We start from the raw sequence: 97,274 nt of genomic DNA on the forward strand, positions 1-97,274 counted from the left end.
ACCAATCTATAGTTATTGAGGATTTAAAAGTTAAGAACATGCAGCAAAATCATAAATTAGCTAAAGCTATAAGTGAAGCTAGCTGGTCAGAATTTAGAAGGATGCTAGAATACAAAGCTGAGTGGTATGGAAGAGAACTTATAATAGCACCTAGTAATTATGCTAGTTCTAAGTTATGCTCTGAATGTGGCTATAAAAATGAAGAAGTAAAAAATCTAGCACTTAGAGAATGGACTTGTCCGAATTGTGGTGTACATCATGATAGAGATATAAATGCTAGCAAAAATCTACTGAAATTATTAATGTAATTTTGGTATTATAATGAGGTTGGTTCGACCTTTTGAGCGTGGGTAAACTTGCTCCGTTGGGAGTATTGACCACGAAGCTACTACTTCAATGAAATAAGTGGTAGTAGTTCACTATTCTCTTGTTTGTAACAGAAAATAGCTAATATAGTTATTGTGGTTATTGATGTTATTGAAAGAACCACGATGCAAAGGATGATATTACCCATTATATCACCTCACATAAGCTTTAATAAGCCCTATAATCCTCTCATGTTTAGATACAGAGGAGGTAATTACGTATATAATATTGTATCTAAATTGTTATATCTAAATTATGGGACAAAATCTAAATAAATATTCAAATAATTATAACTAATTATCATTATTCTATTGAGGAATTTTTGATTTTGGTATATAATTAGATTGTGAAAAAAATATTTTGATACTCTTCAGGGCGGGGTGTAAGTCCCCACCGGCGGTAAAGCCCGCGAGCCGAGAGGCATGATTCGGTGAAACTCCGAAGCCGACAGTATAGTCTGGATGAAAGAAGATTGTGTAAGAATTATTCTGCCCTGACGTATTTTTATATGTCAGGTTTTTTAATTTTTATATGATTCCTAGAAGTTGTATAAATTTGGGAGGTATTTAAAATGAGAAAAAATTTTACATTAGATAAGATGATTAAACTTTCATTATTATCAGCAATTGCTTTTATACTTATGTATTTTGATTTTCCGGTATTACCGACTTTTCCATGGCTTAAGATGGATCTTAGTGATGTGCCGGCATTAATGGGAGCATTTGCTTTTGGACCATTAGCTGGGGTAATAATAGAAGCTTTTAAGAATGTATTAATATTAATACTAAAAGGAACTCATACTGGATTTATTGGAGAATTAGCAAATTTTTTAATTGGGATTTCATTAGTTTGTCCAGCAGCATATATTTATCATAAGAATAAAACTATAAAAACAGCATTAATTTCAATGAGTGTAGGTCTTATATCTATGGAGATAGTGGGAGTACTTACAAATGTATTTTTATTAATTCCACTATATATGCCAGGTATGCCACAAAATGAGCTAATAAAATATGTAATGTATGGAATAGTGCCATTCAATGGAATAAAAGCAGTAATAGTTTCAGCACTTACATTTATATTATATAAAAGAGTTTCTGTATCAATATTTAAAGTGGAACCTATGGCTAAAAAATTAGATAGAAAAATAAGCTAGGATTTTATCCTAGCTTTTTATATGTCATGAATGAGTTATATTATCTTATTAATATTTTAGTCACTGTTAAAAAATAATAAATATTCTAAAAGGATTTTTTACTTACTGAGAAATTTATGAACATTTTAACATAAAATAAAAAACCGTGATGATTATTCACGATTCTTTAAATATCTCTTTTCCACATTATAAGTCCATCTTCTTTATTATCTTCGTAATAACCTTTTCTAATCCCTTCAACTTTGAATCCATGACGTTCATAAAGTTTTTGTGCTGCTATATTTGAAGCTCTAACCTCTAAAGTCATAGCAGTTACACCTTCATCTTTACATATAGATTCAAGACTATCAAGAATTATATGACTATAGCCCATCTCCCTATATTCTGGATGAAGAGCTATATTAGTTATATGAGCCTCCTCAAAAATAATCCACATTCCACCAAAACCAATAACTTTATCATTATTTTTTAAAGTTACATAGCGAGCAAATTTATTAGTTAATTCTTTTTCAATGGATTGTAAACTCCAAGGAATAGGAAAGCTTAATGATGATATTTCTTGAACATATTTAGTAGTCTTAGCATTCATTAATTCAGTATATAGACTATCCATTACTTTTCATTCTCTCTTCATATTCTCTTTCTGCTTGAGAAAGTCTTAAATAAATTGGAGCAGTAGCATATATATCATCTTGTATTCCATCACTTAAATATTTTATGCCTATTTGTCCTAAAGAAGCTGCTCTTGCTAAATTTAGATGGGATGGAGCGAAATTAATATTTTCTAATTCATTAGAAAGCTTTTCTTTAAATTTATAAGTTCCATCACCTATGAAATATATAGATTCATCTTTTTCCTTTAAAGTAGTTATAAGCTCATCAAGAGAAATTACCATAGGCTCAGTTAATGATATAAGATTGTTATCTTCAAATTTGTATAGGGCAGTATATACATTTCCTCTTAAAGCATCCATAATAGGGCATATAAGTCCATTAGCATAGAATAAGTTATTTGCCAAACCGTCCAGTGTAGAAACACTTATAAAAGGTTTTTTAGAAGCTTGAACCAACCCTTTAATAGTAGCCATACCAACTCTAAGGCCAGTGAAAGAACCAGGACCTTTAGAAACTACAAATCCATCTATATCATTTATATTTAATGAGGTGTTTTTTAAAACCTCATCTATCATTGGCATAAGAATTACAGAATGTTGTTTTTTATAGTTAAAGTTTATTTCTCCAATTAATTTATCATCTTCTAATATAGCTACAGTAGCACATTCTGTTGCACAATCTAAGCTTAAAATTCTCATAGTGTTAACTCCTTTATATAGTCATATCTTAAACCAGTATAATTTATAGTGACTCTTCTACAGCAAGAGCCTAATTGTGGAATTTTTTCTAAAACAATTGTTAGACTATCTTCAGGGATTAATTCTTCAATATAATTTGCCCATTCAATAACACTAACTCCATCACCAAAAATATATTCATCAAAGCCAATGGCTGCAATTTCGTCAGGATCATTAACTCTATAAACATCAAAATGGTAAAATTTTAATCTCCCATTATCATATTCATTAACTATATTAAATGTAGGACTCGTAATGTTGTCCTGTATATCTAGTCCCTTTGCAATACCTTTTGTTAAGTGAGTTTTACCCGTACCTAGATCACCTATAAGGCAGATAATATCCCCACTATTGCAAAGCTTACCTATTTGAACACCTAGTCCTTCTGTCTCTTCTATAGTATTAACGATAAATTCCATTAAGTTCACCTCATTTAATATTTTAGCCCAAAAGCAATAAAAAGAAAAGGCAATAGACAAAGTATTGCCATAGTAGTTGTAAACTATAACTAAAAATAAATATTATTAAAATGTCTTTGAAAAATAACTAATTATTTTCTGAAGGCATATTAGTAGAATTTTTTTGAGCCTTAGCAATTAAAGTATCTTTCATATGCTTAACTGCTTTTTTACATATAAATCCATTGCTAGCCATATCATCTAGTATACTAAATGCTTCATACATATACATTCCTTTTCTATAAGGCCTATCCTCTGTTAAAGCTTGATAAATATCACAAACTCCTATTATTCTAGCTTCTTCAGAGATTTCTTCAGCTTTTAATTTTCTAGGATATCCTTCACCATTAAGTTTTTCATGATGATTACAAGCCCAATCACATATATCAGATATTTCCTCAATTCTATCTAATATTAGCTTTGTGTAATAGGTATGAGATTTAATAATTGAAAATTCCTCATTAGTTAGTGAGGTGTTTTTATCTAAAATATCATTAGGAATAGCCACCTTTCCTATATCATGCAAAAGTCCTGCAATTTTCATCTTTAAGCATTTAGAATCACTATATCCAATATGCTTTGAAAGCTCATAAGCAAGGTTTGCAATACCTCTAGAGTGGCTTGCAGTAAAAGAACTTTTATTGTCTATTATAGAAGCGAAAATATCTGCTATATATTCAAATTCTTCTAAAGTAACATAAGTAATATCTTTAGGTAAAATATCTTGTAATATAAAAGGAAAGAAAGGTGTATTGTTTATATCTAGCCAAAAGCTTTCAGCAGGACATATCTCTAAAAATGCCTTTACTATTTTAGGAGAAAAAATTATTCCTTCATTTTTCTTAACATATTCTATTATTTTATCTTTTTGCATATAAAAAGGTATAGCTTCATCATATAAAATTTCTACAGAATCTGCTAGTCTTATGATTTGACTTTCAATAGGAGTTAAATAATTTTTCAGTTTCATTGCTCCACTACCATCATAATTTTCATGATGATATAAAATGATATCATACATATGGATAAACATAGGGATTTTTAATATCATATTAGCACCTTCAATACAGTGCTCTTTTATATATTCTTTAAAGGTATGAGCTTTATCAAAAATACCTTGACATCCAATATCATGGAGCATAGCTGATATATATAAGTTTTTATATGACTCATCACTTAACTGTAACTGTTTACCTATTCTTAATGAAATATAAGTTGTTCGATTAGAATGATGAGAAAATTTCAACTTAGTGCTATTATTACTATCTATATCTTCCATCATTTTTAATCCCATATCAGAATTAACCATAGCTAAATCAAGAGCAATTGAAAGTGCATGAACTATTTTATTTAAACTAATTTTCATAAATCAACCCCACTTAGGCATCTGAGGGAAAATAACAATTGAAAGATGCCGTATCCTATATTAAATATTTACTCAAATCAAACTATATTTATGTAAAAAAACTAAACTTATATAAATATATTATCATAGAGAGTATTAATTAATGAACATTTTATTATAATTATATATTATAACGATAAAAATACTTAGGAAATATTTAAAAATTCTAATAATTGATATATAATATTCATGAGTACCTTAATACAAGGAGGGATAAACAATGTTTGTAAGCAATTTAATGTTGACAAGAGATAAACTTATAACTGTTACGCCAAAAATGACAATAGGTGAGGCATTAGAACTTATGGAAGAGCATGGATTTTTATCAATTCCAGTTGCAGAAGAAAATAAGTTTATTGGAGCTATATCAAAAGAAAAAATATACACTTATTATTATGAGAAATGTGTAGAAAGAGAATGTTTACTTTCTGATTTTTTAGTAGAAAACGTTATGAGAACTGATGTACCAACAATAAAACCATTGGAACAAGTTGAAGAAGCAGCACACTTCTTAGAAACTAGAAGTGTTTCATTTATAGCAGTTGTAGATGAACGTGGAGATTTTAAAGGTATAGTAACTCACTATGGAATATTCCATCAATTTACTGAGCTATTTGGATTAAATAAAGGACATCGTTTAGCAATCATAGCACATGATATTCCAGGTCAAATATCAAAACTATCTAAGATTATTACTGAAAATAAAGGAGACATAATAAGTTTTGTTGTTGTAGATCCAAAGAGCAAAACAGAAGTTAAAGAAATTGTGGTAAGGGTTAGAACAGAAAACTTTGATGAGATATTATCAAAAGTTAAATCCTCAGGTTTTAATGTGCAATAATAGTTAAAATATGTATAAGCTTAAATTAGGAGTTTAAAAAAAATAACAAGATAAAGAGGTTAGCCTATTTTATATGATATAAAGCGTTAGGGTTTATTCGTAGTCATGCTATGAGAAGGATTTGATAACGTAGTATAATGGAAAATAGGCTAACATACTGGATTGTTGTTTTTTAAGAAACTATAAAAAACTTATAAGAAATGAATTTAAATTTTTCATTTGAAAGTAGAAGTAATTTTGTAAAATTGGATAAATCACTTTAATAAAATTCATATTGTATTTATAAAAAGAATGTGATATAATTAATCTCGTTATAGGGGTATGGCTCAATTGGTAGAGTAGTGGTCTCCAAAACCATTGGTTGCGGGTTCGAGTCCTGCTGCCCCTGCCAAGAACTCAGTAAACTTTGTTTTACTGAGTTCTTTTATTTTATTAGAAAATCAATATAAGCTGTTTAATTTCAGAGCCGGTATATTTTTATATAGATTATTGTTTATAATAGAGCAAATATTTTTAAAGTTCAATATTAATTATTGTTTCATTAATATATGACAGCATAAGACAATAATCCCGAATATTCTTTTTATTTCAAATTCATGTTATAATCATTTATGTACAATCTATAATTTAATATATTTATAAAGATTATACTTAATTATTAGGAGGTAAAGTATGAGTACTTTAATTAATACTAAAGTAAAAGATTTTAATTTAAGATTTGCGGAAGAGAAAGATATTCCTTTAGTTCTAGAGTTCATTAAGGAATTGGCAGATTATGAGAAATTATTACATGAGGTTGTTGCTACAGAAGAAATTTTAAAAGAATCATTATTTGAACGTAAGGTAGCAGAAGTTGTAATTGGAGAATATGAAGGTAAACCAGTAGGTTTTGCATTGTTTTTTCACAATTTTTCAACATTTTTGGGACGACCAGGTATTTATTTAGAAGATTTATATGTAAAGCCAGAAATGAGAGGAAAAGGATTTGGAAAAATACTACTTTCATTTTTAGCTAAGCTTGCTGTAGATAGAAATTGTGGTAGACTTGACTGGTGGTGTCTTGACTGGAATGAGCCGTCAATTAAGTTTTATAAACAGATAGGAGCAGTTCCTATGGATGAATGGACTGTTTATAGAGTGCATAACGAAGCATTGTCTAATTTGGCAGAAAATTTTAATAATTAAAAACAATAAGACGTAAATTAAAGGGGTTATTTTTAATAACCCCAATTATCATAACTATATTGATATCTCTATAAAATAATTAAACTTTTTACAGAGATATCAATTGTGGATTAATTATTCTGTAAATCCTTTTTCTTGCATATTCTTTTGATTTAGAAATAATGCCATTCCTGTTTTCATTTTCTTAAAATTCATTTTTTCATAGAATACTTCCTTACCAGGTGAAGCATATAATATAAAATTACATTGAGGTAAGTTTTTGGTAATATTATCTATAACTATTCTTCCAATTCCTTTGCCTTGATATTCTGGCAATACAGCAATATCATAAATTGCAGCTTGATAGACTCCATCGGAAATAGCACGACCAAAACCAACTAAAGTATCATCATCAAAAACAAATACAACTGCATAGCTATTCTCAAAAGCTTTTTTATGTATCTCGCCTTGAAAATATGCCATTCCAACTCTTTCTAAAGTTTCAGATACGTAATTCCAATCTATATTTAAGCAGTCATATTGAATTCTAAAATCCATAAGATTCCTCCTAATTTTAAATATTTTCTTAAATATTTAAATGTCTCTTCTTAAATTTATAGTTTGTATTTAGATATATATTTTAAATTATTATAGTACATATGAAAATACAAAATACATTATAAGTAATGAATAGAATATGGCAAGTAAATTGAAAAGAGAGTTAATCAATGGAAATCTGCAAATAGAAAATTGAGATTAAAATTAGTTTTTCCACCTCAGGGGTTTAACTTATAATATAACTGCGGGCTAGATTTTTGTAGTTATTTTAAAGTTAATTAAGACTTATAATTTTCATATAGGCCCCAGGGGTGAAAAGTTCGCAATTGTCTATTGTCTATTCTCAATTGTATAAGCTATTTTTGATTTCTATCTAAAAATTCTAATATATCACCATAGACTTCTTCTTTATTAACTTCATTTAATATCTCATGTCTTGCATTATCATAAAGTTTCATGGCTACTTTCTTAATGCCTACATCTTTTAGACTATTTTGAAGCCTTTTAACACCTTGTCCCATTAATCCTACAGGATCTTTTTTACCTGCTACTAATAATATAGGTAAATTTGGAGGTATTTTACTTAAATTTTCATGTTTATAATTGTTTTTAAGTCCTTTTAACAAATGATAAAAATATGATGTGGAATGTATAGTGCCACACATAGTATCTTCAAGATATTTATCCACTTCCTTAGTATCTCTTGTAAGCCAATCAGAATTTGTTCTATTAGGTTTAAATTTACTATTAAAATTTCCGAAACTTAATTTATCCATAAGAGTAGCGGCAGCTTTAGGCCCTTTTTTCTTCATTTCCATTTTGGCTACCATTGTCCCAAAGGAAAATTTAAGATTTTGTTTTCCGTTACTTCCAGATAAAATTAATGCTTTTAACTCACTGCCATAAAGTTCACTATATCTTAAAGAAATAAAGGAACCCATGCTGTGACCTAATAAGAATACAGGTAATTTAGGATTTTCTTTTTTTATTATATCTGTTAATTCTTTGAGATTGTCTACCATAAGATGAAATACATCACCTTCACCCATGTATCCAAGTTCATTAGGACTTGTTTTACCATGACCTCTATGGTCATCAGCGTAAACAATATACCCGTTTTCGTTTAGAAATCTTGCAAAATCATCATATCTTCCTGCATGTTCAGCCATTCCGTGAACTATCTGTACTACTCCTTTTATTTCTGATTCTTCTGGAATCCATTTATATACATGTATATCTTTTTCAAGTTTATCCTTAAAATAAAAATTGCTTAATGCCAATGTAATCATCCCCTTTTAATTTTATGAAAATAATAATTAGAAGATTTTAATATCCCAACTATTATGGAAACCTATCTTCTTATTTGATGGAAAATGTATCACTCATATTTGATTAGCTATTTTTCTTTATGTACACTATTGTAATTTGCTACAATGAATTTTGTTATTGTTTCTATAGGTATTTCATTAATTTTAAGGATATTTTGAATTAAGAAACCATCTATTGTAGCAGAAATTAATGAGGCCATTGCATAAAAGCTATTATCATTTTTTTTATATATTTTCTTTAACCCCTTAATTATAGCTTCTTTGCTATAGTTGTAGTTTTCCTTAAAGTATTCCTCAAGTTTTTTATTTCCCATTAATGCCTCGCTTATAAGGTATATATGGAGTTTCCCTCTAAATTCTTGGGACAAAATAGATTTGTAAACTGTAGATAAAATTTCTTCAGGTCTATTTTCACCTTCAATATTTTCTATCCAGTGTACAAGTTGATCAGTTAAGGTTTTAAGATGCCTATCTGCTATATCATATATAAGTTCATCTTTAGTGGGGTAGTAGTAGTAAAGAGTGCCTTTACTAATTTCACATTCTTTTGATATATCTGAAAGACTGGTATTTTTAACACCTTTTAATTCAATAATTTTTGTAGCTTTTTCTATGATAATTTCTTTAGTGTCTTTTCCCATAAAAAACCTCCTATCGGTCGGCTGGCTGATTGTAAAATGATTTTACTGCTAACTTGGGTAATTGTCAATAATTTATGATAATGAAGCTAGATATTATAAATATGCAAGAAATAATAAATTTAAGAGCTATTGCGATAAAAATAAAAAATAAAACTTAAATTAAAGAGTTATAAGCATTATACTTATAATAATCAACTGTAATAGTATTATATAAGCTTTATAATAGTATAAAGTACCATGAAAGTATTCTGAATATTTGGTAATATATAATAAAGAATACTTTTGTACATATTAATCAAGATTATTAAGAATTTAACTAAAGTATCTTAAAAAATAATTAGTTAGTATGCTAACCAATATAACTATTTTAAATTTATTTAAAAGTTTATTCTTAAAGGAGAAGTCTTTACAATTCTCAATTCTCCATTGAATAAGGGAGTGATGTAAATGAACAGTGAACCAGAATATCATATTAGATTAAGAGATAAATGTTTTGAAGAATTTCCTACCTTGGAGACAAAGAGATTTATACTTTACAGATATAATGAAATTTTCTTGAAAGATATAGAGGCACTTTTTTCTGATAAAGAAGTGATGAAGTATTCTGGCACAGAGATTATAGATGCTAAAAAGCAAGCAAATATGTATTTAGAGAAAGTAGAAGTGATGTATAAAAATAAAGAAGGTATTAGGTGGGTTATAGTTGATAAAACAACTAATGAATTTCTTGGTGATATAGGGCTTTATAATATTGATTTATATTCAAATAATACTGAGATAGGATATACCATTGTTAGACATCATTGGAGAGAAAAAGTTGCCAGTGAATGTATAGAAAGGCTCCTTAAATTTGCCTTTAAGGAATTATATATGAATAAGATTATTGCTATGATAGATAGAGACAATTTTCCATCTATAGCCTTAGTAAAAAAAATAGGTTTTTGTGAAGATGGAGTATTAAGAGAACACTATTATAATTATCAAATGGGTGAATATGGAAATATAAGTGTATATTCTATATTGAGAAAAGAATATATGAAACGAAATTAAAAAATATTGGATTTTCTATAAAAATAAAGACTATNNATAGTCTTTATTTTTATAGAAAGTATTAATTTATAAGCTTTCTATAAAGAAGTATATTTAGGATGTTAAGAAAAGAAAAATGTGATATAATACTCTAAACTTTAAGCGGTATCTTTATATTTCAAAATAAAGGTAAATTTAATAAAGAAATAGAATTATAGAAAAATAAATGTAAACTTAGGGTATATGAAAGAAAGTAACTAGTTAAAGATGGAAAGTATATTTTGCGCCATATAAGGAGAAAGGTTTCCATGATAGACAAGCTGTCATGGATTTCTGATGATGTAGTATGATGAAAAATAGACGAGCATACTGACTAAATATTTTTGAATATGCTTTAAGTGAAATTATTTATTTAAAGATGCCTAAATTGATATTATAGAGCTAGAGGGGGAGAATTAAATGAGAATAGTATTATTTATGATAGTTCTTTTATTATTATATACTCTTTTTTATAATGTTTTAGGTCCAAGTATCACTTTTTTAATTATGTCAGTTATATTTCTTATTATAGGAATATTATTTTCTTTTAAGAAAGAATTTTATGATAAGTATATTAAATTTGTAAGTCCTAAGTTTTATGATAATTTTAATTTAAAAGATAAAAAATTTAAAGAAAGAAATAGAAAAACTAATATTGCGTGCTTATATTTACTATCAGTAGCCACATTGATGAATTCAAGGCTTTGTTCTGCAATTAGCCCAGAATTTACAATGAATTTTGATTTTAAAAATATTTTGATTACAGCTATTTTTGCATTTATAATATATTTCCTTAGTTCCTATATATTTAAAAAGAGTAAAAACAATGCTCAATATGTAATATTTTCTGTATTATTAGGCATTATTGCTGCAATAATCATAGGGATGTTGATATTTAGAAATATAGAGATATTTTAAAATAAAGGTTAAAACGTAATAAATATATAAATATAGGAGGAGATTATATTGGATAAATTATCTAAATTGCCTAATATAGGCAAAAATTTAGAACAAAAATTAATTGATGCAGGAGTTAAAAATGCTGATGAGTTAAAAGCTATAGGAAGTAAAGAAGCATTTATTAAAATAAAAAATATTGATGATACATCTTGTTATAATATGTTATGTGCATTAGAAGGAGCTGTAAAGGGCGTAAGATGGCATGATCTACCACAAGATATAAAGCAGGATTTAAAGCTCTTTTTTCAATCACTTAAATAGATAATTGATTAAATAAATTTAGATATCTTTAAAAAATAATAGGTTAGCATGTTAGTTTAGTTATATCATATTTGGCTGTTGAAACCATTTATAAACTATGGTGGAACTTGATTAAGGTGTATCTAAGAAATTAAATAAAGGGGGAAAACTAATGTATATTGGTGAAAAAGTTAAATTAAGAGAGTATAGAAAAGAAGATATAAAAAATGCACAGGAGTATATGAATGATAGAGAGATTAGAGGTTTGTTAGCTCCTAACATACCATATCCATATACTTATGAAGATGAATTAAAATGGTTTGAAGGTTTGTCAGCAAATAAAGATCTATATAACTTTGCTATAGAAACTTTAAATGATAAAAAATATATTGGCGGTTGCGGTATAAATAATATTGATTGGAAGAATAGTGTAGCTACAGTTGGAATATTTATAGGAGATAAAAGTTACTTAGGTAAAGGCTATGGAACAGATGCCATGAAAGTTCTTATAAATTTTATATTTGAGGAAATGAATATAAATAAGATAAAGTTAAATGTATATTCCTTCAATGAGAGAGCAGTAAAAAGCTATGAAAAATGTGGATTTAAAAAAGAGGGATTACTTAGAAAAGAGATATTCAGACATGGCAAATATCATGATGAAGTTGTTATGGGAATTTTAAGAGAGGAGTATTATGGAGAATAAAACTTTAAAATTAGATAAGAAATTTTAATATTAGCATTATATTAAGAAAGAACCCTTGTATAAACAAAGGTTCTTTTGTGAGTTTACAAAAAAAATATTAATCATATGAATCAAAATCAGCTTCATCGTAAGTAATATCATCACTGTCATTAAAACACATATATATGCTTGAATCCATATCTACTGCACATTGTGGGCAAGCAACTATGAATTTCCCAAAGAAACCATCAATTTTACATAAATCTTCTGATGGACAGAGCTTGCCACATTGCTCACATTCTTTTAAAACATCATTAGTATATCTGTCACCTTCCCAATCATCATCAAATAATTTATCTAAAGATTCCATGTTAGTCCTCCTTTATTCAACTTAATAGTTATATATTATCTATCTAGAGATATAAACATTACATTGAAATGTCGATAAATAAATATTTTTATCTTAAATTATGTACAGATATTTTATTCTTTATTCTTACCATTAAAATTTAAAAGATCTTTGATTATATATTCATAAAGCTACTTTAAATACAATATAACTAAATATTCTGAAAAGTTCAAGCGTTTAAGTTTGAAGGATTATATAAGTTCATAATCATTATGTCATAAGAAAAATAATTATGAAGAAATTCTATTATTAAACTATAAAATAAAATCACATTTAAGGTTTACTTAAATATGATTTTTACATATAATAAAAATGGGTATAAAAATCCCGATTATACATCTTATATTACATAATAATTATATCATAAAATAAATGCTAATGTCAATACGTATTTTAGAAAATATGGGAGAGTGAAAAAATGAATAATTTTGAATCAGACAATCATGATGAAATTCTATATCTTGAGAGTACATTAGGCTTTATAGAAAAAGAACTAGAGGAAGAAAAGGAAGAGTTAAATAGCAGATTAAGTAAAGTTATAGCTTCAGGAAAAGAGATGTGGGAACAGACATCCCATTCTTCAAATGATTTTGATAAAATTCCAGAAATGAACCAATACCTTTTTGCAGTAAATAATCAAACACAGAGTTATGAAAGTACATTGAAAAAAATAAAAAAATATGAATGTATGATAAAATCCCCTTATTTTGGACGATTTGATTTTAAGGAAGATGATTTTGATGACACAGAAAAAATATATATCGGTATCTATAATTTAATGGATGAAGAAACAAATTCAATTTTAGTATATGATTGGCGGTCTCCTATTTCTAGTATGTTTTATCAATGTGAGGTTGGTAGAGGCTCATATAACTCACCAGTTGGAATAATTTATGGTGATATCTTAATGAAAAGACAGTATAAGATTGAAAACTCAAAACTTAAATACTTTTTTGATAGCAGTATAAGAATTAATGATGAAATTTTACAACAGGTATTATGTAATAATTCATCTTCAAAGATGAAGAATATTGTTGAAACTATTCAAAAAGAGCAAGATATAATTATTAGAGATACTGAAAATCATCTTTTAATTGTGCAAGGAGTAGCGGGCAGTGGTAAAACATCTATAGCTTTGCATAGAATCGCATTTTTACTTTATATAGGAATGGAGTCAAAAATAAATTCTAACAACGTTATAATAATTTCTCCGAATTCTATTTTTAGCAAATATATTTCTAGTGTTTTACCTGAACTAGGAGAGGAGAATGTGGAACAAATCACTTTTGATGATATTATCTATAAATTTTTAGGAAATAATTTTAAATTTGAAAGTAGAAATGATCAACTTGAGTCTCTAATTCTTCTTAATAATCTTCAAAAATCAAATGTAAAAATGCAAAGTATAAAATTTAAAGGTTCTAAAGAGTTTATAAAACTTCTTGATAGATTAATAGAATATTTTGAGCATAATTTAATTGAGTTTGAAGATGTTTATTATGACGGTAAAATTATTGAAACAAGACAACAAATAAAGAATCAATTTCTTAATAATAAAATTGGTATGTCAATAGCAAAACGACTTAGAAGAATCGAAAATATCATATTAAATAAAATTCATCCTTTAAGAAAGATAAGGATTGAAAAAATTGAGAAAATTGTACAGAATAGTCCTAATCATGAATTTGAAATAAAATCCTTTAGTAGACTACTTTCTATAAAAGAATCAAAAGTGTTTATGAAGAATATCCATAGATTCACTAAAGTTGATTATATGAACCTATATAAAATGCTTTTTAATAAAAATGATATTCTATTAAAACTTTCTAAAGGATTAAAGCTTCCTAGAGAGATTGAAGAAATAATATTAGAAACTAAAGAAAATCTTAATAATGGACACATTTGTTATGAAGATTGTGCACCACTTTTATATATTAAATTAAAACTAGAAGGTAATGAAGAGTTTTCTGAAATTAGGCAGGTAGTTATTGATGAAGCACAAGATTATTATCCACTTCAATATGAGGTTTTTAAGCTTTTATTTAATGTGGCAAGGTATACGGTGTTAGGAGATTTTAATCAGACACTTGAAAAATATGGAGATAAATCCCTATATAATGATATAGAAGAAATACTACACAAGAAAAAATCAGTGAAACTTTTTTTAAATAAAAGTTATAGATCTTCTATAGAAATAAATTCTTTTTCTAAAAAAATATTAAACATTAAAGAGGATTTTATTTCTTTTGAAAGACATGAACATGAACCAATAGTTATATTCAAAGAAAATAAAGAATTAATTTATGAGAGTATCATAAAAGATATTGATTACTACTATAAAGAAGGCTATGAGTCTATTGCAATCATTTGTAAAACTCAGCAAGAGTCAGAGAAAATTGAAGAAGGATTAAATAGATTAATCCATATTAAATTATTGAATATAAAAGGTGGTGAATTTGAAAAAGGCACTTTAGTCATTCCTGCATATATGGCGAAGGGATTAGAGTTTGATGTGGTTATTATATATAATGCTTCAAAGGATAATTATAAAAGTGAATTTGATAGAAAGCTTTTATATATAGCCTCTACAAGAGCACTACACAGGCTAGCTGTCTATTATACTGGAGAAAAATGCGACTTTATTTAATATACTACACCTTGTATATAGAGATATACCAGCTCTAAATTTAATATATACGTGAAAATAATCGGTATTTTTTGATATCATAGTTGAGCTATTGAATTCGCAATTTATAGTTCACAATTGTAGATATTTCTCAGCTTCTGCTGAGAAACTTAGAATTGTGAATTTAATAGTTTTAGCTAAAATACTAAAGAATAGCGTTTATTCTAATATATACATTAAATTTAGGATAAGTATATCTATAGATAAACTACCTTAAAAATTAATATATAGCTAAATATAACTATACCCTTAAGTTTTTCAATGCAAAATTCACAATTAAGGTTGAAATTATTTTTGAACAAAATAATTTCTTTAATAAATTTTTTAACTAGCAATATAATTGCTAGTGTTTTATTGTAGGGGCGAACAGTATTCGCCAGTTCTTTTTAGCACGTCTTATAGTTTAACATTTATTCAATAATATATGACGAACACTGTTCGCTGCTATGGTTAATCAATTTTAAATTTCTCAGNNAAATACCGATTATTTTCACATATATATTAAATTTAGAGCTGGTATATCTATATATGTGTAAGGTGTTAATTTTTATAATATAGAGGAATTATGAAAAATTTATTGAATTTAAATAGTAAAATTTTGTTAATATAGCTTTAAGTGAAAGAGTAGAATTTATATGATTAAGGGGATTCAATATGAAGAAAGCAGCAGATTTATTTATAAGTTTTATTTTATCTATTTGGACATTCTTAATTTTTGCATATAAGATGATATTATCTAGTGATATTCCAGTTTCTATTTTCTTAAATGAACTTATAAACTTTATAATAGGGATATTAATATATACCATTATTCAGTTATCTTATATTAAGAAAACAAAATTATACTTATTAAATTTAACGTTACTGATTATGCCAATAACATTTTGGGGGATTATGTTATTAGGAGCATTAACTTATAAGTATCATGTTTATGATACTATCTCAGATATAATTGGGTTTTCATGTACATTAATTATTTTTTTATGTTATTGCAGTAAAGTATTTAATTATAGAAGAAAATCAAAGATAAATTGAATTATTACATTTGAATATTGATTAAAAGGGGGTTAGCTATGATTAGAAAATTAAATGAAAGCGATAATTTAATAGTTATGAAATTCTTAAAAGAAGAGACGGAATTTAATCATTATTTAATAAGCGATATTGAAGAGTTTGGATATGATGGAGGATTCCAGGAAGTCTATGGAGGGTTTAATAATAATAAATTGAATAGTATTCTTCTTAAGTGCTTTGGATTTATTATGGTATATGCTAAGAATGAATTTGATGTAAAAGCAATGACAAAAATTATAGAGGGTTTTGGCAATTTTTATATGCTAGTAGGGAAAGAAGAAGTTGTTTCAAAATTTGAAGAAACTGTTTTACATTTAGAAGCTCCACAAAAAAATTACTATAGTATTTTACGCAGCATTAATCCTAAATTTAAAGTAAATAACAATATAGTAGTTAAAAGGGTTACAGTAGATGATGTGGATAGGATAGTTCAATTAAGAGATAAAATTAAAGAATTTAAGGGTGGAAGTAAAAATTTTAAAGAAATGCTGTTAAAAGATTTTGAAACTAAAACTGCACGAGGTTACTATGTAGAGATAGATGGTAATATGATATCTTACGCACAAACCTCTATTGAAAATAGTTTCTCTGCAATGATAGTAAATGTAATGACAGAGGAAAAATATAGAGGATATGGTTATGCTTCCGCTTGTTTAAATATATTATGCAAAGAACTGTTGAAAGAAGGAAAAACTCTATGTCTTTACTATGAGAATCCAAAAGCAGGAAAAATTTATAAAGAGATTGGGTTTAAAGAAGTAGGCACATGGAGTATGTACAAAAAAATAAAGAATAAATGAATTAAGCAATAGAAGACAAATATTAATTGTAATATATTTCATATTATAAAGATTTGATATAAGGAATTATTAAATATAATTATTCTTTATATTGAGAAAAGATTTACTTTTATATTAATATAAAAGTAATACTTCTAATGTTATTTACAAGAATTAGAAAAAAGTTAAGATCATAAGCTTTACTTTAAGTAGAATAGATTATATTAATATGTTAAAATTTACATATATATTTTGAAAGGAGAGATTCAAATGACAGTCAGCAAATATCTAGAAATAGAGGTTAGAATTCTATAAACAGGGAATAAACCTGTGAAATCTAGAATATTTACATGAGGTTTTCCTTGTTTTTAGAGTCTATTTATTAATGGACTTAAATAGGGAGGATATAGTATTGAGTTATATAAATGGAAAAAATGTTTTACCTAAGGAATTATTAGAAGAGATACAAAAGTATGTGGAAGGTGAAATCATTTATATACCCAAAAAAAGTAAGAAGATTTCTTGGGGCGAAAAAAGTGGATATAGAAAAGAATTAAATGAAAGAAATAGCAAAATGGTTTCTCTTTTTAATTCGGGATTGTCTATAAATAAATTATCAACACTTTATTGCTTATCAGAAGATAGTGTAAGAAAAATTGTTTTTAAAGCTTGTAAGTAAGATTTATTCTTAAAGATTTTACTGCAATAAGCTATTATTAAATGAAAAGAGATATTTATTATTAAATAATTAGATAAATAGGGGGATATAATATTGAGTTATTATGGAAACTTGTGCACACAAATTTATGATTTAGATAAGCCAACAGCAGACAAAGAACAATTAGATTTTTATATGAGTTATGTAACGGATAAGAAGATGAGAATCTTAGAACCTATGTGTGGATCAGGCAGATTTATCATACCTTTTTTAGAAGAGGGATTTAATATTGAAGGATTTGATATTTCAGATGATATGTTAAATTCTTGTAGAGAAAGGATGAAAGCTAAGAATTTAGTTGGGAATGTTTTTAATGTTGGAATTCATAATTTTCAGACAGGAAATAAGTATGATTTAATTATGATACCTGCAGGTTCATTTTCATTATTGCTTGATGAAGAAATTGTTGTATCAAGTCTTAATAGGTTAAAAGATAGTTTAAATGATAATGGCACTTTATTACTAGATGTATTAACAACAGAATGTAAAGCAGAAGAATGTGATAAATGGGAAGAAACAAATAGAATAACTAGAGCTGATGGTAAAGTTATAGTACAATATTCAAAATCCCATTATGATAAAATAAATAAAATCATTTCTTCTCCATTAAGATATGAACTTTTAGATGGTGATAAAATAATTGAAAGTGAAGAAATGGATTTTTTTATGAGATTATATGATATCAATGAATTTGAAGAGATTTTAAGAAATGTAGGATTTAAACACATAAAAATAATAAGAAACTGCGGTATAGTTTCAGATCCAGATGAAGAAAATGTAGTGTTTGAATGCAGAATATAATTTATTTAAAATTTAATAATTTAATTTCATATAATTAGGGTATGAAATTTTTAAAAACTAGCAATTTTATTGCTAGTTTTTATAGCAAGAAGCCATATAGTATTTATTAAGTTCAAGTTAAGTAGGGAAATATTAAAAAGTTAATGATAATTTTTATAAGAGTTTAAGTTTTGGGAATAGAGAGTGCAGAGATGGGAATTTTAGAAACGGAAAGGCTGATATTGAGAAAATTTTTCCCAAATGATTGGAAGGACTTATACGAATATCTTTCTCAAGAAACAGTGGTAAAATATGAGCCATATAATATTTATACTGAAGAACAATGTAAAGAAGAAGCAATATATCGTTCAAAGGAAGATGCTTTTTGGGCAGTTTGTTTAAAAGAGAATAATAAATTAATAGGCAATTTATACTTTCAACAACAAGAGCCTAAAGAGTTTGCCACATGGGAAATTGGGTATGTTTTTAACCCTATATATTATGGAAAAGGCTATGCCACAGAAAGCTGTAAGAAAGTTTTAGATTATGGATTTAAACAATTAAATGCACATAGAGTAATTGCTATGTGTAATCCTGAGAATATAGCTTCATGGAAGTTATTAGAGAGATTAAATATGAGAAGAGAAGGGTATTTGCAAAAGAATGTATTTTTCAAGTATGATGGAGAAAGAAAGCCTATTTGGAATGATACATATGAATATGCAGTTTTAGCAGATGAATGGTTAACTAATATTGAGTAATCTCAATATTAGTTGTTTTACTGTATCTTTTTATTTTATTGTAAATTAAGAGAGGGAAAATATTCTCTTATAAGAATTCATAGAATAGCTAAGAAGGTTGGATGTATGAATCCTTAAGGGACTTTGTTAATGCAGCATAATACAAAACAAATTAAAATAGAACTAGTTATTTTTTGAATATACATAAATAGGAAGGAGATTAATTTAGTGAAGGATAGTATTATATAGGATTTCTTAATTGAAACTTAATTTATACATTACTTCAATTTTTATAGCAGATTTTTTGCTTTAAATTAAAAATTAAGAATTATGGTTAAAACTCCACTGTCAATGCCTTTGGAGTTTTTTAGAATAAATTTCATCCTATATAATAGCACTTGCTAAAGATAATATATGAAGATGAATATAAATATTTTATTAACAGAAATTATAGAAAAATATAAAAATTTATTAGGAGAAAATCTCGTAGGAATATATCTTCATGGTTCATTGGTTATGGGATGTTTTAATAGTGAATCTAGTGATATTGATTTTCTTGTAGTTGTAAGAGATAAATTAAGTTTTAATGTTAAAAGACAGCTTATAGATATTTTAATAGATTTATCTGATTTTGCACCTAAAAAAGGATTTGAAGTTAGTGTAATTTTAGAAAAATATAGTAATAATTTTGTGTATCCTACTCCTTTTGAACTTCATTATTCAAAAGAGTATAAAGAAAGATATATAAGAGATAAAGAGTTTCTTTGCCATAATGGAGAGGATGCTGACTTAGCAGCACATATAACCATAATAAATAAAAGAGGACGTTGTTTGTATGGAAAAGACATAAAGGAAGTTTTTGGTGAAGTTCCTGAAAAATATTATATAAATTCTATTTTAAATGATGTTGAAAATGCAATAGATGAGATAGTGGAAAATCCAGTATATATAATATTAAATTTATGCAGAGTTCTTTATTATTTAAAAGAAAGAGTAGTATCCTCTAAACATGAAGGGGGAAGCTGGGGAAAAACAAACTATAAGATTTATGAGAATTTAATACAAAAGGCGTTCAATATATACAATGGAGACTTTGATGAAGAGAAGTGGAATGAAGAAGAACTTAAAAAGTTTGCAACATATATGATAGAAGAAATAAATAAAGTTTATAAGGGACGGTTCATGAATTTTAGCTAAAATTTAAAAGATATTTAGACAAGCTATTTATTAATTTCTGTAATTTTTAATGAACAGTCCCTAAGTATAGGAGGATTTAAATGATTTATTATAAAGATGATGAAATTAAGATAAGGGATATTTGCGGTGAAGATATTACAAGCCTTTTTTCATGGAGAATAGATAAAGAAGTAAATAAACATGATCCAAGACCAATTCCTCAAAATACTAAAGAATTGATTAAGGAATGTATAGAGTGTGGTAGAAGATTCGATAATGAAATAATTAATGAAAATATAAGCGATAGAAAATATAAATATTTTATGATTACAAACTGCGAAGACTCTCCTATAGGTTTTGTAAATTTTTTTAGTATAGATAGAGTAAGAAAAGAAGGAGAAATGGGCATAGAAATAGGAGATAAAAGATATTGGAATAAAGGTATTGCCTATAAAGCAGTAAAAGTGGCAACTGAGTATATATTCAGTAACATGGATATAAAAAGAATATATATAGAAACTAGCGAAAATAATATACCTGCACTAAAATTATTTAAGAAACTTAATTTTACAGAATGTGACGAATATGTAGAATATGAAGGTTTTAAATTTGTTGTTATGGATAAAAGAGTCTAGGGACGGTTCATAATTTTTCATTAAAACTTTAAAATTTTTAGACAAGCTGTTTAGTGATTTTTGGAATTTTTAATGAACTGTCCCCTAAATATATTAAAATAATTGAAAAATGAGGTAGCTGAAATGAATGATATATTTAAGAAAATAACAAGAGATGTAACTTTAACAGGAGACATTAGAAAAGATTCATATGATCTTCTTATGAAACATAATAAAATTATAATAGCAAATCATTCATTGAGGGTTACAGAAAAAGCTAAACTTTTAGCTAAACAATTTGGGGTTAATGAAAATTTAGCTGAGGTTGCAGGACTTTTACACGATATAAGTGGTGTTTATCCAAATGAAGAAAAACTAGAACTTTGTAAGAAACTTAATATAGAAATTTTATTAGAGGAAGAAAGATTTCCAATGATTCTTCATCAAAAAATATCTAGAGTTATGGCGACAGAAATATTTAATATTAGTAACGAGGAAATTTTAGAAGCTATTAGTTGTCATACTACATTAAGATCCAACGCTTCTCCACTAGATATGGTTTTATTTATAGCAGATAAAATAGAGTGGGATCAAAAAGGACTACCACCCTATATTGATGAAGTGGAAAAAGCTCTTAATACATCGTTAGAGTTATCCACATTTAAATTTATTAAATATCAAATGGATAATAAAGAAAATCTTAAGATTATACATCCATGGCTATTAGAGGCTTACTTAGATTTAGAAAAACGACTGATATAGTATTAATTTGTATGAAATGAATTTTAGGGGGATATAAATTGATTGAAGGAAAAAAAGTTATTATAAGACCACTTGAAATTGGAGATGAAGAATATCTATATAGATGGTGGAATGATGAAAGTATGATGGAGCATGCTACTCTTGCCTTTGGTACTCTTCAAAGTAAAGAAAGAATTAGATTGAGCATATTAAAAGAAATAGAAAATAGTGAACTTTATCCAGAAAGAAAGAGATTTTTGATATTAAGAAAAGAAGATATGATGCCTATTGGAGAAATTAATTATAATGGCTTTGATAGCAGAAATCAAAAATCTGAATTTGGAATAAAAATTTGTGAAGTTTCCGAACAGGGTAAAGGTTACGGAATAGATGCATTATATCATTTTATAGATTTTATGTTTAGGTTCTTAAATCTAAACAAAATAGAATTAACTACAATGATAGATAATAAGAGAGCACAAAGTCTTTATAGAAAATTAGGCTTTAAAGAAATAGGAATAATTAGAAGTGGTTATTTTGACTCTAGAATTGGTGAATTTTCAGATGTAATGTACATGGATATATTAAAAGATGAGTGGCTTAAAATAAAAAATAAGGCATCTGAAATAAAATAACTAGTATATTAACTAGTTATTTTATTTCAGATGCCTAACATAGATTTTTAATAACTGACTATAGAGAAGCTTAATCTGCTATAGTAAAAAGGTTTAGCTGAATTTTTAGATAACAATTGTATTATTATTTTATAAGAACTCTATAATAATCTCAAATTACGAGTTACTAATTATGTGGTTTTCTTAAGAATATCTACATAACTTATAAGATATATAAAATAACTAGTCAAAGATAAAACAGATATTTTGTGTGAGACAAAGGATTATAGCATACTGACTAGTTATTTTAAAAAGCATCTTTTGTAATAATTTGTTAATATTTTAATATTAAGTTTGGCTGTTAAAATTTCATTTTATTATTTTCCCATCTTTATCATAGGCTTTAATATTTTCGTCCCAAGATTTATTATCTAATAGCTCAAACCAAAATATGGCTCCATTTTTTTCTTTTATCACAGCATTTATTTCTTTACTGGATAAAGTTAATTTTGATATATTTGAATCATATATTCTTCCCGTTATTAAATAATACTTATTTCCATTAGGCATTGTGATTTCTGACCATGCAGCCATATATGGAGAAGGTGAAATTGGGTCAGATTCGAATCTGTAAAATGAAGACAATCTACACCAAACCCAATCTTCTTTATCTTTACTCACGCATGCTATACCTAAAGAATTATCCACTGTAAAAAATATTATTTTGTTTTCATCAAGTTCTTCTTCATAAAGTAAATCTTCAATAGAAGCTCCATCTTGTTGTAATCCTTTTTCAATAGCTTCATTATAACTTTTGCCTTTTACCCAATTAATATTAAAGTCTTCCTTTTGCTTTTTATTACATACTGTTATAGTTAATATCAAAATTAGGAGAAGAGTAAGAATTAATTTTATCTGTGATCTCAATTTTATAGTCACCTCATTAAATCATATTTAATACTGTCTATAGATTCTTTATAATATAAATATCTGGTATTATGTTATTGCATTGGTATTATATAATATGTGGTGATTCTTGTATCAATTCGTAATATGCTTATATAGTGTATTTCTATATTTAATTATGAAAATCCTATCATGTATTTTAAAATAATACTATAATATAAACTATAAATATTTAATTATATGCTTAGGCATCTGAAATAAAATAAGCTAATATAATAAAAAGCTATTTTCTTAAAAATCCCTTATATAAAAAGCAAATGAAGGAGGATATATTATGACTTGGAAACTAAAAAAATTTGAAGAGTTAACTACACTAGAGTTACATAATATCGTAAGGGAAAGAATTAACGTATTTGTACTGGAGCAAAATTGTATATATGAAGAATTAGATGGATTAGATTTAAAATCGTATCATCTTTTTAAAGAAGAGAATAATAATGTAATTGCTTATCTTAGAATAATTCCTAGAGGGTTGGTATATGATGAAGTTGCTATCGGTAGAGTTTTAACTGCTAAAGAATATAGAGGTAAGGGGATTTTTACAGAACTTGTGGAAAAAGCTATAAATTTTATAGAAAATGAATTAAATGAGAAAAGCATAAAAATTTCTGCACAGGAATATTTAAGGAAGGCATATGGAAAATTTGGATTTAAGGAAGTATCAGAAGTTTATTTAGATGTTAATATTCCACATGTAGAAATGGTTTATAATAGAAATAATAGCTTATAGAATAAGGGAATAAGAGGTATGATATAATTAGAGTATATTTATTTAGAGAGGAAAGAAAATATATGATTTCAATAGAGAATATTAAAAAGTTTATATATAAAGTAAATGATAAATACTCTATAGATTTAGCTTACATTTTTGGATCGGTAGCTAGAAATCAATACAATAAAGAGAGTGATATTGATATAGCTATTAAATTTAAAAATAAATATTCGAAGATGGATGAAATATTTATTCGTGGTGAAATAATAGATATTGGAAAAGCATATTTTAAAAGGAATGTAGATATTGTATCCTTAGATAATGCTCCAATAGCTTTAAAGTATGAAATAATAAAAGATGGTATACTTCTTATAGATTGTTATGAACGAGTATCTATAGAATCGCTAATTATTAGAGAATATTTTGACTTTAAATATTTTAGTGATATATATGATAAAGAAATTATAAAAAGATTAAAAGATGGAACATATTTTGGAGGAGAAAATGGTTAGAAGAGAAGTAGTAATTTTTAGAATTGATAAGTTAAAAGAATACTTAAGATATTTAGAAGATGTTTAAAATACAGTAGAGAAGAGTATATAAAAAATCCTTTAATATATGGTTCAACTGAGAGATTTTTGCACTTAACAATTGAATGTGTTATGGATATTGCTAATCATTTAATATCAGATTTAAGGTTTAGAAAACCTGAAAGTAATAGAGATGTATTTGACATATTATATGAAAATGATATTATAGATAGAAAACTTAAAGAAAACTTATGTAACATGGCATCTTTTAGAAATATACTAGTACATGATTACTTAAAACTAGATAGAGAAATTGTTTATGGTATAATTTTAAATAATCTAGATGATATAATAACATTTGCAAATATAATAAAAGATTATATTTAAAAGCACTAATGTAATTAAATTACTTTATTCGAAGGGATGTATTTAAGATGGATAAAAATCTTTCATGGTATATCGAAAAAAGAGTAGAGCGAACCATAGAAGGTTTAAATAAACGGAATATGGAAGGTTACTTTGTTAATGACGAAGTTGAATTAATAGAATTATTAAAAAATCTAATTCCTCATGATTCTATAGTTGGAGTTGGCGATTCTATGACGCTTTTCGAAACTGGAGTTATAGACTTTCTTCGCAATGAAAAATACATCTTTTTAGATAAATATAAAGATGGCATTACAAAGGAAGAAAAAAGAAAAATTTATGAGAAAAACTTTTCTGCAGATACTTTTCTTTGCAGTACAAATGCTATCACTGAAAGTGGCGAACTTTATAATATAGATGGTAATGGAAGTAGAGTTGCGCCAATGTTATATGGACCTAAGCAGGTTATATTAGTAGCTGGAATAAATAAGATAGTTAAAGACATAGATGAGGCAGAAAAAAGAGTTCGAAATTATTCAGCGCCTATTGATGCTAAAAGACTAAATAAAAATACTCCATGTACTACTTTAGGATACTGTATTGATTGTAAAAGTCCAAATAGAATTTGTAATGACTTTGTAGTTATAAGAGGACAATTTGTTAAAGGAAGAATAAAAGTTATTTTTGTTGGAAAGCAACTTGGATATTAATAAATTTTATATAGATCATAGTTAGTGAAATATAAGCAATATTTTTTAAATAAATAGGTCATTTCTCAGAAGAACTGAGAGATGACCTATTTATAAATTGTGAATTCTATCTTAAAAAGTTATTTTTGAGATGTTTTTTTCTTTTCAAACTTTAAGTGACTTATATCTATTTTAGTATTATCCACCATGTGAGCAATTTCTGGGTGTCTATCATCATATCTTTTCATGAATCTTTCATAATATATTTTCATAACTCCAGCTATAGGAACAGCAATAAGCATACCTACCATTCCGTAAACTGCACCACCTACACTTAGTGAAAGTATACAAGTAACAGGATTAATGCCTACACTATCGCCAGACATTTTAGGTCCAAGCCAGTTACCATCTATTTGTTGTAAAATAAATAGCCATATAAATACAACTAAAGCTGTTATTGGTGAATGGAATATATTTAAGATTGTCCCAAATACTATACCTAAAAATGGTCCGAAGATTGGAATCATGTTGGTTACTCCAAAGAATACGGAAATAAGTATGATATATTGAGATTTTATAAATATTAATCCTATAAAGCAAGCTATAGCAACTATTAAAGATTCTAGAGCTCTAACCCCTAGATATGTTCCTAGCATATCATTTGTACAGTGTAGCAATTCTAATATTTTTACACCATACTTATTTTTGAATATAATGAATATTCCTTTTTTAAGAGATTTTACAAAAATTTCTTTGTAAATTAAATAATATATGGCAATAATAAGAGCAAATCCCCATTTAATAATAGAAGCAGTCACTGAAACCAATGATGAAAGTAAAGCATTAAATAAAGTAGTAGACCATGCTCCTAAGGTTTTTGCTAGATCAAACTTTTTAGTTAATTCTAAAACAAATTTGCTATTAACATTGTCTCCAATCCATTCATTAGCAGATGAAACCATATATGGTATAGAATTAATAAGATTTTTAATATTTCCAGTAATTCCAGGAACTAAATATACTATAGAAAGAGTGAATATCAAAATCACTATTACACAAGTTAAGAGTACGCTTATTCCTCTAGAAACCTTCAATTTTTTTTCAATATAAACCATCAATGGATTTAATGCATAGGCTATAACTGCACCTAATATAAAAGGTGATAATATCCCCATAACAAACTTATAAGCATCTGCTACTATTGAGTAGTTATCAATAAGTTTAATTCCTATATAAGCTAATAAAATTATAACTAATATATGGAGATTTTTCTTTATCTGTAATTTTAAATTCTCCATTTACATCTCCCCTCCATGCAAAATATAAAACAATTATATCATAGAATAATAATTATTAGTTATGAACTAATTTAGTTTTAATGCTAATCTAATAGAAAATGTGTAAAAGGATGATTTTTTTGTTAAATTAAGTTGACATTTTATAAAAGCAGGCATATCATAGAAATATAATAAAGAACGGGTGATTTTTTATGCAAGTGCTAAAGGATGAAGTTAGAAATTCTATAATTGAGGCTGCTAAAGATGAGTTTTATGAAAAAGGCTTTGAAAAAGCAGCAATTAGAATCATTGCTAAAAAGGCAGGAACTACCATAGGAAATTTTTATAATTATTTTGAAAGCAAAAATGAGGTTTTTTCAATTGTAGTGAAGCCCATTATAGAAAAGGTTGATTATTTAATAAACTATCATCATAAAAGTGATGTAGAAGTCAATAATTTTTCTAAGGAAATGATTTTTTCAGAATTAAATACTTTTTTTCCACTAGGATTTGAAGAAATTTTTAATAAAAGCTTTGTAATTCTAATGGAAGGAAATAAAGGCAGTGAATTTGATGGCTTTAATTTTAAATTTCTTTCAATGTTAGAGGGACATTTTTTAAGTCATTTAGAAAAAAATAAACATAATGTTTTATTATCAAAAATGATAGCAGCGGCTTTTTTACAAGGAATTTTGACGATGATTAAGTGCAACCCTTGTGAGGAATTATCAAAAGAAGCATTATATAACTATTTATTTATATTTATAAAAGGAATTGAATTGTAATACATAAGTTATATAAAATAGAAACTTAAATTAATCAAGTAAAACATACTGTAAAATTGCAGTATGTTTTATTAAAAAACAAAAACGAACAATTGATTTTTATTGCGGAGGGGAGTTTATGATAGAAGTTAAAAATTTGAATTTTCGATATAAAAATAGCAAAGAAGACAGTATCAGAAATATGAATTTTAACATTAAAAGAGGTGAAGTTTTTGGATTTTTAGGTCCATCAGGAGCAGGAAAAAGTACGGTCCAAAAGATTCTTCTAGGACTTATGAAAAACTATAGAGGAACTGTTAAGGTAATGGATCAAGAAGTGAAAAATTGTAATGGAGAATATTATGAGAAAATTGGAGTAGGATTTGAGCTTCCTAATTTATATATGAAATTAACCGCTATAGAAAACTTAGAATTTTTTAATAAACTTTATAAGAATAGTTGCACTAATATTTTAGAATTGCTAAAAATAGTGGGCTTAGAAAGTCATAGACATAAAAAGGTTGAAGAATTATCAAAGGGTATGAAGATGAGACTAAATTTTTGTAGAGCACTTTTAAATGATCCTGAATTATTATTTTTAGATGAACCTACTTCAGGCCTTGATCCAAATAATTCTAAGGTGATTGAGGATATTATTCTAAAGAAAAAACATGAAGGAAAAACTACAATTTTAACTACTCATAATATGAGCATTGCAGAAAAAATATGCGATAGAGTTGCTTTTGTAGTAGATGGTGAAATTAAACTTATAGATAACCCAAGAGATTTAAAGCTTAAATATGGAGATAAGAAAATTAGAGTCGAATATAAAGAAAATGGTATTTTGCGAAAGGATTTTAGCTTAAAATGTCTAGGAGAAAATAGGGAATTTCTTCACATTATTGATAATAAGGAAGTGGAAAAGATTTATACACTAGAGGCGTCCTTAGAAGAAATTTTTAGAGAGGTTACAGGGAGGATTCTAGTATGAGAATTTTACACAGCATAAAGTATGATATTATGTCTCAATATAAAAATGGTATTTATTTTGTATATGGTTTTATTTCTACCATTTATATATTAGCTCTCCAATTAATACCTAATAATTTTACCAATAGGGCATTAATATTTTTAATTTTTTCCGACCCTACTTTTTTAGGTTTTTTCTTTGTAGGAGCTATGGTGTTATTAGAGAGGAATCAAGGTATACCTTTAGCTTTATCTATAACTCCATTAACATTGCAGGAGTATATAATATCAAAATGTATATCCTTAAGCCTTATTTCAGTCATAGTAAGCTTAATTATTACCTTTACAGTTAAAGGAGTAGAATTCAATATAATTTTATTAACAAGTGTAGTTGTAGTAAATTCTATAATTTTTACATTAATAGGTTTAATAACAGGAATGTATTCAAAAACTTTAAATCACTATTTCTTAATAGCAACACTGGTAGGTATAGTAATAGCAATTCCGCTTTTAAATTACTTTAAAGTTACAAGTTTTGGACTTTTCAATCTATTTCCTACTTATATAGCTATAGCCTTAATTGAAGGGGCTATTTATAGAAGTGAAATTAATATTATATATTTTCTAATCTCTATAATTTGGATGATGGTATTATATTATTTAGCAGAAATAACTCTAAAAGATAAGTTTGTTTAGGGTAGGTGAAAACATGAAAAAATTATTAATTTTAATAAAGGAAGATTTAAAAAACATATATAAAGATCCTATGTATTTAATTTCTTTTACTTGTCCATTATTGTTAATTATATTTTGTACAATAGGAATTAAATTTATAGAGAGTAAGTTTAGAATGCCTTTAAGTAATTACTATGCTCTTATACTGTGGATGGCATTAATAATGACACCTTTTCTTATAGGAGTACTTGTAGGATTAATATTATTAGATGAAAAAGATCAAAATTTAATAATATATTTTTCTATAACACCCCTTAAAAAAGTGAATTACTTAATATATAGATTATCAATGCCTTTTGCTATTAGTTTTATAATGAACTTAATATTATTCATAACTACAAATTTAATAAAAGCTAGAATGATTAATATTTTTATAATAGTATTTCTAACCTCACTTTTAGCACCTATAACTACAATTTTTATGGGAGCTTTTGGAGAAAATAAACTTCAAGGATTAACATTAACTAAGCTTTGTAGTTTTATATTGTTTATACCTGCAATAAATTATTTTATAGATAGTAAAATAAAATTTCTAACCTATATAATACCTAATTATTATAGTTTAGAAATAATAAGAAATAACTATATAAATGGAAAGATTTTAGTTTTTAGTTTAGCTGTAAATATAGCATGGATATTTTTATTAGGAAGAAAATTAGTGAACCAATAATGTTTTTTGAGTTAATTTAAATTTATTGTATGATTTTTAAAGTTTTACTAAAGAATGAATGAGAAAATAAGGGTATTCCTAAATTACATGAAAGATTTACTACTAGAATTAAAGAAATAGAAAATAGAATTAATATTTTAAAAAAGCGAATACTCAATTTAATGTAGTATTCACTGATTGTTATTTTAGTTAAGATATAGAGAAGAAGCTGAGTTAAGTAGAACAATCCTATAAGGCTTAGTAGCTGAGCATTTAGCATTATTAGTTTTTAAGCCTTTTAGGTTTGTGAAAACAAAACCTCAGATAAATTCTCTAGAAAGTTTTTTAGAAATATTATAAAAATTGTATATTATCTATATTTAAGTTATAAGTTACATCTTTTCTCTCAACTATAACTTTTATTTTATCCTTTACTTCTTCATCCTCCATAACTTTTGTTAAAAGCTCCTTAGTAGGATTTATACAGTAAGGTATTCCTACAGACTTAAACATAGTAAAATCACCAGATGTATCACCATATGCATAACTTCTTTCAAGATCTATATTATATTTTTCTTTCAATTCCATCAATGCTTTTTCTTTACTTTCAGAATCCCACATAGGTATTATGTCACCTGTATAAGTTTCATTTTCATCTAGCAAGTATATTGAGCCTCTATAATCATCCATATTGTATTTGTTTGACATCTCTCTTACAAGCTCAATTGGAGAACCAGATATAGCAATAACTATATGACCTTGTTCTTTATGCCATCTTATTCTCTCTCTTGAAAATGTATATACTCTATCCCCTTTTTGTTCTATTACTTTTTTTGCAATGTAATCTATATGATTTTTACTTATACCTTTTATAGCTTCTATATATATATCTACCATTTTTAACAAATAAGTATCGTAATCACCTTGTCTTTTATCCCATTTAATAAAAGATGGTCTAACTTCACTATACCATTTTTTTTCTTCTACTAATTCATATTTTATTATCTTTTTAAAAACTTCTGTTATCAAACCTTCTCTATATATTGTTCCATCAATATCAAAAAATGCTGCGATATTTCCCATAGTATTCACTCCTAACAATATTGAATTTTTTTATATTTAATAATAGATTGTATCATATTATTAAATAATGTCAAAAAATAAATCATTATTTTAAAATATTAATATTTATATACATATATAGATATGCCAATTTAAAATTAATGTATACATTTAAATAATCCATACTTAATTGTGCATTGTGCATTATGAATTAAATCCACCTCAGGGGAACAGTGGTGAAGCCCTGAAAGGGTTCTCCTGAGGTGCAGTATGGCTTGGAACAACATACAAAATTTTTAAGCAATATTAATAGAGATAGCCAATATAATTAAAATACTAGTTAATGTATTACATAGTGTGCATATCACATAAAACACAGTGGTGGAATTAATTTTAAATTTCTCAGCTTCTGCTGAGAAATATCCACAATTGTGAATTTTGCATTGTAAATTAAGTTAAGTTTTCAGTTGTGAATTGTGAATTAAATTAAGGTGTAAACTGTTTTAAAATATAAAGATACTGAACTATATTTATATTGACAATATATACTAAAATATGATAAGATAATCTTCGTTATAGGGGTATGGCTCAATTGGTAGAGTAGTGGTCTCCAAAACCATTGGTTGCGGGTTCGAGTCCTGCTGCCCCTGCCAAATACCTAATATTTTTAGGTAACTTTTCTAAGATAGTTAAATAATTTATAGCGTTTAAATTTGAGATATTAAAAATGTCCTTCAATTTATTTTGGGGGATATTTTTATGTATTTATGGAAAACATGAAATTTATAGAGATATTAGAATATAATATTATAAATCACTTGACTTAATCAGATAATTGTTAAGTAAATCAATTGTCTAAATTTACATTAAATAAATATAAATAAATTGTAGAATTTTCTTGATAGCTTTGGTATAATCTAAGCTGATAACTTTATTATATAGGTTATGATTTTATAAATTTAAGAGATAAATATTAAAAAATTTTATTTTGAGATAAGAGGGATATTATGAGTACGGATAAGTCGATAAGTAGTAAAAACCAATTATTTAAAATAAATAAAGAAGAGGGGTTAATGGAGAAAATAGGAACAACAGCGTCTTAATAAAGAAGTAGTTTTAACAATATTAAGATAACGTTGGTTAACGCTTTGGAGTTTGTCCTAAATTTATAAAGTAATTTATAATCCATATACAAAGACAGCTAGTTTTATCAAAGAGATAAATACTTATGAAATCTACACCCCTGCAATTTTTATGCAAGGGGTTTTTTTATTTTTATATAACATGATTTAAGGAAATTGATGATTTGTAATTAAAATTGTCAAATATATAAAGTTAGTAATTTTAAATTTACATAAACAAACAATATAAGGTAGGGGTGATTTTCTTGATTGACGTAATGGTTCAATTAAAAGGTATTAGCAAAAGATTTGTAGGAAGTGATTCCTTAGCAGTTAAAGAGGTTTCTCTAGATATTAGGAAGGGAGAATTTTTAACAATTTTAGGTCCCAGTGGGTGTGGTAAAACAACAACATTAAGAATGATAGCAGGTTTTGAAGATCCAAGTATAGGTTCTATCTTTATAGATGAAGAAGATGTATCAAAAGTACCTGCATACAAAAGATGTGTTAACACAGTATTCCAAAGTTATGCATTATTTCCTCATATGAATATTTTTGAAAATGTAGCTTTTGGCTTAAAAGTGAAAAATGTGTCAGAAAGCAAAATCAAAGCAAGAGTAAGTGAAATGTTAAAAATGGTTCAACTTGAAGGCTATGAAAATAGAATGCCAAATGAGCTTTCAGGTGGGCAAAAGCAAAGGGTTGCTATAGCAAGAGCTGTTATAAATAATCCAAAAGTGCTTTTATTAGATGAACCTTTGGGAGCATTAGACTTAAAACTTAGAAAACAAATGCAATTAGAGCTAAAACAGCTTCAAAGAAAATTAGGTATTACATTTATTTATGTAACTCACGATCAAGAAGAGGCATTAACTATGTCTGATAGAATTGTAGTTATGAATAAAGGCGTTATAGAACATGTTGGTACTCCAGCAGAAATCTATGAAAAACCAAGAACTAAGTTTGTTGCAAACTTTATTGGTGAAACTAATCTATTTGAAGGCACAATTTTAGAAAAAGGTGAGGACAGATATCTTATAAATAAAGATGCTGGAGAAGAAATACTAATAACTGATTCTCTGATTTCTATGGCACAGGAAATTTGTCTTGCAATTAGACCAGAAAGAATTAAACTTTCAAATAATGTTGATATTGGAATGGTTGGAATAAAGGTAAATGTTAAAGAGAGAATTTATAATGGTTCGGTTATTAAAACCGTTGTTGTTACTAAAAATGGCATGGAGTTCGTTGTATCAGAACCTATAAGTGACGTATACTCCTTAGATGCCCATAATAAACCATACGTGTTTGCCACATGGAACCCTAAACACGCAGTGGTGGTACAATAATGCGGGGTAAACTTAGCAAAGCTTTTTCAAACTTTCTTGGAAAGCTATTGCATAGGACAGAAAATAAAAATGCTTCATTAGAGAGTCAAGAGGGTTTTAAGAGAAGATTTTTAAAGTCTGCCCCAATATTTAAAACCATAGGTCCAGTCGCCATATGGTTAATTACATTTTTTATTGTTCCATTACTTCTTGTGCTAATAGTTAGCTTTCTATCAAGAGGTGAATATGGAGATATCCAGTTACCTTTTACATTGGACAATTATAAAAGATTATTATCTCCTATATACGGACAAATATTAATCAAGACACTAATTATTTCTATTAGTACCACTATAGGATGTTTGATTATAGGATATCCATTTGCATATTTTATAGGAAGAGCTAATAAAAAATATAGAGGACTTCTATTACTTTTAGTTATACTTCCATTTTGGACTAATTCTTTAGTTCGTACCTATGCATGGATAATATTATTAAGAACGGAAGGGGTAATTAATACCTATTTAATGAGATTTGGACTTATTTCCAATCCAATACAAATGCTTTATACAGATGGTGCTGTGCTTATAGGGATGCTTTATATAATGCTGCCATTTATGGTGCTTCCTATTTACACTTCTATAGAAAAATTAGATATGAGTTATATAGAAGCTGCCAATGATCTTGGTGCTTCACCATATAAAACTTTTAAAGAAATAACTCTACCTTTAACTATGCCTGGTATTGTAGCAGGATGTATGCTTGTATTTATACCAACATTAGGTTATTTCTTTATATCAGATTTAATGGGTGGAAGTAAAACGATGCTTATTTCTAACCTAATTAAAAATCAGTTCCTAACCTCCAGAGACTGGCCATTTGGTTCAGCTATAGCAGTAATTGTAATAATACTAATGCTCATAGCTATTGGCCTTTACTTTAAGGGAACTACACCGAAAAAGGGCACAGAGGAGGTTAGTAGTTAATGGATAAGAAAAAAAATCTGTTAAGTAAAATATATGCAGCTTTAGTATATGGATTTTTATATTTACCAATTTTAGTTTTAATAGTATTTTCTTTTAATAAATCAAAATTAAATGCTACATGGTCGGGATTTACACTAGATTGGTATAAAAGTTTATTAAATAATGCTCAAATATTAGAGGCACTAAAAAATAGTTTAATTATAGCCTTCGTGAGTACTTTTTTTGCAGTAGTTATAGGCACATTAGCTGCTATTGGTATGTATAGGTATAAATTTAAGGGAAAAAAGGTTATGGAAGGATTATTATATATTCCAGTGGTTATTCCAGAAATAGTTATGGGTATATCAATGCTTGCCTTTTTTTCCTTACTTAATTTAGAAGCAGGATTATTAACTTTAATACTTGCACATATAACATTTTGTATTGCTTATGTTATTATAGTAGTTAGAGCAAGATTAGATGGATTTGATATTGCTTTAGAAGAGGCTGCACTAGATCTTGGTGCTACACCTTGGCAGACCTTAACTAAGGTTACATTACCAGTAATATCACCAGGGATTATAGCAGGAGGATTGCTTGCTTTTACTTTATCCTTAGATGATGTTATTATAAGCTTTTTTGCTTCTGGACCAGATAGTAATACACTGCCACTTAAGATATTTTCAATGGTTAAGTTTGGTGTTACTCCGGAAATAAATGCTCTATCAACAGTGATGATGGTATTTACTTTAAGTATGGTACTTATTGCTGAAGGTATAAGAAGAAATGCTCTTAAAAATAAGAAGATTAAAAAAGCATTATCAGCAGTAGTAGTTTCACTAATGGTATTTGGAGCAGGATTTATTATGTTCGGGAATGTAGGACAAACTGAAAAAGAAGTATTAAATCTATTTAACTGGTCTGAATTCTTACCTCAATCAGTTGTAGAACAGTTTGAAAAAGAATATAACGTAAAGGTTAATTACGCTACTTTTTCTTCAAACGAAGAAATGCTTGCAAAACTTATGGGCGGAAATATACCTTATGATCTAGTAGTTACTAGTGACTATGCTATTGAGATAATGATTAAGCAAAATTTAATTCAAGAAATAGATAAGGCTAATGTACCTAATCTTGTGAACATAGATAAAAATGTATTAGATTTAGGGTTTGATCCTAATAATAAATATAGCCTACCTTATATGTGGGGAGGCAATTATATAGTAGTGGATAGAAGCAAGATATCAAAAGAAATTACATCCTTTGATGGATTATGGGATAGTGAGTTTAAAAATTCTATGGTTATCTTAGATGACCCAAGAGTTATTGTAGGTATGGCGCTTCAAAAGAATGGATATTCTATAAACACTACAAATCCTGAAGAACTTAAAAAGGCGAAGGAAGATTTGATAAAGCTAATGCCGAACATAAAAGCTTTTGATAGTGAATCGCCAAAAACACTATTAATAAATGGAGAAGCTTCAATAGGATATGTATGGGGTACAGAAGCATATCTTGCCAAACTTGAGAATCCTAATTTGGAAACAGTTCTAACAAAAGAAGGAGTAGTTCCACAATATGACAACTTTGTTATACCAGCGAAGGCTAAAAATAAGAAATTAGCAGAGGAATTTATAAACTTCATTTATAGACCAGAAATTAGTGCTCAAGTATCTGAAGAGTTCCCTTATGCAAATCCAAATCAAGCAGCTTATCCTCTAATTGATCCAGGTAAGTTAAATGACATAGCTGTTTATCCACCAAGAGAGGCAGTAGAAGGTAATGAACTTATTAAAGATGTAGGAGAAGCTACAAGATTATTCGACGATATATGGACTGAAGTTAAAAATAGTAAAAAGTGATAATAAATTAAGCCTTGGGAAACCAAGGCTTAATTTATTGATAAATTCTAGAATTATATCTTTTATTAAAATGCATAATATTCATATTCATCCAAATTTTGAAAAACATATTGATTTACGAACATATGTTTGGTAAAATCATAATAAATAAAATTAATTATTAATGGGGGATAGATATGGATATAAGACATAAAAGGATTAGAGAAATTGTAGAAAAGGAATTGTCATGTTCAGCACACAACCTTGATCATGTACTTAGAGTGTATAATCTATGTATGTTTTTATCAAAATACGAGGAAAATGTAGACCTAGAAGTTCTTATTCCGGCAGTGTTATTACATGATATTGCTAGAGTGAAAGAGAGTAAAGATAAAACAGGAGAAATTGATCATGCCATATTGGGGAGCGAAATGGCAGAGGATATATTAAGAAATTTAAAATATGAAGAAGATAAAATTGAAAAGATAAAGCACTGCATTATTACACACAGATTTAGAACTGATAATAGACCTAAAACAATAGAAGCTAAAATACTTTTTGATGCAGATAAACTTGATGCACTTGGTTCAATTGGAATTGCTCGCTGTTTTATGCTTGCAGGGCAATTTGGACAAAGCTTATCAGTAAAGAATCCAATAGATACAAATACTTCAGATAATGGAAGACTAAAAGATGTTTCAAAGCATTCACCTTTTATTGAGTATGAAGTAAAGTTTAAGAAAATTCCAGAAAAGCTACATAGTAAAAAAGCAAAAGAAATTGGTATTGAACGATTAAAATTCATGGATGACTTTTTTAAAAGATTAGATTTAGAGATAGAAGGAATTCAATGATTTAAATGTAATTATTGAGATATAATGTAAATTAGCTAGCATAATAGATTAATTTAGAATTAATTTGATGACAGTCTATCATATTAATTCTGCTATGATAAGAAAAAAGGAGAGATTGAATTGAATAAAAAAGAAGTAATTTTTGTGCTGTTAAATGAGTATGCGGACTGGGAAAGTGGATTTCTTGCACCAGCTCTGCATGGAGGAATTCAAGATGGTCCTACAAAATATTGTGTGAAAACACTGGGTTTAACAAAAGCACCAATACAGTCTTTTGGCGGCTTCTATACCTTTCCAGACTATGATATTAATAGTCTCCCAGAAGAGTATTCTGCACTTGTTTTAGTTGGTGCCAATCATTCTTGGCACACAGAGGAAGCAAAACAAATAATACCACTCATTGAAACGACTCTATCAAAAAATCTGGTTTTAGCTGCCATCTGTGATGCTACAGTTTTTCTTGGTGTAAATGGATTTTTAAATGCAAATAAACATACAAGTAATACCCTTGAAGTATTAAAAACAATTTCTGAAACTAAATATCTAGGAGAAAAGAATTATTTAGAACAACAAGCGGTAAGAGATGGTAAGCTAATCACTGCAAATGGTACAGGCTATCTTGAGTTTACCAAAGAAGTATTACTTGCCCTAGAAGCATATTCTCCAGAACAGATTGAAACATATTACAATACTTATAAACGCGGGTATTACGAAATGATAAAAAGTATAAGAGATTAACTTATAAAGCATGAAGGAAATTAAAAAAACACCTATATCCTTCATGCTTTTTATTTATCTATAAGAGTTTATAAATAAAGTAATGTATATTATAATTTATATTATGCTTAAGCTTTTTAAATGTAATTACTTTCAGATATCATATTTAAAAAGTATTTATGAACTTGCATATCATCAGTTAGTTCGGGATGAAAAGCAGTAACTAATATATTATCTTGTCTTGCAGCTACAATCTTTCCATCTATCTCAGCTAGTATATCTACAGTATCCTTACAGGAAATAATATAAGGAGCACGGATAAAAACCATAGGAATTTGCCCAATATCTTTGAAATCTGAAACTATCGTAAAACTTCCCAGCTGTCGTCCATAACCATTTCTCTTCACAGTAGTATCCATAGAGTTAAGATAGGTTGTATTGTCACCACTTATCTCTTTAGATAATAGAATAAGTCCTGCACAAGTACCGAATACAGGTAGTCCTTTTTCTATTGCAGATTGTATTGGTTTTAGTAAATTAAGTTCAGTTAATAATTTACCAATAACTGTGCTTTCACCACCAGGTAGAATTAACCCGCTTAAGTCCTCTGTGAAATCTTTAAGTTGTCTAATTTCACAGCATTCTACACCTAATTGACGTAAAACTTTAATATGCTCAATGAATGCTCCTTGTAGACATAATACACCTATCTTCATTGTCCACGCTCCGCCATTAGTAATTCTATTTCTTGTTCATTGATTCCAACCATAGCTTCACCAAGATTTTCTGAAAGTTTAGCTATTAAATTAGCATCCTTATAGTTTGTAACTGCTTGAACTATAGCAGCAGCACGTTTTTCAGGATTACCAGATTTAAATATACCAGAGCCAACGAATACACCTTCAGCACCAAGCTGCATCATCAATGCTGCATCTGCTGGAGTTGCAATACCACCAGCGGCAAAATTAACAACTGGTAATTTCTCGTTTTCATGAACATATTTAACTAACTCATAAGGAACTGCTAATTCCTTTGCAACTAAGTATAATTCATCATCCCTTTTTGAAGCAATAGCACGGATATCGCTCATAATTTTTCTCATATGACGTACTGCTTGTATAATATCTCCTGTTCCCGGTTCTCCTTTAGTACGTATCATAGATGCACCTTCATTTATGCGTCGTAGTGCTTCCCCTAAATCTTTTGCGCCACATACGAAAGGAACATTAAATTGCTTTTTATCAATATGGTAAATATCATCTGCTGGAGATAAAACTTCACTTTCATCTATATAGTCAATTTCAATAGCTTGTAAAATTTGAGCTTCTGCAAAATGTCCAATACGAACTTTTGCCATAACTGGAATAGAAACAGCTTCTTGAATACTTCTAATCATAGCAGGATCGCTCATACGGGAAACCCCTCCAGCTGCTCTAATATCTGCAGGAATACGTTCTAGTGCCATAACGGAGCATGCTCCAGCAGCTTCTGCTATTTTTGCTTGTTCTGGTGTAGTTACATCCATAATTACTCCACCTTTTAGCATTTGTGCTAAATTTTTATTTAATTCATATCTTTCCTGACCCATGTTAAAACCTCCATAATCTTGACAATTTTCTTGAAATAATAATATAATACATCTGATATGCCTTCAATAACCAGAATTCAAATATTTAATAATGCCAGATAGGAGTTATGTTATGATTACAGTAATATTTAATGATAAAAAAGAGGGGCCTCTTTATGAGCAGCTTTATATGCATATAAGACATATGATTGAAGGAGGTTCCTTAAAAGCAGGCGAAAAACTTCCTTCTAAAAGAGCATTTTCTTCACATCTGCAAGTTAGCCAAGTTACTGTTGAAAACGCATATAATCAGCTTAAAGCAGAAGGGTATATTAATGCTGTAGAAAAGAAAGGGTACTATGTTCAACAAGTTGAATTTATACCTAAAATAAAATCTAAAGTTGAATGGGAAGTAAAACATGAAATTCAATCTCCTAATGATGTAAAGTTTGATTTAAAAACAAATACTGTAGATACTAGCAATTTTCCTTTTTCAGTTTGGACAAGACTAATGCGTGAATGTCTTAACAACGAAGGGGACTCTTTGCTTAAACCTGTACATCCTCAAGGTGATATTGAATTGCGCAATGTAATAGCAAAATACCTTCAAGAATTCCGTAACATGAATGTATCAGCGGAACAAATAGTTTTAGGTGCAGGTTCAGAATATTTATTAGGGCTTATAACAGAAATGCTTCCAAATCATGCTTTTGCAGTGGAAGACCCAGGATATTATAAAACCTCTCGTATTCTACAAAGTCGTAAAGTAAATATGTATTCAATTCCAATGGATAAAGAAGGAATGTGCATTGATGAACTCAAAAATACTCCTGCTACTGTTGTGCAGGTGACTCCATCACATCACTTTCCACTTGGAACAATAATGAGTATTAATCGCAGAAGACAGCTTTTGCAATGGGCTTCACAAAGTGATGAAAGATATATTATAGAAGATGATTATGATAGTGAATACCGATTTGTGCTAAAACCTATTCCAACCCTGCAAAGTTTGGATCATAATGATAAGGTAATTTATTTGAATACTTTTGCTAAAACCCTTGCTCCTTCTTTACGTATCGGATATATGGTACTACCTAAAAAATTACTGTTACATTACAGAGAGCAGCTTATGTTTTATTCCTGTACAGTTTCGGAGTTTGAGCAGCGTACTTTAAGAGCTTTTATACAAAGTGGTTACTATGAGCGCCACTTGAATCGTATGAGAAAAATATATAAGAATCGTAGAGATGCATTTTTAGAGGGATTGATGCCTTTAAGCCATATGATTTCCATAAGTGGAGAGGATGCGGGGATGCACCTTCTTTTACAAGTAAATAATGGCATGAGTGAAGCTCAGCTTATTGAAAGTGCAAAGAATAAAGGTGTTGGAGTTTATGCTTTGTCAGATTATTATATTAAAAAAATTCCTGATACAAAAACAGTTGTAGTAGGATATGCTTCTTTTACTCCATCAGAATTAAAAAAAATAGCTTCTCTCTTAGTAGAAGCTTGGAAATAAATTAATAATAAGTGGCTTATCTTATTATGTAAAATATGGTAATATTAATAAAAGAACAATTTGTATTGTATAAGTATTAAGAATTATAAGTTTATCCATTAATTATATCTCAAACAAAGCTTTAAGGAGTGATAAAAATATGTAGATCTTTTTAAAATTCACAAATAAAAATTGATAATGGCTTTTATAAGGAGATGTTTATTAATGGATTTAACGTGGAATTTAGATAATATCTACACTTCTTTTAGTTGTGAAAAATTTAAAAAAGACATGGAGCAGCTTAATATCTATATAGCTTCTATAAATAAATTAGATATAAGGCATTGGAAAGAGGACGAAAGCTCTTCTTCTAAAATTGAAGAGTTTTTAAAGCTTAATAATGAATACAAGAAAGTATATTTTAAATTATCTTCCTATTTATATTTAATTATGAATATGGATTTTGAAAATACTGAAGCAATGAACATTTCGGATGATATTGAATATAAAAATTTAGAACTTACTAAAGTTTTTGTAACATTTAGTAGGTGGCTTAGTAATATTACAAATTTGGATGGAATAATAAGTACGTCACCATATCTTTTAGAACACAAATTCTATCTTTTAGAGCTTTTAAGAAAATCAAAGTATCTATTAAATGAAAAAGAAGAATTAATTTTTGCTAAAATGCAAATATCAGGTTCGCGGGCTTGGCAGAAGCTTTATATGGAGACAATAACCGCTACTACAGTGGACATTACTATTGACGGTGTAGAAGAGAAAGTTACACTTGCAGAGCTTAGAAATATGGCATATGAAAAAGATACTTCTTTGAGAAAGGCTGCTTATTATGCAGAAAATGATTTGTGTAAAAATATATCACAAATTTGTGCTAAGTGCATAAACTCAATTGGCGGTGAAGCCCTTAATGTATATGAAGTTAGAGGGTATAAATCACCTTTAGAAAAAGTTTTATTACAATCAAGAATGGATTTTGAAACATTAAATGTTATGACCACGGCCATAAAAGAAAGCCTTCCAATGTTTCATAAGTATTTTTATAAAAAAGCAGAATTACTAGGATATAAAGACAATCTTCCTTTTTACGATGTTTACGCACCTATAGGTGATAACAATGTGAAAATTTGTTATGATGATGCTAAAAACTTGATTATAGATAGTTTTAAAAATTTTAGCGAACAACTTGCTTGTTTTACAAAAAATGCTTTTGAGAATAGATGGATTGATGCAGAACCACGAAAAAATAAGGGCAATTATGGATTATCCGTAGACATTTTTCCAATGAAAGAGAGTAGAATAATGACTAGTTTCAATGGTAGATATATTGATGTCAGTATACTAGCTCATGAAATTGGGCATGCGTACCATAGTTCTAAGCTTTATAATGAAGAGATGTTAAATACTGAGTATCCTATCCCCATTGCAGAAACTGCTTCAATTTTTTGTGAAACTATAGTAAGTAATGAATTATTAAATATATTACCAAGTAGTCAAAGTATAGAAGTGTTAGAAAGAAGTATTTCTGATGTTGCTTATTATATAGTAGATTTTTATGGGAGATATCTATTTGAAAATAAGTTTTTTGAACAAAGGAAATTAGGAGCATTGTCTGCTGAGGAGCTAAATAAATTAATGATTACTTGTATGAGAGCTTCTTACGGTAATAGTATTAAAGAGGAAACTATTCATCCATATATGTGGATGAATAAGGTTGGATATTTTATGGTTGGTAATGAATATTTAAATTTTCCATATTTTTTTGGTGTTCTATTTTCAAAAGGTCTTTATGCTGAATATATAAAAGAAAAAAAGAACTTTGAGAAAAAATATGATATATTTCTAAGTCAAACAAGCAAAAACAATATTGTTGATATTGCAAAAATAGTTGATATAGATGTTCAATCTATGGATTTTTGGAGAAATGCATTAAAAATTATAGAGAAAGATATTGAAAGGTTTATTGAATTATAGAATGGTATCTAAGTACTATAGGAAGACTGCCTCATAAAGTTGAGTATATTAGTTTTTAATCATTACTATTTGAAGTTTGCAGATTATCAGATGGTATAAACATGTCATTACTAAAAGTGACACAATATATATGGGCATAGAAATGGAGCAGCAAGGAGAACCATTAAATATGTAAATAGAAATAACATAAATTTTATTAATCCTAGAATACTAATAACATAAGTATTCTAGGATATTTTTATTTTAAAATCTTTATTATAATTTGTATAACTTATCCACATTTCTGTGGATATATTAACTAAAAAATATGAAGATTGTTGATTACTTAATAAATAATTAATGTTTTCACCTTAAATTTAAATACTAAAAGGTTCTATTGATTGTGGGAACTTAAATATATTTAAAGGATCGTATTCAGTTTTAACTTCTCTAAGTCTTGGATAGTTATCTCCATAATATTGATTTTCCCAATCTATAATATGAAAATCAGTAAAACCTCTATAGGTTCCTATTCCAACGTGATCTAATAGAGCTTTAACACTGTTTGTCCAATTAATATTATCTTCTCTATATCTGTTTAAAGTCCATACAGATTCTACTTCTAATAAATACAATGAGTCTCTATGAACAAAGGCAGTGTCATTTGGATCAATGTCACTTACATTTCCGTTAAGCCCTATAAACTCATAGAATCGTCTATAGTTCTTAGGAGAATTTATCATTTTATCTTCTAAAGATTTTAATATACATCTATTAAGTGGCTCATATATAAAAGAACCTGTTGCTTTAAATTTTTGAGGGGTAGGGCATCCAATATTCCACATCTCTATAGCTTCTCTATATGGAACACATTCTATTTCTACAGATTTTGTTGGAGCAACGTTTATAAGTGGCCTTATTATACATTCTAATTCTTCTGTACTTCCAAAAAACTGTCCTTGTGATGATAATAAGATATCACCACAGGGGTCTTTTTCATAAACTACAGTAGTTGTTAATCTAACATCAGCATGAGGGGTTAGCTCTTGCCAAAGCTCTACTATATCAATAAAGTATTTGCTGTCCCAAGTTATAACATAAGTTGAAACATCACATACAGGAGTAATTTTATAAGTTAGTGAAACTACTACCCCAAAATTTGAGGCAAGCCCACCTCTTACAGCCCAAAATAAATTATCATTGCAACATTCATTTGCAACTATTTTCTTACCTTCATAATTTATTAATTCTACTTCTAATAAATTATCACAAGAAAGTCCTAGTAATCTTGATGCAAATCCTACACCACCACAAGTAGTTAGACCACAGAGGCCTGTATCTTTACATGTTCCAGCAGGGATAGTATAACCTTTGCTTATTAAGTCAGAGTACATCTTTCCATTTGTTATTCCACCACCAAGCTTAGCAGTATTATTTATTCTATCGATAAAAGTATAATTAATATTACTAATATCTATTACTAGTCCTCTATTTACATTTGAATTTGCCTCATAATCATGTCTTCCACTTCTAATTCTAAATGGGATGCATTCTGATATTGCATATTTTAATGCATTTATGACATCTACTTCAGAAAAACAGAAAACTATAATGCAAGGAAATTTTCTAAAAGCTAGATTTAAATCTCTACTAGCTTCTAAATATAGGGGATTATTTCTACGAACAACACCACCTGTTAAATACATTATATATCTCCTTTCAAAATTAATCTTAATACATATTATGAATTTTAAGCGCCTTTGATATATTTAATTAAATAAGAAAATTGATGACAATTAAGCAGCATCAATTAAATATGATAGTTAATATATTAAATATATACATAAACGTAATTTAATTTTATCTATAAATAAATAGACAAAATATAAAAATGATTATATAATTATAGTTATAAATGATATTTATTGGGGTAAATATATTAATTATGGAATTAGGAGATGAATATTATGGGGAATATAGAAAGATTTCTTGATGATAAAGGTAGAATAAAAATTTGGCCTGCTAAAAAAGAGCTAAAAGTTGAAATTCTAAGTTATCTTGTTAGTAAATTTGAATATAATTATTCTTACACTGAGAAAGAAGTTAATAGCATAATTAATGAGTGGCATACATTTGAAGATTATTTTCTACTTAGAAGAGGATTAATAGATTATAAACTATTATCTAGAGAAAAAGATGGTTCGAAATATTGGAGAAAAGGAGAATACATTGATGAATAAGAGTGATGAAGAAATAAAAAATAATGAAGAGTTCTGGAATGCAACAATAGATGATATAAAAAATGGATATATTCAAAGTGATGATAATATTAAATGTTTAATTTGTGGAGAAAATTTTACTATTGGTAAAATATATAAGATTGATTCGGAGTTTTATGAAGCAAAGAAAGCTGCTGAAATTCATATAGGAGAGAAACATAATTCAATGCTGCAATATTTATTAAATATGAATTCAAGTTTTACCGGAATTTCAGAGGTACAAAGAGAAATAATAAACCTTTTTTCACAGGGATTATCAGATAAAGAAATATCTAATAAGTTAAACATTGCAACCTCTACTATAAGAAATCATCGTTATAAACTAAGAGAAAAAGAAAAGCAGGCAAAATTGTATTTAGCTATTATGGATTTGTTAGCTCAAAGTACTAATAAAAAGATAAATAAGCTTGATAAAGGAACTATATGTGATGCCCATAAGACAGCAACTACCTTAGATGATAGATTCAATATAACTGATGAGGAGAAGTTACAGGTCATAGAAAATTATATGGATAAAAGTGGGGTATTAAAAAGTTATCCATCAAGAGAAAAGAAAAAAATTATAGTTTTAGAAGAAATAATGAAAAAATTTGAAAGTGGCGTAATTTATTCAGAAAAAGAAATAAATGAAATATTAAAGGCAGTATATGATGATTTTGCAACTATAAGAAGAGCATTAATCGAATACGGCTTTCTAAGCAGGTCTAATGATTGCAGAAGTTATTGGGTTAAAGAATAAATAAGATTATACAGGTTGCCGACATTATAAAATTCTTATATATTTTAGATAAAACCTTAAGATATAAATTATTTATATGTAAGTTTGAAAATATAGCAACTAAGAAAATATACCCACATTTAAATTAAAGTATAATAAATTTTGTTAATCCTAGAATACTTAAAATACAGTATTCTAGGATGTTTTTATGAAAAAATTGGGATATTTTACAATTTGGAAACAAGTTAAAGTTAGTTTGTAAAAACCATTTGATAATATAATGTTAGGGGGGAGAGGCATGAATAAGAAAATATTATGTACAGTAGTACTTTTAAGTTTGACTACGCAGCTAATTGGCTGTAAACAGAAGAATGAAGAGTTAGTTAAAAGAATAGTTCTTGAAAGCGATGTAAGAGATCAAAAATTAGGGCAAAAAAATAAAAATCCAAAAGTAACAGTGGAAAAGATAGATTTAAAATTAGATGAAGAAGATTATTTTGAACCAGCTTTTTATCATGAAGGGGAAGTTTACGGAGCTATTGATAAAGGATATGGAGAAATATCAAGATCAGATAAAGCTACAGCAGCTCACCCAATAGCAGGATATATGAAAGAGTATTTATACAAAGTAGATGATGATAATAATTTAATAGAAACTTCAAAGGAAGCTTTTAATTTTATATGGAGAGCTAAAATGCTAGGATTCAAATTGTTTGAAAATGATAAAGTATTTAGCATAGATTATAAAAAGGAAGATAAAATTAAGGAAATTCCTGAACTGACAAAGATAATAAGTGAATTGAAAGAACGTAGCGGGTATGATAGTGCGTGCCATATTAGACTTAATTCAAATAATGAAAACTATGTAGAGATTTATATAACAACGGCATCTAATAAAGAAAAGCTATACTTATATGATATGAAAAGTAAGAAACTCTATGATGTTCATGATAAAGAATATGAAAAAAATGGATGCCTTAACACTCTTAATTATGTAGATTCACTACAATCCTTAGTGTGGATAAATAAGGATTTTAAAATTTATAAATTGAAATTAGAAAAAGAAAATGCTTTTTTTGAATCATATATTAATTTAGATAAGTATATTGGCACAAATAAAAAAGATAAAATAGATAATGTAAGTGGAGTAATGATAAATAGTGATGAAATGCTGATTTTTCAAGATGAATATATAAATGAGCAGGGACCATATTTATATCGTCCACTTTATAGGACCATTTCTATCAGTAAGTTCAATTTTAAGACTAATCAATATAGAGTATTATTTGAAGTACCAGATGGCATCAATATGTGGGCAAAATATATAGGAAATAATATGCTAGACATAGAAGAGTTTAAGCAAAATGAAAAAACTATGGAATCTATAATCCCTATAAATAGATATATTAAAGAGATAAGAAATGATGAGCTAAATGTTATATATAAAGAGAAAATTGAAGATGAAGGAGAAATATTATATCCTAACGTGTACATTGCATTAAGCGAAGATGGAACAGAAGTATTTTTGGCTAGGCATTTAACTAAATTTGAAGATGACACAGTAAAAACAAAAGATATTGTATATAAAAAATATAAAATTGAATATTAGAAGTCTATGGTTTTAGCTCAATGTGATTTGAAGAACATTGATAGAATCAAGGTTTTAATATATAATTTTTGTATATGCAAAATATTGAAATAATTTATTGAATAGTAAATTAAAATTATAGTTAATTTCAAATTATATAGTGATGTTATAGTAAACACGTAACATCACTATATAGGTTTATTTAAAATAAGTGAATTTCTTGCTATTTTAGAGATAGGGTGAATATAATGGGTAAAAAAATATTGGTAGTGGAAGATGAATATTCAATTAATGATGTTTTAACAATTGCTTTAAAAGATGAAGGCTACGAAGTTAAAAGTGTATTTGATGGTAAAAGTGCATTGGATATAATAGAAAGTTTTAAACCAGATCTTGTATTATTAGATCTTATGCTGCCTGATATGGATGGGTTTGAGATTTGTAAGAAAATATCAAGAGAATATTTAGTAATTATGATCACTGCAAGGGATAATATTTTTGATAAAATTGTTGGATTAGAACTAGGAGCAGATGATTATATAGCAAAGCCATTTGAAATAAAAGAAGTTATAGTTAGAGTAAAAGTATTATTTAGAAGTTTAGAAAAAGAAAAACATTTTTCTTTAGAACAGACCTTGGACCTAGCAGAAGATATTACTGTAGATTTGGTAGGGAAAAGAGTATTTAAAAATGGAGAAGAAGTAGATTTAAAGAGAAAGGAAAATGCTCTCTTTTTTTATTTAGTTACCCATAGAAATAGAGTATTTTCAAGGGAAGAGCTTTTAGATAAAGTATGGGGATATGAATATTTTGGAGACACTCGAACAGTAGATGTTCATATTAGGAGAATTAGATCCAAGCTAGAAATGCCTGGAGATACTCTTATAGAAACAGTATTTGGAATTGGCTATGTTATGAGGTAAATAGAATGTTAAAAACTATTAGGGGAAAAATAACTATAGGTGTTATAATAGCTAGTTTAAGTGTATTGATTATAATAAACATCATAATATGGGGAATATTTGAAAAGAATCTACAGACTTTTATTACAAATGATATGGATAAGATAAGAACTATTACCTTTTCTGAAATGAAAACACAATATCTTATAAGTAATGATACAATTAGTTTCAATAATAAAAGTGAATTATGGCCAATCTTAAATAATATTAATAAACAATATGATATATACGCTTCAGTAAATGATGATAGGAATAATTATAAACAATTCACCGGGAAGCTACTAGATGAAAAATATACAGAAAAGATAATGACAGATAGCGATAGAAAATCATCATTATTATATATACATAATGAAAAAGCAGTGTTTTATGCTACTTATGCCTATCCTATGTATGTAGGGGACAATTATGTAGGAACACTAGTATTTCAAAAAGATTATTTAAGTGAGTATAAAGGTTCTATTAATCTTATGACAAAGATTGTATTTATTCAAAGCCTACTATTTATAGCAATGATCTTAATTATATATTTTTGGTTAAAGAAAACAACAAAGTCCTTAAACACCTTAGCAACAGGTATGACTTTTGTAGAACAAGGAGATTTTTCTAATAGATTAGAAACAAAGAGTAATGATGAGGTATCAAGTTTAATTCATCATTTTAATAGAATGCAAGATCAAATAGAGGCACAAATGGAATGTTTGCAGTTAGAAAAGAAAAAGATAGAGCAGTTAGAAAAATCATCGAGAAACTTTTTTAATTATGCAACTCATGAGATGAAAACCCCTGTTACTGCAATTATAGGATATACTCAGCTACTTCAAAAGGGAGAAATGGATAAGGAAGTAACAGAAAGAGCTTATAATAGAATTATAGCTGAATCTAAAAGGATGCATACAATGGTTCAAAATATGTTGGTGGTGGCAAGAGGTAAAGAGAGAAAGAGATACACAGCTCAAAACTTTAATATTAAAGAGTTATTAACTCAAATCATATATGAATTTGAGCTTGTGTTTGAAAAACAAAAAATAGATATTAACTTAAAGGGTGATGATGCTGTAATTTTTGCTGTAAAAGAAGATATAAGAACTATTCTTGTGAATTTAATAGATAATGGAATCAAATATAGTGAAGACGGACGAATAAATATTCAGTGCAAATGTGAAAATAACATTTATATTATTATAGAAAATAAATGCCTTCCTATTCCAAAGGAAATTAAAGAAAATTTATTAGAACCTTTTACTAAGTATAATTACGGAGACCATACACAAATAAGCTCTGGATTGGGATTATTTATATGCAAAGAATTAGCGGAAAAAAATAATGCATACATAACTTATAAGGTAGAAGAGGGAAAAATCTGCTTTATGATAGAATTACCTTTTGAATGATAAGGATATAAGATACATAATTAAGAAGAGAAGTTATTTAAAAATTGTAGCATATATACAGGCTTTAGTAAAAAGAGTCGTGAGAAAATATAAAAATAGACTTAACTCTACAATCGTAGAATTAAGTCTATTTTATTTTAATTATTATTTAGAAAAAATCTTTACGAAGCGTTTTCTATAAATAAAAACTCATAATAATAAGTTCCTCTTTTTTACCCATTTTACGTACACCTTCATCAATGTAGCCGCATTCTTTATAAGTGAAAAGATTGATGTCATTTTCATTTCAGTATATAATTTTTATAACTTTAAATGAATAGGGTGATTACATTTGTTTAATTTAAAAGAAAACTATCATGTTGCTGTGCCGACTGCCTTTCATTACGACGAAGAAATAAACGTTCAAGCAACCTTAGAGCATATCATCAACTTAGCTTAAAAAAGGAGTAAAATCTATTTTAGTGTGTGGGGCAACAGGAGAACAACACAGTTTATCTGTAAAAGAAAAAATTGTTATTTTAAATGCTATTCAAGAAAATAACGCTTTAAGTCCAGACTTAGAAATAATTTTTAATGTATTTAGCATTCGTCAAAAAGATGCTATTGAATTAGCGAAATACGTGAATCAATGCAATAAAATTTCTGGAGTACTGTTAGGGTATTCTCCATATATACTTCCGACTCAGAAAGAGGCTATTTACTATACAAAAGCTATTGTAAAAGAGCTTAATAAACCCATAATATAAGAGAGGGTGTTAGGAGTAAGAACATCAAGAATCGGTAATTGCAAAAATAATTTTTCAGAGGGTTATCCATATCGGAATATGAGATATAACTTTGTTTAGGAGTGAGATAGATGAAGAATATAACAATATTAATAGCTGATGATGATAGAGAAATTGCTAATTTGGTTGCTATCCATTTAGAGAAAGAAGGGTACCATATCATTAAGGTATCTGATGGACAAGAAGCCGTTGAGGCTATTCAGACTCAACCGATTGATTTACTGATTTTGGATATTATGATGCCGAAAATGGACGGATATGAAGTTACCCGTCACATTCGTGAAAAACATAATATGCCCATCATTTTTTTGAGCGCTAAAACGTCTGATTTTGATAAAGTGCAAGGACTCGTGATTGGAGCAGATGATTATATGACTAAACCATTCACACCCATCGAATTGGTAGCTCGTGTAAATGCCCAACTGCGACGCTTTATGAAGTTAAATCAACCTAAAACTAAACATAACTCAAGCTTGGAATTTGGAGGATTAGTGATTTCGCCTGAACACCATACAGTTACTTTATATGGTAAGAATATTGAGTTAACTCCGAAAGAGTTTGAGATTTTATATTTATTAGCCAGTCATCCAAATAAAGTTTATAGTGCAGAAGATATTTTTCAGAAGGTATGGGGGGATGCATACTATGAATGTAGGAATACCGTTATGGTTCATATTCGTACTTTGAGGAAAAAACTTGAAGAGGATAAACGAAAAAACAAATTGATAAAAACTGTATGGGGGGTAGGTTATAAATTCAATGGGTAAAATACTACGAAGCTTTCGTTCAAAAATGATAATGTTGTTAGGTTTAAGCATGTTGTTGTCTAGCGCCATAACATACTTACTCTTTAAAGTACTCCAATTGTATTATTATACAAATGTTGAACGTGGAGATACACTAGCTTATGTTCGTAAAATCATGGAAAATATCGGGGACTTTAACGTCTTTTTACTGTTATTTATCCTGCTTTCGATATTGTTTTTCTTTTTACTTACAAAACCCTATTCTGCCTATTTCAATGAGATTTCAAAAGGAATTCATTATCTCGCTCAGGGTGACTTTAAGCATCGAGTTCAAATATTGTCAAATGATGAATTTAGTGATATTGCACAAGGCATTAATCTGGCAAGTGAAAAATTGGAGCAAGCCATAGAAAGGGGTGATTTTTCGGAAAGTAGTAAAGAGCAGTTAGTAGTAAATTTGGCTCATGATTTGCGCACACCTCTTACCTCTATTTTAGGTTATTTAGATTTAATCCTTAAGGATGATAGCTTGACTGAAAATCAGATTAGGCATTATTTAATGATTGCCTTTACCAAATCTCAACGCTTAGAAAGGTTGATTGATGAATTATTCGAAATAACTAGGATGAATTATGGCATGCTACCAATTGAAAAGAAACAAATTGATTTAAGTGAGCTACTTATTCAATTGAAAGAAGAGTTGTATCCTGTCTTCGAGAAACACGATTTGATAGCAAGAATGAATATTACTTCTCCTTTATCTATTATGGGTGATGGAGAGTTGTTGGCCCGTGTGTTTGAAAATCTCCTGATTAATGCAAATCGCTATGGATATGAGGGGCAGTATGTAGATATCAACGGCTTCATTGATTCAAAGGAAGTAGTTATTCAAATTATCAATTATGGGGATGCCATTCCTCCAGATGAACTGCCTTATATTTTTGATATGCTTTATACTGGTGACAAAGCACGAACTCATCAAGAAAATAGCACAGGTCTCGGTTTATTCATTGCGAAGAATATAGTAGAGCAACACAATGGGACGATTACTGCTGAAAGTAATTTAATACGCACTATATTTGAAGTCCGTTTACCAATGGAGGATTCCCAAAGAGATTAAGTGTAAAATCCAAGTAAAAAATTTAAGGAAAATTTAATATTTACCCCACTTTTTATTTTAAAAGTTTTTCCTATACTATAGACAAGTTAAGTTAAGGAGGGAACTAAAAATGAAAAAGTGGGGACTTTTATTGCCCTTTGCATTATTCATAGTTTTTATTTTTAATATATCACCGATATCTCAAGATAAAGTAGATATTCAAGGAGAGATTCAAAAATATGAACAAAATGATAAAATGGCAGCTGAAAATATCCAAAAGATTGAGCTTACGGAAGAACAGATCTATCAAGGGAATCTACTCTTGGTCAACAATGAACATCCTATTCACCAAAAGAGTATAAAATCGGATGTCATAAATTTATTTACCCACAAAGAATTGACAAAGGGGTATGGGTTACTTGATAGCGAAATTAAATTGTCGGAAGAAATAGCTGAAAGATTTTCTGAGATGATAGCTGATGCTGAAAAAGATGGGGTTTCTCACTTTTTAATTAGCAGTGGTTTTCGAGACTTAGATGAGCAAAGCAGACTTTACGAAGAAATGGGTTCTGATTATGCTTTGCCAGCAGGTCATAGCGAACACAATTTAGGATTAGCACTTGATGTGGGATCTACTCAAATGAAGATGGATAAAGCGCCTGAAGGAAAGTGGATAGAAAAAAATTCTTGGGAATACGGCTTTATATTACGCTATCCCTTGGATAAAACGAATGTTACAGGAATTCAATATGAACCTTGGCATATTCGTTATGTCGGCTTGTCTCACAGTGCGATTATGCAGGAAATGAATTTAGCTTTGGAAGAATATTTGGATTATTTAAAAGAAGAAAAGAGCATTTCTGTTAGTGTTTATGGGAAAAAATATACAATTTCATATTATCCTATTTCTAAAAATGAGACAATTGAAGTCGAAGTACCAGCGAATGAACAGTATGAAATATCTGGTAATAATATAGATGGAGTGATTGTGACCACATTTTCTTGAATTAGGTTCTAAAATGATAAAGTCATAGGTTTAAATGTAAAATTAGGAGACGTATTCTATATGCTTACAGTTTTGTATACTTATTTTTGTGCTATTATTTTATGCATTATGTTTTAAATTGGATTTTTATTAAAGGCGTTAAAAATTAAGAAAACATTAAGAATTGTATTCACTTATTCTTAAGTTTTTGTTGATATTATAATCATGTCAATAATTAAATTTTGATTCAACAAGGAGGATTATTGTGTCACTATTTCAGTATTTATATGTCTATATTCGTATATGTATTATGTATGTTGTTCACACTGATTTTTTAATTAACATTATTTATACATGTATTTTATGTATTGTATTTCAAAAAGGATTTTATTTAAGGGCTAAGAAGAAGGAAGGAGGAAGTGTTTCCTGCAAGCATTTTCTAGGGATATTTATTTTTTTAGTGTATCTGGCAGCTGTTTATGGCGTAACAGGTATAGGAACAATTTGGGATGTGCAACGGTTTGTTATCGCATCTACATCTGAATTTAATCGAATTTATTTAGTTCCATTCTCTAGTTCTCCTGAGTCAATGATGCCGTATATTTTGAATATTATAATGACGATACCATTAGGATTCTTGTTACCATTGATTTGGAAACAATTTCGAACAATTAAAAAGGTTGCCTTGTCGGGCTTTTTGTTATCCTTAAGTATTGAATTAAGTCAATTGTTCACTCAAAGTCGAACCACAACGACAGATGATTTAATTATGAACACCCTAGGAGCTATTATCGGATATTTCATCTTTAAAGCATTCTTTCACATCATCTTGAAAAAAAATAGCAACGAGAAAGATGAAATAACATCATCTTCATTTGTCATCAAACACGAAGCAATCTTTTATTTAGTATTATCATTTTTGGGGATGTTTTTATTTGCTATTTAGGGATTTTCGTCATCAATAATACTTGACAAAAAATAAAGTCAATATATTATAAATGACAGACTACAATGGAATGGGAGTAGGATATATAGTCTTAGGAACTTGGTATTATCAATGTTTCCAAGGCTTTTTCTTTGCTTGTAATACCAAGTTGATACCAGTTTGGAAATAAAGATAGGTTTTAAACTTAATTTAGAGGGATTTTTCTACGCGCTTTCCCTTGCTGAATTTGTAAAAGAGCTTCAAAAGGAAACCTTCTGAGGTTCTTTACAAATAGATTAAATTTTAAAATGCTATGATGGATATTTTGTATTCAACTAACTACTATCATTTGGTTCAATTTGGTTCAAATGATATCCTTAAAAGTCTATTTTTATTCCTTTCTCTCCAAGTTGAAAGGGCAAAGCTATTGATATAAAAGGATTTTCGAGGATAGGTATTCATAGTTTTCAGTAAGGCATTTCTCAAAACTTTAATATTAAAGAATTATTAACTCAAATCATATATGAATTTGAGCTTGTGTTTGAAAAACAAAAAATAGATATTAACTTAAAGAGTAATGACGTTGTAATTTTTGCTGTAAAAGAAGATATAAGAACTATTCTTGTGAATTTAATAGATAATGGAATCAAATATAGTGAAGACGGACGAATAAATATTCAGTGCAAATGTGAAAATAATATTTATATAATTATAGAAAATAAATGCCTTCCTATTTCGAAGGAAAATAAAGAAAATTTATTAGAACCTTTCACTAAGTATAATTATGGAGACCATACACAAATAAGTTCTGGATTGGGATTATTTATATGCAGAGAATTAGCGAAAAAAAAATAATGCATATATAAGTTATAGAGTAGATGAGGGGAAAATTTGCTTTATGATAGAATTAATTTTGGAATGATAATATAAAATAAATTATAAGCTTTATGAAATATAGAAGTGAGAAGAGAAATTTTTATATCTTTAAAACCTAGTTTAAAGATACTGGTATAGATAATACCATAAATTAAATAATTAAAACTTTAAATATCAACCTTATAAATCAACCTATGGGTTGATTTTTTTTATGGTTAAAAATCTTATTATAAAAGAGAGGAGTGATATTTGTGAATAGAATTATAGAGGTTAAAGATTTAAAAAAATATTATAAGGATAGTAAAGCTGTGGATGGATTTGATTTTGAGGTTTATGAAGGAGAGATATTAGGATTATTAGGACCTAATGGTGCGGGAAAAAGTACTACCATAAACATACTATCTACAATACTAAAGGAAGATAGCGGAGATATAAAATTTTTTAATAAACCAGTAGAAGGTAATAGAAAATGGATAAGAGGTCAAATTGGTATGGTTCCTCAAGATTTAGCTATATTTGAAGATATATCAGCTTACAGAAATGTAGAATTTTTTACTTCATTATATGGACTTAAAGGAAGAGAACTTAAAGAAAAAGTAAAAGAAGCTTTAGAATTTGTGTCTCTTCTTGAGCATGAAAATAAAAAGCCTAAGACCTTCTCAGGAGGTATGAAGAGAAGACTTAATATTGCTTGTGCCATTGCTCATAAGCCTAAGATATTAATTATGGACGAACCTACCGTTGGTATAGATCCACAATCAAGAAACCATATATTGGAATCTATAAAAAAATTAAGAGATAAGGGAACTACAATAATATATACAACTCACTACATGGAAGAAGTAGAAGAAATTTCAGATAGAATCATAATAATGGATAAGGGAAAGAAAATAGCAGAAGGTACAAAAGAACAGTTGAAGGAAAGCTTGAAAGAGCAAAGAGTTTACAAGTTATATGTAGATAGGATATTAGAAGATGATTTAGATTGCTTTTACTCTATAGAGGGAGTTAAAAAAGTTTATTCTAATAAAGATTTAATAGAGATTACAAGTATAAAAACCATAGAAAATTTAGATAAGATTATCTTAAAAGCAACTGATATGGGACTTAAAATTAAACATATGAAAAGCGAAGAAGGAAATTTAGAGATGGTTTTCTTAAAGCTTACAGGACGAAATTTAAGGGATTAGGAGGAGGACTTATGAATTTAGTAAAGCTTATAAAACAAGATATAAGAAATCTATTTACTAATCCTGTGGTTATAATCTTTGGTTTTGTATATCCTATGGTTTTGATTGTACTATTTGGATATTTATTTTCCTCATTTTATGGTGGAGGAGGGGTAACTGCTTATGACTACTATGGAATTACTATGATTATATTTTTAGTATTATCGTCTTGTACCATAACTCCAAATGCTTTTATGGAAAGGAAGATAAAAAACAGTAATCTTAGGGTGTTATTTTCCCCGACTAATAATTGGGAGATATATGGATCAAAAATTATATCTACATTTTTATTTATAGGAAGCCTCTTTACCCTAGATATGATCATATTATCTATAACTGGTATGGTTAATTATGGTGGAGGTAAATTTTTATATATATTGATACTTATACTTGTGTTATTGTTTTTCACTGTAACATTAGGTGCTTTTGTATGTGTATTAATTAAAAATGAGGAAGGTACAAATAAGATACTTTCATTAGTATGTAATATTTTAGCATTGACCTCTGGTATATTCTTTCCAATAGATGGACTTGGAGAAAAAATTAAAAGCATAGTAGCATTATCGCCTATAAAAATGATTATAGAAAGTATTTTTAAAATAATATATGATGGAAATTTTAATGGTTATTTAACAACAATAAGTATAATAATTTCTATTACAATAATTTTGTTAATTGGGATAAATTTTTTATTTAATGGTGAGGACTATATTTAGGAGGAGTGGAGTATATGAATGTTTTTAATATGATAAAAAATAATTTTATAAGGATACTACAAAATAAATATTATATAATTAATATAATACTTATTATACCAACTATGATTTTTATAGCTATATATTTTACTGGTAGGCTAGAGATTAAAGCTAATTTAGCGGTAGTTGGAGCAAATAATCTTCCTATAAATAGTAATAGTATAAAGGTTAATTATATAAATAAAGAGCCACAACTGTCTGATTTAGTTCTAAATAAATACGATGCAGTTATTAAATCAAATGATGGAGTTTATGAAGTAATAACGGTAAAAGGTCATAAATTTAAAGAGAACATTGAAAAATTACTAAAGAGAGAAAGTATTGATAATGTTTTTTCTAGTGAAAATAGAGGAATAGGTACTAATATATTAGGATATCTAACTATGTTCATATTACTTCAAGGGCTAATGTTTTTTACTCTGTTTTATGAGGAAAGGGATAAAGGTATATCGAAAAGGGTGTTAAGTCATCCAATAACCGCCATGAATTATTTCTTAGCTCATGCAATCTCATGCTTTATAATGGTATTTCTTCCTATTATCATAATAATTCTAATATCAGTAAATATTTTAAATTTAAATACTAATATAAGCAATATACAGTTTATTTTTATATTAGGAATACTATGTATTCTAGGTTCAGCTTTCGGGTTATTTATATCATCGTTAGTAAAATCAGAAGATAATGGAACTTTATTTGGTTCAATGCTTTTGGTAATAACCACCCTAATTTCAGGTAGTTTTTTTTCAATTGATAGCCAAGGAGTTATAGGTAAAATAGGAAAAATTTTACCCCAAAGAAAAATAGTTGATTATACTATTGCAATAGAGAATAATAGAACATTAGACTATAGAGGATTAATTATGATTATATTATTATCTATTATTTTATTTATGTTAGCATATATTATAAACAATAAAAAATTTAGAAATGGTAACTTTTAATTATTTTATGTAAAATTATAGGTGATAAATATAAGGGTGATTGCAATGAATAATATTCTTTACACAAAAATTATGAGACCTAAAGTAAGAAAAAATAATATAAAAAGAGAACTTTTAGAAAAGAAAGTTTCATATATAAAAGAACATAAAATTACGATAATAAAGGGTGCTGCAGCAGTAGGAAAGAGTACCCTTGTTTCCTTATATCTTGAGGAAAGTCATGAAAAAAGCTGTTGGATTTCGTTAGATGAAGGATGTAATGATATTATTGCTTTTTGGAATTATTTTATTGAAGCTATAGGTAACTATGTTAAGAATAAGAAATTATATCTAGATATATTAAATCCTTTAGTAAATAGAAAAGAGATATACACATTGATAGGTATCATGATTAATGAACTTATTAAAGATGAAATAACCATTGTATTAGATGACTTCCATAATATTAATGAAAGCTTTTTAGTTGAAACAATAGAATATTTTATAAAAAATTCTTTTGATAATATTCATATGGTATTTATAACAAGAGAGGAAATACCTATGTATCTTGGAGATATTATGGTTTCAGGAAATCTTTTATTTATAGATGGTGATGATTTTAAATTATCTCTTAAAGAATGTGAAAGCTTTGTGAGACAAACTTTATTATTAAATATAAGTGATATTGAGATTAATAAAATTTATGAAGCTACAGAAGGGTGGATTGGAGGAGTACAGTTAATTTCTATGGCTCCCAAAAGTAGTAAAAAGCTTGAGAAAATTAACAAAATAAATAGATATATGACTGACTATTTATCTAAGGAAATTATGTCAAATTTAACCGAGGAAGAAAAGGAGATTTTAATTAAAACATCTCCATTACCTTATTTTACTCCAAATCTCTGTAATAACATTCTTCAGAAGAATTATTGCAAGGAAATAATAGATTCTTTAATAAGTAAAAATATACTTATAATAACTATAGACGAAGAACTTGAATTTTTTAGGTATCATAATATATTAAAAGAGTATTTAGTAAAATTATTTAATGAGCAGCAGCTTAAAGAACAAGGAAATATCTTTGTGCTATCAGCATCTTACTTAGAAAAGCTAGAAGATTTTGATGAGGCATTGAATTTATATATTAAAGCGAAGGATTATAATAGCTCTCTAAAAATTGTTGAAAAATTTGGCCATAGGTTGTTAAATCCAAGATTAGTAACACTAATACCTAATTCATATTTGGCAAAAAGTATTGATTTAACTATTTTTAGAGTATTTCATCATTATAGTAATTTTGAAATAGAAAAATGTAATGAGATATTGAATGAAATAGAAAACAATTTTGAAGAAGGATTATGGCAATATTTAAGCCCAATAAGGATGCTTGTAGATGATTTTGATATACCTTATAACAATTTAGAAATATCACAAATAGAAAAACAATGTGAAAATAATTTGACAAAAACTTTCATGTACCTAATGACGACTATTTGGTTTGTATATATAAATAGGCTAAACGAGGCACTAGAAACAATTGATTTATGCTTAAATACTAACAAAGTACTAAAAAATAAATATATAGAGATATATTCTTTAATGCAGAAAGCAATGATTTTTGAAGAGATGGGAAGATTAACAGAAAGTGAAGATGTATCAAAAACATTAAATAGAATAGTTGATGAAACCGATGGTTTATATAAATTTAAGTTTTTTATATCAATAGGATTAGCAGGAGTATATATAAAAAAAATACAGCTAGAAAAAGCGGAGGAACTTATAGAATATGCTGAAAAGAATTTTTCAAAGGCTATATATGATGAATATTTTAGAGCTGGTTCTAGAGGACTAAAATATAATTTAGCAGAAATCAAAATTCTTCAAGGTGATTTAGATGAAGGAGAAAAAATTATCAATGAATTAATTGAGGAGTATAAAGGTACAAGAGTATATTTGACTATACTAGCATTAAAAATTACCATGTTGTTTAATCATAAAAGGGTTAGGAAAGAAGAAATATTAGAATATGAGGCTATATGTGAAGAGCTAAATAGTAAAGAGAATGAATTAAAAATTGAGGAAAAACTTATATATTCTAAGGTTTTAAGTATTCTTGATAATAAAGGTGAAGGACAAAAGCTTATTGATGAAATATTAGCTTATTCAAGAAAAAATAGTAATGTTTATGTTTTAACTATGGCATTATTGGAAAAAGCTCTATTATTGGATAGTATGGATGTAGAATCACGAGAAGTGAAAAATTTATTGTTAGAAGCAATTTTTTATAGTAGAGATGAAAGATTACTTAAGCCATATGCAATAATGGGAAAACCTATAGTAGAATTAATAAGAAAATATATATCAATCAATACCTTGCCAAGAGAAGATAAGGAATTTATTTCACAGGTATTAGAATTATTTTCAAAGGATAAAAAAGAGGATATATTAAGTGAAAGAGAAATAGAAGTTTTAAAAGAAATATCAAATGGGTATACAAATAAAGAAATAGCTGAAAGATTATATATTTCTATAGCTACAGTAAAAACTCATATAATAAATATATATTCAAAATTAGAAGTAAATAATAGAGTTGAAGCTATTAACGAAGGAAGAAAAAGAATAATAATTTAAATGAGGTTGTGTTCATAGTACTAATATGAACGCAATATAGCACCATCTAGCAAATATATCTATAATATTTTTGATTAACTAATTTATTTTAGATGCTTTAATAAGATGAGATTTTAATACAAAGAGTGGTGAGGACAAATAAGGATAGATAGGTTACTTGGAATAATTATATATTTATTAAATCGAGATATAGTAAATGCAAATACATTAGCTGAAAAATTTGAAGTTTCAACAAGAACTATACAACGTGATATTGAAACACTAAATTTAGCTGGAATACCTATTACATCTATACAAGGTATAAATGGAGGTTATGGTATTATTGAGAGTTTTAAGCTAGAAAAACAAATAGCTAATACAGAAGATTATATTTCTGTTATTACTGCTTTAAGAGGTATGTGTTCAGCATATGACAATAAAAAGTTTGAAGCGACCCTTGAAAAGCTACTCAGTGTTTCTAAAGAAGAAAAATTTATGAATCCTAAGATAAGGTTTGATTTTAGTCTTTCAAGAGAAGGTAGCAATATAGATGAATATATAAGAGCTATTGAAAATGCTATTAATGAAGATAAAGTCATAGAATTTGAATATGCAAATTCATATGGAGATAAAAAAGTGCGATTAGTAGAGCCAGTTATCGTTATATATAAATGGTATGGGTGGTATTTATTAGCATACTGCTGTAATAAGAAGGATTATAGATTATTTAAAGTAATTAGAATGCGACACTTAAAGTTGACAGATAAATCCTGCTCTATTAAACATGAAAATATAGACGAGCTATTATCTAAGCAAGAAGAACAAGGTAATTATGAAATTGTACAAGCTAAAATACTGTGTAAAGAAGAAATACGGATTTCCGTTGAAGAATATTTTCCAAATGGTAATATTACAGATTTAGAAAATGGAGATTTTATACTTCAATTTGCACTACCAAAAGGTGAAATGAGTTGGATGGGTATTCTATTAAACTATGGTAATAAAATTAAAGTAATGGAGCCTAAAGAATTAAAAGAAAAATTTATAGTTAAGGCAAAAGAAATTATTGATATTTATAAATAATATACGACATATAGTTGTCGTATATTCTTCTTTATAATGTAGTTAAAGTTAATTATAAGGGGGAGTTTTTATGGTATATTCAATAGAACAAATAAAAAATAGTATTGCATACTGTGGTCTTGTTTGTGCATTTTGTAGCACAGGAAAATCAGGAAAATGTATAGGGTGCAGAGAAAAATCTGGTGGATGCTCAATTAAAGTATGTGCACAATCAAAAAAAATTAATGGATGTTGGGAATGTAATGAATTCCCTTGTGATAATGAGATGTTTAAAAGTAAGCGAGTTAAAGTATTTGTTCAATGTGCTAAGGATGAAGGAGTACATAAATTAGCAGGGTATTTAAAGAAAAACTATGATGATGGAGTTCAATATAATAAAGATGATGGTGAAGAAGGAGATTATGATGTTTTAGATAATGAAGAACAAATATTGCTTTTGCTAAAAAATAAAAGTTGATAATTTTAATGCTTTATAATTAGAACTTAAAAATAGACTTAACTCTACAACCGTAGAATTAAGTCTATTTTATTTTGATTATCTTTACGAAGCGTTTTCTATAAATAAAAACTCATAATAATAAGTTCCCCTTTTTTACCCATTTTACGTACACCTTCATCAATGTAGCCACATTTTTTATATAGTGATTGTGCAGCTACATTTTTTATATTTACTGCTAATACAATTTCACTAATATGTGGATATTTTTTTCGTACAAATTCAGGTAATAACAATAATGATTTCTTAGCATATCCTTTTCCTTGATGATGATAATTCGTTGAAAATGCTCGTAATAGCATAGCATTTGGATTTTTAGAATAAGGTTTTACACCTTCATTTTCGTGAAGTACAAAGAATGTAACAGACGCATTATTTTCAATTGCTAATATAGAATGTCTGTCAGCATCCGCTTTTGATAACTCTACGCATTCCTCTGGTGTACCTGTAAATTGGAGTTGTTCATCAGATAAAATATAGTTTTCAATTGTATTTTCGAATTTAGCTTCATACTCAAATAATTCCATAATGTCCTCCACAAACTGCCTATTAATTAATAATAATAAACACCTAAATATTATTTTTATATTATAAGTTCTATAAGTATTTTTAAATATCTTTTAATTAGACCATAGATATAGATAAACTACCTTAAAAATTAATTTATAGGTAAATATGGCTACCTTTAAATATTTTAATTTACAACTTTAATCAATGGAGAATTGAGAATGGACAATTGACAATTATGGTCGAAATTAGTTTTAATTAAACTAATTTCTTTAATAGATTTTTTAATAAAAGTGACTGTGTCGCCTGAAAAGAAATCAATTGAAAACTTCTCTTATAAAAGAGAAGTATCAATAATTCTCCATTGTCAATAGTCAATTCTCAATTGCATAAGTGATATAACAGAGAAAACTTTGAACTAAAAATAGTTTTTTCTATACTCATCTGGTGAATGACCATAAACTCTTTTAAATGCTGCTGAAAACTTACTAGCATTTGCGTATCCAATATGTTTTGCAATATTTTGAATTTTTAACTCACTATTGGATAGGAGAATCAGCGAATGCCGCATCTTCGCAAGACGGATATATTCTCCAATTGTCATGTGGTACGCAGCTTTAAATGATTCACGTAGTTTTGTTTGACCAATTGCAGCAATATTACAGAGCTCTGTAATATCTGGTGGATTGATAATATTTTTATCAATTGCAGATTTCACTAATTCTAGTTGTTTTAAATCTTTAGTTGAAACAAAGCTTACAGCTTTTTCTATTTTATGTTTTTCGTTTAAGAAATTACTTGCAATGATTGAAAGCAATTCACCAATCTTACTCTCATAATATAAACGAGACTTTTCAAAAGATAAAAGTTTTTGTTTAATCTGTTGGAACAACAATGTCACTTCTGGTGTGTTATAGTGCTGTGTCTTCCAATTAAAGGTTTCTGCAAAATTAAAATCATCCTCAGAAAATTGACTTTCTAAATGTCTTGCGATATAGTCCTCTAAAATCAAGATATTAATAATTTGGATTGGCTTATGATTCCCAAAGTAAATACGACCTTTCGCCAATTTATTAAAATATACATTCACACCAGTTGGAATATCAAAAGTTTTCTTACCGTTTTGTATTAAAGAAATTTTACCACTTTCTATTAAGTAAATTTCTATTCGTCTTTGATTAAGCTGATATGTCTTATAAATTGGTGAATAAGGTGTCCAGTTACTAATCGAAAGAAATAGACCTGGAGAAGGATTCACCTGATAAATAAATCCTTCTCCGTCTCTTGGATTAGGTTTTAAAAAGTGTTCTCCATTTTCAATAATATTTCGAAAAGCAAGTGATTCTGTAAAAAAAGTTGCAGAGCCCCTTTCACCCATTTCTTGGTATAACTTACATTCCAATCTTATCACCTCCCACTACGGAGTTCTATATAAGCTTATTAGAAAACTCCATTTTATCTTTTTAATACTCCTATATGACAGAAAGAATGTTTACTTAAATTTCAAACATATAGATATATAGCCTATATCATAAGATTTTCTTTAAAAGAGTACCTTTTTACCTCTTATTGACGAGGAATTTCTCAAAGGATACAATGATTTTTGATATATGGTTAGTTAGAACTAACTTATATGATTATAGCATTTTTTCTGTCAGTCATCAATTAAGCTTTCACAGAGAAAGTAGTAATTAATTTTATAGGAGGAATTTATAATGTCAAACACAACATATGGTACAAAAAATGGTCTGACTATTAAAGATTTAGTTACCACTGGTATCTTTTCTGCATTATTTTTAGCTTTTAATATAATTGGTTCTATGTTATTTGCACCTAATCCTATACTCACATTTTTAATGCCATTATCAGCAGCTTTACTTACAGGACCAGTTTATCTGCTCCTTATAGCAAAGGTCCCAAAGCATGGGCCTATTATAATACTTGGTGTTCTGATGGGGGTTATCATGTTTATTACAGGGATGTATTGGATGTGGTCAGTGTTTTATATCATTCTAGCCATTATAGCAGACATAATTTCTAGTATGGGAAAATTCAAAAACAGTAAACTTAATAGTCTAGGGTTTATGATTTTTTCACTGAATCCTATCGGTTCTTATATGATGCTTTGGGTTAACCAACAAACTTATATAGAGTACCTCACCGGGAAGGGAACAGAACAGGCATATATGGATACTATGCTGGCGACTATGCAGGATTGGATGCTACCAGCTATGATTATAGGTACTTTAATTTGCGCCCTTATTAGCGCAATTGTTGGAAAAAGACTTCTAAAAAAACAATTTGAGAAAGCGGGTATTACAGTATGATGTCCTTCTTTCAAGTTGGTGAAATAAAAAGAGGAATAATTCATATTGATCCACGGACGAAGTTATTTCTTCTGTTGACTGGAAATCTTGCTATATTCTTTGCTCCCTCCATCAGATATGAAATTATGATGGCACTAATCATATTACTATTAGGTTTTCTTTGTGGTGCTTATAGATTTTCTCTTAAGATATTGGTGGTTTATTTAATGATGCTATCAATTCAATTTATTGGCTCTACATATTTACAAGGAACAATAGGAATTATGATTGTGTCATTTGCTATGTTCCTGCGTAAGATTTTTCCCTGTGTTATGCTTGGCGGAATATTAATTTTAACAACAAGGGTTAATGAATTTATGGTAGCTATGAATCGCATACATATTCCTAAAAGTGTTGTAATACCATTGACTGTTATGCTTCGTTACTTTCCAATGATTGGGGAGGATTGGAGATATATTAAGGATGCAATGAGGATGAGAGATGTTTCGCCTAATCTTAATGGGTTTATAAAAAATCCAGTTATGACTATAGAATGTGTTTATGTACCTTTAATGATGGCAGCATCCAAAATTGCCGATGAACTTTCTGCAGCGTCAGTAACTAGAGGAATTGAGAATTCAAAACCTAGAACTAGCCTGCAGCAAATTAGTTTTAGCATCATAGATGCTATATTTTTAACTATTTTTATGATACTTCTATGTATCTCGATTTTACTGTAGGGGGATGGGCGCATGATTAAACTTAAAAATGTCACTTTTACTTATCATGGACAAAATCAAGATGGACTTAGAAATATTAATCTTACAATAAAAGATGGGGAGTGTATTTTACTATGTGGAGCAAGCGGATGTGGTAAAACAACAGTGACACGGCTGATAAATGGCTTAATTCCATATTTTTATACCGGCGATTTATATGGTGAAGTTAATGTATGTGGCATGAATATAGCTGAGACACCTATGTATTACATTGCTGAAAAAGTAGGATCTGTTTTTCAAAATCCACGTTCTCAATTTTTCAATGTGGATACAGATAGTGAGATTGCTTTTGGAATGGAAAATCTTTCTTACCCACAAAGCAAAATTAAAGATCGTGTGAAAAAGACTGTAAGAGAACTCAACATAGAGAATCTTTTAGGACGCAGCATTTTTAAGCTATCTGGTGGTGAAAAGCAGAAAATTGCTTTCGCCTCTATTTATTCTATAAATCCAGATGTTTACATACTGGATGAGCCATCTTCTAATTTAGACGTAGATGCAATCGAGGAATTACGAAGAATTATACATCTACTAAAAAAACAAGGAAAAACCATTCTTATTGCGGAACATCGACTTTACTATTTAAAAGATATTGTAGATAGGGTTGTCTACATGGAAAAAGGAAAGATTAAAAGTATCTATACGTCGCAGCAATTTTTACAATTGCCTCTTATGATTCGTGAAAACATGGGACTAAGAGCAACAGAATTAAGAGAAGTTATGATAAAAAAGAAGCAAATTGTAATAAGGCAGCCTATTTTAGAGATTAGAAATTTGAATTTACACTATAAAAAACAAACTGTGTTAAGTGGTATAAATTTATGTGCATCTCAGGGTGAAATCATAGGAATAATTGGACATAATGGTGCTGGAAAATCTACTTTTACCAGAACACTTTGTGGTTTACATAAAGACTATAATGGTGTAATTCACTGGCGAGGGGAAAAGACTGATATCAAACATCGCCTAAAGTTATGCTATATGGTAATGCAAGATGTGAATTACCAACTTTTCGCTGAGAGCGTGGAACATGAGTGCTGTTTTGGCATAAAGAATCCAGACAAAAACCTTGTTGAACAAACTATGAAAGAACTAAAAATTTACGAATATCGTCAGTATCATCCTAATAGGTTATCTGGTGGTCAGAAGCAAAGGACTGCTGTAGCGGTAAGTATGGTATGTCAAAAAGAAATTTTAATTTTTGATGAACCAACTAGTGGACTTGATTTTGATAGCATGATTAAGGTGACGAAGCTATTTAAAACACTAGCTAGTATGGGGAAAATAATTTTTGTAGTGACTCATGATTATGAATTTATCTCTTTAGCTTGTAGCCGTATACTTCACTTTGACAATGGTACATTAAAGAATGATTTTGATGTTAATTCACAGAATCAGAAAAAACTTCAAGAGTTTTTTATTGTGTCAGAAGATAGTAATGATAAAAGTAAAATCAGTAAAAGTGGATAAAACTTTTTATTTTTATTATGAAGGAAAATTTAAAAAATATATTTATCAAATTAAAACTGAGGGGATGTGAATTATATGAAACAAAAAGAAAAAAGTCCAATATTACTTCTATTAAAATGGGCAGGAAAGGATAAATATTATTTATATTTGTCGGTAATTTTGTCACTGATTAGTGGCCTTAGCACAATGATTCCCTATTATGGTGTATATAAGATTATGGAAAATGTTTATAACAATACACTTTCTAAAGAAGTTTTGTTGTATTATGCAGTGTTGATTGCTGCGGCAGTTGCTATTCGTTTTATAATGTTTGGTATAGCCGGAGTACTGTCCCATAAAGGGGCTTATAATGCTCTATTTAAAGTGCGCTGCATGGTGGTAGATCATATGGCAAAGGTTTCTCTTGGGAATTTAAGTGAGAGAAACACCGGTGAAATTAAAACCACATTAAATGAGGAGATTGAAAAGTTAGAACTATTTTTAGCACATCACTTGCCAGAACTCATTTATTATGTCAGTGGACCAATTGCAGTATTTATATACCTTTGCACAGTAAATTGGAAGCTGGCATTGGTATCATTGATTCCTTTAGTTTTGGCCTTTGGATTGATGGCTATTATGTTCCGTGGAACAGATAAGATGATGGAGCGAGCAAATCGTTCTATTTCAAATCTAAATTCCACTATGATTGAATATATTAGCGGAATGAAGCAGATTAAAGCTTACAATATGGGAAGTCATTCCTTTAAAAAATATTCTGGCGCTATTGAAGATGAGTATTCTATTTGGAAAGAAATGTCCCAAAGAATGGGACCACCTTATGCCGCTTATGTTGTTATTGTGGAGTGCGGATTATTACTTATGGTACCACTTGGAGGATTCTGGTTCTTAAAAAGTTCTTTAACTGCTAGTGCTTTTATTCTCTTTGCCTTTGTAGGCTCTTTGTATTTAACAGAACTGCGACCTTTGCAGGAACTTGGTTCCAGTTTTGCGCAGGTCCTCAATAGTATACGTAAAGCTGATGAAATTCTTCAAATACCTGCTTATGAGGGGGGAAGTGCTTTCCCTAAAAAGAGAGACATCGCAATTAATAATGTAAGCTTTGCTTATGATGGAAAAAATAATGTTCTGAAAGATTGTAATTTAAACATTCAAGATGGAGAAAAAATCGCATTAGTTGGTCGTTCTGGTGCAGGAAAAAGCACTATAATTGAGTTAATTGCCCGTTTTTATGACATTGGAAAAGGTGAGATTTTAATTGGTGGAAAGAATGTAAAAGAAATTAATTATGAAGACTTGCTACAAAATGTTTCTGTTGTATTTCAAAAGACTTTCTTAACTAAGGATAGTGTTTTAGAAAACATTAGAATGGGAAGTAATGCCACTATTGAAGAGGTTCGTTCAGCGGCAAAAAAGGCGCAAATTGATGATTTTATTATGAAACTTCCAAATGGATACAATACTCTTGTAGGAAGCTATGGATCTAGATTTTCAGGTGGTGAGAAACAAAGAATTGCAATAGCTCGTGCTATTCTAAAGAATGCTCCTATTTTGATTTTAGATGAAGCAACTTCTGCAGCAGATCCAGAAAATCAAGTAGAAATTGATAAGGCAATTCATAATCTTTGTAAAGGGAAAACAGTAATTATTGTAGCGCATAGATTAGGTGTTGTTCTTAAATGTGACAGGGTGGCTGTAGTAGAAAATAGTACAATTACCTCCGTTGGTACTCATGATGAGGTTCTTAAAAATAATCTCTATTATAGGCATGCATGGCAAGATTATGAGGAGGCACGTGGTATTACCTACAAGATAGAAGGAGGTGCGCTCTATGAATCCAAATAAAGTGATGAAAAAGAATGGAAGATTCTACTTGTCTATGGCACTCAATATGCTAGAAGGATTGTTATCTGGATGTAATTTTATGATGCTTTATTATTCTATTCAGGCGCTGTGGAACCATGATTTAAATATAAAATTACTTCTTTCTTTAACCGGTGGTCTTGCACTTGTATTCACTATTCGATTAATTTCCTATAGTATTGGTTATACTCAGGGACAAATTGGTGGAGCTAATGTAAGTCGGAATATACGTTTATTTTTAGGTGATAAAATTAAAAAAATATCCTTAGCTCGTTTTACAAAAGGACAAACAGGTGAATACATCAATGTTGTGACTAGTAATGTTAATAACTATGAAAAGATTCTCACTCATAAATCTGGAGATATTGTAAAAAATATAGTACTTTCTCTTATGGTTATTTTATTTATGGGAAGTGTTTATTCTCCAGTTGGGCTAATTCTGCTCATTGCTAATTTAATGGTTATACCAGCCTTATGGTTATCTTTCCGAGCCGTAAAAAAATATGGAAGTGAGAAAAATCAAATTCTAGCAGATAATGTGAGCAATATTGTAGAATATATTACAGGTATACAAACATTCCGTGCCTATGGTATTGGAGGAACGAAGAATAAAGCTGTTACAGATTCAATGAGATCCTATAGTAATGTGAGTTATGTATATGAAAAAAAAGTTATACCTATTGGTGTTACATTTAACATCATTGCATGGTGCAGCCTACCAGCAACTATTATTGCTGCGGGAAATGCTTGGATGTCTGGAATACTAGATACCGCTGCTTTTCTGATGGTTAGTATGATCCCAATTTTTGTATCAAAGCTAGCAGGAACTATTTTTATTGATTGTACATCATATAAAAACTTAATGATTTCTAAAGGAAAGATTACTCAGATTATCAATGAACAGGAAGAAAGAAAATCAGATGTTATATTTACACCTAAAGCTCATGATATATGTTTTGAAGATGTGAACTTTTCTTATGTGGAGGGGGAGCCGATCCTTACTGGAGTTAATTTTACAGCGGAAGATAAAAAACTAACTGCAATTGTTGGAGATTCTGGATCTGGTAAATCTACAATTCTAAATCTTATTTCTAAATACTATGAACCACAGGCTGGAGATATTAAAATTGGAGGAATATCTATCAATGATATAAATTCAGAAAAAGTTTTGAGTCAGATTTCAATGGTTGATCAGGATGTATTTTTATTTAATGATACCATTAAGAATAATATACGTTATGCTCGTCCTTCAGCCACCGACGCAGAAATTGTGGAAGCTTGCAAACTAGCAAACTGTACTAACTTTATTGAAAAATTGGAAAAGGGATATGATACGCCTGTAGGAGAAAACGGCAACCAGATTTCAGGTGGTGAAAGGCAAAGAATTTCTATTGCTCGTGCTATTTTGAAAAATAGTCCAATCATACTTTTGGATGAAGCAACAGCTTCTTTAGATATTGAGAATGAGCTAGCAGTAAAAGAGGCAATTTTAAATCTTTTGAAAGCTAAAAAGACAGTGATTATGATTGCTCATACACTCTCAATTATTAAAAATGCTGATAAAATTCTTGTAGTTTCAAATGGTAAAGTTATAGAACAGGGAACACATAGTGAATTAATAAAGAAGCGAGGAAAGTATAATGCCATGTGGCAAGCAGAAGAACAAATTTATAGAATTAAGGAAAATGCTTAAAAATCATCTTTAATAATTTAATAGAATAAAAATGATTATTTAGTATTGAGATTAATAATAAACTATATTTATATGAAAAATGGCGATTTTATAATTGTAATTAAAATCGCTATTTCTTTGATATATAATTTAAAAGAAAAAGGATAGTTATAGAGATCTATATTAAATAAAGGAGAGTCTATACAATCCATAATAAAATTTTTACAATGAATGCAAATTAAGAATGAATAATGAAGAATTATGGTTAAAACTCCACCGTCAGAGCCTTTGGAGTTTTTTAAAATAAACTCCATTTTAGAAATTCACTAACAGTGAATTTCATCCTGAATCTTTCATTTTTAATTATTAATCCTTAATTTCCAAGGGGTTAATCTGTTTTTATAGAAGATTTATTTTTCAGAGTATATATTAAGTTTTTACATTGTATTCCTATAAAACTACTTGTTCATCTAAAATTAATAGGTTTATTTCTCAATTTATAATAAAATAGAAATTAATAAATAGGTAATTATGGAGATAATCGTTTTAAGTTTATTATAAAAAATATTAATTTTAGGGGTGAAAATATGAAGCTGTTATATGGTACATCTAATCCAGCAAAATTGGCACATATGAAAAAAGTCCTTGAAGGATTAGATATTGAAATTATAGGATTAAAGGATATTAATTTAAAGTTTGATGAAATAGATGAAAGTGGTAATGAGCCACTAGAAAATGCTAGGATTAAAGCTCTTGCATATTATAAGACTTATAAAAGTCCAGTATTTTCTTGTGACTCAGGACTGTACATAGAAGGATTAAGTAAAGAAAATCAACCTGGAGTACATGTTAGAAGAGTGAATGGAAAAAGCTTAGATGATGAGGAAATGATAGATTACTATAGCTCCTTAGCTAGAAAGTTAGGAGGACAAGCAAAGGCAAGATATAAAAATGGTATATGTCTAGTGATGGATGATAAAAATATATTTGAATATGATGGGGAAGATATAGGAACAGGAAGTTTTATAATATCTTCAAAACCTCATGAAAAAAGAAATGAAGGATTCCCTTTAGATTCTCTTTCAGTAGATATAGAAAGTAATATGTATTATATTGATATAGAGAATAATAAGAAAAATAAAGATGATAATATTCAGAATAAAGGATTTAGAGAATTTTTTAAGAGAACGGCATTAAGGCATCTTGAAAAAATATCTAGTCAGTAGATTAGATTATTTTATTTCAGATGCCATATTTATTATAATTCTAGTATAGCGGTTTTTATGTGATCTTCAATATCTGCTATGATTTTAAGTGTATCAGCTACATCGTCTAAGCGATTTAATGTTGCTAGTGTTTGGCATTTGCCAAATAATCTAGATTGTTTTTCTTTTAGTGTTGATATTACACCATTTCGATTATTAAAATATTTTGCGAAATCTTGTGCTCTTCTTGCTGCTAATGGAAAGGCAAAATATATTAAATGAGACATTTCTCGATTCGTAATTTTTTTGTTTTTAAACTCGGTTGCTTTTATATTTATTGCTTCTTTTCCAAAAGGCATTTTAGATTTTTCCATTGCCTTTTGTTGATTTATATATATGGTTTTAAAATTGTTAACTGCTCTTAAAAAAATCTCATCTTCACTTAGATTTAATTCTTTCTTAGGAGAAAACCAGTAATGATAAGGTCCTTTTTTACAGTGTATTTTATCAGCTTTCCAAGCTAAATCTAATTGACTTAAAGATAATGATACAAAAGGGTAACCATGTGGATCATGCAATAATATTTCATTGTTATCCATTTGTAAGGCTAAGACATAATGATCAGATCCACTTAGATATTTATGATTTGGTAAATATGTTAAGAATCCCATATCTAAAGGTCCTAACATAACCGGATAAATAGATAGAACTTTTAAAAATTCTTCTAAGGGAAGTTCATCTCCATAATTGCTAACTCTTTCATTTATAGTAAAACCTAATGAATGAAATACTGCATTAATTGCTACATCTGGAGTAGTTATAGAGTTATCAAAAAACAGTAAACCATCTTCTATAGAAGCACCTAATGAAAATCCTGTAAGCACTTCTATTAAAGCAGGACATACATCTTCATCTATTGTAGATAATAACATAGAAGCGGAGTTAGAATAACAATATGAACCATTTCCTCTATATGAAATCATGTAATCAATCCTTTCAATTAATATATTATTTACCTACTAATACAAACACATTTTTATCTGGAGCTTCCAACACTGCAACATGACCAGATTCAGTTTTAAAAGGTTCTCTAATCCAATCCACATTAGGATTTTTACTTAGGTTATTGTATGTCTCTATAACATCATCTACATATATTTCTATATCTGTTACATTGATATCATCATTATTTTGAAGAACAAGCTCTGAGCTATTTTTTTCAGGAAACTTTAATCCAATCAGTATCCAAAGTTTACCATTATCTAACTTTCTTTCAATTTTCCAATTTTCTTTTAAACCTAAAGTGGTATAAAAATCAACAGAACTTTTGATATCAGAAGTATAAAGGGATACACATTCTAATCTTTTAAACATAATTTAACCTCCTAATTAATAATTTTTTTATTATCAATATAAATGTAACATGTATTTATGACAACTATTGACGTATTTATTATAAGAAGACTATAATGAGTAAAAAAACATATTCTAGGAGCTAAAATTATGAATAAATCTAAACGATTAGTAGATTTAATAATTGTTATTAATAGAAAACAAAACTTTACAGCAAAGGAATTAGCAGAGGAATTTGGAGTTTCAATACGTACAATACAAAGAGATTTGAAAGATTTAGAAGATCTAGGGGTTCCCTTATATACAGAACTTGGAGCTAAAGGTGGATATAGATTATTAAATAAAAAGATATTACCTCCTATAGCATTTACAGAAAATGAAGCTATAGCAATGTTTTTTGCTTATCAGTCTCTTCAAAATTATGAATCATTACCTTTTGAAGATGATACTATATCTGCATTAAATAAGTTTTATAATTATCTTCCAGATAATACGAAAGATAAAATTGATGTAATGAGAAACAGAGTTTTATTTTGGATACCAAGAAGAAATGAAGAAAATCCATACTTAAAATTTATTCTAGAAGCAGTAATTCAAAGAAGTGTTTTATCAATTAAATATGAATCTATGAGTGGAATTAGTTATAGAGAAATTTTACCTATTGGTATATATTCGCATAATGGCTATTGGTACTGCCCAGCATTTTGTTTAAAGAAACAATCTTACAGATTATTTCGAGTTGACTATATTAAATCAGTAAGTATAAATGAAGATACAACTGTAGAAAAAGACATTAGCAATATAACTTTAAAAGATTGGTTTGAACCATCAAAGCCTAAAGAAACTGTAAGGCTAAAAGTAAGGCTTTCTAAAAAAGGAGTTAGAAAGTGTCAGCTAGAACCGTGGATGGATAAAAAAATAAAAATTAATGATGATGGCACTGGGATTATTGATACAACTATAGATATAAGGGACATAGACTATTATTCAGATTTTTTATTAGGTGTAGGTACAGATGCAATTGTTGAGTCACCTAAAGAAGTAGTTGATTTAATTTTAGAGAAGATAGATAAAATTAAAAATAATTATAGGTAAAGTTAAATAATACACAATTCATAATTAAGGTTGAAATTATTTTATCCAATCTAATTTCTTTAATAGATTTTTGTAGCGGCGAACATTGTTCGCCGCTACAGTTAGATGATTGATAATTAATATGGAATTTAATTTTGACTAGCAATACAATTGCTAGTTTTTCCACAATTCTTCATTGTCAATCGTCAATCCTCAATTGTATAAGGGTTCCTCTGAGGTGCAGTATGGTTTGGAGCAAAAATTAGCGGATTTATGCTAATACTATGGAGAGACGCAATGTTATTAAAATATTGTTTAATGATGCAAATATAGTATCATACCATACTGCACCCCAGAGGCTTTATCAATGCACAATTCAAAATTGGCAATTGACAATTATGGTGAAAATTATTTTTAAATAAAATAATTTCTGTAAAGGATTTTTTTGACTAGCAATGCAGTTGCTAGTTACCGTAGGGGCGAGCAGTGTTCGCCAGTTCCTTTTGAATGTATCCTATAATTGAATATTAATGCAATAATATGTGGCGAACACTGTTCGCCGCTACAGTTAAATAATTCAAAATTTCTCAGTTTCCATTAAGAAATATCCATAATTGTGCATTTTGCATTATGAATTAAGCTTATATACATTCTTTTTCTTCAGTTATTTTATCTTTTAGATCAATAATATTATTTTGCCACTTACCTTTTTTATAAGTTATAAATCCAAGGATATCTGCTAAAAGCCATCCAATAGGTATGGACCACCAAATACCTTTTTGTCCAATATATGAAATAGAAGAAAGAGAGTATGCCATTAGTACACGGGTACCAAGAGATACTATTGTTAATACCACAGACATTGTAAGATTACCTACACCTCTAAAGAAACCATAGAACATAAAAAGAAAGCCAATTAACATATAAAATATTCCAACTACAGATATATACTCAACACCAGTTTCTATTACTTTCACCTCACTTGAGTCAACGAATATTTTCATGAGATATTCTGATGACATTAAAATCAAAATAGATGAAATAATACAGAAAACAATAATTATTTTAATAGCAGATTTTACCCCTTCATGTACTCTTTCTTTTTTACCTGCTCCTACGTTTTGAGCTACATAAGTTGAAAAGGCATTACCAAAATCTTGAACAGGGAGATATGCAAGTGAATCAACCTTCCCAGCAGCAGTAAAAGCTGCTATTACATCCGCACCGAATGTGTTAACAAGACCTTGCACAGCTACCATACCTATAGACATAATAGACTGTTGTATAGAAGTTAAGAAACTATACTTCGCTATGACTGGGAAAATTGTACGATCAAATACAAATTCTTTTTTTTTCATTCTTAGTATGGGAACTTTTGAAAAAGCGTATATTAAACTTAAAATTGAGGCAATAGCTTGAGCTATAACGGTAGCATATGCAACTCCTGCAACGCCCATTTTAAAATTTAAAACAAATACAAGATCCAATACTATATTGATAATACAAGCAATAACTAAAAAATATAAAGATGTTTTTGAATCACCTAATGCTCTTAGTAGTGATGCTATTGCATTGTATAAAAATGTAAATATTAATCCGGCAAAAACAATCTTAAGATAAGAAGTGGAGTCTTCTAATATTTCCACTGGAGTTTTAATCAGTATTAAAAGGGGTTTTGTAAATAAAAACGTTAAAATTGATAAAAGTACAGTAAATATAAACATAAAAATAAAAGATGTTGAAACTACACGTTTTAACCCTTCATAGTCTTCAGCACCAAAATATTGAGAAATGACAATGGAACTTCCCATACATAGTCCAATTATTAATAAAGTAATAAAGTTCATAAGTGAAAAAGATGATCCAACAGCAGCAAGGGCATTCTTACCTACAAATCTACCAACTACGATAGAATCAACCATATTATATACTTGTTGAAATATATTTCCTATAAGCATTGGAAATGCAAAGTTTAATATAAGTTTTGTTGGATTTCCTTTTTTCATATCCATTACCATAGTGAGCATACTCCTTTATTTTAAAATAATATTTATAAATAAAAAGTTTTAGTTATAAACTAAAGATTATAACTAAAGTTTTTTAGTAGAGATTTTATTATTATATAAAGAGAGAGATTTCTTTTATATAATTTTATTTTGTTAAGTTTATAAGGTAATGCAATAAGCAAAATTGTATTCAAATACCAAATTTATGGTAACATATAAATAAATATATGGAAAATATTATTTTTATTTGGCTTACATATGTTTTTCATATGTAAGGTGGGAGATATAATTATGGATATTAGACAATTACGATATTTTATTGCTATTGCTGAAGAAAAACAAATTACTGCTGCAGCTAAAAAACTTCACATGACCCAACCCCCTTTAAGCCAGCAACTAAGTGCTATGGAGGAGGAAGTCGGGGTTAAGTTAGTTAGTAAAAGTGGAAAATTTCTTGAGCTCACTGATGCTGGAAAAGCACTTTACCAGAATGCTTTAAATATAGTAAATCTTATGGAAGAATCCAACATTGAGATTAAAGAAATAGGAAGTGGTGTAAGAGGCAAATTACTAATTGGTGTAAATACACTATCATATTATAAATTATCTACTTTACTTAGTATTTTTCAAGAGAGATACCCTTATGTATCTTATAAAATTCAACAAAATGAATCGGGACAGCTATGCAAACTGTTGAAAGAACGAGCTATTGAATTGGCTATTGTTAGAATGCCGGTGGAGTTAAAAGACTTTTCTGTTTTTCATTTTGAATCAGAAAAATTTTGTTTTGTAACATCAAATAAAATAATACTACCTTCACAGAAAATATCTTATGAGCAAATACAGAAGTATCCACTTATAGTACCTAGTACTGAAGGATTAGGTCTATATAATATGATTTTAGAACCATTTTTACATCGTGATTTGAATGTAAATATATTATGTGAATGCTCGGACATATTAGTTTTATTAGAATTAGTATCTTCGGGATTTGGTACAACTATTATTCCTGAATCAGTACTTAAAATACATAAAGGATACGATGTAAGGATATATGAAATTGATGATGATAATTTTATTGCACAATCAGGATTAATTTGGTTAAAAGATCATTATTTATCCAAGACATCTGAAAATTTTATTAAGCTTTTAAAGGAGATGTATTCTGAGAATATATAGAATCAATGGAGAACTTCATCAATGGAGAACTTCGTCAATGGAGAATTGAAAATTGAAAATTGACAATTACGGTTGAAATTAGCTTTAATCAAACCAATTTCTTTAATAGATTTTTGTAGCGGCGAACAGTGTTCGCCATTTTTTTATACATATTTACTTAAATTTCTTAGTTTCTACTGAGAAATGTACAAAATTATAAATTTAATATTTTTAATTATAATTTGCTTGACAAAAGAGAATAAAAAGATATATTATTAATATATGTTAATTATTAAGATATCTTAACAATGGAGGTTGCTAAAATGAATGGGGAATTGATTCAATATGTAAAAGAGATGAGAGAAGCCGACTATGCATGTAATATGATGTTATTACAGGAATATAAAGATTTAATGGATGATGAGATTACCACAAAGCAAGGTGTTTTGCTTGAGTTGGTACATAAACATGGAAGTCTCAATATAAGTGAAATTGCTGAAGCTATGGAAATTACATCTAGTGCAGTTAGTCAAATCGTCAGTAAATTAGAAAAAGAAGGATATATAAAGCGAGAAATTAACCCTAGTAATCGTAGAGAAATCTTTGTTGAAATGGATGAAAAAGGTATTGAGCATTTTAAAAGATGCGAAGAAGTTGAGCGTTCTATTATTAATCGCTTTTACTCAAAGTTAGACTGGGATGAAATTGTAGTTTTAAGAAAACTCTCACTAAAATTTAAGAAGGTCATTGAAAAAGAACTAGAACAAAAATAATTTTTTTTTACTCATTATTTAAGTAGCCTAAAATATTTACATAGCTAAAGTAAAATGTTTCTATTAGAGAAATATATAAGCACCTTCAAAAGATAATTAGCTAGTATTTAGTTATGTTTTGTATCATATTGTGTTGTTAAAACCTATTAATAGCATTATTATCTTAGTCAATTTCATTCTAGTAAAGAATATATTTTTAGAATGTTTTATTAATTATTTTGCTTTAAATGTTAATTCAAAGGGGGAATTTTTATGAATAAAAAACAAGATAAAATTCATAATTTATTTATGAATTTAGCTGAGAAAAACCAATTTAATGGAGCAGTTTTAGTAGCAGATGGTGGAGAAATAATTTATAAAGGGGCCTTTGGTATTGCAGATATATCAACGAATCGTCCACTAACTACTGATTCTGTATTTGAATTAGCCTCTGTATCTAAGCCAATTACTGCCATGGGAATTATGATTTTAAAGGAACAAGGAAAACTCCAATATGAAGACTTGATTGAGAAATGGATTCCGGATTTTCCTTATAAGGCAATTACAATCAGACAACTTCTTAATCATACATCCGGCTTGCCAGATTATTCTGTTCTTTTTATAGAAAAATGGAATCGTGATAATATTGCTAACAATCAAGACGTATTAGAAATGCTAAAAAAATATAAACCAGATATGTATTTTGAGCCTAATGAAAAGTGGGAGTATAGTAATACCGGATATGTTGTCCTTGCTTTGATTATAGAAAGAGTAACAGGGATGAGTTTTGTGGAATATATAGCTAAATACATCTTTCAGCCACTTGGTATGAAGAATTCACGAGTATATAATCGTAGATATAATAAGGAAGAAGTATCTGATTATGCTTATGGATATGTGTACTCTCATGAGTCAGAAAAATATGAGCTTCCAGATAAATTAGCTGGAACAGAATATGTTGTATTCTTAGATGGAATGCAGGGAGATGGGATGATAAGTTCAAATCTTGAAGATCTCTTTATTTGGGATAGAGCGTTATATTCAGAAAAGCTAGTGACTAGAAAAACATTAGAAGAAGCTTTTGCGCCAGTATGTTTAAATAATAAAGAAACCTTTGATTATGGATTTGGATGGATTATTGATTATGATAATGATATGGGAAAGGTAGTTAGCCACAGTGGGGGATGGCCAGGATATAACAATTATTTATTTCGTTATATAGATAAAAATAAAACAATTATATACCTATGTAACTTTGAACAAAATATAGATTTTCAGCAACAAACCCTTTTAGCAGTGCAGCAAATCTTGTTTGACAAACCGTATACAATTCCAGAAGTACCTAAGGCAAAAGAAAGAGTAGATATAGATGAAAGTGTTTATGACCAATATATAGGAAAATATCTTTTAGATCCTGGATTAGAAATAACAGTTATAAAAAAAGATGGAAAACTATTTTTTCAAATGTTAATGAAATCACTATATGAATTAATACCTCTATCAGAAACAAGATTCTTTATAAAACATGCTTTAGTTGAATTGGAGTTTTTAAAAGATGAAAAAGGTAAGGTTTGTGAATTAGTCATTTATCAATCTGGTGGTGAGAAAGCAATTCGAATTGATTAAAGAAAAATTTAAAACGAATATTTTATTTATTAATATCATCACAAAAATATCTTAGAGTAATTCTAATATACTATTGTTCCTGTTACTTAGGGCTTCATAGTAGAATAAGTTATAGTCAAAATAGTTACAATATTAACGTCAACAGTAAATAACTGGTGGCGTTATTTTTTATTTATTTAATAAAATTTTGAACAAAGTAAAACTATTTATAATACCATTACGAATATATGGATGTACCCAACCTAAGGGCATATGTATCAAAATAATTGCTATCAATTCACAATGAAGAATTATTGACTATGAAAAAGGAATTGCAGAGATTTTCACCTCTGGGGTCTATACAAAGACTGTAAAATTTAAATAAATTTAAAAATAACTACAAAATTTTAGCTTGTAACTATACTCTAATATAGACCCCAGGGGTGCAGTATAGTATGGCATAATATTTAATACATTAACTAATATTTNNTCAATTGTCCATCGTCAATTCTCCATTGATTAAAGTTGTGAATTGAATACTTAAAGAAACATCTATACAAAATTATAAGCTACATTCTAAGATATTAGATCTATATATAAGGAGAAGTCTCACTCATTATTTTCATGAAAATAGTTAAGTAAGTGGTGAAATATGGATAAAGAAAAACGATTGATAAAGGAAATTAAGTTGAAATCAAGCAAAGCTGCAGCAAATGAGCTTATTTCTATATATTATAAGGAAATATATGCATATGTATATAAGCAAACAATTAATAAAGAACTATCTATGGATTTAACACAAGAAATATTTATAAGCATGCTACAATCAATAAATAATTATGATGGAGAAAAAGCTTCTTTTAGAACATGGCTATATAAAATATCCACTAATCGAGTGGTGGATTACTATCGTTCTAAGCACTATAGATACAATAGTATAGCTGTTACAATTGATGATTATGATATATATGATGAGGAAGATTTTACAATTAATATAGAGTATAGAGAAGATGCTCAAAGAATTATTGATATAGTAAATAAGTTTGATGGGATAACACAACAAATATTTAGATTAAAAATTTTTGGGGAGAGTACATTCTTAGACATATCAAATATAGTACAAATGCCAGAATCTACTGTTAAAACTAAGTACTATGCAACTCTTAAGAAAATAAGAAAAATATTAAAGGAGGCGCAATATGAATAAGGAGAAGTTTCATATAGAAATGCCTGATGACTTAGAAATAGAAGCTCAAATTAAAACTATTATAAATAAGGGGATTAAACCAAAAGAATCATTTCATTCACATCTAAAAAATATGTATAGGCAGATTGGTTTTAAGCATCTGTTTCACGATATAGGAGAAATTAGTTTTCTTATAATATTAATATTACCTATATTAATTTCCCTTACTGTAGGTATTAGTAAGAATTCTAATATGGAATATAAGGTAATATATTCTCTTATATTTATGGTTTCTCCAATATTATATTTAATTATGTCATTATTTTCTTTTGTTAATACAAAACAAAAAGGTACCTATGAAATAGAGATGGTATGTAAATATAATATATACCAATTAGCAGCATTGAGAATGCTTATTTTTAGTATTATTTGTATTATAGCCAATGGAATATATATATATGGAATTTTCCTTGGATATGAACAAATAAACTTTTTAAAGGGATTCATGATTTCAGTTACATCATTATTTTTATTTTCTACTGTATTTTTATATTTAATAACTAAGATAGGTTCAGGTTTTACAAAGTACTTTGTAATTGGAGGATGGATATTTATAAATTTAGCATTAAGTATATTTAATATGAATTTTTACAATAAATTGCTTATGAGTATACCTACATATGTGTATTTAATTGTAATAATTGCCTGTGGTTGTAGTTATATAAAAAGTTTAAAAAAGCTTATTACTTTTAGAACTGTAAAAGGAGTGTTTTAAAAATGTTAGTAGTAAACAATGTTACCAAAAGCTATGGAAACTTTTCTGTGCTTAAAAATATTAATCTTGAGTTTGCAAATGGGGTCTATGGACTATTAGCACCAAATGGGGCAGGAAAAACCACACTGATAAAAATGCTAACAACACTAATTTTTCCTAATGAAGGGGAAATCCTTTATAATGGGACAGATATAGTGAAAATGGATGATGAATATCGAGATATATTAGGTTATTTACCTCAAGAATTTGGATATTATAAAAATTATAGTCCAAAACAATATTTACTTTATTTAGCTGCACTAAAAGGTATAGATAATAATGCTGCTAAGGAAAGAATAGAAGAACTTTTGAAGTTAGTTGCTCTTGAAGATGTAGCTAATAAAAAGATGAGAAAATTTTCTGGTGGAATGATTCAGAGAGTAGGCATAGCCCAAGCAATGCTTAATGATCCTAAAATTCTTATATTAGATGAACCTACTGCTGGTTTAGATCCAAAAGAAAGGGTTCGTTTTAGAAATTTACTTACTGAGCTGTCAAGGGATAGGATAGTTATTCTTTCAACTCATATAGTATCTGATGTTGAATCAATAGCTAATGAAATTGTTATGATAAAGGACAAAAAAATACTTTATAAAGATAGTATTAATAATATATGCAAAAACATTCAAGGGATTGTATATGAAACAGAAATTGATTTTGATGCTGCTTCTAATTTTAGAAAACAGTATTTTTCATTATCAGAAAAACAGGAAGAAGGTAAGATGAAAGTAAAGTTTATATGTAAAGGAAAACCTGATAGTGCATGGAAGGCTGTTAATCCAAGCTTAGAAGATGTATTTCTTTATGAATATAGAGATGAACCATTAGAGAGGGTGTAGATATTTTATGAAGATAAAAATGTACGAGCTTAAAAAGGCCATTACATCTCCTATAATACTATCACTTTTGGCGATATTTATAGCCTTTAATTTTTTTATTATATTCAATAATGGATATTCTAGAGATGAACTTAAGGTCTTAAATAAAATTGTAGATAAGTTTGGATATGAAATTAACGACAAAATGGTTAATGAGTTTGATAATTATTATAATGATGAATTAAATAAAATGAATGAAATTACTTCTAAAAAAACTTCTAAAAGCTATGAAAGTGTATTAGAACTTTTTAAGGATAATGAATATTCACCACAGGGTTATAAAGGAGATATTTATAACGAAGAGGAGAAAAAATTTATCAGTGAGTTAAGTATTGTAGAAATATATCGCCAATCTATGAAAAATATTGATGAAAGATATAGTACCATTGATACAATGACTATTGCGGAGAGTGCGATAAATTCAGTTAGACTCAGTGGGAAAGCTGCTGATACTTTAAGAAATGAATATAAAAAATTAGGCGACAGATTTGAAAAAATAAAAGAAAATGGAGAACATAAAAACCTATTTTTTATAGGAGAAATTTATAGAATGCATTCTTTTTTATTTAAGACTTTATTTAAGAATATTATTTTTCAAATAATGGTAATAGTTGTTCTAATTACAGCCTATTTAGTTAACTATGAGTTTGAAAACAGTACTCATCACTTAGCATACTCCTCTAAAAGGGGAAGAAAGATTATTATGGACAAACTATTTGCTTCAATAATTTCCTCTATAATAGTTACAACTATTATTATGGGAGTTACTTTGCTTGCTTATTTTATTTTTTTCGATTATTCAGGACTTTGGAATGTTCCAATAAGTACTGCTTTTAACTGGGAATATAACCTACCATATATATCATGGTGGAATATGTCTTTTGCTCAATATTTATTTTTTTCTATTGGAATTGTTTATATATGTGAGTTACTTTTTGCTGGCATTACCTTTGTAATATCAAAATTTATAAAAAATAGTTATGTTGTATTTTTTATATTTGCCATAATCTTTGGAGGAAGTATATTGATACCAGGTTTTATGCCAGCCAGTTCTAATGCTATTTTTATTACTGGATTTACACCTTTTTGTCTTATTTTAAATCCTTTTTTATGGTTTATGGGAAATGGCGTATCTACAGTATTTAAATATTATGGAATAATTACAGTTTGCGTATGGTCGGTGTTATTAATAATCCTATGTACCTTATGCATTAAAAAATTTAAAAGAGAAAGTATATATTAGGAGGGCATAAATGAAAGTAGTTTTAAATGAAATAAAGAAAATATTTAGCCTAAAGATGGTATCTGTACTTATGGTTATCAGTATAATAATGTATTTTCTATTTATTAGTTTTTACATAGAGTATTTTCCTAACGGAAGACAGGAATTAGATTACTATAATATAGGTGTTGAAATGATAAATAATTATGAAGAAAAAATGGATGAAAAGGAATTTGTACATTTTAAAGATACTTATAGTAAACAAGTAGAAGAGGCAGATAGATATCTTCAATCAAAGAAAGATTTTGTAGATGAAGGGATAACTAGCTATGAAAAATTTAAAAATATGGATCAAGATATAGAAAAGTTAAATAATCTACATAATTATGTTTTCTTTGAGGTAAGATCAGATATATTTTGGCAACTACAAGTAAGAGAACAGCTAATAGAAGATTATAAGCACAAAGATGAGTGGATGGGATCTACATATGAGACAATAAATGAGAAACAAGAAAAACGAATCCAAGAAATAGCTAATAGTGGAAATTATGAATCAGTTTTTCCTTATCTAATTTTTGAAAATTATAATGCTTTAATAAAATATGTAGCTATGTTAGTAGTAATAAGCATAATCTTCATGATATCACCTATATTTTTAAAAGATAAGTTAAATAAAGTAAATCTTCTTCAGCATACATCTAAAAATGGGAGGAATTTATTTAAAAAGAAGGTGGCTTCTGGATTAATAGCTTCTTTTGTAATAACAACTATTCAACTTCTTTGTTTTTTCATAGCTTATTCATTTAACAATGTAGAAATGTTTTTTAATTCTAATATAAATTCAGTTTTTGGTAGCTATTTATTTTGGTATGATTTAACATTTATGCAGTATATAGTTATTACAGTAATAGCTGTGTATATATTGAGCTTTGTTATTGGATTAATAGTAATGTTTATATCAAGTATTGCAAATAACTATATAACTTTAATTGGAGTACAAGTACCTATAATTTTTATTATTAGCCAACTGCTTCCACGTATTATAGGTAGGATTACAGATATTTATCTACCTAAATATTTCATACCTATAACTTATTTTTCCTTGATTATTATTGGAATAGTACTTATAACAATAAGATGGAAAAAAGAAAAGATATTAGATATTGTTAATTAAATTTTATATAAATATATATAATAAATAATCTTTTAGATAAAGCAATCTTAACTAAATATATATAAGATTGCTTTATTTTTAAGCCTATAAATAAAAGTTTATAGAATCATTGGTTATTAGAAAATATTTTTTATCTGGGAAATTTATATTTAGTTATAGATAATTATATAATTAAATCTTAAACTATTAGTTAATATGATAATATTATAGTGTTTATTAATTAATTGCCTAAAATTAATTCCATTACTCAATTGATTAAAATATCTTATTAAAAATAATGACAATATGTCCAATACTACAATAAAAAAGTAATTTATAATAAGAATGGTGATAGCTATGGAAATATTAAAAGATAATGAAAAGCTAAACTTTTATATTGAAAAATTTAATATTTATAGTTTATTTGAAGAAGATATGACTAAATATATGCAATTACATGTTTTTCGTAAAGGAGAAATTATATATAGATGTGGAGAGAAAATTGATTATATATATTTTTTAGTAGAAGGGAAAACAAAAGTATATTCTCTGACGGAAAATGGAAAAATATTTTTATTAGATTTTTCAAATCCTTTAGATATGTTAGGAGATTTAGAGCTATTAGAAAAACTAAGTTATCAGCATAATGTAGAAGCTGTAGGAAAAACAATTTTAATTGGAATTTCAATTGAAGATGTTTTGCTACATTTATCTAAGGATGTTGAGTTTTATAAATCAGTTTGCAAATTTTTAAGTAAAAAATTATCAAAGACTTGTAGAGAATTGTTTCATAGTATGTTGTATCCTTTAATAAATAGATTTGCTACTTACTTAGTTACTGTGCTTCCGGAAAATGAGTATAAAATAGAAAAGTTTAATTTATCTGATACAGCCTTTAACTTAGGGTGTAGTCCTAGGCATCTAAGTAGAATTATAAAAGATTTATCTGAAGAGAAAGTTATAAATAAGGATAAATCAACTATATGTATTTTAGATAAAGAGAAACTAGAAAAATTATCAATAAATGCAAAGTGGTGATAAAACTATAAGTACAGCTTTAAGATAATCATACAGATATGAAAACTTAAATGAAGTTGAATATGATATGGCTGATATTATGGATAAGCATGTAGTATTTATAATATGTTAAAGTTATTAAAAAATACTATACAAAAAGAATATAAAGAAGAGTTAGAAAACAAGTAAAAGTATTAGAATAGTAAATTAATTTTTTGAAATTTTTATTATATATTTTTAAAAATATAAGTTAAGTGAAGGGAGTTTGAATTATGTTAATTGATGTTACTCAAGTTGGTAAATTAGGAATGAACTATATAAAAGGTGCTCCAACATTAAAAGTTGAAAAAGTTAAATGTTTTGAAGGTACTGAAAGAGAATATGCTACTACCTTTTTTTCTGGTGCCGTTCACAATTCAGGAACTCATATAGATACAATGAGTGTTATCGAAATAGAATTAGATAGATTAATTAGAAAAGGAATAAAATTTGATGTTTCTCATATAGAAAATAGACCTATTGAACTAAATGATTTAGATTTATCTATGATTGAGGAAGGCATATATGTATTTTTTCAAACTAACTGGGATAAATATTTAGATGATGAGAAAAAGTATCAAGATCATCCTGAAGTATCAATAGAAGTTATAAATTATTTAATTGATAAAAAAGTAAATATGATAGGTATCGATGCCTTAGGATTTGGTCGTGGGAAGAATCACCGATTTATTGATAATTTGCTTGCAGATAATAACATATATGGAATAGAAAATTTAACTAATCTAAACAAAATTCCTAAGAAAGATTTTAAGGTTTATTGTATGCCTATAAAAATGGAAAGATTAGACGCGTTACCTACGAGAGTACTAGTTGAATTTTAATATATAAAATAATGTCTAGATGAGAAACTATAGAAATTGAAGTTTTTATGTTATGTTAAACTTAAAAACTTAAGAGAGCTATTGATAATTATCATATCAATAGCTCTCTTAAGCTTAAGATTTTTTCATAACCATTAAATAGTATTCAGTTCCAAATTCACTATTAAATTGTTGTTCTATTTCTTTAATTCTTTTTTCTTCTGTCTCATGTAAATTAGCGTATTTAATATCATTAGAAGAATCTGAAATATTATTATTCACCATATCTATCACCTCATATTTAGTTATTTCCAGCTGACTTTGTAAATATGTGTGGTAGATTTTGTACTAATTTAATTTAAATAATAAGAAATTTTTTATAAAATTTTAATTAGAACTATTCAATTTACAATTCGCAATTTATAGTTAAAAATTATGGTAGAAATTAATTTTAATTAAACTAATTTCTACCATAATTGTGAATTGTGCAGTGTGAATTATTTTGGTTGTAACACTAAAGTAATCAGTTATATTATCTATACATTAACTTTTCCAATAGCATGTCTATATATTACAGTACATTAAAAATCCAACCTTCTGGTGGTGTAACTTCTCCAAATTGAATTCCATAAAGAGTATCATAAAGTTTTTTTGTTATAGGTCCTACTTCATCTTGACTATAGAAGGTATGCATTTTTTCTTTATGTTGAATTCCTCCAATAGGCGTTATAACTGCTGCTGTACCACAAGCACCAGCTTCTACAAACTCGTCTAATTTATCAATTAAAACATCTCTTTCTTCTACGTCCATTCCTAGATATTCTTTAGCAACATGCATTAAAGAGTATTTAGTTATACTAGGAAGAATTGATGGTGATTTTGGAGTAACAAATTTATTATCTTTTGTAACTGCAAAGAAATTAGCTGCTCCAACTTCTTCTATTTTTGTATGAGTTGCTGGATCAAGATAAATACAATCTGCAAATCCTTTTTTTACTACTTCATCATGAGGCAATAGGCTTCCAGCATAGTTTCCACCCACTTTAGCAGCACCTGTTCCAAGTGGAGCTGCTCTATCATAATCTGTAATAATAAAGTTTACAGGATTCATTCCACCTTTAAAATATGGTCCAACTGGTGAGCAAAATACACAGAATATATACTCTGGAGCAGGTTTAACACCTAAATTATCTCCAACACCTATTAAAAAAGGTCTAAGATAAAGAGTTGCACCTGTACCATAAGGTGGAACATAGGCTTCATTTGCTTTAACTACTTGAATACATGCATCAATAAATTTTTCCTCTGGAATCTCAGGCATTAGCAAACGTTTACAGCTTTTATTCATTCTTTTAGCATTTTCATCTACTCTAAATAACTGAATTTTACCACTTTTTGTTCTATAAGCTTTTAATCCTTCAAAACATTGTTGTCCATAATGAAGTGCTGTAGATGCTTCACTTATAGCAAGTGTATTGTCTTGAACAAGTTCTCCTTCATCCCATTTTCCATCTTTCCATTTTGAAATATAACGAAAATCTGTTTTAATATAAGCAAATCCTAATTTGCTCCAATCAATGTTTAAAGCTTTATCCATAGAAATTCCTCCTAATTAATTATATCCTAAAATTATATTCTATAATTTTATATTAACACGCTAATTTATATATGTCTAACTACAATTAAGCTAATATTGACTATAAGAAGAAATTAAATCATAGTTTTTCTTTGAATAGTTCGAATAATAGTAAGTTTTTGAAAATAGAAAATATAATTTTAATCTCTGTTAATACTGTAAGTATTTAATAGATATAATAGATATAATAGCTTATAATTTTAACATAATTATAAAAAAGATAGATAGCATTACTATAGGATACAACACGAAAACTTAATATATAATCTGGAAAACAAATTTTCTATAAAAATAGCTTAGATCCTTAGAAATTAAGGATTAATAATGAAGAATGAAGAATTTAGGAAAAAATTCACTAAAGGTGAATTTCTTAAAATAAAATTTATTTTAAGAAAACTCCAAAGGCTTTAGCTGCGGAGTTTTAACCATAATTATTAATCCTTAATTCTTAATTTTTAATCTATAAATGAGAATTTTTGTTGTGGAAATTAAAATCATACATAAGTTAAATTTTCATTGTGGAATCTTATAGATAGGCTATCTATCTTTCTTTAAGATTTCTATTTATTAGTGTCATAAATCCTTCTGGAGTAACTATTCTTACCTTAGGATTTTTATTTAATTGATTCACAACATTTTTAATACTACTCATATCTTTACTCCAAGCATGTACGTACACAAAGGAGTATGCAGCTATCTCATGGACATTTGTATTCCCTAGATTTATTCTATTATTAATTTCTGAAACTAACATATTCTCATCTTGAAGCCCGCTCCAAAGCAAATCTCTACAGGATACTATTGGTTTATTATTAGACCATATAATTTCTCCATGATAATCATTCTGTTTATGATAGTTAAGATAGAATAATCCTTGAATATTAGGTTCTTTAGTATATTTATCCCAAAGACTAGTTTTATAAAAGGAATCATTATCGATTATAGCCACGTATTTTTGATCAACTTTTTTCATATAATTATTTAATCTTTTTACATAAGAATCTAGTGCTATAGCAGGAAACTGACTAGGGTACATATAGCCATTTCCAGAGGGAGATACGATGAAAGTATCATTATTTTTTCCATTACTAGCATTTTTGTAATATAAGTCTAAGACTGTAGGAGCTAGATAATACATAGAAGGTGTTATAGACCATCCCATATTAAAGTTTCCTCTATAAGGAGAGCCATACCACTTTGGAGAACCATAATTACTACCAAGATTCCATTGTTGATTATCGCCATCAGACATAATAAATGTAACATAATGTACATCATTTTCTACAGGAGGAGAAGCTTGTTTTTTTTGAGCTATAGGTAATGATGGGAAAGCACTTAATGCAGTTAAATTATAAGACCAATCTGCAGCAACTACGCTTACGCCATATTTTGAAGCTGTACTTACGTTAGTATGTTCATCTGCTCCCCATCCTAAACATACGGAATCGTTATCCATGGAGCTAAATACTTTATTACTAAGTGGCAAATCATATGACATATCTTCAAAGAATACTAGGGATTTCGTCATTATGGCATAATCACGTAATGGGGCAGATTTATCTGGAGATAATTGAATTACAATTGAATGATTTAGTCCAGAATTCCATAAGTTATTATAAGCCCAATATTTATCTGTGTTCCTGCAATCTCCTTGAAGCTTTGTTATACCATAAGATTTAACTTTAGCTTCAAGAGATTCTTCAACAACTATACTTCTTTTTAAGGATGCTAAAGAACAAGCATTATTTATTGAGGGATCTTTTTCTATTTTATTGCTGTAAAGTACATATCCATCTACATAAGATTTAAATGTATCTAATAGTCTCCATGGATCTGTAACAACCTCATAGTTAACTCCATAATTATTTTTTAAGTCATCAAGCCATATTTTATAATCAGGCTCATTTGAATTTAAAGTATAAATTTGTGAAGTTGAACGGTTAGATACTAATCCTTGAAGCGTAACTATCATCGTATTTTCTGCATTGGTCATATTATTTTGATCTATAACGTAAAGATATTTTGGTTTTTTTGAATTTTTTATGTAATAAGAGCTATTTCCATAGACATTATTTGATAACACAAATATATTAAGAAATATTATAGAAAAAACAAAGAATATAAGAACTTTACTTAATAGTTTTTTTGATCTCATAGGAATTATGCTCCTAAATCCATAACAAATGATTGTTCAATCATGGTAATATTGATAGATGAATTTTTCTTCCATTGAGACCAATTAGTTTTAAAATTATCAGTATTTTCTTTAGAATAATTATAGAAGTTAGTTAAAAAGTTTTTTCTTTCTTCATTATAAAACCCTTGTGCACTACTTGAACTCATATTTGATAATAATATTTGTCTCTTAACAATATCTTCTAGACTAACTTCTTTAGCATTTTTCATGATGTCATACATAATCATAAAGGTAGTTGTTCTTCCTATACCCTCTTTACAATGAAAATGTAGCCAAGTATTTTTAGGCTGTGAATTTACTAATTCTATAAAATAGTCGACCATATCATCTGTAGGTAATTTGCCATCTGTAACTGGAATACGTACATATGACATTAATTGAGATTTAACAAGCTCTTTTTCATCTTGGACCTTTGTAGGTATTACTGTTCTATCATGATGGCCGTGAATAACTAGAGGTTCATGTAATTTAATGCTTTGTAGCCTGTTACGCTCATCAGCTAAAACTTGTTCTTTTGTTAATCCCATATTTGCATTATTTTTTGAATTAGCCCAACTGACAGGTACACCATTAATGAAACCATGAGATTCTTGCCTTAAGTCTACAACAACTATAGGCATACTAGCTCCTATAGAATTTTTTATAAGAGCAAGACCATTTTCAGAAAACTGTTTACTGCCAGATATATTTAAGGTATCTAATCCAGTTAGATTTAAAGATTCGTTATCTTTGATATTAACTTTATCGGAACTTTTGCGAAAATGGCTTGGGAGCGTTCGAATATTAAGAGAATCTACAACGAGATTTACACTTGTATCATCAGTAGGGGCTCCGAAAGTTTCTATAGATTTACCTAAATATGAAGTAAGAACAGTTATAATTGGTATTATTAGAAAGGTCAATATACTTACTTTAATTCTTTTTTTCATCATTATTCACCTCATTATAATAATCAAATAAAATTTGTTTCTAACATACATATATAATTTAAGCTATTGTCCTATGTTTTATTCAATTCACAACCTTTTTCAATTGACAATTCACAATTGTGGATATTTCTCAGCAATAGCTGAGAAATTTAGAATTAATCTTCTTCGAAGTTACGCAGTAACTTCTTATAAAAAGCTAGCAATTGTATTGCTAGTTAAAAAATCAATTTAAAGAAATTATTTTGATCAAAAATAATTTCAGCCTTAGTTGTGAACTTTGCATTGTGAATTGTGAATTGTGAATTGTATAAATTTTATGATAAAATAGAAAAAATTATCTTAAATAAACTGCTATGCTATAATTAAAGTGTAAAAATTTGACCTAGTAGGAGGAGAAATTTTTGAATAAATACATAGAACTTAAAGATGTAAAAAAAACTTATAAAACTGGAGAAGTAGAAATCAAAGCTGTAGATGGAGTTAATTTTTCAATAGATAAGGGTGAATTTGTTGTAGTTGTAGGGCCTAGTGGAGCAGGGAAAAGTACTGTACTTAATATACTAGGGGGAATGGATTCTCCCAGTGAAGGACAAATAATGGTAGATGGCAATGAAATAAGTAAATATAATGATAAACAGTTAACTACTTATAGGAGATATGACATAGGATTCGTATTTCAGTTCTATAATTTAGTTCAAAATCTTAATACTATTGAAAATATAGAGTTAGCTACTCAAATATGTAAGAATCCTCTAAATCCAGAGGAAGTACTTAAAGAGGTAGGGCTTGAGGATAGGAGAAATAATTTTCCTTCTCAATTATCAGGAGGAGAGCAGCAAAGGGTTTCTATAGCTAGAGCAATTGCTAAAAATCCGAAAATATTACTATGTGATGAGCCTACTGGAGCTTTAGATTATTCTACAGGAAAATCTATATTAAAATTATTACAAGATACTTGTAAAAAACAGAACATGACAGTAATAGTTATTACTCACAATTTGGCAATTGCACCTATGGCAGATAAAGTTATTAAAGTTAAAAATGGTAAAGTTGACAGTGTATCCATTAATAACAATCCAATGTCTGTAGAAAGGATTGAATGGTAACAATGAAAAATGCACTTACGAAAAATACTTTAAGAGAAATAACTAAATCTAAATCACGATTTCTTTCCATATTGATTATTGTAGCAATAGGTGTAGCTTTTTTTGCAGGAGTTAGAGCTACAAGTCCTGAAATGAAGTTTACAGCAGATAAATATTTAGATGATAATAATACTGCAGATTTGACTATACAATCTTTGAATGGTTTTAAACAATCAGATATAGACAAAGTTAAAAAAATTGTAGGAGTTTCTGAAGTTTATGGAGGATATAGCTTTGATGCCTTAGCTATAAATGATGATAGTGAAAAAGCAATAAAGATACATTCCTTAAAAATAGGAGAAAAATCTGTTAATAATCCTGTATTAGTAGATGGAGCTATGCCAACTAATGAAGGTGAAGCAGTTACAGAAAAAACATATCTTGAAAAAGAAAACTTAAAAATAGGAGATTATATTAAAATTAAAACTGTTAATGGGACTAAAGATTTTAAAATAACAGGTATTGTTAATAGTCCATTATATATAAATACATATCAAAGAGGGGCAAATTCCTTAGGGAATGGTTCAACTAGTGGATTTTTTCAAATAGGCGAAAAATCTGCAAAGGAATTAGCACTTCCCAAAATTCCTGAAATTCCAGGGATAAAAATAGAAGACATATATACTGAGTTATCTATTATAGTTGATGATGCTAAGTCAAAAAATACTTTTTTAGATGAGTATAAAGATTTAGTTAATGAAGTAAAGGAAAAAATAGAAGCTGTAGATAAGAACTGGTATATTAAAACTAGAGATAGCAATGAAGGAATTAGAGGATTTCAAGATGACTCTGATAGAATAAAAGCTATAGGAACTGCTTTCCCACTAATTTTCTTCTTAGTAGCTACTCTTGTATGTCTTACAACTATGACGAGAATGGTTGAAGAACATAGAATTCAGATAGGAACTTTAAAAGCTTTAGGATATAGTAAATTTTCTATAGTTTCTCAATACTTTATCTATGCTTTTACAGCAAGTGTTATAGGTAGTATTATAGGAGTAATTTTAGGATTTAAAATTTTCCCATTTCTTATTTTTAATGCTTATAGAATAATGTATACAATTCCTCCAGTGGTAGGTAATTTTCATATTGATTTAGCAATAACTTCAGCATTGGTAGCTATTTTCTGTACTACACTTGCAGCAGTAGGTGCCTCTATAAAAGAGTTAGTAGCAGTACCAGCAATACTTATGAGACCTAAGGCACCAAAGGCAGGTAAAAGAATATTACTAGAGAGAATAAGATTTATTTGGAAGAGAATGTCCTTTACAGAAAAGGTTACTGCAAGAAATATCCTTAGATATAAGAAAAGATTTTTTATGACAGTAATAGGGGTAGCTGGTTGTACAACTCTTCTTATTACAGGCTTTGGATTAAAAGATTCTATAGTTGCAGTAACAGAAAAACAGTTTGGAGAAATTTATACTTATGATTTAAAAGGATATTTAAGAGAAAGCATTCATGAAGATAAAGAATATTTATTTATGGATGAACTTAAAGATTATGATGAAATAGAGGATTCTCTTTTATCCTTTGAAAAAAACATAAAAGTAGAAAGTAATAATAAAGAGAACTCTAGTGTTGAAGGATATATATTAATTCCTAAAGATGTAGATAAACTTAATGAATTTATTAATTTAAGAGAAGAGAATGGCAAAATAGATATTGGCGATAATGGAGTGGTAATTACTAAAAAACTCTCAAAGTTACTAAATATCAAAGAAGGAGATAATATTGAAATTTCATTAGATGATAAAACTGTAAATGCCACAGTAAATCATATTACAGAGCATTACGTTAGTCATTATGTTTATATGTCTCCTAAGTATTATGAAAAGTTATTTGATGATAAGGTTAATTATAATGCTTTTTCATCTAAATTAAAGAATAAGGATACGAATCAAGAAGATAAATTGTCTAAAGAGATGATGAAAAATCCTAAAATAGCTACTATTAATTTTACTACTAGTATAAGTGATAGTTTTAAAAAAACTATGGATAGTGTAGACTCAGTGATATTAGTTTTAATAGCTTCAGCAGGTGCTCTTGCTTTTGTTGTAATGTACAACTTAACAAATATAAATATAAGCGAAAGAATGAGAGAACTTGCTACCATAAAGGTTTTAGGTTTCTACGATAAAGAAGTAGCAGGATATGTTTATAGAGAAAATATCATATTATCAATAATAGGAACTTTAGTTGGAGTAATATTAGGTGTATTTCTCCATAAATATGTAATTACGACAGCAGAAACTGATATGGTAATGTTTTCTCGTGAAATTAAAATTATGAGTTTTATATACTCAGCTATATTAACTATAGTATTTTCAAGCTTAGTAAATATAGTTATGTATAAAAAATTAAAGAAGATTAATATGGTAGAATCGCTAAAGAGCGCAGAGTAAAGCTTATATATTAATTATTTATAGAAAGTACTAAGGAATTTATTGTATGAAATAAATCCCTTAGTACTTTTATTTATAGTAAACTTAATTTAAAATCAGTATTTACACTTGAAAGTCCTTAAATTTATTTTTTTATATAAAGCTATAAGTAAAGAAAAATTCAAAAATATTACATAATTTTTTAATATTTTATTAATTATTATAGAACATTTTCAAAAATATAGGAAATAAATGAAAAAATGAGAAAATGAATGGTATACAAAAATAATTAGATACAGTGTCAATTTTTAGAATATTTTGAATAATAGATTTACTTTACGTATATTGAAATAAATGTTAGAATTTCAATATATTACTACTAAGATTATTACTAAGTTTAAGGAGCTATTTATATGAAAATAAAGTTTTTGAGTAAAGAGGATATGAAACTTTTAAAAAGAGCATTTACTTATGTAAAACCATATAAACTTAGACTTCTTCTATTCTTCATATGTATTTCATCAAGCATAATTTTTGGCTTAATAGAACCATATATATTTGGAGTTCTAATTTCTAGCCTACCGCAAGGAAATTTAGACATTTTAGTTAAGTGTCTAGTATTTTTAGCAATTGTATCTTTGTCACAATTAGTAATTATGCATTTTTATTCATCCATTGAAACTTATCTTAATAATAATATCGTTAAAGACTTAAAATGTGATATGTATGGTAAGATATTAAATCTTCCAGTTAAGGCTTTTGATGAAATGCCAGTAGGAGAATTTATATCACGGCTTTACAATGATGCAGCAGCACTTAGTGACATAATAACATTTCAATTTGTAAATACCATAATAGATATTTTAAAAGCCATAGTAATAGGGTTCGTTGTATTTAAGATTAATATAAGACTTGCTCTTGTAGTTGTAGCATGTTTCCCTTTTTCATACTATATATTTGTGAAGTATGGTAAAAAACTCAAGAAAAAGGGTGCGGAACTAAAAAATATAACAGATTACTATTTTAGTAATGTGCAGCAATCACTGCAAGGAATTAGAGAAGTAAAGTGCCTTGGAATAAAAAAACATAATTTTATGGAATTTGACAATATTTCTAATGATGTTAAAGACAAGGGAATAGAAATGGCACTTACAAATATAGTAGCTCATGATCTATCTAGTTTTATCAATATTGCATCTTCCATTTTAGTTATGGGCATAGGAGGGTATTTTGTTATAAATAAAATATTACCCCTTGAACTTTTTATAGCATTTTCTTCTTATTCAAAACAATTCTCCAATTCTCTTATGAATATTACAAAAATGAATTCAACAATACAACAAGCTCTGACCTCGTTAGAAAGAATCTTTGGACTTATGGATAATTTAAGTTATTCTAATGAATATTTTGGAGAGAAATCCATAATGGAAATCCAAGGAAATATAAAATTTACCAATGTTTCTTTTAGTTATGGTGAAGATGGAAATATACTTAAGGATATAAATTTTCAGGTTAT

At 27.9% G+C, this 97,274-nt stretch carries 92 protein-coding genes, 2 tRNA genes, 2 pseudogenes and 1 riboswitch; of the genes and pseudogenes, 73 read left to right on the forward strand and 23 right to left on the reverse strand.

All coding sequences use genetic code 11. The annotated features are described in order from the left end of the window. Positions 1 to 308, forward strand: a 308-nt coding sequence (locus B3603_RS17300; RefSeq protein ID WP_291567229.1) for an RNA-guided endonuclease TnpB family protein, incomplete at its 5' end; no start/stop codon positions are given. Positions 309 to 728: 420 nt separating this feature from the next. After that, positions 729 to 843: riboswitch (FMN riboswitch) on the forward strand. Between the two features lie 94 nt (positions 844 to 937). Further along, positions 938 to 1,522: an ECF transporter S component gene (locus B3603_RS17305; RefSeq protein ID WP_291567231.1), complete on the forward strand. Its 585-nt coding sequence runs from the start codon at positions 938 to 940 to the stop codon at positions 1,520 to 1,522. A 166-nt stretch (positions 1,523 to 1,688) separates the two neighbouring features. Here B3603_RS17305 and rimI read toward each other — a convergent pair whose 3' ends face one another. The 4 genes from rimI to B3603_RS17325 all read right to left on the reverse strand — a co-directional run bounded on the left by rimI (position 1,689) and on the right by B3603_RS17325 (position 4,698). Continuing rightward, positions 1,689 to 2,135 (reverse strand): ribosomal protein S18-alanine N-acetyltransferase, encoded by a 447-nt coding sequence (gene rimI, locus B3603_RS17310; RefSeq protein WP_291567233.1) that lies wholly within the window; start codon positions 2,133 to 2,135, stop codon positions 1,689 to 1,691. Further along, complete coding sequence (gene tsaB / locus B3603_RS17315) at positions 2,128 to 2,835, reverse strand: tRNA (adenosine(37)-N6)-threonylcarbamoyltransferase complex dimerization subunit type 1 TsaB (protein WP_291567235.1); 708 nt, start codon at positions 2,833 to 2,835, stop codon at positions 2,128 to 2,130. The genes rimI and tsaB overlap by 8 nt, the downstream gene beginning before the upstream one ends. Then, positions 2,832 to 3,293 (reverse strand): tRNA (adenosine(37)-N6)-threonylcarbamoyltransferase complex ATPase subunit type 1 TsaE, encoded by a 462-nt coding sequence (gene tsaE / locus B3603_RS17320; RefSeq protein WP_039635283.1) that lies wholly within the window; start codon positions 3,291 to 3,293, stop codon positions 2,832 to 2,834. The genes tsaB and tsaE overlap by 4 nt, the downstream gene beginning before the upstream one ends. 127 nt (positions 3,294 to 3,420) lie before the next feature. After that, on the reverse strand, positions 3,421 to 4,698 hold the full coding sequence (locus tag B3603_RS17325) for an HD-GYP domain-containing protein (RefSeq protein ID WP_291567238.1): 1,278 nt from the start codon (positions 4,696 to 4,698) through the stop codon (positions 3,421 to 3,423). Between the two features lie 259 nt (positions 4,699 to 4,957). On the opposite strand from B3603_RS17325, the gene B3603_RS17330 reads away from it, so the two are divergent. The 3 genes from B3603_RS17330 (at position 4,958) to B3603_RS17340 (ending at position 6,763) form a co-directional block, all read left to right on the forward strand. Next, the gene (locus tag B3603_RS17330; protein ID WP_291567240.1) at positions 4,958 to 5,578 is read left to right on the forward strand and encodes a CBS domain-containing protein; all 621 of its coding nucleotides are present in this window, start codon (positions 4,958 to 4,960) and stop codon (positions 5,576 to 5,578) included. 315 nt (positions 5,579 to 5,893) lie between these two features. Then, positions 5,894 to 5,969 (forward strand) — tRNA-Trp (locus B3603_RS17335). A gap of 281 nt (positions 5,970 to 6,250) precedes the next feature. After that, complete coding sequence (locus B3603_RS17340) at positions 6,251 to 6,763, forward strand: GNAT family N-acetyltransferase (protein WP_291567242.1); 513 nt, start codon at positions 6,251 to 6,253, stop codon at positions 6,761 to 6,763. Between the two features lie 114 nt (positions 6,764 to 6,877). On the opposite strand, the gene B3603_RS17345 is transcribed toward B3603_RS17340, so the two are convergent. The 3 genes from B3603_RS17345 to B3603_RS17355 form a co-directional block, all read right to left on the reverse strand. Beyond that, on the reverse strand, positions 6,878 to 7,300 hold the full coding sequence (locus B3603_RS17345; RefSeq protein WP_291567244.1) for a GNAT family N-acetyltransferase: 423 nt from the start codon (positions 7,298 to 7,300) through the stop codon (positions 6,878 to 6,880). Between the two features lie 356 nt (positions 7,301 to 7,656). After that, positions 7,657 to 8,580, reverse strand: coding sequence for an alpha/beta hydrolase (locus B3603_RS17350; protein ID WP_291567246.1), 924 nt, complete (start codon positions 8,578 to 8,580; stop codon positions 7,657 to 7,659). A gap of 116 nt (positions 8,581 to 8,696) precedes the next feature. After that, positions 8,697 to 9,269: a TetR/AcrR family transcriptional regulator gene (locus B3603_RS17355; protein ID WP_291567247.1), complete on the reverse strand. Its 573-nt coding sequence runs from the start codon at positions 9,267 to 9,269 to the stop codon at positions 8,697 to 8,699. Between the two features lie 447 nt (positions 9,270 to 9,716). Between B3603_RS17355 and B3603_RS17360 the strand changes: the two genes are divergently transcribed. The 4 genes from B3603_RS17360 to B3603_RS17375 all read left to right on the forward strand — a co-directional run bounded on the left by B3603_RS17360 (position 9,717) and on the right by B3603_RS17375 (position 12,243). Further along, positions 9,717 to 10,319, forward strand: a complete 603-nt coding sequence (locus tag B3603_RS17360; RefSeq protein ID WP_291567249.1) for a GNAT family N-acetyltransferase — start codon at positions 9,717 to 9,719, stop codon at positions 10,317 to 10,319. A gap of 438 nt (positions 10,320 to 10,757) precedes the next feature. After that, entirely contained in the window at positions 10,758 to 11,255 is a 498-nt protein-coding gene (locus B3603_RS17365; RefSeq protein WP_291567251.1) for a hypothetical protein, read from the forward strand. Positions 11,256 to 11,303: 48 nt separating this feature from the next. Next, complete coding sequence (locus tag B3603_RS17370; RefSeq protein ID WP_291567253.1) at positions 11,304 to 11,558, forward strand: TfoX/Sxy family protein; 255 nt, start codon at positions 11,304 to 11,306, stop codon at positions 11,556 to 11,558. 151 nt (positions 11,559 to 11,709) lie between these two features. After that, positions 11,710 to 12,243 carry a GNAT family N-acetyltransferase gene (locus tag B3603_RS17375; protein WP_291567255.1) on the forward strand — a complete coding sequence of 178 codons (534 nt, stop codon included), beginning with the start codon at positions 11,710 to 11,712 and terminating at the stop codon, positions 12,241 to 12,243. A gap of 97 nt (positions 12,244 to 12,340) precedes the next feature. Here B3603_RS17375 and B3603_RS17380 read toward each other — a convergent pair whose 3' ends face one another. Beyond that, positions 12,341 to 12,592 carry a hypothetical protein gene (locus B3603_RS17380; protein WP_291567257.1) on the reverse strand — a complete coding sequence of 84 codons (252 nt, stop codon included), beginning with the start codon at positions 12,590 to 12,592 and terminating at the stop codon, positions 12,341 to 12,343. A gap of 457 nt (positions 12,593 to 13,049) precedes the next feature. Here B3603_RS17380 and B3603_RS17385 point away from each other — a divergent pair, with 457 nt between their 5' ends. From B3603_RS17385 to B3603_RS17430, 10 genes are all read left to right on the forward strand, one after another. Beyond that, positions 13,050 to 15,278: a HelD family protein gene (locus B3603_RS17385; RefSeq protein WP_291567259.1), complete on the forward strand. Its 2,229-nt coding sequence runs from the start codon at positions 13,050 to 13,052 to the stop codon at positions 15,276 to 15,278. A gap of 693 nt (positions 15,279 to 15,971) precedes the next feature. After that, positions 15,972 to 16,352 carry a hypothetical protein gene (locus B3603_RS17390; RefSeq protein WP_291567262.1) on the forward strand — a complete coding sequence of 127 codons (381 nt, stop codon included), beginning with the start codon at positions 15,972 to 15,974 and terminating at the stop codon, positions 16,350 to 16,352. A 38-nt stretch (positions 16,353 to 16,390) separates the two neighbouring features. Beyond that, complete coding sequence (locus B3603_RS17395; RefSeq protein WP_291567264.1) at positions 16,391 to 17,191, forward strand: GNAT family N-acetyltransferase; 801 nt, start codon at positions 16,391 to 16,393, stop codon at positions 17,189 to 17,191. Between the two features lie 391 nt (positions 17,192 to 17,582). Continuing rightward, the gene (locus B3603_RS17400) at positions 17,583 to 17,849 is read left to right on the forward strand and encodes a CD3324 family protein (RefSeq protein ID WP_039635305.1); all 267 of its coding nucleotides are present in this window, start codon (positions 17,583 to 17,585) and stop codon (positions 17,847 to 17,849) included. Positions 17,850 to 17,942: 93 nt separating this feature from the next. Further along, positions 17,943 to 18,689 (forward strand): class I SAM-dependent methyltransferase, encoded by a 747-nt coding sequence (locus B3603_RS17405; protein WP_291567267.1) that lies wholly within the window; start codon positions 17,943 to 17,945, stop codon positions 18,687 to 18,689. A 191-nt stretch (positions 18,690 to 18,880) separates the two neighbouring features. Next, entirely contained in the window at positions 18,881 to 19,429 is a 549-nt protein-coding gene (locus B3603_RS17410; protein WP_291567397.1) for a GNAT family N-acetyltransferase, read from the forward strand. A 393-nt stretch (positions 19,430 to 19,822) separates the two neighbouring features. After that, the gene (locus B3603_RS17415) at positions 19,823 to 20,605 is read left to right on the forward strand and encodes an aminoglycoside adenylyltransferase domain-containing protein (RefSeq protein WP_291567268.1); all 783 of its coding nucleotides are present in this window, start codon (positions 19,823 to 19,825) and stop codon (positions 20,603 to 20,605) included. An 80-nt stretch (positions 20,606 to 20,685) separates the two neighbouring features. Beyond that, positions 20,686 to 21,219 (forward strand): GNAT family N-acetyltransferase, encoded by a 534-nt coding sequence (locus tag B3603_RS17420; RefSeq protein ID WP_291567270.1) that lies wholly within the window; start codon positions 20,686 to 20,688, stop codon positions 21,217 to 21,219. Positions 21,220 to 21,342: 123 nt separating this feature from the next. Further along, entirely contained in the window at positions 21,343 to 21,960 is a 618-nt protein-coding gene (gene yqeK / locus B3603_RS17425; protein WP_291567272.1) for a bis(5'-nucleosyl)-tetraphosphatase (symmetrical) YqeK, read from the forward strand. A 38-nt stretch (positions 21,961 to 21,998) separates the two neighbouring features. Beyond that, positions 21,999 to 22,574: a GNAT family N-acetyltransferase gene (locus tag B3603_RS17430; RefSeq protein ID WP_291567274.1), complete on the forward strand. Its 576-nt coding sequence runs from the start codon at positions 21,999 to 22,001 to the stop codon at positions 22,572 to 22,574. 348 nt (positions 22,575 to 22,922) lie between these two features. On the opposite strand, the gene B3603_RS17435 is transcribed toward B3603_RS17430, so the two are convergent. After that, complete coding sequence (locus B3603_RS17435; RefSeq protein ID WP_291567275.1) at positions 22,923 to 23,438, reverse strand: hypothetical protein; 516 nt, start codon at positions 23,436 to 23,438, stop codon at positions 22,923 to 22,925. A 355-nt stretch (positions 23,439 to 23,793) separates the two neighbouring features. On the opposite strand from B3603_RS17435, the gene B3603_RS17440 reads away from it, so the two are divergent. The 4 genes from B3603_RS17440 (at position 23,794) to B3603_RS17455 (ending at position 25,837) form a co-directional block, all read left to right on the forward strand. Further along, positions 23,794 to 24,249, forward strand: coding sequence for a GNAT family N-acetyltransferase (locus B3603_RS17440; protein WP_291567277.1), 456 nt, complete (start codon positions 23,794 to 23,796; stop codon positions 24,247 to 24,249). A gap of 62 nt (positions 24,250 to 24,311) precedes the next feature. Then, positions 24,312 to 24,743, forward strand: a complete 432-nt coding sequence (gene mntA / locus B3603_RS17445; protein ID WP_291567279.1) for a type VII toxin-antitoxin system MntA family adenylyltransferase antitoxin — start codon at positions 24,312 to 24,314, stop codon at positions 24,741 to 24,743. An 87-nt stretch (positions 24,744 to 24,830) separates the two neighbouring features. Further along, positions 24,831 to 25,148 carry a type VII toxin-antitoxin system HepT family RNase toxin gene (gene hepT, locus B3603_RS17450; RefSeq protein WP_291567399.1) on the forward strand — a complete coding sequence of 106 codons (318 nt, stop codon included), beginning with the start codon at positions 24,831 to 24,833 and terminating at the stop codon, positions 25,146 to 25,148. A 47-nt stretch (positions 25,149 to 25,195) separates the two neighbouring features. Continuing rightward, positions 25,196 to 25,837 carry a lactate utilization protein gene (locus tag B3603_RS17455; RefSeq protein WP_291567281.1) on the forward strand — a complete coding sequence of 214 codons (642 nt, stop codon included), beginning with the start codon at positions 25,196 to 25,198 and terminating at the stop codon, positions 25,835 to 25,837. A gap of 119 nt (positions 25,838 to 25,956) precedes the next feature. On the opposite strand, the gene B3603_RS17460 is transcribed toward B3603_RS17455, so the two are convergent. Beyond that, positions 25,957 to 27,114: an AI-2E family transporter gene (locus B3603_RS17460; RefSeq protein ID WP_291567283.1), complete on the reverse strand. Its 1,158-nt coding sequence runs from the start codon at positions 27,112 to 27,114 to the stop codon at positions 25,957 to 25,959. A 191-nt stretch (positions 27,115 to 27,305) separates the two neighbouring features. On the opposite strand from B3603_RS17460, the gene B3603_RS17465 reads away from it, so the two are divergent. From B3603_RS17465 to B3603_RS17480, 4 genes are all read left to right on the forward strand, one after another. Then, a complete protein-coding gene (locus B3603_RS17465; RefSeq protein ID WP_291567285.1) occupies positions 27,306 to 27,878 on the forward strand; it encodes a TetR/AcrR family transcriptional regulator in 573 nt (190 codons plus the stop codon). A gap of 118 nt (positions 27,879 to 27,996) precedes the next feature. Beyond that, positions 27,997 to 28,848: an ABC transporter ATP-binding protein gene (locus tag B3603_RS17470; RefSeq protein WP_291567288.1), complete on the forward strand. Its 852-nt coding sequence runs from the start codon at positions 27,997 to 27,999 to the stop codon at positions 28,846 to 28,848. Beyond that, positions 28,845 to 29,522: a hypothetical protein gene (locus tag B3603_RS17475; RefSeq protein ID WP_291567290.1), complete on the forward strand. Its 678-nt coding sequence runs from the start codon at positions 28,845 to 28,847 to the stop codon at positions 29,520 to 29,522. The genes B3603_RS17470 and B3603_RS17475 overlap by 4 nt, the downstream gene beginning before the upstream one ends. Positions 29,523 to 29,535: 13 nt before the next feature. Next, positions 29,536 to 30,231 carry a hypothetical protein gene (locus B3603_RS17480; RefSeq protein WP_291567292.1) on the forward strand — a complete coding sequence of 232 codons (696 nt, stop codon included), beginning with the start codon at positions 29,536 to 29,538 and terminating at the stop codon, positions 30,229 to 30,231. A gap of 333 nt (positions 30,232 to 30,564) precedes the next feature. Here B3603_RS17480 and B3603_RS17485 read toward each other — a convergent pair whose 3' ends face one another. After that, the gene (locus tag B3603_RS17485; protein WP_291567294.1) at positions 30,565 to 31,293 is read right to left on the reverse strand and encodes an HAD-IB family hydrolase; all 729 of its coding nucleotides are present in this window, start codon (positions 31,291 to 31,293) and stop codon (positions 30,565 to 30,567) included. A 556-nt stretch (positions 31,294 to 31,849) separates the two neighbouring features. On the opposite strand from B3603_RS17485, the gene B3603_RS17490 reads away from it, so the two are divergent. The 6 genes from B3603_RS17490 to B3603_RS17515 all read left to right on the forward strand — a co-directional run bounded on the left by B3603_RS17490 (position 31,850) and on the right by B3603_RS17515 (position 38,119). Next, positions 31,850 to 31,925 (forward strand) — tRNA-Trp (locus B3603_RS17490). A 734-nt stretch (positions 31,926 to 32,659) separates the two neighbouring features. Further along, a complete protein-coding gene (locus B3603_RS17495) occupies positions 32,660 to 33,742 on the forward strand; it encodes an ABC transporter ATP-binding protein (protein WP_291567296.1) in 1,083 nt (360 codons plus the stop codon). After that, the gene (locus tag B3603_RS17500; protein ID WP_291567298.1) at positions 33,742 to 34,707 is read left to right on the forward strand and encodes an ABC transporter permease; all 966 of its coding nucleotides are present in this window, start codon (positions 33,742 to 33,744) and stop codon (positions 34,705 to 34,707) included. Before B3603_RS17495 ends, B3603_RS17500 begins: the two co-directional genes overlap by 1 nt. Continuing rightward, a complete protein-coding gene (locus tag B3603_RS17505; RefSeq protein ID WP_291567300.1) occupies positions 34,707 to 36,548 on the forward strand; it encodes an extracellular solute-binding protein in 1,842 nt (613 codons plus the stop codon). The genes B3603_RS17500 and B3603_RS17505 overlap by 1 nt, the downstream gene beginning before the upstream one ends. 176 nt (positions 36,549 to 36,724) lie before the next feature. After that, positions 36,725 to 37,381 (forward strand): HD domain-containing protein, encoded by a 657-nt coding sequence (locus tag B3603_RS17510; protein WP_291567302.1) that lies wholly within the window; start codon positions 36,725 to 36,727, stop codon positions 37,379 to 37,381. Positions 37,382 to 37,501: 120 nt separating this feature from the next. Next, entirely contained in the window at positions 37,502 to 38,119 is a 618-nt protein-coding gene (locus B3603_RS17515; protein WP_291567304.1) for a DJ-1/PfpI family protein, read from the forward strand. A gap of 116 nt (positions 38,120 to 38,235) precedes the next feature. Here B3603_RS17515 and pdxT read toward each other — a convergent pair whose 3' ends face one another. Together pdxT and pdxS are read right to left on the reverse strand one after the other, a co-directional pair. After that, a complete protein-coding gene (gene pdxT, locus B3603_RS17520; protein ID WP_291567307.1) occupies positions 38,236 to 38,814 on the reverse strand; it encodes a pyridoxal 5'-phosphate synthase glutaminase subunit PdxT in 579 nt (192 codons plus the stop codon). Beyond that, positions 38,811 to 39,686: a pyridoxal 5'-phosphate synthase lyase subunit PdxS gene (gene pdxS / locus B3603_RS17525; RefSeq protein ID WP_291567309.1), complete on the reverse strand. Its 876-nt coding sequence runs from the start codon at positions 39,684 to 39,686 to the stop codon at positions 38,811 to 38,813. The genes pdxT and pdxS overlap by 4 nt, the downstream gene beginning before the upstream one ends. 112 nt (positions 39,687 to 39,798) lie before the next feature. On the opposite strand from pdxS, the gene B3603_RS17530 reads away from it, so the two are divergent. Both B3603_RS17530 and B3603_RS17535 read left to right on the forward strand, forming a co-directional pair. Next, positions 39,799 to 41,184, forward strand: a complete 1,386-nt coding sequence (locus B3603_RS17530) for a PLP-dependent aminotransferase family protein (protein ID WP_291567311.1) — start codon at positions 39,799 to 39,801, stop codon at positions 41,182 to 41,184. Positions 41,185 to 41,388: 204 nt separating this feature from the next. Continuing rightward, complete coding sequence (locus tag B3603_RS17535; RefSeq protein WP_291567313.1) at positions 41,389 to 43,155, forward strand: M3 family oligoendopeptidase; 1,767 nt, start codon at positions 41,389 to 41,391, stop codon at positions 43,153 to 43,155. A 356-nt stretch (positions 43,156 to 43,511) separates the two neighbouring features. On the opposite strand, the gene B3603_RS17540 is transcribed toward B3603_RS17535, so the two are convergent. Continuing rightward, entirely contained in the window at positions 43,512 to 44,840 is a 1,329-nt protein-coding gene (locus tag B3603_RS17540) for an FAD-binding oxidoreductase (RefSeq protein ID WP_291567315.1), read from the reverse strand. Between the two features lie 261 nt (positions 44,841 to 45,101). Between B3603_RS17540 and B3603_RS17545 the strand changes: the two genes are divergently transcribed. From B3603_RS17545 to B3603_RS17625, 18 genes and pseudogenes are all read left to right on the forward strand, one after another. Beyond that, positions 45,102 to 45,374: a DUF2087 domain-containing protein gene (locus B3603_RS17545; RefSeq protein ID WP_291567317.1), complete on the forward strand. Its 273-nt coding sequence runs from the start codon at positions 45,102 to 45,104 to the stop codon at positions 45,372 to 45,374. Beyond that, positions 45,367 to 46,152, forward strand: coding sequence for a DUF2087 domain-containing protein (locus B3603_RS17550; protein WP_291567319.1), 786 nt, complete (start codon positions 45,367 to 45,369; stop codon positions 46,150 to 46,152). Before B3603_RS17545 ends, B3603_RS17550 begins: the two co-directional genes overlap by 8 nt. A 277-nt stretch (positions 46,153 to 46,429) precedes the next feature. Beyond that, complete coding sequence (locus B3603_RS17555; protein ID WP_291567321.1) at positions 46,430 to 47,740, forward strand: hypothetical protein; 1,311 nt, start codon at positions 46,430 to 46,432, stop codon at positions 47,738 to 47,740. Between the two features lie 227 nt (positions 47,741 to 47,967). Beyond that, positions 47,968 to 48,642, forward strand: a complete 675-nt coding sequence (locus B3603_RS17560) for a response regulator transcription factor (RefSeq protein WP_291567323.1) — start codon at positions 47,968 to 47,970, stop codon at positions 48,640 to 48,642. Between the two features lie 5 nt (positions 48,643 to 48,647). Then, positions 48,648 to 50,075 carry a HAMP domain-containing sensor histidine kinase gene (locus tag B3603_RS17565; RefSeq protein ID WP_291567325.1) on the forward strand — a complete coding sequence of 476 codons (1,428 nt, stop codon included), beginning with the start codon at positions 48,648 to 48,650 and terminating at the stop codon, positions 50,073 to 50,075. Positions 50,076 to 50,521: 446 nt separating this feature from the next. After that, positions 50,522 to 50,821: pseudogene (locus B3603_RS17570) on the forward strand (dihydrodipicolinate synthase family protein); the annotation flags it as partial. Between the two features lie 110 nt (positions 50,822 to 50,931). After that, positions 50,932 to 51,627 (forward strand): vancomycin resistance response regulator transcription factor, VanR-F/VanR-M family, encoded by a 696-nt coding sequence (gene vanR / locus B3603_RS17575; RefSeq protein WP_291567327.1) that lies wholly within the window; start codon positions 50,932 to 50,934, stop codon positions 51,625 to 51,627. Continuing rightward, on the forward strand, positions 51,620 to 52,726 hold the full coding sequence (locus B3603_RS17580) for a HAMP domain-containing sensor histidine kinase (protein WP_291567328.1): 1,107 nt from the start codon (positions 51,620 to 51,622) through the stop codon (positions 52,724 to 52,726). The genes vanR and B3603_RS17580 overlap by 8 nt, the downstream gene beginning before the upstream one ends. 109 nt (positions 52,727 to 52,835) lie before the next feature. Beyond that, positions 52,836 to 53,711 carry a VanY-A/VanY-F/VanY-M family D-Ala-D-Ala carboxypeptidase gene (vanY, locus tag B3603_RS17585; protein WP_291567330.1) on the forward strand — a complete coding sequence of 292 codons (876 nt, stop codon included), beginning with the start codon at positions 52,836 to 52,838 and terminating at the stop codon, positions 53,709 to 53,711. A 289-nt stretch (positions 53,712 to 54,000) separates the two neighbouring features. Beyond that, complete coding sequence (locus tag B3603_RS17590; RefSeq protein ID WP_414632390.1) at positions 54,001 to 54,636, forward strand: VanZ family protein; 636 nt, start codon at positions 54,001 to 54,003, stop codon at positions 54,634 to 54,636. A 516-nt stretch (positions 54,637 to 55,152) separates the two neighbouring features. Next, entirely contained in the window at positions 55,153 to 55,470 is a 318-nt protein-coding gene (locus B3603_RS17595; protein WP_291567333.1) for a sensor histidine kinase, read from the forward strand. A 272-nt stretch (positions 55,471 to 55,742) separates the two neighbouring features. Beyond that, positions 55,743 to 56,681 carry an ABC transporter ATP-binding protein gene (locus tag B3603_RS17600; RefSeq protein WP_291567335.1) on the forward strand — a complete coding sequence of 313 codons (939 nt, stop codon included), beginning with the start codon at positions 55,743 to 55,745 and terminating at the stop codon, positions 56,679 to 56,681. Positions 56,682 to 56,692: 11 nt separating this feature from the next. Further along, positions 56,693 to 57,436, forward strand: coding sequence for an ABC transporter permease (locus tag B3603_RS17605; RefSeq protein WP_291567337.1), 744 nt, complete (start codon positions 56,693 to 56,695; stop codon positions 57,434 to 57,436). Between the two features lie 14 nt (positions 57,437 to 57,450). After that, a complete protein-coding gene (locus B3603_RS17610) occupies positions 57,451 to 58,419 on the forward strand; it encodes an ABC transporter permease (RefSeq protein WP_291567339.1) in 969 nt (322 codons plus the stop codon). Positions 58,420 to 58,464: 45 nt separating this feature from the next. Then, complete coding sequence (locus B3603_RS17615) at positions 58,465 to 61,029, forward strand: LuxR C-terminal-related transcriptional regulator (RefSeq protein ID WP_291567341.1); 2,565 nt, start codon at positions 58,465 to 58,467, stop codon at positions 61,027 to 61,029. 162 nt (positions 61,030 to 61,191) lie between these two features. Beyond that, positions 61,192 to 61,332: pseudogene (locus B3603_RS23295) on the forward strand (helix-turn-helix transcriptional regulator); the annotation flags it as partial. A 93-nt stretch (positions 61,333 to 61,425) separates the two neighbouring features. After that, a complete protein-coding gene (locus tag B3603_RS17620; RefSeq protein WP_291567343.1) occupies positions 61,426 to 62,091 on the forward strand; it encodes a helix-turn-helix transcriptional regulator in 666 nt (221 codons plus the stop codon). 70 nt (positions 62,092 to 62,161) lie between these two features. Beyond that, positions 62,162 to 62,548 carry a DUF3795 domain-containing protein gene (locus tag B3603_RS17625; protein ID WP_291567345.1) on the forward strand — a complete coding sequence of 129 codons (387 nt, stop codon included), beginning with the start codon at positions 62,162 to 62,164 and terminating at the stop codon, positions 62,546 to 62,548. A gap of 98 nt (positions 62,549 to 62,646) precedes the next feature. Here the strand turns inward: B3603_RS17625 and B3603_RS17630 are convergent, their stop codons facing one another. After that, on the reverse strand, positions 62,647 to 63,114 hold the full coding sequence (locus tag B3603_RS17630; RefSeq protein WP_291567347.1) for a GNAT family N-acetyltransferase: 468 nt from the start codon (positions 63,112 to 63,114) through the stop codon (positions 62,647 to 62,649). A 398-nt stretch (positions 63,115 to 63,512) separates the two neighbouring features. Next, positions 63,513 to 64,496 carry a helix-turn-helix transcriptional regulator gene (locus B3603_RS17635; RefSeq protein WP_291567349.1) on the reverse strand — a complete coding sequence of 328 codons (984 nt, stop codon included), beginning with the start codon at positions 64,494 to 64,496 and terminating at the stop codon, positions 63,513 to 63,515. A 313-nt stretch (positions 64,497 to 64,809) separates the two neighbouring features. Between B3603_RS17635 and B3603_RS17640 the strand changes: the two genes are divergently transcribed. From B3603_RS17640 to B3603_RS17665, 6 genes are all read left to right on the forward strand, one after another. Further along, complete coding sequence (locus tag B3603_RS17640; protein ID WP_291567351.1) at positions 64,810 to 65,421, forward strand: MptD family putative ECF transporter S component; 612 nt, start codon at positions 64,810 to 64,812, stop codon at positions 65,419 to 65,421. Next, positions 65,418 to 66,140, forward strand: a complete 723-nt coding sequence (locus tag B3603_RS17645) for an energy-coupling factor transporter transmembrane component T family protein (RefSeq protein ID WP_291567353.1) — start codon at positions 65,418 to 65,420, stop codon at positions 66,138 to 66,140. The genes B3603_RS17640 and B3603_RS17645 overlap by 4 nt, the downstream gene beginning before the upstream one ends. 12 nt (positions 66,141 to 66,152) lie before the next feature. Next, positions 66,153 to 67,649: an ABC transporter ATP-binding protein gene (locus B3603_RS17650; protein ID WP_291567355.1), complete on the forward strand. Its 1,497-nt coding sequence runs from the start codon at positions 66,153 to 66,155 to the stop codon at positions 67,647 to 67,649. Between the two features lie 75 nt (positions 67,650 to 67,724). Continuing rightward, a complete protein-coding gene (locus B3603_RS17655; protein ID WP_291567356.1) occupies positions 67,725 to 69,494 on the forward strand; it encodes an ABC transporter ATP-binding protein in 1,770 nt (589 codons plus the stop codon). Beyond that, positions 69,481 to 71,205, forward strand: coding sequence for an ABC transporter ATP-binding protein (locus B3603_RS17660; RefSeq protein ID WP_291567401.1), 1,725 nt, complete (start codon positions 69,481 to 69,483; stop codon positions 71,203 to 71,205). The genes B3603_RS17655 and B3603_RS17660 overlap by 14 nt, the downstream gene beginning before the upstream one ends. 566 nt (positions 71,206 to 71,771) lie before the next feature. Further along, positions 71,772 to 72,410, forward strand: a complete 639-nt coding sequence (locus tag B3603_RS17665) for a non-canonical purine NTP pyrophosphatase (protein ID WP_291567358.1) — start codon at positions 71,772 to 71,774, stop codon at positions 72,408 to 72,410. Positions 72,411 to 72,442: 32 nt separating this feature from the next. On the opposite strand, the gene B3603_RS17670 is transcribed toward B3603_RS17665, so the two are convergent. Both B3603_RS17670 and B3603_RS17675 read right to left on the reverse strand, forming a co-directional pair. Continuing rightward, positions 72,443 to 73,372, reverse strand: a complete 930-nt coding sequence (locus tag B3603_RS17670) for a hypothetical protein (RefSeq protein ID WP_291567360.1) — start codon at positions 73,370 to 73,372, stop codon at positions 72,443 to 72,445. A gap of 25 nt (positions 73,373 to 73,397) precedes the next feature. Further along, the gene (locus B3603_RS17675; RefSeq protein ID WP_291567362.1) at positions 73,398 to 73,763 is read right to left on the reverse strand and encodes a VOC family protein; all 366 of its coding nucleotides are present in this window, start codon (positions 73,761 to 73,763) and stop codon (positions 73,398 to 73,400) included. Positions 73,764 to 73,892: 129 nt separating this feature from the next. On the opposite strand from B3603_RS17675, the gene B3603_RS17680 reads away from it, so the two are divergent. Next, entirely contained in the window at positions 73,893 to 74,837 is a 945-nt protein-coding gene (locus B3603_RS17680) for a helix-turn-helix transcriptional regulator (protein WP_291567363.1), read from the forward strand. A gap of 620 nt (positions 74,838 to 75,457) precedes the next feature. Here B3603_RS17680 and B3603_RS17685 read toward each other — a convergent pair. Next, positions 75,458 to 76,843, reverse strand: a complete 1,386-nt coding sequence (locus B3603_RS17685; protein ID WP_396153215.1) for an MATE family efflux transporter — start codon at positions 76,841 to 76,843, stop codon at positions 75,458 to 75,460. Positions 76,844 to 77,113: 270 nt separating this feature from the next. Here B3603_RS17685 and B3603_RS17690 point away from each other — a divergent pair, with 270 nt between their 5' ends. The 10 genes from B3603_RS17690 to B3603_RS17735 all read left to right on the forward strand — a co-directional run bounded on the left by B3603_RS17690 (position 77,114) and on the right by B3603_RS17735 (position 87,488). Then, complete coding sequence (locus tag B3603_RS17690; protein WP_291567367.1) at positions 77,114 to 78,001, forward strand: LysR family transcriptional regulator; 888 nt, start codon at positions 77,114 to 77,116, stop codon at positions 77,999 to 78,001. A 302-nt stretch (positions 78,002 to 78,303) separates the two neighbouring features. After that, positions 78,304 to 78,753, forward strand: coding sequence for a MarR family winged helix-turn-helix transcriptional regulator (locus B3603_RS17695; protein WP_291567369.1), 450 nt, complete (start codon positions 78,304 to 78,306; stop codon positions 78,751 to 78,753). Between the two features lie 252 nt (positions 78,754 to 79,005). Beyond that, the gene (locus tag B3603_RS17700; protein ID WP_291567371.1) at positions 79,006 to 80,358 is read left to right on the forward strand and encodes a serine hydrolase; all 1,353 of its coding nucleotides are present in this window, start codon (positions 79,006 to 79,008) and stop codon (positions 80,356 to 80,358) included. A 631-nt stretch (positions 80,359 to 80,989) separates the two neighbouring features. Beyond that, a complete protein-coding gene (locus tag B3603_RS17705; RefSeq protein ID WP_291567372.1) occupies positions 80,990 to 81,544 on the forward strand; it encodes an RNA polymerase sigma factor in 555 nt (184 codons plus the stop codon). Further along, a complete protein-coding gene (locus tag B3603_RS17710) occupies positions 81,537 to 82,298 on the forward strand; it encodes a hypothetical protein (RefSeq protein WP_291567375.1) in 762 nt (253 codons plus the stop codon). The genes B3603_RS17705 and B3603_RS17710 overlap by 8 nt, the downstream gene beginning before the upstream one ends. Before the next feature lie 2 nt (positions 82,299 to 82,300). After that, the gene (locus B3603_RS17715) at positions 82,301 to 83,176 is read left to right on the forward strand and encodes an ABC transporter ATP-binding protein (RefSeq protein ID WP_291567376.1); all 876 of its coding nucleotides are present in this window, start codon (positions 82,301 to 82,303) and stop codon (positions 83,174 to 83,176) included. Between the two features lie 7 nt (positions 83,177 to 83,183). Continuing rightward, positions 83,184 to 84,458: an ABC transporter permease subunit gene (locus tag B3603_RS17720; protein WP_291567378.1), complete on the forward strand. Its 1,275-nt coding sequence runs from the start codon at positions 83,184 to 83,186 to the stop codon at positions 84,456 to 84,458. A gap of 10 nt (positions 84,459 to 84,468) precedes the next feature. Next, positions 84,469 to 85,611, forward strand: a complete 1,143-nt coding sequence (locus B3603_RS17725) for a hypothetical protein (protein WP_291567379.1) — start codon at positions 84,469 to 84,471, stop codon at positions 85,609 to 85,611. 336 nt (positions 85,612 to 85,947) lie between these two features. After that, a complete protein-coding gene (locus tag B3603_RS17730; RefSeq protein WP_291567381.1) occupies positions 85,948 to 86,628 on the forward strand; it encodes a Crp/Fnr family transcriptional regulator in 681 nt (226 codons plus the stop codon). Positions 86,629 to 86,879: 251 nt separating this feature from the next. After that, positions 86,880 to 87,488, forward strand: a complete 609-nt coding sequence (locus tag B3603_RS17735) for a cyclase family protein (RefSeq protein ID WP_291567383.1) — start codon at positions 86,880 to 86,882, stop codon at positions 87,486 to 87,488. A 114-nt stretch (positions 87,489 to 87,602) separates the two neighbouring features. Here the strand turns inward: B3603_RS17735 and B3603_RS17740 are convergent, their stop codons facing one another. From B3603_RS17740 to B3603_RS17755, 4 genes are all read right to left on the reverse strand, one after another. Then, a complete protein-coding gene (locus B3603_RS17740; RefSeq protein ID WP_291567384.1) occupies positions 87,603 to 87,752 on the reverse strand; it encodes a polynucleotide phosphorylase in 150 nt (49 codons plus the stop codon). A gap of 286 nt (positions 87,753 to 88,038) precedes the next feature. Continuing rightward, positions 88,039 to 89,064: a branched-chain amino acid aminotransferase gene (locus B3603_RS17745; protein WP_291567386.1), complete on the reverse strand. Its 1,026-nt coding sequence runs from the start codon at positions 89,062 to 89,064 to the stop codon at positions 88,039 to 88,041. A gap of 580 nt (positions 89,065 to 89,644) precedes the next feature. Beyond that, entirely contained in the window at positions 89,645 to 91,258 is a 1,614-nt protein-coding gene (locus tag B3603_RS17750; protein WP_291567388.1) for a GxGYxYP domain-containing protein, read from the reverse strand. A 5-nt stretch (positions 91,259 to 91,263) separates the two neighbouring features. Next, positions 91,264 to 92,229 (reverse strand): fused DSP-PTPase phosphatase/NAD kinase-like protein, encoded by a 966-nt coding sequence (locus tag B3603_RS17755; RefSeq protein WP_291567390.1) that lies wholly within the window; start codon positions 92,227 to 92,229, stop codon positions 91,264 to 91,266. A gap of 401 nt (positions 92,230 to 92,630) precedes the next feature. On the opposite strand from B3603_RS17755, the gene B3603_RS17760 reads away from it, so the two are divergent. The 3 genes from B3603_RS17760 to B3603_RS17770 form a co-directional block, all read left to right on the forward strand. Continuing rightward, a complete protein-coding gene (locus tag B3603_RS17760) occupies positions 92,631 to 93,335 on the forward strand; it encodes an ABC transporter ATP-binding protein (RefSeq protein WP_291567392.1) in 705 nt (234 codons plus the stop codon). After that, the gene (locus B3603_RS17765; protein WP_291567393.1) at positions 93,329 to 95,779 is read left to right on the forward strand and encodes an ABC transporter permease; all 2,451 of its coding nucleotides are present in this window, start codon (positions 93,329 to 93,331) and stop codon (positions 95,777 to 95,779) included. The genes B3603_RS17760 and B3603_RS17765 overlap by 7 nt, the downstream gene beginning before the upstream one ends. Before the next feature lie 392 nt (positions 95,780 to 96,171). Then, a partial coding sequence (locus B3603_RS17770) for an ABC transporter transmembrane domain-containing protein (RefSeq protein WP_291567395.1) occupies positions 96,172 to 97,274 on the forward strand: 1,103 nt, incomplete at its 3' end.

This window comes from Clostridium sp. UBA2485 (assembly GCF_002341865.1).
In the GTDB taxonomy this organism is placed as follows: domain Bacteria; phylum Bacillota; class Clostridia; order Clostridiales; family Clostridiaceae; genus Clostridium_J.

What these genes read in the sequence shown, in the direction of transcription:
- B3603_RS17505 (WP_291567300.1), top strand. Translation starts at nt 34,707, where the DNA reads ATGGATAAGAAAAAAAATCTGTTAAGTAAAATATATGCAGCTTTAGTA.
- B3603_RS17485 (WP_291567294.1), bottom strand. Translation starts at nt 31,293, where the DNA reads ATGGGAAATATCGCAGCATTTTTTGATATTGATGGAACAATATATAGA.
- B3603_RS17700 (WP_291567371.1), top strand. Translation starts at nt 79,006, where the DNA reads ATGAATAAAAAACAAGATAAAATTCATAATTTATTTATGAATTTAGCT.
- B3603_RS17555 (WP_291567321.1), top strand. Translation starts at nt 46,430, where the DNA reads ATGAATAAGAAAATATTATGTACAGTAGTACTTTTAAGTTTGACTACG.
- B3603_RS17705 (WP_291567372.1), top strand. Translation starts at nt 80,990, where the DNA reads ATGGATAAAGAAAAACGATTGATAAAGGAAATTAAGTTGAAATCAAGC.
- B3603_RS17655 (WP_291567356.1), top strand. Translation starts at nt 67,725, where the DNA reads ATGAAACAAAAAGAAAAAAGTCCAATATTACTTCTATTAAAATGGGCA.
- B3603_RS17605 (WP_291567337.1), top strand. Translation starts at nt 56,693, where the DNA reads ATGAATTTAGTAAAGCTTATAAAACAAGATATAAGAAATCTATTTACT.
- B3603_RS17610 (WP_291567339.1), top strand. Translation starts at nt 57,451, where the DNA reads ATGAATGTTTTTAATATGATAAAAAATAATTTTATAAGGATACTACAA.
- B3603_RS17325 (WP_291567238.1), bottom strand. Translation starts at nt 4,698, where the DNA reads ATGAAAATTAGTTTAAATAAAATAGTTCATGCACTTTCAATTGCTCTT.
- yqeK (WP_291567272.1), top strand. Translation starts at nt 21,343, where the DNA reads ATGAATGATATATTTAAGAAAATAACAAGAGATGTAACTTTAACAGGA.
- B3603_RS17560 (WP_291567323.1), top strand. Translation starts at nt 47,968, where the DNA reads ATGGGTAAAAAAATATTGGTAGTGGAAGATGAATATTCAATTAATGAT.
- B3603_RS17735 (WP_291567383.1), top strand. Translation starts at nt 86,880, where the DNA reads ATGTTAATTGATGTTACTCAAGTTGGTAAATTAGGAATGAACTATATA.
- B3603_RS17645 (WP_291567353.1), top strand. Translation starts at nt 65,418, where the DNA reads ATGATGTCCTTCTTTCAAGTTGGTGAAATAAAAAGAGGAATAATTCAT.
- B3603_RS17590 (WP_414632390.1), top strand. Translation starts at nt 54,001, where the DNA reads ATGTATGTTGTTCACACTGATTTTTTAATTAACATTATTTATACATGT.
- B3603_RS17480 (WP_291567292.1), top strand. Translation starts at nt 29,536, where the DNA reads ATGAAAAAATTATTAATTTTAATAAAGGAAGATTTAAAAAACATATAT.
- B3603_RS17685 (WP_396153215.1), bottom strand. Translation starts at nt 76,843, where the DNA reads ATGCTCACTATGGTAATGGATATGAAAAAAGGAAATCCAACAAAACTT.
- B3603_RS17380 (WP_291567257.1), bottom strand. Translation starts at nt 12,592, where the DNA reads ATGGAATCTTTAGATAAATTATTTGATGATGATTGGGAAGGTGACAGA.
- B3603_RS17620 (WP_291567343.1), top strand. Translation starts at nt 61,426, where the DNA reads ATGTGTTCAGCATATGACAATAAAAAGTTTGAAGCGACCCTTGAAAAG.
- B3603_RS17750 (WP_291567388.1), bottom strand. Translation starts at nt 91,258, where the DNA reads ATGAGATCAAAAAAACTATTAAGTAAAGTTCTTATATTCTTTGTTTTT.
- B3603_RS17305 (WP_291567231.1), top strand. Translation starts at nt 938, where the DNA reads ATGAGAAAAAATTTTACATTAGATAAGATGATTAAACTTTCATTATTA.
- vanR (WP_291567327.1), top strand. Translation starts at nt 50,932, where the DNA reads ATGAAGAATATAACAATATTAATAGCTGATGATGATAGAGAAATTGCT.
- B3603_RS17415 (WP_291567268.1), top strand. Translation starts at nt 19,823, where the DNA reads ATGAAGATGAATATAAATATTTTATTAACAGAAATTATAGAAAAATAT.
- B3603_RS17510 (WP_291567302.1), top strand. Translation starts at nt 36,725, where the DNA reads ATGGATATAAGACATAAAAGGATTAGAGAAATTGTAGAAAAGGAATTG.
- B3603_RS17695 (WP_291567369.1), top strand. Translation starts at nt 78,304, where the DNA reads ATGAATGGGGAATTGATTCAATATGTAAAAGAGATGAGAGAAGCCGAC.
- B3603_RS17440 (WP_291567277.1), top strand. Translation starts at nt 23,794, where the DNA reads ATGACTTGGAAACTAAAAAAATTTGAAGAGTTAACTACACTAGAGTTA.
- mntA (WP_291567279.1), top strand. Translation starts at nt 24,312, where the DNA reads ATGATTTCAATAGAGAATATTAAAAAGTTTATATATAAAGTAAATGAT.
- pdxT (WP_291567307.1), bottom strand. Translation starts at nt 38,814, where the DNA reads ATGAAGATAGGTGTATTATGTCTACAAGGAGCATTCATTGAGCATATT.
- B3603_RS17715 (WP_291567376.1), top strand. Translation starts at nt 82,301, where the DNA reads ATGTTAGTAGTAAACAATGTTACCAAAAGCTATGGAAACTTTTCTGTG.
- B3603_RS17615 (WP_291567341.1), top strand. Translation starts at nt 58,465, where the DNA reads ATGAATAATATTCTTTACACAAAAATTATGAGACCTAAAGTAAGAAAA.
- B3603_RS17530 (WP_291567311.1), top strand. Translation starts at nt 39,799, where the DNA reads ATGATTACAGTAATATTTAATGATAAAAAAGAGGGGCCTCTTTATGAG.
- B3603_RS17765 (WP_291567393.1), top strand. Translation starts at nt 93,329, where the DNA reads ATGGTAACAATGAAAAATGCACTTACGAAAAATACTTTAAGAGAAATA.
- B3603_RS17365 (WP_291567251.1), top strand. Translation starts at nt 10,758, where the DNA reads ATGAGAATAGTATTATTTATGATAGTTCTTTTATTATTATATACTCTT.
- B3603_RS17340 (WP_291567242.1), top strand. Translation starts at nt 6,251, where the DNA reads ATGAGTACTTTAATTAATACTAAAGTAAAAGATTTTAATTTAAGATTT.
- B3603_RS17395 (WP_291567264.1), top strand. Translation starts at nt 16,391, where the DNA reads ATGATTAGAAAATTAAATGAAAGCGATAATTTAATAGTTATGAAATTC.
- B3603_RS17500 (WP_291567298.1), top strand. Translation starts at nt 33,742, where the DNA reads ATGCGGGGTAAACTTAGCAAAGCTTTTTCAAACTTTCTTGGAAAGCTA.
- B3603_RS17650 (WP_291567355.1), top strand. Translation starts at nt 66,153, where the DNA reads ATGATTAAACTTAAAAATGTCACTTTTACTTATCATGGACAAAATCAA.
- pdxS (WP_291567309.1), bottom strand. Translation starts at nt 39,686, where the DNA reads ATGGGTCAGGAAAGATATGAATTAAATAAAAATTTAGCACAAATGCTA.
- B3603_RS17740 (WP_291567384.1), bottom strand. Translation starts at nt 87,752, where the DNA reads ATGGTGAATAATAATATTTCAGATTCTTCTAATGATATTAAATACGCT.
- B3603_RS17475 (WP_291567290.1), top strand. Translation starts at nt 28,845, where the DNA reads ATGAGAATTTTACACAGCATAAAGTATGATATTATGTCTCAATATAAA.
- B3603_RS17545 (WP_291567317.1), top strand. Translation starts at nt 45,102, where the DNA reads ATGGGGAATATAGAAAGATTTCTTGATGATAAAGGTAGAATAAAAATT.
- B3603_RS17670 (WP_291567360.1), bottom strand. Translation starts at nt 73,372, where the DNA reads ATGATTTCATATAGAGGAAATGGTTCATATTGTTATTCTAACTCCGCT.
- B3603_RS17420 (WP_291567270.1), top strand. Translation starts at nt 20,686, where the DNA reads ATGATTTATTATAAAGATGATGAAATTAAGATAAGGGATATTTGCGGT.
- B3603_RS17355 (WP_291567247.1), bottom strand. Translation starts at nt 9,269, where the DNA reads ATGGGAAAAGACACTAAAGAAATTATCATAGAAAAAGCTACAAAAATT.
- B3603_RS17665 (WP_291567358.1), top strand. Translation starts at nt 71,772, where the DNA reads ATGAAGCTGTTATATGGTACATCTAATCCAGCAAAATTGGCACATATG.
- B3603_RS17410 (WP_291567397.1), top strand. Translation starts at nt 18,881, where the DNA reads ATGGGAATTTTAGAAACGGAAAGGCTGATATTGAGAAAATTTTTCCCA.
- B3603_RS17745 (WP_291567386.1), bottom strand. Translation starts at nt 89,064, where the DNA reads ATGGATAAAGCTTTAAACATTGATTGGAGCAAATTAGGATTTGCTTAT.
- B3603_RS17720 (WP_291567378.1), top strand. Translation starts at nt 83,184, where the DNA reads ATGAAGATAAAAATGTACGAGCTTAAAAAGGCCATTACATCTCCTATA.
- B3603_RS17375 (WP_291567255.1), top strand. Translation starts at nt 11,710, where the DNA reads ATGTATATTGGTGAAAAAGTTAAATTAAGAGAGTATAGAAAAGAAGAT.
- B3603_RS17455 (WP_291567281.1), top strand. Translation starts at nt 25,196, where the DNA reads ATGGATAAAAATCTTTCATGGTATATCGAAAAAAGAGTAGAGCGAACC.
- B3603_RS17660 (WP_291567401.1), top strand. Translation starts at nt 69,481, where the DNA reads ATGAATCCAAATAAAGTGATGAAAAAGAATGGAAGATTCTACTTGTCT.
- B3603_RS17690 (WP_291567367.1), top strand. Translation starts at nt 77,114, where the DNA reads ATGGATATTAGACAATTACGATATTTTATTGCTATTGCTGAAGAAAAA.
- B3603_RS17640 (WP_291567351.1), top strand. Translation starts at nt 64,810, where the DNA reads ATGTCAAACACAACATATGGTACAAAAAATGGTCTGACTATTAAAGAT.
- B3603_RS17710 (WP_291567375.1), top strand. Translation starts at nt 81,537, where the DNA reads ATGAATAAGGAGAAGTTTCATATAGAAATGCCTGATGACTTAGAAATA.
- B3603_RS17565 (WP_291567325.1), top strand. Translation starts at nt 48,648, where the DNA reads ATGTTAAAAACTATTAGGGGAAAAATAACTATAGGTGTTATAATAGCT.
- B3603_RS17535 (WP_291567313.1), top strand. Translation starts at nt 41,389, where the DNA reads ATGGATTTAACGTGGAATTTAGATAATATCTACACTTCTTTTAGTTGT.
- B3603_RS17465 (WP_291567285.1), top strand. Translation starts at nt 27,306, where the DNA reads ATGCAAGTGCTAAAGGATGAAGTTAGAAATTCTATAATTGAGGCTGCT.
- B3603_RS17470 (WP_291567288.1), top strand. Translation starts at nt 27,997, where the DNA reads ATGATAGAAGTTAAAAATTTGAATTTTCGATATAAAAATAGCAAAGAA.
- B3603_RS17330 (WP_291567240.1), top strand. Translation starts at nt 4,958, where the DNA reads ATGTTTGTAAGCAATTTAATGTTGACAAGAGATAAACTTATAACTGTT.
- B3603_RS17390 (WP_291567262.1), top strand. Translation starts at nt 15,972, where the DNA reads ATGAAGAAAGCAGCAGATTTATTTATAAGTTTTATTTTATCTATTTGG.
- B3603_RS17755 (WP_291567390.1), bottom strand. Translation starts at nt 92,229, where the DNA reads ATGAAAAAAAGAATTAAAGTAAGTATATTGACCTTTCTAATAATACCA.
- B3603_RS17675 (WP_291567362.1), bottom strand. Translation starts at nt 73,763, where the DNA reads ATGTTTAAAAGATTAGAATGTGTATCCCTTTATACTTCTGATATCAAA.
- tsaB (WP_291567235.1), bottom strand. Translation starts at nt 2,835, where the DNA reads ATGAGAATTTTAAGCTTAGATTGTGCAACAGAATGTGCTACTGTAGCT.
- B3603_RS17730 (WP_291567381.1), top strand. Translation starts at nt 85,948, where the DNA reads ATGGAAATATTAAAAGATAATGAAAAGCTAAACTTTTATATTGAAAAA.
- B3603_RS17625 (WP_291567345.1), top strand. Translation starts at nt 62,162, where the DNA reads ATGGTATATTCAATAGAACAAATAAAAAATAGTATTGCATACTGTGGT.
- B3603_RS17630 (WP_291567347.1), bottom strand. Translation starts at nt 63,114, where the DNA reads ATGGAATTATTTGAGTATGAAGCTAAATTCGAAAATACAATTGAAAAC.
- tsaE (WP_039635283.1), bottom strand. Translation starts at nt 3,293, where the DNA reads ATGGAATTTATCGTTAATACTATAGAAGAGACAGAAGGACTAGGTGTT.
- B3603_RS17680 (WP_291567363.1), top strand. Translation starts at nt 73,893, where the DNA reads ATGAATAAATCTAAACGATTAGTAGATTTAATAATTGTTATTAATAGA.
- B3603_RS17540 (WP_291567315.1), bottom strand. Translation starts at nt 44,840, where the DNA reads ATGTATTTAACAGGTGGTGTTGTTCGTAGAAATAATCCCCTATATTTA.
- B3603_RS17550 (WP_291567319.1), top strand. Translation starts at nt 45,367, where the DNA reads ATGAATAAGAGTGATGAAGAAATAAAAAATAATGAAGAGTTCTGGAAT.
- B3603_RS17580 (WP_291567328.1), top strand. Translation starts at nt 51,620, where the DNA reads ATGGGTAAAATACTACGAAGCTTTCGTTCAAAAATGATAATGTTGTTA.
- B3603_RS17385 (WP_291567259.1), top strand. Translation starts at nt 13,050, where the DNA reads ATGAATAATTTTGAATCAGACAATCATGATGAAATTCTATATCTTGAG.
- rimI (WP_291567233.1), bottom strand. Translation starts at nt 2,135, where the DNA reads ATGGATAGTCTATATACTGAATTAATGAATGCTAAGACTACTAAATAT.
- B3603_RS17360 (WP_291567249.1), top strand. Translation starts at nt 9,717, where the DNA reads ATGAACAGTGAACCAGAATATCATATTAGATTAAGAGATAAATGTTTT.
- vanY (WP_291567330.1), top strand. Translation starts at nt 52,836, where the DNA reads ATGAAAAAGTGGGGACTTTTATTGCCCTTTGCATTATTCATAGTTTTT.
- B3603_RS17345 (WP_291567244.1), bottom strand. Translation starts at nt 7,300, where the DNA reads ATGGATTTTAGAATTCAATATGACTGCTTAAATATAGATTGGAATTAC.
- B3603_RS17725 (WP_291567379.1), top strand. Translation starts at nt 84,469, where the DNA reads ATGAAAGTAGTTTTAAATGAAATAAAGAAAATATTTAGCCTAAAGATG.
- B3603_RS17460 (WP_291567283.1), bottom strand. Translation starts at nt 27,114, where the DNA reads ATGGAGAATTTAAAATTACAGATAAAGAAAAATCTCCATATATTAGTT.